Origin of the sequence: Actibacterium sp. XHP0104, assembly GCF_025751515.1 — a bacterium.
Taxonomy (GTDB): domain Bacteria; phylum Pseudomonadota; class Alphaproteobacteria; order Rhodobacterales; family Rhodobacteraceae; genus Actibacterium_D.
The window spans coordinates 1-110,179 of sequence record NZ_JAOWLE010000003.1; the positions used below are offsets into that span (position 1 = coordinate 1).

General features: G+C 64.8%; 123 protein-coding genes and 1 tRNA gene (1 of these 124 cut by a window edge). 51 read left to right on the plus strand and 73 right to left on the minus strand.

Annotated features, from left to right (window positions below; genetic code table 11):
- On the plus strand, positions 1-335 hold a 335-nt coding region (locus OE856_RS06100), incomplete at its 5' end, for an electron transfer flavoprotein subunit alpha/FixB family protein (protein WP_263715179.1).
- Between the two features lie 49 nt (positions 336-384).
- On the opposite strand, the gene OE856_RS06105 is transcribed toward OE856_RS06100, so the two are convergent.
- From OE856_RS06105 to OE856_RS06140, 8 genes are all read right to left on the minus strand, one after another.
- Positions 385-1,200 carry a DUF6473 family protein gene (locus tag OE856_RS06105; RefSeq protein WP_263715180.1) on the minus strand — a complete coding sequence of 272 codons (816 nt, stop codon included), beginning with the start codon at positions 1,198-1,200 and terminating at the stop codon, positions 385-387.
- A gap of 99 nt (positions 1,201-1,299) precedes the next feature.
- Positions 1,300-2,154 carry a lysophospholipid acyltransferase family protein gene (locus tag OE856_RS06110; protein ID WP_263715181.1) on the minus strand — a complete coding sequence of 285 codons (855 nt, stop codon included), beginning with the start codon at positions 2,152-2,154 and terminating at the stop codon, positions 1,300-1,302.
- Positions 2,155-2,172: 18 nt separating this feature from the next.
- A complete protein-coding gene (locus OE856_RS06115; protein WP_263715182.1) occupies positions 2,173-2,442 on the minus strand; it encodes an HPr family phosphocarrier protein in 270 nt (89 codons plus the stop codon).
- On the minus strand, positions 2,442-2,837 hold the full coding sequence (locus OE856_RS06120; RefSeq protein ID WP_263715183.1) for a PTS sugar transporter subunit IIA: 396 nt from the start codon (positions 2,835-2,837) through the stop codon (positions 2,442-2,444). The genes OE856_RS06115 and OE856_RS06120 overlap by 1 nt, the downstream gene beginning before the upstream one ends.
- Positions 2,834-3,748 (minus strand): RNase adapter RapZ, encoded by a 915-nt coding sequence (rapZ, locus tag OE856_RS06125; protein WP_263715184.1) that lies wholly within the window; start codon positions 3,746-3,748, stop codon positions 2,834-2,836. The genes OE856_RS06120 and rapZ overlap by 4 nt, the downstream gene beginning before the upstream one ends.
- Positions 3,745-4,173 carry an HPr kinase/phosphorylase gene (locus OE856_RS06130; RefSeq protein ID WP_263715185.1) on the minus strand — a complete coding sequence of 143 codons (429 nt, stop codon included), beginning with the start codon at positions 4,171-4,173 and terminating at the stop codon, positions 3,745-3,747. The genes rapZ and OE856_RS06130 overlap by 4 nt, the downstream gene beginning before the upstream one ends.
- A gap of 9 nt (positions 4,174-4,182) precedes the next feature.
- Complete coding sequence (locus tag OE856_RS06135; protein ID WP_263715186.1) at positions 4,183-5,784, minus strand: sensor histidine kinase; 1,602 nt, start codon at positions 5,782-5,784, stop codon at positions 4,183-4,185.
- A 114-nt stretch (positions 5,785-5,898) separates the two neighbouring features.
- Positions 5,899-6,600 (minus strand): response regulator transcription factor, encoded by a 702-nt coding sequence (locus OE856_RS06140; RefSeq protein WP_263715187.1) that lies wholly within the window; start codon positions 6,598-6,600, stop codon positions 5,899-5,901.
- A gap of 342 nt (positions 6,601-6,942) precedes the next feature.
- On the opposite strand from OE856_RS06140, the gene OE856_RS06145 reads away from it, so the two are divergent.
- Positions 6,943-8,541 (plus strand): phosphoenolpyruvate carboxykinase, encoded by a 1,599-nt coding sequence (locus OE856_RS06145; protein ID WP_263715188.1) that lies wholly within the window; start codon positions 6,943-6,945, stop codon positions 8,539-8,541.
- 50 nt (positions 8,542-8,591) lie between these two features.
- On the opposite strand, the gene OE856_RS06150 is transcribed toward OE856_RS06145, so the two are convergent.
- Positions 8,592-9,359: a sulfite exporter TauE/SafE family protein gene (locus OE856_RS06150; RefSeq protein WP_263715189.1), complete on the minus strand. Its 768-nt coding sequence runs from the start codon at positions 9,357-9,359 to the stop codon at positions 8,592-8,594.
- A gap of 165 nt (positions 9,360-9,524) precedes the next feature.
- Between OE856_RS06150 and OE856_RS06155 the strand changes: the two genes are divergently transcribed.
- Entirely contained in the window at positions 9,525-11,207 is a 1,683-nt protein-coding gene (locus OE856_RS06155; protein ID WP_263715190.1) for an acyl-CoA dehydrogenase family protein, read from the plus strand.
- 55 nt (positions 11,208-11,262) lie between these two features.
- Here the strand turns inward: OE856_RS06155 and OE856_RS06160 are convergent, their stop codons facing one another.
- The 13 genes from OE856_RS06160 to folK form a co-directional block, all read right to left on the minus strand.
- A complete protein-coding gene (locus tag OE856_RS06160; RefSeq protein ID WP_263715191.1) occupies positions 11,263-11,928 on the minus strand; it encodes a DNA-3-methyladenine glycosylase I in 666 nt (221 codons plus the stop codon).
- Positions 11,925-12,668, minus strand: a complete 744-nt coding sequence (gene recO, locus OE856_RS06165; RefSeq protein ID WP_263715192.1) for a DNA repair protein RecO — start codon at positions 12,666-12,668, stop codon at positions 11,925-11,927. Before recO ends, OE856_RS06160 begins: the two co-directional genes overlap by 4 nt.
- Positions 12,669-12,700: 32 nt before the next feature.
- Positions 12,701-13,030, minus strand: coding sequence for a DUF1491 family protein (locus OE856_RS06170; RefSeq protein ID WP_263715193.1), 330 nt, complete (start codon positions 13,028-13,030; stop codon positions 12,701-12,703).
- On the minus strand, positions 13,027-13,941 hold the full coding sequence (gene era / locus OE856_RS06175) for a GTPase Era (protein ID WP_263715194.1): 915 nt from the start codon (positions 13,939-13,941) through the stop codon (positions 13,027-13,029). Before era ends, OE856_RS06170 begins: the two co-directional genes overlap by 4 nt.
- Positions 13,934-14,623 (minus strand): ribonuclease III, encoded by a 690-nt coding sequence (rnc, locus tag OE856_RS06180; protein WP_263715195.1) that lies wholly within the window; start codon positions 14,621-14,623, stop codon positions 13,934-13,936. The genes era and rnc overlap by 8 nt, the downstream gene beginning before the upstream one ends.
- Positions 14,620-15,408 carry a signal peptidase I gene (lepB, locus tag OE856_RS06185; protein ID WP_263715196.1) on the minus strand — a complete coding sequence of 263 codons (789 nt, stop codon included), beginning with the start codon at positions 15,406-15,408 and terminating at the stop codon, positions 14,620-14,622. Before lepB ends, rnc begins: the two co-directional genes overlap by 4 nt.
- 54 nt (positions 15,409-15,462) lie before the next feature.
- Positions 15,463-15,864, minus strand: a complete 402-nt coding sequence (gene acpS / locus OE856_RS06190; protein WP_263715197.1) for a holo-ACP synthase — start codon at positions 15,862-15,864, stop codon at positions 15,463-15,465.
- Positions 15,861-16,307 (minus strand): ABZJ_00895 family protein, encoded by a 447-nt coding sequence (locus tag OE856_RS06195; RefSeq protein ID WP_263715198.1) that lies wholly within the window; start codon positions 16,305-16,307, stop codon positions 15,861-15,863. Before OE856_RS06195 ends, acpS begins: the two co-directional genes overlap by 4 nt.
- A 36-nt stretch (positions 16,308-16,343) precedes the next feature.
- Positions 16,344-17,108: a pyridoxine 5'-phosphate synthase gene (locus OE856_RS06200; RefSeq protein ID WP_263715199.1), complete on the minus strand. Its 765-nt coding sequence runs from the start codon at positions 17,106-17,108 to the stop codon at positions 16,344-16,346.
- The gene (locus tag OE856_RS06205) at positions 17,101-17,790 is read right to left on the minus strand and encodes a DUF2062 domain-containing protein (RefSeq protein WP_263715200.1); all 690 of its coding nucleotides are present in this window, start codon (positions 17,788-17,790) and stop codon (positions 17,101-17,103) included. The genes OE856_RS06200 and OE856_RS06205 overlap by 8 nt, the downstream gene beginning before the upstream one ends.
- A gap of 20 nt (positions 17,791-17,810) precedes the next feature.
- Positions 17,811-19,937 carry a RelA/SpoT family protein gene (locus OE856_RS06210; RefSeq protein ID WP_263715201.1) on the minus strand — a complete coding sequence of 709 codons (2,127 nt, stop codon included), beginning with the start codon at positions 19,935-19,937 and terminating at the stop codon, positions 17,811-17,813.
- 36 nt (positions 19,938-19,973) lie between these two features.
- The gene (gene rpoZ / locus OE856_RS06215; protein WP_263715202.1) at positions 19,974-20,324 is read right to left on the minus strand and encodes a DNA-directed RNA polymerase subunit omega; all 351 of its coding nucleotides are present in this window, start codon (positions 20,322-20,324) and stop codon (positions 19,974-19,976) included.
- 89 nt (positions 20,325-20,413) lie between these two features.
- Entirely contained in the window at positions 20,414-21,001 is a 588-nt protein-coding gene (folK, locus tag OE856_RS06220) for a 2-amino-4-hydroxy-6-hydroxymethyldihydropteridine diphosphokinase (RefSeq protein WP_263715203.1), read from the minus strand.
- Positions 21,002-21,108: 107 nt separating this feature from the next.
- Between folK and OE856_RS06225 the strand changes: the two genes are divergently transcribed.
- The 6 genes from OE856_RS06225 (at position 21,109) to OE856_RS06250 (ending at position 25,067) form a co-directional block, all read left to right on the plus strand.
- Entirely contained in the window at positions 21,109-21,678 is a 570-nt protein-coding gene (locus OE856_RS06225; protein ID WP_263715204.1) for an NYN domain-containing protein, read from the plus strand.
- Between the two features lie 66 nt (positions 21,679-21,744).
- Positions 21,745-22,695: a 4-hydroxy-3-methylbut-2-enyl diphosphate reductase gene (gene ispH, locus OE856_RS06230; RefSeq protein ID WP_263715205.1), complete on the plus strand. Its 951-nt coding sequence runs from the start codon at positions 21,745-21,747 to the stop codon at positions 22,693-22,695.
- Positions 22,696-22,703: 8 nt separating this feature from the next.
- Positions 22,704-23,318 carry a LysE family translocator gene (locus tag OE856_RS06235; RefSeq protein ID WP_263715206.1) on the plus strand — a complete coding sequence of 205 codons (615 nt, stop codon included), beginning with the start codon at positions 22,704-22,706 and terminating at the stop codon, positions 23,316-23,318.
- Positions 23,319-23,393: 75 nt separating this feature from the next.
- Complete coding sequence (locus OE856_RS06240) at positions 23,394-23,981, plus strand: class I SAM-dependent methyltransferase (protein WP_263715207.1); 588 nt, start codon at positions 23,394-23,396, stop codon at positions 23,979-23,981.
- Positions 23,974-24,441 (plus strand): ribonuclease HI, encoded by a 468-nt coding sequence (rnhA, locus tag OE856_RS06245; RefSeq protein WP_263715208.1) that lies wholly within the window; start codon positions 23,974-23,976, stop codon positions 24,439-24,441. Before OE856_RS06240 ends, rnhA begins: the two co-directional genes overlap by 8 nt.
- Positions 24,438-25,067 (plus strand): trimeric intracellular cation channel family protein, encoded by a 630-nt coding sequence (locus OE856_RS06250; RefSeq protein ID WP_263715209.1) that lies wholly within the window; start codon positions 24,438-24,440, stop codon positions 25,065-25,067. Before rnhA ends, OE856_RS06250 begins: the two co-directional genes overlap by 4 nt.
- A gap of 2 nt (positions 25,068-25,069) precedes the next feature.
- On the opposite strand, the gene OE856_RS06255 is transcribed toward OE856_RS06250, so the two are convergent.
- Genes OE856_RS06255 through def (OE856_RS06275) form a run of 5 tightly spaced genes read right to left on the minus strand, consistent with a single transcriptional unit; the run spans position 25,070 to position 27,743 of the window.
- Complete coding sequence (locus OE856_RS06255) at positions 25,070-25,534, minus strand: lipoprotein (RefSeq protein WP_263715210.1); 465 nt, start codon at positions 25,532-25,534, stop codon at positions 25,070-25,072.
- 24 nt (positions 25,535-25,558) lie between these two features.
- Positions 25,559-25,798, minus strand: coding sequence for a GlsB/YeaQ/YmgE family stress response membrane protein (locus OE856_RS06260; RefSeq protein ID WP_263715211.1), 240 nt, complete (start codon positions 25,796-25,798; stop codon positions 25,559-25,561).
- A 27-nt stretch (positions 25,799-25,825) separates the two neighbouring features.
- A complete protein-coding gene (fmt, locus tag OE856_RS06265) occupies positions 25,826-26,725 on the minus strand; it encodes a methionyl-tRNA formyltransferase (RefSeq protein WP_263715212.1) in 900 nt (299 codons plus the stop codon).
- Positions 26,725-27,225, minus strand: a complete 501-nt coding sequence (def, locus tag OE856_RS06270) for a peptide deformylase (RefSeq protein WP_263715213.1) — start codon at positions 27,223-27,225, stop codon at positions 26,725-26,727. The genes fmt and def (OE856_RS06270) overlap by 1 nt, the downstream gene beginning before the upstream one ends.
- On the minus strand, positions 27,222-27,743 hold the full coding sequence (def, locus tag OE856_RS06275; protein ID WP_263715214.1) for a peptide deformylase: 522 nt from the start codon (positions 27,741-27,743) through the stop codon (positions 27,222-27,224). Before def (OE856_RS06275) ends, def (OE856_RS06270) begins: the two co-directional genes overlap by 4 nt.
- 101 nt (positions 27,744-27,844) lie before the next feature.
- On the opposite strand from def (OE856_RS06275), the gene OE856_RS06280 reads away from it, so the two are divergent.
- The gene (locus OE856_RS06280) at positions 27,845-29,017 is read left to right on the plus strand and encodes a MalY/PatB family protein (protein WP_263715215.1); all 1,173 of its coding nucleotides are present in this window, start codon (positions 27,845-27,847) and stop codon (positions 29,015-29,017) included.
- A 7-nt stretch (positions 29,018-29,024) separates the two neighbouring features.
- Here the strand turns inward: OE856_RS06280 and OE856_RS06285 are convergent, their stop codons facing one another.
- Positions 29,025-29,369, minus strand: coding sequence for a hypothetical protein (locus OE856_RS06285; protein WP_263715216.1), 345 nt, complete (start codon positions 29,367-29,369; stop codon positions 29,025-29,027).
- Positions 29,370-29,558: 189 nt separating this feature from the next.
- Here OE856_RS06285 and OE856_RS06290 point away from each other — a divergent pair, with 189 nt between their 5' ends.
- Positions 29,559-30,731, plus strand: a complete 1,173-nt coding sequence (locus OE856_RS06290; protein ID WP_263715217.1) for a lytic murein transglycosylase — start codon at positions 29,559-29,561, stop codon at positions 30,729-30,731.
- A complete protein-coding gene (locus OE856_RS06295; RefSeq protein WP_263715218.1) occupies positions 30,728-31,282 on the plus strand; it encodes a hypothetical protein in 555 nt (184 codons plus the stop codon). Before OE856_RS06290 ends, OE856_RS06295 begins: the two co-directional genes overlap by 4 nt.
- Here OE856_RS06295 and smc read toward each other — a convergent pair.
- Positions 31,279-34,734, minus strand: a complete 3,456-nt coding sequence (smc, locus tag OE856_RS06300; protein ID WP_263715219.1) for a chromosome segregation protein SMC — start codon at positions 34,732-34,734, stop codon at positions 31,279-31,281. The genes OE856_RS06295 and smc overlap by 4 nt on opposite strands.
- A gap of 232 nt (positions 34,735-34,966) precedes the next feature.
- On the opposite strand from smc, the gene OE856_RS06305 reads away from it, so the two are divergent.
- Positions 34,967-35,437, plus strand: coding sequence for a GNAT family N-acetyltransferase (locus tag OE856_RS06305; RefSeq protein ID WP_263715220.1), 471 nt, complete (start codon positions 34,967-34,969; stop codon positions 35,435-35,437).
- On the opposite strand, the gene OE856_RS06310 is transcribed toward OE856_RS06305, so the two are convergent.
- Positions 35,427-35,741 (minus strand): hypothetical protein, encoded by a 315-nt coding sequence (locus OE856_RS06310; RefSeq protein ID WP_263715221.1) that lies wholly within the window; start codon positions 35,739-35,741, stop codon positions 35,427-35,429. The genes OE856_RS06305 and OE856_RS06310 overlap by 11 nt on opposite strands.
- A gap of 170 nt (positions 35,742-35,911) precedes the next feature.
- Here OE856_RS06310 and OE856_RS06315 point away from each other — a divergent pair, with 170 nt between their 5' ends.
- From OE856_RS06315 to OE856_RS06325, 3 genes are read left to right on the plus strand one after another with little or no spacing between them, the layout of a single operon-like run.
- Positions 35,912-36,265, plus strand: a complete 354-nt coding sequence (locus OE856_RS06315; RefSeq protein WP_263715222.1) for a CidA/LrgA family protein — start codon at positions 35,912-35,914, stop codon at positions 36,263-36,265.
- On the plus strand, positions 36,258-36,974 hold the full coding sequence (locus tag OE856_RS06320; RefSeq protein WP_263715223.1) for an LrgB family protein: 717 nt from the start codon (positions 36,258-36,260) through the stop codon (positions 36,972-36,974). Before OE856_RS06315 ends, OE856_RS06320 begins: the two co-directional genes overlap by 8 nt.
- A gap of 2 nt (positions 36,975-36,976) precedes the next feature.
- A complete protein-coding gene (locus tag OE856_RS06325) occupies positions 36,977-37,459 on the plus strand; it encodes a GNAT family N-acetyltransferase (protein ID WP_263715224.1) in 483 nt (160 codons plus the stop codon).
- Here the strand turns inward: OE856_RS06325 and OE856_RS06330 are convergent.
- Positions 37,456-38,499 carry an NAD(P)/FAD-dependent oxidoreductase gene (locus OE856_RS06330; protein WP_263715225.1) on the minus strand — a complete coding sequence of 348 codons (1,044 nt, stop codon included), beginning with the start codon at positions 38,497-38,499 and terminating at the stop codon, positions 37,456-37,458. The genes OE856_RS06325 and OE856_RS06330 overlap by 4 nt on opposite strands.
- Positions 38,500-38,554: 55 nt before the next feature.
- Here OE856_RS06330 and mnmD point away from each other — a divergent pair, with 55 nt between their 5' ends.
- The gene (gene mnmD / locus OE856_RS06335) at positions 38,555-39,229 is read left to right on the plus strand and encodes a tRNA (5-methylaminomethyl-2-thiouridine)(34)-methyltransferase MnmD (RefSeq protein WP_263715226.1); all 675 of its coding nucleotides are present in this window, start codon (positions 38,555-38,557) and stop codon (positions 39,227-39,229) included.
- Here mnmD and OE856_RS06340 read toward each other — a convergent pair.
- On the minus strand, positions 39,226-41,160 hold the full coding sequence (locus OE856_RS06340; RefSeq protein WP_263715227.1) for a transglycosylase SLT domain-containing protein: 1,935 nt from the start codon (positions 41,158-41,160) through the stop codon (positions 39,226-39,228). The genes mnmD and OE856_RS06340 overlap by 4 nt on opposite strands.
- A 154-nt stretch (positions 41,161-41,314) precedes the next feature.
- On the opposite strand from OE856_RS06340, the gene dapA reads away from it, so the two are divergent.
- The 6 genes from dapA to OE856_RS06370 all read left to right on the plus strand — a co-directional run bounded on the left by dapA (position 41,315) and on the right by OE856_RS06370 (position 46,179).
- Positions 41,315-42,187, plus strand: a complete 873-nt coding sequence (dapA, locus tag OE856_RS06345) for a 4-hydroxy-tetrahydrodipicolinate synthase (protein ID WP_263715228.1) — start codon at positions 41,315-41,317, stop codon at positions 42,185-42,187.
- A gap of 193 nt (positions 42,188-42,380) precedes the next feature.
- Positions 42,381-43,142 (plus strand): SDR family oxidoreductase, encoded by a 762-nt coding sequence (locus OE856_RS06350; RefSeq protein ID WP_263715229.1) that lies wholly within the window; start codon positions 42,381-42,383, stop codon positions 43,140-43,142.
- A 66-nt stretch (positions 43,143-43,208) separates the two neighbouring features.
- On the plus strand, positions 43,209-43,685 hold the full coding sequence (gene smpB, locus OE856_RS06355) for an SsrA-binding protein SmpB (RefSeq protein ID WP_263715230.1): 477 nt from the start codon (positions 43,209-43,211) through the stop codon (positions 43,683-43,685).
- 87 nt (positions 43,686-43,772) lie between these two features.
- Positions 43,773-44,048 carry a hypothetical protein gene (locus OE856_RS06360; protein WP_263715231.1) on the plus strand — a complete coding sequence of 92 codons (276 nt, stop codon included), beginning with the start codon at positions 43,773-43,775 and terminating at the stop codon, positions 44,046-44,048.
- A gap of 92 nt (positions 44,049-44,140) precedes the next feature.
- On the plus strand, positions 44,141-44,992 hold the full coding sequence (gene sseA / locus OE856_RS06365) for a 3-mercaptopyruvate sulfurtransferase (RefSeq protein WP_263715232.1): 852 nt from the start codon (positions 44,141-44,143) through the stop codon (positions 44,990-44,992).
- Positions 44,989-46,179, plus strand: a complete 1,191-nt coding sequence (locus tag OE856_RS06370; protein WP_263715233.1) for an aromatic amino acid transaminase — start codon at positions 44,989-44,991, stop codon at positions 46,177-46,179. The genes sseA and OE856_RS06370 overlap by 4 nt, the downstream gene beginning before the upstream one ends.
- 73 nt (positions 46,180-46,252) lie before the next feature.
- On the opposite strand, the gene OE856_RS06375 is transcribed toward OE856_RS06370, so the two are convergent.
- A complete protein-coding gene (locus tag OE856_RS06375; protein ID WP_412174864.1) occupies positions 46,253-47,578 on the minus strand; it encodes an ammonium transporter in 1,326 nt (441 codons plus the stop codon).
- A gap of 27 nt (positions 47,579-47,605) precedes the next feature.
- Positions 47,606-47,944 carry a P-II family nitrogen regulator gene (locus OE856_RS06380; RefSeq protein WP_263715234.1) on the minus strand — a complete coding sequence of 113 codons (339 nt, stop codon included), beginning with the start codon at positions 47,942-47,944 and terminating at the stop codon, positions 47,606-47,608.
- A gap of 437 nt (positions 47,945-48,381) precedes the next feature.
- Between OE856_RS06380 and OE856_RS06385 the strand changes: the two genes are divergently transcribed.
- Positions 48,382-50,370, plus strand: coding sequence for a transglycosylase domain-containing protein (locus OE856_RS06385; RefSeq protein ID WP_412174865.1), 1,989 nt, complete (start codon positions 48,382-48,384; stop codon positions 50,368-50,370).
- Here the strand turns inward: OE856_RS06385 and OE856_RS06390 are convergent.
- Positions 50,367-50,966 (minus strand): phospholipid-binding protein MlaC, encoded by a 600-nt coding sequence (locus tag OE856_RS06390; protein WP_263715236.1) that lies wholly within the window; start codon positions 50,964-50,966, stop codon positions 50,367-50,369. The two genes, OE856_RS06385 and OE856_RS06390, sit on opposite strands and share 4 nt — an antisense overlap.
- The gene (locus OE856_RS06395; RefSeq protein WP_263715237.1) at positions 50,956-51,726 is read right to left on the minus strand and encodes a VacJ family lipoprotein; all 771 of its coding nucleotides are present in this window, start codon (positions 51,724-51,726) and stop codon (positions 50,956-50,958) included. The genes OE856_RS06390 and OE856_RS06395 overlap by 11 nt, the downstream gene beginning before the upstream one ends.
- Positions 51,727-51,921: 195 nt before the next feature.
- On the opposite strand from OE856_RS06395, the gene OE856_RS06400 reads away from it, so the two are divergent.
- The 5 genes from OE856_RS06400 to OE856_RS06420 are packed head-to-tail and all read left to right on the plus strand — an operon-like array spanning position 51,922 to position 55,471.
- Entirely contained in the window at positions 51,922-52,386 is a 465-nt protein-coding gene (locus OE856_RS06400) for a RidA family protein (protein WP_263715238.1), read from the plus strand.
- Positions 52,383-53,153, plus strand: coding sequence for a glycerophosphodiester phosphodiesterase family protein (locus OE856_RS06405; RefSeq protein WP_263715239.1), 771 nt, complete (start codon positions 52,383-52,385; stop codon positions 53,151-53,153). The genes OE856_RS06400 and OE856_RS06405 overlap by 4 nt, the downstream gene beginning before the upstream one ends.
- 50 nt (positions 53,154-53,203) lie before the next feature.
- Positions 53,204-54,394: a GNAT family N-acetyltransferase gene (locus OE856_RS06410; protein ID WP_263715240.1), complete on the plus strand. Its 1,191-nt coding sequence runs from the start codon at positions 53,204-53,206 to the stop codon at positions 54,392-54,394.
- The gene (locus OE856_RS06415; protein WP_263715242.1) at positions 54,381-54,650 is read left to right on the plus strand and encodes a 4a-hydroxytetrahydrobiopterin dehydratase; all 270 of its coding nucleotides are present in this window, start codon (positions 54,381-54,383) and stop codon (positions 54,648-54,650) included. The genes OE856_RS06410 and OE856_RS06415 overlap by 14 nt, the downstream gene beginning before the upstream one ends.
- Positions 54,641-55,471: a mechanosensitive ion channel family protein gene (locus OE856_RS06420; protein WP_263715243.1), complete on the plus strand. Its 831-nt coding sequence runs from the start codon at positions 54,641-54,643 to the stop codon at positions 55,469-55,471. Before OE856_RS06415 ends, OE856_RS06420 begins: the two co-directional genes overlap by 10 nt.
- A gap of 37 nt (positions 55,472-55,508) precedes the next feature.
- On the opposite strand, the gene OE856_RS06425 is transcribed toward OE856_RS06420, so the two are convergent.
- Positions 55,509-55,994, minus strand: coding sequence for a peroxiredoxin (locus OE856_RS06425; protein WP_263715244.1), 486 nt, complete (start codon positions 55,992-55,994; stop codon positions 55,509-55,511).
- 87 nt (positions 55,995-56,081) lie between these two features.
- Between OE856_RS06425 and OE856_RS06430 the strand changes: the two genes are divergently transcribed.
- Genes OE856_RS06430 through OE856_RS06440 form a run of 3 tightly spaced genes read left to right on the plus strand, consistent with a single transcriptional unit; the run spans position 56,082 to position 58,571 of the window.
- Positions 56,082-57,293, plus strand: a complete 1,212-nt coding sequence (locus tag OE856_RS06430; RefSeq protein ID WP_263715245.1) for an NAD(P)/FAD-dependent oxidoreductase — start codon at positions 56,082-56,084, stop codon at positions 57,291-57,293.
- Entirely contained in the window at positions 57,290-57,859 is a 570-nt protein-coding gene (gene rsmD, locus OE856_RS06435; protein WP_263715246.1) for a 16S rRNA (guanine(966)-N(2))-methyltransferase RsmD, read from the plus strand. The genes OE856_RS06430 and rsmD overlap by 4 nt, the downstream gene beginning before the upstream one ends.
- Positions 57,860-57,908: 49 nt before the next feature.
- A complete protein-coding gene (locus OE856_RS06440; protein WP_263715247.1) occupies positions 57,909-58,571 on the plus strand; it encodes a type VI secretion protein in 663 nt (220 codons plus the stop codon).
- Here OE856_RS06440 and map read toward each other — a convergent pair whose 3' ends face one another.
- Positions 58,572-59,387 (minus strand): type I methionyl aminopeptidase, encoded by an 816-nt coding sequence (gene map / locus OE856_RS06445; protein WP_412174866.1) that lies wholly within the window; start codon positions 59,385-59,387, stop codon positions 58,572-58,574. It lies immediately after the preceding gene.
- A 57-nt stretch (positions 59,388-59,444) separates the two neighbouring features.
- Complete coding sequence (sfsA, locus tag OE856_RS06450; protein WP_263715249.1) at positions 59,445-60,155, minus strand: DNA/RNA nuclease SfsA; 711 nt, start codon at positions 60,153-60,155, stop codon at positions 59,445-59,447.
- 45 nt (positions 60,156-60,200) lie between these two features.
- On the opposite strand from sfsA, the gene OE856_RS06455 reads away from it, so the two are divergent.
- From OE856_RS06455 to OE856_RS06465, 3 genes are all read left to right on the plus strand, one after another.
- Positions 60,201-60,932, plus strand: coding sequence for a competence/damage-inducible protein A (locus tag OE856_RS06455; protein ID WP_263715251.1), 732 nt, complete (start codon positions 60,201-60,203; stop codon positions 60,930-60,932).
- Entirely contained in the window at positions 60,929-61,627 is a 699-nt protein-coding gene (locus tag OE856_RS06460) for a GNAT family N-acetyltransferase (RefSeq protein WP_263715252.1), read from the plus strand. The genes OE856_RS06455 and OE856_RS06460 overlap by 4 nt, the downstream gene beginning before the upstream one ends.
- Positions 61,628-61,811: 184 nt before the next feature.
- A complete protein-coding gene (locus OE856_RS06465; RefSeq protein WP_263715253.1) occupies positions 61,812-62,765 on the plus strand; it encodes an OmpA family protein in 954 nt (317 codons plus the stop codon).
- A 20-nt stretch (positions 62,766-62,785) separates the two neighbouring features.
- On the opposite strand, the gene OE856_RS06470 is transcribed toward OE856_RS06465, so the two are convergent.
- The 5 genes from OE856_RS06470 to OE856_RS06490 form a co-directional block, all read right to left on the minus strand.
- Complete coding sequence (locus OE856_RS06470) at positions 62,786-63,691, minus strand: LysR family transcriptional regulator (protein WP_263715254.1); 906 nt, start codon at positions 63,689-63,691, stop codon at positions 62,786-62,788.
- A gap of 138 nt (positions 63,692-63,829) precedes the next feature.
- A complete protein-coding gene (locus OE856_RS06475) occupies positions 63,830-65,857 on the minus strand; it encodes an NADPH-dependent 2,4-dienoyl-CoA reductase (RefSeq protein WP_263715255.1) in 2,028 nt (675 codons plus the stop codon).
- Between the two features lie 69 nt (positions 65,858-65,926).
- A complete protein-coding gene (locus OE856_RS06480) occupies positions 65,927-66,307 on the minus strand; it encodes a hypothetical protein (RefSeq protein WP_263715256.1) in 381 nt (126 codons plus the stop codon).
- A 9-nt stretch (positions 66,308-66,316) separates the two neighbouring features.
- Positions 66,317-67,090 (minus strand): DUF6478 family protein, encoded by a 774-nt coding sequence (locus OE856_RS06485; RefSeq protein ID WP_263715257.1) that lies wholly within the window; start codon positions 67,088-67,090, stop codon positions 66,317-66,319.
- Positions 67,091-67,203: 113 nt separating this feature from the next.
- On the minus strand, positions 67,204-67,812 hold the full coding sequence (locus OE856_RS06490; protein ID WP_263715258.1) for a hypothetical protein: 609 nt from the start codon (positions 67,810-67,812) through the stop codon (positions 67,204-67,206).
- Positions 67,813-67,978: 166 nt separating this feature from the next.
- Here OE856_RS06490 and OE856_RS06495 point away from each other — a divergent pair, with 166 nt between their 5' ends.
- From OE856_RS06495 to OE856_RS06505, 3 genes are all read left to right on the plus strand, one after another.
- Entirely contained in the window at positions 67,979-68,860 is an 882-nt protein-coding gene (locus OE856_RS06495; RefSeq protein WP_263715259.1) for a CPBP family intramembrane glutamic endopeptidase, read from the plus strand.
- Positions 68,861-68,924: 64 nt separating this feature from the next.
- The gene (gene accD / locus OE856_RS06500; protein WP_263715260.1) at positions 68,925-69,842 is read left to right on the plus strand and encodes an acetyl-CoA carboxylase, carboxyltransferase subunit beta; all 918 of its coding nucleotides are present in this window, start codon (positions 68,925-68,927) and stop codon (positions 69,840-69,842) included.
- 4 nt (positions 69,843-69,846) lie between these two features.
- The gene (locus OE856_RS06505; RefSeq protein ID WP_263715261.1) at positions 69,847-71,121 is read left to right on the plus strand and encodes a bifunctional folylpolyglutamate synthase/dihydrofolate synthase; all 1,275 of its coding nucleotides are present in this window, start codon (positions 69,847-69,849) and stop codon (positions 71,119-71,121) included.
- Here the strand turns inward: OE856_RS06505 and zapE are convergent.
- Complete coding sequence (gene zapE / locus OE856_RS06510) at positions 71,118-72,194, minus strand: cell division protein ZapE (protein WP_263715262.1); 1,077 nt, start codon at positions 72,192-72,194, stop codon at positions 71,118-71,120. The genes OE856_RS06505 and zapE overlap by 4 nt on opposite strands.
- A 100-nt stretch (positions 72,195-72,294) precedes the next feature.
- Here zapE and OE856_RS06515 point away from each other — a divergent pair, with 100 nt between their 5' ends.
- A complete protein-coding gene (locus tag OE856_RS06515; RefSeq protein ID WP_263715263.1) occupies positions 72,295-73,533 on the plus strand; it encodes an MFS transporter in 1,239 nt (412 codons plus the stop codon).
- Here the strand turns inward: OE856_RS06515 and OE856_RS06520 are convergent.
- From OE856_RS06520 to mbfA, 5 genes are read right to left on the minus strand one after another with little or no spacing between them, the layout of a single operon-like run.
- Positions 73,516-74,151, minus strand: coding sequence for an HAD family hydrolase (locus OE856_RS06520; protein WP_263715264.1), 636 nt, complete (start codon positions 74,149-74,151; stop codon positions 73,516-73,518). The two genes, OE856_RS06515 and OE856_RS06520, sit on opposite strands and share 18 nt — an antisense overlap.
- Positions 74,148-74,600: a YaiI/YqxD family protein gene (locus OE856_RS06525; RefSeq protein ID WP_263715265.1), complete on the minus strand. Its 453-nt coding sequence runs from the start codon at positions 74,598-74,600 to the stop codon at positions 74,148-74,150. The genes OE856_RS06520 and OE856_RS06525 overlap by 4 nt, the downstream gene beginning before the upstream one ends.
- Entirely contained in the window at positions 74,597-75,427 is an 831-nt protein-coding gene (fghA, locus tag OE856_RS06530; protein WP_263715266.1) for an S-formylglutathione hydrolase, read from the minus strand. The genes OE856_RS06525 and fghA overlap by 4 nt, the downstream gene beginning before the upstream one ends.
- An 18-nt stretch (positions 75,428-75,445) precedes the next feature.
- The gene (locus OE856_RS06535; protein ID WP_263715267.1) at positions 75,446-76,369 is read right to left on the minus strand and encodes an AEC family transporter; all 924 of its coding nucleotides are present in this window, start codon (positions 76,367-76,369) and stop codon (positions 75,446-75,448) included.
- Positions 76,370-77,347, minus strand: coding sequence for an iron exporter MbfA (gene mbfA / locus OE856_RS06540; RefSeq protein ID WP_263715268.1), 978 nt, complete (start codon positions 77,345-77,347; stop codon positions 76,370-76,372).
- A gap of 127 nt (positions 77,348-77,474) precedes the next feature.
- Between mbfA and OE856_RS06545 the strand changes: the two genes are divergently transcribed.
- Positions 77,475-78,101, plus strand: coding sequence for a TetR/AcrR family transcriptional regulator (locus tag OE856_RS06545; RefSeq protein ID WP_263715269.1), 627 nt, complete (start codon positions 77,475-77,477; stop codon positions 78,099-78,101).
- On the opposite strand, the gene OE856_RS06550 is transcribed toward OE856_RS06545, so the two are convergent.
- Positions 78,098-78,814: an NYN domain-containing protein gene (locus OE856_RS06550; RefSeq protein ID WP_263715270.1), complete on the minus strand. Its 717-nt coding sequence runs from the start codon at positions 78,812-78,814 to the stop codon at positions 78,098-78,100. The two genes, OE856_RS06545 and OE856_RS06550, sit on opposite strands and share 4 nt — an antisense overlap.
- Positions 78,815-78,880: 66 nt before the next feature.
- A complete protein-coding gene (locus OE856_RS06555) occupies positions 78,881-79,318 on the minus strand; it encodes a c-type cytochrome (protein ID WP_263715271.1) in 438 nt (145 codons plus the stop codon).
- Positions 79,319-79,603: 285 nt separating this feature from the next.
- Here OE856_RS06555 and OE856_RS06560 point away from each other — a divergent pair, with 285 nt between their 5' ends.
- A complete protein-coding gene (locus tag OE856_RS06560) occupies positions 79,604-79,948 on the plus strand; it encodes a DUF2794 domain-containing protein (RefSeq protein ID WP_263715272.1) in 345 nt (114 codons plus the stop codon).
- An 8-nt stretch (positions 79,949-79,956) separates the two neighbouring features.
- Here OE856_RS06560 and OE856_RS06565 read toward each other — a convergent pair whose 3' ends face one another.
- Genes OE856_RS06565 through OE856_RS06575 form a run of 3 tightly spaced genes read right to left on the minus strand, consistent with a single transcriptional unit; the run spans position 79,957 to position 82,526 of the window.
- Positions 79,957-80,745, minus strand: a complete 789-nt coding sequence (locus OE856_RS06565; protein ID WP_263715273.1) for a C40 family peptidase — start codon at positions 80,743-80,745, stop codon at positions 79,957-79,959.
- The gene (locus tag OE856_RS06570; RefSeq protein ID WP_263715274.1) at positions 80,742-82,124 is read right to left on the minus strand and encodes a leucyl aminopeptidase family protein; all 1,383 of its coding nucleotides are present in this window, start codon (positions 82,122-82,124) and stop codon (positions 80,742-80,744) included. Before OE856_RS06570 ends, OE856_RS06565 begins: the two co-directional genes overlap by 4 nt.
- Before the next feature lie 60 nt (positions 82,125-82,184).
- Entirely contained in the window at positions 82,185-82,526 is a 342-nt protein-coding gene (locus OE856_RS06575; RefSeq protein WP_263715275.1) for a hypothetical protein, read from the minus strand.
- A gap of 165 nt (positions 82,527-82,691) precedes the next feature.
- Between OE856_RS06575 and OE856_RS06580 the strand changes: the two genes are divergently transcribed.
- The gene (locus OE856_RS06580; protein ID WP_412174867.1) at positions 82,692-83,366 is read left to right on the plus strand and encodes a carbonic anhydrase; all 675 of its coding nucleotides are present in this window, start codon (positions 82,692-82,694) and stop codon (positions 83,364-83,366) included.
- A gap of 77 nt (positions 83,367-83,443) precedes the next feature.
- On the opposite strand, the gene OE856_RS06585 is transcribed toward OE856_RS06580, so the two are convergent.
- From OE856_RS06585 to glpD, 4 genes are all read right to left on the minus strand, one after another.
- A complete protein-coding gene (locus OE856_RS06585) occupies positions 83,444-84,466 on the minus strand; it encodes an aspartate-semialdehyde dehydrogenase (protein ID WP_263715276.1) in 1,023 nt (340 codons plus the stop codon).
- A 73-nt stretch (positions 84,467-84,539) separates the two neighbouring features.
- Positions 84,540-85,676 (minus strand): capsular biosynthesis protein, encoded by a 1,137-nt coding sequence (locus tag OE856_RS06590; RefSeq protein ID WP_263715277.1) that lies wholly within the window; start codon positions 85,674-85,676, stop codon positions 84,540-84,542.
- A gap of 9 nt (positions 85,677-85,685) precedes the next feature.
- On the minus strand, positions 85,686-87,164 hold the full coding sequence (gene glpK, locus OE856_RS06595; protein WP_263715278.1) for a glycerol kinase GlpK: 1,479 nt from the start codon (positions 87,162-87,164) through the stop codon (positions 85,686-85,688).
- On the minus strand, positions 87,161-88,711 hold the full coding sequence (glpD, locus tag OE856_RS06600) for a glycerol-3-phosphate dehydrogenase (protein WP_263715279.1): 1,551 nt from the start codon (positions 88,709-88,711) through the stop codon (positions 87,161-87,163). Before glpD ends, glpK begins: the two co-directional genes overlap by 4 nt.
- Positions 88,712-88,893: 182 nt before the next feature.
- Between glpD and OE856_RS06605 the strand changes: the two genes are divergently transcribed.
- From OE856_RS06605 to OE856_RS06635, 7 genes are all read left to right on the plus strand, one after another.
- Positions 88,894-89,697: an IclR family transcriptional regulator gene (locus OE856_RS06605; RefSeq protein WP_263715280.1), complete on the plus strand. Its 804-nt coding sequence runs from the start codon at positions 88,894-88,896 to the stop codon at positions 89,695-89,697.
- A gap of 60 nt (positions 89,698-89,757) precedes the next feature.
- On the plus strand, positions 89,758-91,068 hold the full coding sequence (locus tag OE856_RS06610) for a selenium-binding family protein (protein ID WP_263715281.1): 1,311 nt from the start codon (positions 89,758-89,760) through the stop codon (positions 91,066-91,068).
- A gap of 75 nt (positions 91,069-91,143) precedes the next feature.
- On the plus strand, positions 91,144-91,854 hold the full coding sequence (locus OE856_RS06615) for an SCO family protein (RefSeq protein WP_263715282.1): 711 nt from the start codon (positions 91,144-91,146) through the stop codon (positions 91,852-91,854).
- Between the two features lie 51 nt (positions 91,855-91,905).
- On the plus strand, positions 91,906-93,111 hold the full coding sequence (locus OE856_RS06620; RefSeq protein ID WP_263715283.1) for a cytochrome-c peroxidase: 1,206 nt from the start codon (positions 91,906-91,908) through the stop codon (positions 93,109-93,111).
- A 17-nt stretch (positions 93,112-93,128) separates the two neighbouring features.
- A complete protein-coding gene (locus OE856_RS06625) occupies positions 93,129-94,241 on the plus strand; it encodes an S-(hydroxymethyl)glutathione dehydrogenase/class III alcohol dehydrogenase (RefSeq protein WP_263715284.1) in 1,113 nt (370 codons plus the stop codon).
- 378 nt (positions 94,242-94,619) lie between these two features.
- Complete coding sequence (locus OE856_RS06630) at positions 94,620-96,011, plus strand: tyrosine-type recombinase/integrase (RefSeq protein WP_263715285.1); 1,392 nt, start codon at positions 94,620-94,622, stop codon at positions 96,009-96,011.
- A 100-nt stretch (positions 96,012-96,111) separates the two neighbouring features.
- Positions 96,112-97,332 carry a DNA methyltransferase gene (locus tag OE856_RS06635; protein WP_263715286.1) on the plus strand — a complete coding sequence of 407 codons (1,221 nt, stop codon included), beginning with the start codon at positions 96,112-96,114 and terminating at the stop codon, positions 97,330-97,332.
- Position 97,333: 1 nt separating this feature from the next.
- On the opposite strand, the gene OE856_RS06640 is transcribed toward OE856_RS06635, so the two are convergent.
- Positions 97,334-97,576 (minus strand): hypothetical protein, encoded by a 243-nt coding sequence (locus OE856_RS06640; protein WP_263715287.1) that lies wholly within the window; start codon positions 97,574-97,576, stop codon positions 97,334-97,336.
- Positions 97,577-97,662: 86 nt separating this feature from the next.
- Between OE856_RS06640 and OE856_RS06645 the strand changes: the two genes are divergently transcribed.
- Positions 97,663-98,127: a hypothetical protein gene (locus OE856_RS06645; protein WP_263715288.1), complete on the plus strand. Its 465-nt coding sequence runs from the start codon at positions 97,663-97,665 to the stop codon at positions 98,125-98,127.
- Positions 98,128-98,164: 37 nt separating this feature from the next.
- Here the strand turns inward: OE856_RS06645 and OE856_RS06650 are convergent, their stop codons facing one another.
- The 11 genes from OE856_RS06650 to OE856_RS06700 all read right to left on the minus strand — a co-directional run bounded on the left by OE856_RS06650 (position 98,165) and on the right by OE856_RS06700 (position 107,464).
- Entirely contained in the window at positions 98,165-98,335 is a 171-nt protein-coding gene (locus OE856_RS06650; protein ID WP_263715289.1) for a hypothetical protein, read from the minus strand.
- A complete protein-coding gene (locus OE856_RS06655; protein WP_263715290.1) occupies positions 98,332-98,967 on the minus strand; it encodes a hypothetical protein in 636 nt (211 codons plus the stop codon). The genes OE856_RS06650 and OE856_RS06655 overlap by 4 nt, the downstream gene beginning before the upstream one ends.
- Before the next feature lies 1 nt (position 98,968).
- Positions 98,969-99,151, minus strand: a complete 183-nt coding sequence (locus tag OE856_RS06660) for a hypothetical protein (RefSeq protein ID WP_263715291.1) — start codon at positions 99,149-99,151, stop codon at positions 98,969-98,971.
- 11 nt (positions 99,152-99,162) lie between these two features.
- Positions 99,163-100,608: a hypothetical protein gene (locus tag OE856_RS06665; RefSeq protein ID WP_263715292.1), complete on the minus strand. Its 1,446-nt coding sequence runs from the start codon at positions 100,606-100,608 to the stop codon at positions 99,163-99,165.
- The gene (locus tag OE856_RS06670) at positions 100,601-100,972 is read right to left on the minus strand and encodes a hypothetical protein (protein WP_263715293.1); all 372 of its coding nucleotides are present in this window, start codon (positions 100,970-100,972) and stop codon (positions 100,601-100,603) included. The genes OE856_RS06665 and OE856_RS06670 overlap by 8 nt, the downstream gene beginning before the upstream one ends.
- A 565-nt stretch (positions 100,973-101,537) precedes the next feature.
- Complete coding sequence (locus OE856_RS06675; protein WP_263715294.1) at positions 101,538-104,108, minus strand: primase-helicase family protein; 2,571 nt, start codon at positions 104,106-104,108, stop codon at positions 101,538-101,540.
- Complete coding sequence (locus OE856_RS06680; RefSeq protein WP_263715295.1) at positions 104,101-104,544, minus strand: hypothetical protein; 444 nt, start codon at positions 104,542-104,544, stop codon at positions 104,101-104,103. Before OE856_RS06680 ends, OE856_RS06675 begins: the two co-directional genes overlap by 8 nt.
- Entirely contained in the window at positions 104,541-104,771 is a 231-nt protein-coding gene (locus OE856_RS06685; RefSeq protein ID WP_263715296.1) for a helix-turn-helix transcriptional regulator, read from the minus strand. Before OE856_RS06685 ends, OE856_RS06680 begins: the two co-directional genes overlap by 4 nt.
- A 417-nt stretch (positions 104,772-105,188) precedes the next feature.
- Positions 105,189-105,265 (minus strand) — tRNA-Pro (locus tag OE856_RS06690).
- Positions 105,266-105,401: 136 nt separating this feature from the next.
- Positions 105,402-106,508: a 3-isopropylmalate dehydrogenase gene (gene leuB, locus OE856_RS06695; protein ID WP_263715297.1), complete on the minus strand. Its 1,107-nt coding sequence runs from the start codon at positions 106,506-106,508 to the stop codon at positions 105,402-105,404.
- 59 nt (positions 106,509-106,567) lie between these two features.
- Complete coding sequence (locus OE856_RS06700; RefSeq protein ID WP_263715298.1) at positions 106,568-107,464, minus strand: LysR family transcriptional regulator; 897 nt, start codon at positions 107,462-107,464, stop codon at positions 106,568-106,570.
- 92 nt (positions 107,465-107,556) lie between these two features.
- On the opposite strand from OE856_RS06700, the gene OE856_RS06705 reads away from it, so the two are divergent.
- Positions 107,557-108,441, plus strand: coding sequence for an epimerase (locus tag OE856_RS06705; protein ID WP_263715299.1), 885 nt, complete (start codon positions 107,557-107,559; stop codon positions 108,439-108,441).
- Here the strand turns inward: OE856_RS06705 and OE856_RS06710 are convergent.
- Both OE856_RS06710 and OE856_RS06715 read right to left on the minus strand, forming a co-directional pair.
- Positions 108,397-109,407 carry an endonuclease/exonuclease/phosphatase family protein gene (locus OE856_RS06710; protein WP_318527625.1) on the minus strand — a complete coding sequence of 337 codons (1,011 nt, stop codon included), beginning with the start codon at positions 109,405-109,407 and terminating at the stop codon, positions 108,397-108,399. The genes OE856_RS06705 and OE856_RS06710 overlap by 45 nt on opposite strands.
- A 44-nt stretch (positions 109,408-109,451) precedes the next feature.
- Positions 109,452-110,179, minus strand: partial view of a hypothetical protein gene (locus OE856_RS06715; protein WP_263715300.1) — the 3' portion only. 70 nt of this gene lie beyond the right edge of the window; only the last 728 of its 798 coding nucleotides appear in the window; the start codon falls outside the window, past its right edge; it ends in the stop codon at positions 109,452-109,454.

Consider the following 110,179-nt stretch of genomic DNA (forward strand, 5'->3'; position numbering starts at 1 on the left):
CGGGCGGCCGTGGCGTCGGCTCGGAAGAGGACTTTGCCCTGATCGAGAAACTGGCCGACAAGCTGGGCGCCGCCGTCGGCGCCTCGCGCGCGGCGGTCGACAGCGGCTTTGCCCCGAACGACTGGCAGGTCGGCCAGACCGGCAAGGTCGTGGCACCGGAGCTCTACATCGCCGTCGGCATCTCGGGCGCGATCCAGCACCTCGCCGGGATGAAAGACAGCAAGATCATCGTCGCCATCAACAAGGACGAAGAGGCCCCCATCTTCCAGGTCGCCGATTACGGCCTGGTCGCAGACCTCTTCGAAGCCGTCCCGGAGCTGACCGAGAAGCTTTGATCCGGCGCGATAGGAAACATGTGAGGGCCCGCCCAACCGGCGGGCCTTTTCATTGCAACAGGCCCTGCATGACGGGCGCCAGGGCCTGGGCCACCTCGTGATGGACGGCCGGGCCGGGCAACAGCTGCGCGGCGGCCTCTTCCATCGGGCGAAAGACCATACCCGCCGTGCCCTGCGCCAGCGCGTCGTCGCTGGGCGTCACCCGCACCACCGCCGCGAACAGGTGTTCGACCTGGGCGATCATATTGTCGGTGACGAATAGCGGCTCAGGCCCAAGCCCGCCATCGGGCCATTCCGGCAGTTCCAGCACCAGCAGCACCGACCGCTCTCCCAGCATCTCGGCCAGCGAGCGCATGCGGGCGACCCAGGCGGTGGCCAGTTCCTGCGCCACCAGGTGAAACCGGTCGTCGCAATGGCGGCGCAACCCCTGCAACATGTGCCGGGTAAAGCTGAAATCGGCGAAATCGACATCGGGGTAGATCGCCTTGAGCGCGGCCGAGGCGCGCAGAAAGCGGTCATTGCGGCGCGGATGCACGGCGTAGTAGCGGTTGGACATGTTCTGCGCGCCCATGGCCTGAACTATGGTCAGATCGGCCCCGCCGCAGATATCAAGCACGGTCGGGTCGCGCATGAACACATCAAGGCCGGCATTCACGCAGCCCAGGTTGACCACGCTGCGCCCGGTCTGTTCGCCCACAAGCGCCGGGAATGGCAGTTGGACGAATTTGCCATAAGTTTCCGTGCCGCCCAGCACCGCGCAATAGGCCGCATCCAGATCGACGCGCGGCCCGCGAAACAGGATTCGGGACTGGCCGTAGCGGCATGGTTGATAGTCAATGGCCCCTTGGCCCAGATGTTCATACATCCTGCACCCCCAATGTAGTTTTCGACTCACCCAGACCCAGATTGAGGGACCGGGGTTGCCAAAGGGCTAAAGGGGCAAGTTTCTGAAAAGTTTAGGGAATTATCCGCGTAACGACAGGGTTTGGTCGCGCAGCCAGCGCACGAACCCGCGTGGGTTGTCGGCCCAGGATTCGATCTCGTCGCGCTCGATCAGGCGGCCGATTGCGGGGCTCTGCGCCTTGTTCAGCGCATAGGCGACCTCGTGCAGCAGCAGCCCCTGCCGCAGCGTGGGCGACAGGCGGTTGGCGATCTGGTACCAGCGCGAATTGCAGCCGGGGAAATAGACCGGCAGCACGCGCGCGCCTGACCGCTGGATCATCTTGGCGGTAAAGGGATTCCATTCGGCCTCGATCGCGGGGCCAAAGAGGGTCTCGGACGAGGCCACGACGCCCGATGGGAACAGCACGATCGCGCCGCCGGTATTCAGATGCTCCATCGCCAGTTTGCGCATGTCGAGGCTGCGTCGCTGGGCGTCTTCTTCATGGGCAAAGGGCACGGGGATCATGAACGGGTCGATCTCGGCGATGCCGGTCAGGATCGAGCGGGTGAGGATCTTGTAATCCTGGCGCACGCGGCCGATCAGCTCTGCCAGGACCATGCCATCGACCAGCCCGTGCGGATGGTTGGCGACGATGATCAGCGGCCCCTCGGCGGGGATGCGGGCGATCTGGTCGGGCGGCGTGGTGACGTCGATGCCCATCACCGACAGCGCCTGCGGCCAGAACGCCTGGCCATGCGGCACGCCCATGGCCTCAAACCGGCGGATCAGGCGCAGCAGTTTCAGCTTGCCGGTCGTCCATTCCATCACGCGGATGGTGTTGGCCTTGAACGGGTTGGTGAACGTGTTGGCGTAGGACAGGCGACGCTTGTCATACGGGTCACTTGCGGGGGGCGTTTCGGGGGGGCGGCTGTCCATCAGGATCGTCCGGCCGGATCAGAACGGTTCGCCGAACCGATTGGCGACCAACTCTTGCAGGGCAGACATCAGGGCCTCGGCCTCGGGGCCGCTGGTTTCGACCTCGATCATACAGCCCTTGGACGCGGCCAGCATCAGCAGGCCCATGATCGAATCGCCGGCGGCAAACAGGCCGTCGCGGCTGACCTCGGCATCGGCGTCGAACTGTTCGACGGTTTCAACGAACTTGGCAGAGGCGCGTGCATGCAGCCCCTTTTCGTTGACGATATCCAGGGTCTTGGTGGCCATCACTGCCCACCCGCACCGTCAAAGCTGTTGATGTATTTGCGACCCGCCAGCGCGGCCGAATCCACCGCCGCATCGACATTCATGCTGCGCGACTTGGCCAGCTTGATCAGCATGGGCAGGTTCGCCCCATACAGGATCTTGCGGTTCGAGCGGTCACAGGCGCGGATGCTGAGATTCGAGGGCGAGCCGCCGAACATGTCGGTCACCACGATGACGCCGCTGCCCTCGTCCACCTCGTCGGCGGCGGCCAGGATTTCGGCCTGCTTGAGGGCGCGGTCATGTTCGGGTTCGATCGAGATCGCGCGAATGCCGTCCTGCTTGCCGACGACGTGTTCCACCGCCGCCAGGTATTCCCGGGCCAATCCGCCATGCGCTACGATCACGATGCCGATCAAACGGTGGTCTCCGACTTGTTGCCCCCGCCGGGGGCCTGACGCTCTATTTCTCGATGCCTTATAGACACCCGCCATCCGCCCTCTGCAAGCACCTGTGACAGTTTTTCGGCCAATGTGACCGAACGGTGTTGCCCTCCGGTACACCCGAATGCAATCGAGAGATGAGCTTTGCCCTCGCCGATATAGGCCGGCAGCAGGAATTCGGTCAAATCGCGCACCCGGTCAAAGAATCCGTCAAAGCGCGGGTCGGCGCAGACATAATCGCGCACGGCGGGCGACAGGCCGTTCAGGCCGCGCAGATCGGGCTGCCAATACGGGTTTTGCAGGAACCGGCAGTCGAACACCATGTCGGCCGCGCGCGGAATGCCCCGCTTGTAGGAAAAGGACTGAACCGACAGGGCCAGGCGGTGGCCGTCCTCGACGCTGAACAGCCGGGCCAGTTCGGCGCGCAGGTCGTGCTGGTTCAGGTCGGACGTGTCGATCAGGAAATCCGACAGCATCCGAATCGGGCCCAGCAGATCCAGCTCGCGCGCGATGCCGGCATCGGGGCTTTCGGCGGGGGCCAGGGGGTGACGGCGGCGGGTCTCGGAAAAGCGGCGCTGAAGGGTTTCAGGGCGGCAATCCAGATACAGAACCTCGCATTGCACGCGCGGATCGGCCCGCAATTGCCCCACCAGGTCGGCCAGCGCCCCGACCGAGAAATCACGCGTGCGCGGATCGACCCCCAGCGCCAGCGCGGCGCCATGCGGGGGGCCGTCGAACAGGCGCGGGATCAGCGACAGGGGCAGGTTGTCGATGGCCTCATATCCCAGATCCTCAAGCGCATGCAGCGCCGTTGACCGCCCCGCGCCTGCGGGGCCGGTGACCAGCACCAGCCGCTGTGCTGCGGTCATGTTCTGCTTGGCTGTCATGCACGCCTCCCACCCTTGAGATATTGCAGGATGGCCGCGGGAAAATGCGGGTACACGCAGTTGTGCACCAATGGCACCGGCACGTCCAGCAGCCGCGTTTCGCGCATGGGCGGCAGGCGTTCGGTTTCGGGATGGTCCAGGTCGACGACCAGAACCACCGGCGCGGCCGGGCAGGTTTCGGCCGCCAAGAGGCCAACCCCGCGCGCCTCGATCATGCCGCGGATCGCGGCGGGGGCGCTGGCCACCGGCACGCCGTCGATCAGGCGCAGCATCACGCCGTCATCCGATACCAGCTCGGCACCACGGGCCATCAGCTCCAGCGCGAGGGCGGATTTTCCGGTGCCCGAGGCCCCGGTGATCAAGACGCCGCGCCCGTTCAGGGCCACACAGGTTGCATGAAATGTGATGGTGCCCGGGGTCGTCATCGCGCCGCCCTAGACGGGCAGACCCACGACAAAGCGCGCGCCCAGCGGCTCGGATGTGGGATCGGCATCGGTGGGGCGGATGTTCTCGGCCCAGATCACGCCGCCATGCGCCTCGACGATCTGTTTCGAGATCGCAAGGCCCAGGCCGGAATGGTCGCCAAACTGGCCCGGCGGGCGTTCCGAGTAGAACCGCTTGAAGATCTTGTCGAGCGCCTGATCGGGAATGCCGGGGCCGGTATCCTCGACCACGACCAGCACCCGGTTGCCGCGGCTGCGGGCCCAGATCCGGACGGCGTCGCCCTCTTCGCAGAATGAGACGGCGTTGGTGATCAGGTTGACGAACACCTGCGCCAGGCGCGCCTCGAGGCCCTGCACGATGATCGGCTCTTTCGGCAGGTCGGAAATGAAGTCAACGCCCTTGCCGCGCGCATCGTTGCCCAGATGCTCGGCCAGGTTTTGCAACAGCTTGGAAAGGTTGAACCTTTCCTCTTCTTCCTTGACCAGTTCGCTATCCAGCCGCGACGCGTTCGAGATGTCGCTGACCAGCCGGTCAAGCCGGCGCACGTCGTGCTCGATCACCTCAAGCAGCTTTTCGCGCTGGTCGTCGCGCTTGGCCACATGCATCGTGCCCACCGCCGACCGCAGCGAGGCCAGCGGGTTCTTGATCTCATGCGCCACGTCGGCGGCGAATTGTTCGTTTGCGTCGATCCGGTCATACAGCGCCGCCAGCATCCCGCGCAGCGCCTCGGACAGGCGGCCGATCTCGTCAGGGCGGGCGGTCAGATCGGGGATGCGCACGCGGCCGGGGCTGATCTTGCGCGAATTGCGGTCACGGCCGATTTCGGCCGCCGCGGCCAGATCGGCCAGCGGGTTGGCGATGGTGTTGGCCAAGAGCAGCGACAGCCCCACCGAGACCAGCAGCGCAACGACGAAAATGCGCAGAACCTGCTCGCGCTCGGCGCGGATCAACTGGTCGATCTCGCCGGCGGCCGAGGTCAGCGCGACGGCCCCCACAACCGTTTCGCCCTGCATGATCGGGGTCGCGACCGAAAAGATCGTGCCGCCGCCGACATCCTCGCCGGCGCGGGCAACGGTTTCGCCGCGCACGGCCTGCAAAACCAGGCCGCTGGCCAGATCCTCGGGGTTGGTGCCCACCAGAACCGCGTCATTCGACACCAGCGCCGACAGGCCGTTCCACAGCCGGTTCAGCATATCGGTAATCGCCGTCGATCCGCCCGCACCCGGAAGCGGGCCGCGAATCTCGGAGCGGGTGGCCGCGATCAGGCCGCCCTGGCGGTCATAGACGTAAAGATCGACGTTATCCTCTGGCGCCAGCGCCACCAGCGTTTCGTCGGCCTGCACCCCCTCAGAGGCGCCAAGGCTGACGGGGCCGCTGCGCGACAGCTGCACCTCGAACACATCCGCGACCAGGCGGGCCTGGGTGATCAGGGCCTGTTCGCGCTGGTTGACCAGGCTGTCACGGCCCGGATCCATGAACAGAACACCCGCGACCAGCACCACCAGCCCCATGAGGTTGAAGGTGATGATCTTGCGGGCCAGGGGCGAGCGATTGAGCGAGACAAAGCCGCGCTTGCGGCGACGCTCGCGCATCTCGGTATCCCCCTTGGACGGGGACACCCAGTCTTCACCGATCAGGACGGTTGCGTCCCCAGATGCCTTGGTGTCTCGCACGGTCAATCCCTTGGGCGGGCGTTTCAGCGGGTCTTACTCTTCGTTATAGCGATAGCCGATGCCATACAGCGTCTCGATCGCCGAGAAATCCTGATCGGCCTGGCGCATCTTCTTGCGCAGACGCTTGATATGGCTGTCGATGGTGCGGTCGTCGACATAGACCTGATCGTCATAGGCGACATCCATCAGCTGATCGCGGCTTTTGACGAAACCGGGGCGTTGGGCCAGGGCCTGCAGCAGCAGGAACTCGGTCACGGTCAGCGATACGTCGTTGCCTTTCCAGGTCACCGCGTGGCGCAGCGGATCCATCGTCAGATGGCCGCGCGACATGACCTTGGTTTCCTCGGTCGGGGCGACGGCATCCGAGGCGATCGCCTCTTGCCGGCGCAGCAGGGCGCGGATGCGTTCGACCAGAAGCCGTTGAGAAAACGGCTTTTTCACATAGTCATCGGCGCCCATACGCAGGCCGAGAACCTCGTCGATCTCGTCATCCTTGGATGTCAGAAAGATCACCGGCATGGTGGTTTTCTGCCGCAGTCGCTGCAACAGATCCATGCCATCCATCCGGGGCATCTTGATGTCCAGAACCGCCATGTCGGGAAGGCGTTTGTTGAACGCATCCAATGCCGACTGGCCGTCATTATATGTTTCGACCTCGAAACCCTCTGCCTCAAGGGTCATGGAAACCGAAGTCAGGATATTCCTGTCGTCGTCAACGAGCGCAATCCGTGACATGGGGTTTTACCTTTGTGCTGCTCTGTGCCTGTTTTTTGCCATATTTTTCCCGTTTCGCCCTTAGGAATCAACTGCTAACTGCGAATCACCCGATTGCGCAGGTCTCAGCAGAGCGGAAAAAAGATGACACATTGCTAATTTGCATCACTTTTCGAGTCGGTGCAGCTTGCGGTTGCGCTAAACTGCGACCGTTTGCGCTAACCAATGCCCGCCACCTGTTCCTTCTGGAAATGACCGTGATATAGGAGCGCACCCGCAGCAAATCGCGGGCCGGCGGCAGGGCTGCCAACTTCTAGAGATCAATCGGACCGCCCCATGGCGGACGGCGTCAGGAGCAAGCATATGTCAACTGGACGGGTGAACCCCAAACAGCGGCTGGAAGATCAAGGCATCACCGGGCTGGGCCAGGTCTATTACAACCTCATGGAGCCGGCTCTGGTCGAGGCTGCGCTGAAGCGCGACGAAGGCACGCTGGGCAATGGCGGCGCTTTCCTGGTAACCACCGGCGAACATACCGGCCGTTCGCCCAAGGACAAATTCGTTGTGCGCACCCCGTCGGTCGAAGACTCGATCTGGTGGGACAACAACAAACCGATGGACCCCGAGGCGTTCGACCGCCTCTATGCCGACATGGTCGAGCATATGAAGGGCCGCGACTATTTCGTGCAGGACCTGTTCGGCGGCGCTGACCCTGAACACCGCCTCGACGTGCGCGTCGTGACCGAGCTGGCCTGGCACAACCTCTTCATCCGCCACCTGCTGCGCCGCCCCTCGCGGGACGAGCTGGACAGCTTTGTGCCGGAATTCACCATCATCAACTGCCCCAGCTTCTCGGCCGATCCCGAAAAGCACGGCTGCCGCTCGGGCACGGTGATTGCGCTGAACTTTGACAAGAAGCTGATCCTGATCGGCGGCACCGAATATGCCGGCGAGAACAAGAAATCGGTCTTTACCCTGCTGAACTACATCCTGCCGGGCAAAGGCGTGATGGCGATGCACTGCTCGGCCAACCACGCGATCGACAACCCGGTCGACACCGCCGTGTTCTTTGGCCTGTCGGGCACCGGCAAGACCACCCTGTCGGCCGATCCGTCGCGCACCCTGATCGGCGACGACGAACATGGCTGGTCGGACAAGGGCACCTTTAACTTCGAAGGCGGCTGCTATGCCAAGACCATCAGCCTCAGCGCCGAAGCCGAGCCGGAAATCTTTGCGACCACCAGCAAGTTCGCGACCGTGATCGAGAACATGGTGTTCGACCCGGAAACCAAGGAACTGGATTTCGAAGATGACAGCCTGACGGCCAACATGCGTTGCGCCTATCCGCTGGAATACATCTCGAACGCCTCGGAAACCGCCCTGGGCGGCCACCCGAAGAACATCATCATGCTGACCTGCGACGCGTTCGGCGTTCTGCCCCCGATCGCACGTCTGACCCCGGCCCAGGCCATGTATCACTTCCTCTCGGGCTTCACCTCCAAGGTGGCCGGCACCGAGAAAGGCGTGACCGAGCCCGAGCCGACGTTCTCGACCTGCTTTGGCGCGCCCTTCATGCCGCGTCGCCCCGAGGCCTATGGCAACCTGCTGCGCGAAAAGATCGCCAAGCATGGCGCGACCTGCTGGCTGGTTAACACCGGCTGGACCGGCGGCGCCTATGGCACCGGCTCGCGCATGCCGATCAAGGCGACCCGCGCCCTGCTGACCGCCGCGCTGGACGGCTCGTTGAACGATGTGGAATTCCGCAAGGACGCCAACTTTGGCTTCCAGGTGCCGGTCTCGGTGCCGGGTGTCGATGACGCCCTGCTGGAACCGCGCCAGACCTGGGCCGACAAAGACGCCTATGACGCGCAGGCCCAGAAACTGGTCAACATGTTCGCCGAGAACTTTGCCCAGTACGTGCCCTATATCGACGAAGACGTAAAAGCCGCTGCAATCGGCTAAGCATTCGGACAGTGAAGACCAAAGGCCCGGCCCCGCGCCGGGCCTTTTCGTTACATCAGCCCGCGCCGGATCAGGTTGATCGCCGCTAGCGACAGCACCACCAGCGTCACCTTGCGAAACAGCGCGGCATCCAGCCGATCCTGCACCGCGAACCCGGCCAGCATCCCCGCCACGGCCGGCACGATCAGCGCCCCCGACAGCGGCAGCGTCTGCGCGTTCAGCACCCCGGTGCCCAGATGCGACACGATCAGCGCCACGCAACCCACCAGGAAGACCACGCCCTGCACGCGCACCATCTCAGTCTTTTCGGTGCCGTATGACAGCAGATAGGCGATCACCGGCGGCCCCCAGACCCCGGAGATGCCGCCAAAGAACCCGCTGACCACGCCCATCATGTATTCGGCCCGCACCCGGTGGCCCGGTTGCAGCACCAGTTGTCGCCCCGTCAGCTGGCTGAGGCCATAAAACAGCAGTGGCACGCCCAGCAGCAGATACAGCGCCCGCTGCGGCAGCCATGTCACCAAAGGCGCGCTGAGAAAGATCATCACGATGATGGTGCCGATCAGCCGCCGATAGCGCCGCACCGCGCCCCAGGCCTGACCCGCCCCCTGGCGCAGCGCCTGCGACAGGTTGGTCACCAAAGTCGCCCCGATCAGCGCCGCCAGCGCCACCGGCGCCGGTAACACCATGGACAATCCTGACATCATGATCATCGGCATGGCAAAGCCCACCACCCCCTTTACGAAGCCCGCAAAGAAGGCGATTATCGCTGCAATCGCAAAGACCTCGGGCGGGATGCCCAGAATCTGCTCTGACACGCGCGATTCTCCTGTGTTTCAAGGCGCAATCTGGCCAGTTTAGCACTGCCGGCCACCAAAGCGCGCGACATATTGCTTCAAAAGCAGGTTTCCCGGCGTATTTTTGTTGCGCTGCGACTGCAAAAACCCTATTCCCAGCCGGACTGTGAAAAAAGGAGCCGACTCATGCCCCATGATGGACAGGAAACGCCCAAATCGGCCATTCTGCCGGACCTGCTGACCCTTACCGGTGCGACCATCGCGCCGATCGAGGCGCTGCTGGCAAAGGCCATGGAGAATGTGCGCGCGATGGTCTCGGTCGATGGCCGCGTCTCGGGCGATGCGCTGGAGCAGAACCAGTATGCCGCGCATTCGCTATCGTGGCTGGCGACCTATGTCGAATCGCTGCGCCAGATGCAGAACTGGGCCGCCCGCATTGATGCCGAAGGCAAGTTCGGCGAGATGGAGCAGCTGATCCACCAGATCGCCTTTGGCGAATACCTCTGGCAGATCCAGGGCGGCATCCACATGAGCCAGAACGAGATTGCCCGTCCGCTGGACATGGGCCTGGCCCCGCAGGATATCGGCGCGATGATGACCGCCGAGGTGATGACCCTGGTCACCCAGGGCAACACCGAACCCGCCCGCAGCCGCCTGGTTGCGCTGATGCGCGACAATGCCGGCCACGCGACCTTTGGCGCCACCGGTCTGGACGAAGATCTGGAAATGATCCGCGAACAGTTCCGCCGCTATGCCGATGATCGTGTCGTCCCCAACGCGCATGAATGGCACCTCAAGGACGAACTGATCCCGATGGAAATCATCGAGGAACTGGGCGAAATGGGCGTGTTCGGCCTGACCATCCCCGAGGAATTCGGCGGCCTGGGCCTGTCCAAGGCCTCGATGGTGGTCGTGTCCGAGGAACTGTCGCGCGGCTATATCGGCGTCGGCTCGCTGGGCACCCGGTCGGAAATCGCGGCCGAGCTGATCCTGGCCGGCGGCACCGACGAGCAAAAGGAAAACTGGCTGCCGAAACTGGCCTCGGCCGAGATCCTGCCGACGGCCGTGTTCACCGAGCCGAACACCGGGTCGGACCTGGGCAGCCTGCGCACCCGCGCGGTGAAAACCGACGACGGCAACTGGGAAATCACCGGCAACAAGACCTGGATCACCCACGCCGCCCGCACCCATGTGATGACCCTGCTGGCCCGCACCGATCCCAACACCTCGGACCACCGCGGCCTGTCGATGTTCCTTGCCGAAAAGACCCCGGGCACCGAGGACAACCCGTTCCCGACCCCCGGCATGACCGGCGGCGAGATCGAGGTTCTGGGCTATCGCGGCATGAAGGAATACGAGCTGGGCTTTGACGGGTTCAAGGTCAAGGGCGAGAACCTGCTGGGCGGGGTCGAGGGTCAGGGCTTTAAGCAGCTGATGAAAACCTTCGAGGCCGCCCGCATCCAGACCGCCGCCCGCGCCATCGGCGTGGCGCAGAACGCGCTTGAGGTCGGCATGCAATATGCCGAAGACCGCAAGCAGTTCGGCAAGGCGCTGATCAACTTCCCGCGCGTGTCGGGCAAGCTGGCGATGATGGCCGTCGAAATCATGGTTGCGCGTCAGCTGACCTATTTCTCGGCCTGGGAAAAAGACCATGACCGCCGCTGCGACCTTGAGGCCGGCATGGCCAAGCTGCTGGGCGCCCGCATCGCATGGGCCAACGCCGACAACGCGTTGCAGATCCATGGCGGCAACGGCTTTGCGCTGGAATATCAGATCAGCCGCATCCTGTGCGACGCGCGCATTCTGAACATCTTTGAAGGCGCGGCCGAGATTCAGGCCCAGGTGATCGCCCGCCGTCTGCTGGGCTGATCAACCGCGATATCACTGCGAACAGGCGCCCCTTGCGGCGCCTGTTTTCGTTTGGTCAGTCGGGCACGGTAAAGGCCAGCATCCGGCTGATGCGGGCATGGGTTTCGCCGCTTTCCTCGGCCCAGTGATTGAACGCCGCCTGCACCTTTTTCTGCGCGGTTTTCGAGGTGGCCACCCCGTCGATCACCCCCGCCATGTTCAGCGCCGCCACCACCGATTTCGACAGGATGAACGCGTCATAACCCAGCGCCCTCAGCGCATATTGCCCGGTCACCCCGCCCAGACGTGACCCGCGTTTTTTCAGAAGCTCGAACAGGCCGACCGTATCGGTCTTGGGCCAGTTGTCCAGCGCCGCGGCGGCCGAGCCATGTCCGCGCGCGAGGTCGGACAGAAAGATCGCGTTGTCGCGCACAGTGATGATTTTCTGGCCATTGCGCACGATCCGCGTGTCGCGCAGGTGCTCGTCCAGATCCTCGTCCGACATCAGCGCGTTGCGGCCGATGTCAAAGCCATGGAACGCATCTTCGAAACCGGGCCATTTCTTTTCGATCAGGTCCCAGCTGAACCCGGCCTGAAAGATCCGCTTGGTGAATTCCGCCAGGATGCGGTCATCGGTTTGCTGGGCCAGCGTGTTCTCGCGGCGCTTGGGCAGCAGCTCTTCCAACTCGGCCTCGCCCTTGCGGGCCACGGCCATCTCGCGCAGTTCGGCATAGGGTTTCATGATCCGGTTCCTCCGTGTCGGGCCAGCAGGCCGGCCAGTCGCGCGCGCGCCTCGGGCAAGGGGCGGTCGCCCAGCGACGGCGCCAGCCAGTTTTGCAGAAAATGCCCGGTCAGGCGCAGCCCGTCCATGATTTCCAGGGCGCTCACCGGCCCCTGCCCCAGCAGGCATTGCGGCAAGGGCAACAGGCGGTCGGCCCAGTCGCCCGCGCCCTCGGCGCTGACGGCGCGGCCGGTGCGGGGCGAGACATAGGCCAGGTCATCGCGCGTGCCGGTCACCGCGCAGCGGCCCAGATCAAGGCCAAAGCCCAGATCCTCGAGCAGCGCCATTTCCCAGCGCAGATAGGCCAGCGGCCAGGCATCGGCATCGGCATGGGCCAGCAGGTCCAGCATGGTGATCGAGCGTTGATACAGCGCCGGATGCGGCTCGCGCTCGGGCAGTGAGAACGACAGCAAAGCCGTCACCGCGTTCAGCCCGGCCAGCGCCAAACGGTCGGCCATCACCCCCGCCGCGCGCGACCGGATGGGTTCGACCGTGAAACTGCCGATATGGTCATCCAGCCGCGCCCGCCATGTCAGGTCAAGCTGGGCGCCGGGTTGCAGGATGGGGGCGATCTTGCGGCTGACCCCGCCGCGCACCACGCCCAGATGACGCCCATGCGCGGGGGTAAAGGCCTCGATGATCACCGAGGTCTCGCCATGTTTGCGCACGGCCAGCAAGGCCCCCTGATCGCGCCACTCCATCCGCGCCCCCTGTCGTTTCGGGGTCTAGAAAGTCATGAAAGGCCGGGTTCGTCCAGTAGGTGCCGGCCCTGGCGGTCTTCGACCTCGATCACCCAGAGGTCGGGATCGAACCCGCGCTGGCGGCGGATCGAGCCGTCAACCTCGGCCTCGTCGCCCTCGGCCAGCACCACCCAAGAGCGTTCACCGGTCATCAGATCGACGCTGCGCTGCCACAGCCGCGCCTGCCCATCCAGCGTGTTCAGTTTCACCAGAACCGCCCCGGCGGTGGCGTCACCCTTGGCGGTGACGAATGCCGGAATGTCGGCCAGCCGCAGACGGGTCAGATAGGCCTGCACCCAGAATTCGGCCGTTAGCCGCGTCATGCGTTGCCGTCTTTGAAATCCAAGCCCATCTCGGAATAGCGCTCGGATTCCTCCAGCCAGTTCGGGCGCACCTTGACCTGAAGGAACAGGTGCACCTTGCGGCCCAGGAATTCCTCCAGCTCTTCGCGGGCGGCCTTGGACACGGCCTTGATCGTGTCGCCCTTATGGCCCAGCAGAATGCCCTTGTGGCCGTCGCGCGCCACATAGACCACCTGGTCGATCCGGGCCGAGCCATCGTTGCGCTCTTCCCATTTCTCGGTTTCGACGGTCAGCTGATAGGGCAGTTCCTGGTGCAGGCGCAGGGTCAGCTTTTCGCGCGTCACCTCGGCGGCGATCATCCGCATCGGCAGGTCGGCGATCTGGTCTTCGGGGTAGAGCCACGGGCCTGCGGGCAGGGTTTCGGCCAGCCATTCGCGCAGGTCATCGACGCCATAGCCGCGCTCGGCCGAGATCATGAAGGTTTTCACGAACGGATAGGCGGCGTTCATCTTTTCGGTCAGCGCCAGCAGCGCCTCGGATTTCACCCGGTCGATCTTGTTGATCGCCAGCGCCACGGTCTGGTTGGGGCTGATGCGTTCGTTAAGCGCATCGAGAATGGCCTGCACGCCGTCGGTCAGGCCGCGATGGGCCTCGACCAGCAGCACCACGATTTCCGCGTCCGACGCCCCGCCCCAGGCGGCCGCGACCATCGCGCGATCCAGCCGGCGGCGCGGGCGAAAGAGGCCGGGCGTGTCGACGAACACGATCTGGCTCTCACCCTCCATGCAGACGCCGCGAATGCGGGCGCGGGTGGTCTGCACCTTATGCGTGACGATCGAGACCTTGGCCCCCACCATCCGGTTCAGCAGGGTGGATTTGCCCGCGTTGGGCTCTCCGATCAGGGCAACAAATCCGGCGCGTGTCTCAGCCATTCTTGGCCTCCAGTTTGCCAAGCAACAGCTCGGCGGCGGCCTGTTCGGCCTTGCGTTTCGATGCGGCGCGGGCGGTGGCCTCTTGGCCCGATTGCAGGCGCACGGCAATGGTGAATTCGGGGGCATGGTCGGGGCCGGTGCGGGCCAGCTCGACATAGGTGGGCGGTTGCTGGCCACGGGCCTGAGCCCATTCCTGCAAGGCGGTCTTGGGGTCGCGGGCATCGGCCTCGACGGTGGTGATCCGGTCGCCCCACAGACGCAGCACCAGATCGCGCGCGGCGGTGAACCCGCCATCCAGATAGACGGCGGCCAGGATCGCCTCCATCCCGTCGCCCAAAAGCGCCTGCTTGCGCCGCCCGCCGGTCATCATCTCCGAGCGGCCCAGCCGCAGCACGGCACCCAGGTCGATTTCCAGCGCGACCTCGGCGCAGGTTTCCTTGCGCACCAGCGCGTTGAAGCGCGGCGCCAACTGGCCCTCGCTGGCGCCCTTGTCGGCCAAGAGCAGCGCCTCGGCCAGCACAAGGCCCAGCACCCGGTCGCCCAGGAATTCCAGCCGCTGGTTGTCGGGCCGCGTGGGCGATGACATCGAGCTGTGCGTTACCGCGCGCATCAACAGCTCGGGGCGGTCGAACTCATACCCCAGCCGCGCGCAGAACGCCCGTAGTTCGGTCGACAGCTTCACTGAACCGCCTTGAGGAAACGATCGGGGCGCCATGTCCAGAAATAGAACAGCGACCGCCCGGCGGACGAGAACATGATCCGGTCGGCGCGGCCGATCAGGTATTCGGCGGGCAGGTAGCCGACGCCGCCACTGACCAGCGCGTAGCGGCTGTCCTGGCTGTTGTCGCGATTGTCACCCATGAAGAAGTAATGCCCCTCGGGCACGGTAAAGACCTGCGTGTCGTCCGAGAAACCGTTGTTGCGAATGTCGAGGATCGCGTGGCTGCTGCCACCCGGAAGGGTCTCGATGAACCGGGCCTTTTCGCAGGTGCCGCCCTCGCCCACGGGGGCGTTCGAACATTGCGGGTAATAGCCGACCGGGCCCTGTTTCTGGTAGGTCTCGGTAAAGGTGCCGGCGGCCTCTAGCTTGACCGGGGCGCCGTTGATGAACAGCACGCCGTTCCGCATCTGGATCGTGTCGCCCGGCAGGCCGATCAGGCGCTTGATGAAATCAGACCCGTTGCCCGGATGGCGGAACACCACCACATCGCCGCGCTTGGGGTCGCTGGCCAGGATGCGGCCTTCGAACGGGCACAGGCCGAACGGGCAGGAATAGCGCGAATAGCCATAGGCCATCTTGTTCACGAACAGAAAGTCGCCCACCAGCAACGTGTCTTTCATCGACCCCGAGGGGATCCAGAAGGGCTGAAAGAACAGCGTGCGGAACACGCCCGCGATCAACAGGGCGTATACGATCGTCTTGATGGTTTCGACGACGCCGCCGTCTTGCTTGGTTTTGCTTGCCATGGGCCTGTCTGCCAGAAAATTGCCCCCGCTACATGAGCGGCACGCGGGCCGGAGTCAAGGCAAGGGCCGCGCTTCGATCACCACGAAGGCCTGTGCCCATGGGTGATCGTCGGTCAGTGTGACATGAATGATCGATTCATGGCCTTCGGGCGTCATCTCGCGCAGCCGCTCAGCAGCCCAGCCGGTGACCTTCATCACCGGCTGTCCGGTCGGCAGATTGCTGACGGCCATGTCCTTCCACGAGATGCCCATGCGCAGCCCGGTGCCCAGCGCCTTGGAACAGGCCTCTTTCGCGGCCCAGCGTTTGGCATAGGTGCCGGCAGTATCGGCACGATTGTCGGCCTTGCGCTGTTCGGTCTCGGTAAAGACGCGATCGACAAAGCGCCGCCCGAACCGGTCAAGCGTGCCCTGGATGCGGTCGATATTAGCCAGATCGGTGCCGATACCCAGGATCATCGGCGCGACGCTTTGGCGGACTTTTGCTGAAGTTTATACGTCGAACGCGCGCCCGAACGCACACCGACCCGGGATGTCACAAGAGCCACCACAAATACGCCCGCAAGACCGATCACATAGTAACTCATCGGAATACCGGCCAGGGGCGCGAACATTTCTGGAAAGACAAGGTACAGCGCCACCCCGACAACGGCATTTATGAGCATACCGATCAGGCTCATCAAAAGCGAAGCGCGCCACATATCGCCACCGCTTGGCATATCTTCATATGCCTCCACGTGGCGCTGCCCTTCCATCATGGCTGCGAAGAAGAAGGGCATCAAGGGCATCCATCCGCCGGATACCTCAAATTGGATAAAGTATTCCAGCGCGAGCGTAAGTACCGCAATGCCAATGGCGGTCGCGACGAAAATCAGCAAGTACCGGGTGACGTTGATATGCATGGAAAGATCCTGGATAACCACTAATACAACTCAGAGTTATATGCGTGCCTCATCCATCAGTCGACGCATTTCAGCGATGGCCGGGGTGAGGCCGCGAAAGATTGCCTCGCCGATCAGGAAATGCCCGATGTTCAGCTCCATCACCTCGGGGAAGGCGGCGACGGGCTGCACCGTGTCATAGGTCAGGCCGTGACCGGCGTGGACCTCCAGCCCCAGCGAATGCGCATAGGCCGACATGTCGCGCAGGCGGGCCAGTTCGGCGTCGCGCTCGTCGAATTTGCCCTCGGCGTGGAAATCGCAATAGGCGCCGGTGTGCAGCTCGATCACCGCGGCGCCGATGCGGGCGGCGGCCTCGATCTGGGCGGGGTCGGCGGCGATAAAGATCGACACCCGGCACCCGGCATCGCGCAGCGGCGCGATGAAATGGGCCAGCTTGTTTTCCTCGCGCGCGACCTCCAGCCCGCCCTCGGTGGTGCGTTCCTCGCGCTTTTCGGGAACGATGCAGACGGCATGCGGCTTGTGGCGCAGGGCGATGGCCTGCATCTCGTCGGTGGCGGCCATCTCGAAGTTGAGCGGCAGGCTCAGCGTCTCGATCAGGCGTTCGATATCGGTGTCCGAGATGTGGCGGCGGTCTTCGCGCAGATGGGCGGTGATGCCATCGGCGCCGGCCTCTTCGGCCAGCTTGGCGGCGCGCACCGGGTCGGGATAGGCGCTGCCGCGCGCGTTGCGCACGGTGGCCACGTGGTCGATATTCACGCCCAGACGCAGACGGCCCAGCGGTTCGATCAAAGCGTCAGACATTGTTGGCGCCCTTCATTGCTGCGGTCTTTGCCGCATTTGCTTCGGCGGCCTGGCGCGCGGCCTTTTCGGCGCGGCGCTCGGCCAGTTTCTTGCGCAGCCGTGCCCGGCGGTGCTTTTGATAGGCGGCGATGACCGGCACGCTGAGATAATAGGCAATCAACCCCGCGATCACGCCGGGCGCAACCCCGCCGACCAGATAGGGCAGGAAAACCCGGTCATAGAATTCGATCAGGTTCGACCAGTTCGCATCGACATCGGTGAAAAGCGCCAGAAAATTGCGCAGCAGATCCTCGGCGGCACCGGAAAACTGGGCCACCAGAGATTTGTCGAGATCCTCGTCGAACCGGGTGCCCATCATGAAATGGCCGACCTTCAGGCTGATCACACCGATCGGCAGATAGGTCAGCGGGTTGCCGATGAACGTGCCCGCCAGCGCGGCCCAGAAATTGCCGTTCATAATCTTGGCCAGAACGCCGGCGATCACGAAATGAATGCCGTAAAACGGGGTAAAGGCGGCAAAGACGCCGGCAAAGATGCCGCGGGCGATCTTTTCGGGGCTGTCGGGCAATCGCCGCACGCGGTGACGCATGTAATAGAACGCCCGCTGCCAGCCACCGCGGGGGTAGATGAATTCCCACGCAATGCGCCAGAACGAACGTCTATCGCGGCGCTTGAAGACCAAGCCCTGTTCTCCCCATGGTCTCAGGCCTTGCGAGAGGCATCCCTGAGACGTTCGATCGCAGCTACGTCGCTTTCGGCCTCAAGCGCCGTCAGCACGGTGTGCAAATGTTCGGCGTCGCGCAGTTCAACGTCTATCAGCAGGCGATAGAAATCATGTTTGCGATCGGCAAAGTGCATATCCGAGATATTGGCCTTCTGGTCTCCGATCAAGGTGCATATGCGCCCCAGCACCCCTGCATCGTTACGAATGGTGACATTCAGCGTCACCGAGTAGATCGCGGGGTGCTTACCCGACTGCCAGTGCAGGTCGACCCAGCGTTCGGGCTGTTCCTCATAGGCGGCCAGGGCGGGGCAATCGATGGCATGCACGATCACGCCCCGGCCGCGATAGGTGATGCCGACGATCCGTTCGCCCGGCACCGGCTGGCAACAGGGCGAGATGGTGAAATGCTGATCAGCCGAGATGCCGATGACCGCGCGTTCGACATCGATCTCGTCGCCGGTGTCGCGCACCAGGTCGGGATAGATGGCCTGCACCACATCGGTGGCGCGGATCTCGGCGCTGCCCAGGCGGGCCAGCACCTCGGCCGCGTCGTCCAGGCCCAGCGTCTTGGCGGCGGTCTGCAAGGCCTTGTCGGTCGATTTGCGGCCGACATTCTCAAACGCCACGCGGGCCAGTTCGCGGCCCAGCTTGATATAGCGTTCGCGGTCTTCCTCGCGCAGGCTGCGGCGGATGGCGCCCTTGGCGCGGCCGGTGACAACGATGTCGATCCAGGTGGCCTGCGGGCGCTGGCCCTCGGCGGTCATGATCTCGACCGACTGGCCGTTCTTCAGCCGCGTCCACAGCGGCACGCGCACGCCGTCGACCTTGGCGCCGACACAGCTGTCGCCGATGCGGGTGTGGATCGCATAGGCGAAATCCAACGGCGTCGCCCCCTTTGGCAATTTGACCACATCGCCCTTGGGCGAGAAGCAGAACACCTGGTCGGCATACATTTCGAGTTTGACGTTTTCGAGAAACTCGTCGTGATCCTCGGCATTGGCAAAGCGTTCGGTCAGCGAGGCCAGCCATTTCGCCGGATCGACGGCAAACGGGTTCTCTGCGCGCACACCGTCGCGATAGGACCAATGCGCGGCGACGCCGGCCTCGGCCACCTCGTGCATCTGGCGGGTGCGGATCTGCACCTCGACGCGCTTGCCGTCACGACCCGACACGGTGGTGTGGATCGAGCGATAGCCGTTCGACTTGGGCTGGCTGATGTAATCCTTGAACCGGCCCGGCACCGCGCGCCAACGGTGGTGGATCGCGCCCAGAACGCGGTAGCAATCAGCCTCGTTGCGGGTGATGACGCGGAAGCCGTAGATGTCGGAGAGGCGCGAGAAGCCCTGCCCCTTTTCCTGCATCTTGCGCCAGATGCCATAGGGTTTCTTGGCGCGGCCGAACACGTCGGCGTCGATACCGGCCTCTTCCAGCTCGTGGCGGATGTCCTGGGTGATCTTCTGGATCACGTCGCCGGTTTCGCGTTGCAGCGTGATAAACCGCCGGATGATCGAATTGCGCCCCTCGGGGTTGAGCACCCGGAACGCCAGGTCCTCCAGCTCTTCGCGCATCCACTGCATGCCCATCCGGCCGGCCAGAGGGGCGTAGATCTCCATGGTCTCGCGGGCCTTTTGCGCCTGCTTGTCGGGGCGCATCGACTTGATGGTGCGCATGTTGTGCAGACGGTCGGCCAGTTTGACCAGGATCACCCGCAGATCCTTGGACATGGCCATGAACAGCTTGCGGAAATTCTCGGCCTGCTTGGTTTCCGACGACGAGAGTTGCAGGTTGGTCAGCTTGGTGACGCCATTGACCAGCTCGGCCACATCGGCGCCGAACATCTGCGAGACCTCTTGATAGGTCGAGCGCGTGTCCTCGATCGTATCGTGCAGCAGCGCGGTGACGATGGTGGCATCGTCCAGCCGCATCTCGGTCAGGATGGCGGCAACGGCAACGGGATGGGTGAAATAGGGCTCGCCCGACTTGCGAAACTGACCCTCATGCATGCGCTCGCCATAGTCATAGGCGCGGCGGATCAGGTCTTCGTTGGTGCGGGGATTGTAGTTGCGGACCAGCGTGATCAGGTCTTCGACGTCGATCTTCTGCATCTGGTCCGCGTTCCGTTAGGCCTGGGCTGCGTCGCCTTACTTCTGGCCCTGCGCCGCCATCAGCGCCCGCAGCAGTTTCTCTTCCGACATATCGTCCTCGGCGGGCTTGTCGGCCTCGCCCATCAGCAGGGCCATCGAGTCCTCTTCGGGCTCGTCCACCTCGATCTGGGTCTGGTTGCTTTCGATCAGACGCTCGCGCAGATCACCGGCCGCCTGGGTCTCGTCTGCGATCTCGCGCAGGGCAACAACAGGGTTCTTGTCGTTGTCGCGATCCACGGTCAGCGACGCCCCCGCGGAAATCTCGCGGGCGCGGTGAGACGCAAGCATCACCAGCTCAAAGCGGTTCGGAACCTTGTCAACGCAATCTTCGACCGTCACGCGGGCCATGGAGCACTCCAATCCAACTGGGAAAGTTGAAAGCCCTATCTATTGAGTCGCTGCAGCCTTGACAAGGGCGAAATCCTGTGGGTTCGGGCTCAAATCGGCCGGATATCCGATTTATCGGCCTCTGGCAGCGCCGCCAGCATCTGTGCAACTCTATGCCCGCTGACCGGATGCACCCAATCGGGCGCCACATCCGCCAGCGGGATCAGCACGAAAGCGCGGTCCTGGATGCGGGGATGAGGCAGGATCAGTTGATCGGGCGCAAGGCGGGCCTGATCCTGGGCCGGCAGGTCGCGCCAATGGGCAAAACCCGCCGCATCGGGCAAAACCACCCCGCTGTGATCCAGCAGATCGAGGTCAAGCGTCCGACTGCCCCAGCGCGCGGCGCGCTGGCGCCCGTGGCGGGCCTCGACCTGGTGCAGGCGGTCCAGCACCTGGTTCGGGGGCAGATCGGTGGCAAAACCAGCCACGGCGTTCACGAAGTCGGGGCCGGATCCGGCGGGAAAAGCGGGGGTGCGATAATACCGGCTGACGGCGCACAACCTCAGATCGTCATGGTCAAGATCCTGCAGCGCAGCATGCAGCGTCTGCTCAGGCCCGCCGGTTTGTGACGTAACGTTCCCTCCGAGCGCCACAAACACATTTATTACGAATCCATGACAATCAAAGGCTTGTGGCATTATTATCTATCTCCTAAGCCTAAATAATACGTTCCGCAGAAATCAATTAGTACCAATTTCACTCTTTTTACCGCGTAGCGCGGGGCGCATTACCAGAAGGACCAAAAATGTTTTACAGAGACGAACGGCTGGCGCTGTTCATAGATGGGTCCAACCTCTATGCCGCCGCCAAATCACTCGGGTTCGATATCGACTACAAGCTGCTGCGCCAGGAATTTCTGCGCCGGGGCAAGTTGCTGCGGGCCTTTTATTACACAGCCCTGCTTGAAAACGACGATTACTCGCCCATTCGCCCCCTCGTGGACTGGTTGCATTACAACGGGTTCAGCATGGTGACGAAACCGGCGAAGGAATACACGGACGCGCAGGGCCGCCGCAAGGTCAAGGGCAACATGGATATCGAACTGACGGTCGATGCCATGGAGCTGGCGCCACATGTGGATCATATCGTGCTGTTTTCGGGCGACGGCGATTTTCGCCCGCTGGTCGAAAGCCTGCAGCGCAACGGTGTTCGGGTTTCGGTGGTCTCGACCATCCGCAGCCAGCCGCCGATGATCGCGGATGAGCTGCGCCGCCAGGCCGACAATTTCATCGAGCTGGACGATCTGCGCGATGTCATTGGCCGCCCGCCGCGCGAACCCCGCCCCGATCAGGGCGCCGGTGTCGCCGAGCCCTGATCGACCCCTTAGGGGCTGGACCCCGACGCGTCATGGCCTTACCTGTTTGCCAACAGGAGACACGCCATGACCAAGCCAGCCCTGACCCTTTATCTTGCTGCCCCGCGCGGGTTCTGCGCGGGTGTGGATCGTGCGATCAAGATCGTCGAGATGGCGATCGCCAAATGGGGCGCGCCGGTCTATGTGCGCCACGAGATCGTGCATAACAAATACGTGGTCGACGGGCTCAAGGCGCTGGGCGCGGTCTTTGTCGAAGAGCTGGAAGACTGCCCCGATGATCGCCCGGTGATCTTTTCCGCCCATGGCGTGCCCAAGGCCGTGCCGGCCGAGGCCGCGCGGCGCGAGATGGTCTATGTCGATGCCACCTGCCCTCTGGTCAGCAAGGTGCATATCGAGGCCGAGCGCCATCACGAGAACGGCTTGCAGATGGTGATGATCGGCCATGCCGGCCATCCCGAAACCATCGGCACGATGGGGCAGCTGCCCGAGGGCGAGGTGCTGCTGGTCGAAACCGCCGATGACGTGGCCGGTTTGCAGGTGCGCGATGCCGAAAAGCTGGCCTTTATCACCCAGACCACCCTGTCGGTCGACGACACGGCGGGCATCGTGGCGGCGTTGCAGGCGCGGTTCCCGACCATTGTCGGCCCGCACAAGGAAGACATCTGTTACGCCACCACCAACCGGCAAGAGGCGGTCAAGGCCATCGCGCCCCGGATCGACGCGCTGTTGGTGATCGGGGCGCCGAATTCGTCGAATTCGCAGCGGCTGGTCGAGGTCGGCAAATCGCAGGGCTGCGCCTATTCGCAGCTGGTGCAGCGTGCCGAAAACATCGACTGGCGCGCGCTCGATGGCATCCGGTCGGTCGGCATCACCGCCGGCGCCAGCGCGCCCGAGGTTCTGATCAACGAGGTCATCGACGCCTTTCGCGCCCGCTATGACCTGACGGTCGAGGTGGTCGAGACCGCGCAGGAAAATGTAGAGTTCAAGGTGCCCCGCGTGTTGCGGGAACCCGCGTAGGAGGCAACATGCTGTCAGCCCAGTTTCTGATCACTGCGATCGTCGTTGTTTTGGCGCCCGGCACGGGCGTGATTTATACTCTGGCCACCGGTCTGGGCCAGGGCCGCCGCGCCGCGACCTGGGCCGCGTTCGGCTGCACCATCGGTATCGTGCCCGCGCTGTTGGCGGCGGTACTGGGGCTGGCGGCGGTGCTGCATACCTCGGCGCTGTTGTTCCAGATCGTGAAGTTCGCGGGCGTGGCCTATCTGCTGTACCTGGCCTGGCAGGCGCTCAAGACCGACGGCGCGCTGTCAGTCAGCGCCGATGCACAGGCGCAACCGGGCTGGCGCATCGCCTGGCGCGGGGTGCTGATCAACACGCTCAACCCGAAACTGTCGATCTTTTTCCTGTCTCTGCTGCCGCCGTTCCTGTCGGGCAACCCGGCCACCGCGACGACCGAGATGGTCGCCATGGGCGGCATCTTCATGGCGCTGACCTTTGTAGTCTTCGTGGGCTATGGCCTGTTCGCGGTGCAGGCCCGCGCGCTGATCACCGCCAATGCCCGGCTGATGCGCTGGGTCAATCGCGGCTTTGCGGCGATCTTTGCCGCACTGGCGGGCCGTCTGGCGCTGGAACGCGCCTGATATGATTTGCGTCGCCGCATCCCACCGGGCCGCGGCCCCGTCGCGCATTGGCGCAGGGCCCGCGGGGGAACCGGTATGAGCGACGACAAGACCATCCGGTTCTATGACCAGCAAAGCGAGGCCTACAGGAAACTGGCCGAGGGGTTCGAAAACAGCCGGCTGATCCGGTTGATGCAGGACCTGCCCGCCGGGGCGCATGTGCTGGATCTGGGCTGTGGTCCCGGCCATGATTCCGCACAGCTTGCGCGGGCCGGGTTCAAGGTGACGGCGATGGATGCCAGCCGCGAGATGCTACGCGAGGCGGCGCTTTGCGCGGGCGTCACCACCCGCCACGCGAGCTTTGACATGCTGGACGATGTCGCCGCCTTCGATGCCGTCTGGGCCAATTTCTCGTTGCTGCACGCGCCCAAGGCCGAGTTCCCCGCCCATCTTGCCGCGATCCATCGTGCGCTGAGGCCCGGCGGGGTACTGGTCTTTTCGCTCAAAACCGGGTCGGGCGAAGGCCGCGACCGGCTGGACCGGTTCTATTCCTATTACGAGGTGGAGGAGCTGACCGGCCTGCTAGAGGCGGCCGGGTTCCGGGTCACCGAAATCGAGCACGGCCATGTGACCGGAATGGCCGGATCAGAGGAAGCTTTTGTAACCGTGACTGCCCATGCCTGACTATTTCGCCTATACTGACGGGGCCTGTTCTGGCAATCCCGGCCCCGGTGGCTGGGGTGTTCTGCTACAGGCCAAGACCGGCGCGCAGGTTGTGAAAGAACGCGAGCTGTTCGGCGGCGAGGGCGAGACCACCAACAACCGGATGGAACTGCTGGCCGCGATCCACGCGCTGGAAACGCTGGGCCGAGCCACCGCGATCACCGTCATCACCGACAGCCAGTATGTGAAAAACGGCGTGACCAGCTGGATCCACGGCTGGAAACGGAATGGCTGGAAGACCTCGGCCAAGAAGCCCGTGAAAAACGCCGAGCTGTGGCAACGCCTGGACGAGGCGCAAAAGCGTCACCAGGTGACCTGGGAATGGGTCAAGGGCCATGCCGGCCACCCCGAGAACGAGCGCGCCGATGAACTGGCCCGCCGCGGGATGGAGCCGTTCAAACCCGCCGGAGGTGGCAAATGACGATCATCGGCGCGCTTGATCTGGCCGCGGTTCTGGTCTTTGCGCTGACGGGCGCGCTGGCGGCCAGCCGGTCGCAGCTGGATATCGTCGGCTTTATCTTTGTGGCCTGCCTGACCGCCGTGGGCGGGGGCACGCTGCGCGATCTGATGCTGGGGCGCGACCCGGTGTTCTGGGTGTCGGCCCCGCATTACATTCTGATCGCCGCCGGTGCGGCAATCGTGGTGTTCTTCACCGCGCATCTGCTGGAAAGCCGGTATCGCACCTTGCTGTGGCTGGATGCGTTTGCCCTGCCGGTGGCGGTATCCGCCGGTGTGGGCGTGGCGCTGTCTGTCGGGGCGCTGCCGGTGATCGTGGTGACGATGGGCGTGGTGACGGGTTGTTTCGGCGGGCTGATGCGCGACGTTGTCTGCAACGAGGTGCCGCTGATCCTGAAACAGGGCGAGCTTTACGCCACGGCCGCCTTTGCAGGCGCCCTGTCGGGCTGGGGCGCGATGTGGTTCGGCTTGGCCGAAGGCTGGGCGCTGCTGGTCGCGGGGGGCGTCACCTTCCTGTTGCGCGCGGGCAGCCTGGCCTTGGGCTGGCGGCTGAACGCCTATAAACCGCGCCCGCCCAAGACCCGCCCGTAAACCTATTCGCGGTTCACGATTCGAAACGCGGTATCGGCATCGGCTGGCTTCAGCACCGCGGGCGGGAAGATGATCCCGCCAATCCGCATGAAGTTGCAGCGGAAGTACTGCACCTCGCCCTCGGCCAGATCAATATTATGCGTGACGTTGTTTTCCGAGTAGGCCTCGACCAGGTGCGGGCCGGGTGCCAACGGCACCATCATGGCGCGGCGCTTTTCACATTTCCCCAGCGGCGCGCCGTCCACGCGCACATTCGGATAGGGCCGGTTTCCAACCAGCCCCGTGTAACCGGCATCGCCATAGATCACCACGCCGGTAAAGGCATCGCCAGCGGTGCGGAGGCTTTCGGGCAGGCGGTCAAGATCCTGGTGTGCGATCGTCACGGCCCCCACCTTTTCCGAGGCATCGGGCATGGCACAGCCCGCAACCGCTGCCGCAAGCACCAGGCCAGCAATGAATTTGTTCATGATGTTTCCCTTTATGAATACGCGCTATTTTCGGGCGATATAGGTCTGATACAGCCAGATCAGCAGCATCGCCCCAAGGATCGCGCCGATAACCCCTGCGGCCATGCCGGTGACGGTCAGCAGAACCCGCAGCACCAGCCCGCCGATCAACGCGCCCGCGATCCCGATGAAGATGGTGGTGATGATATCGGTCTCGACCTTCATCAGGCGGGTGGCGATGAACCCGGCGGCGGCACCGATGATGATCAGAAACAGAACTGGCATGGGGTCACTCTCTTACAAAACGGCGGGTCAATCCACCCTGTTGGGCATGTCGAACCCGCGCAGGAACTCGTCTGCCTCCATCGCGCGCTTGCCGGGGCGCTGGGCGCTCAGAATTTGCACGGCGCCATCACCACAGGCGATGGTCAGCCCGTCCAGCACTGCGCCGGGGGTACCAGAGCCATCGGCCAAACGCGATTGCAGCAGCTTGACCCGCTCTCCGGCCATCTCGCACCACGCACCCGGAAAGGGCGACAGGCCGCGGATCAGCCGGTCAACCTCGGCCGCCGGACGGGCCCAGTTGATACGGGCCTCGGCCTTGTCGATCTTGGCGGCATAGGTGACGCCAGCCTCGGGCTGGGGTTCGGGCGTCAGGTCGGGCAGCTGCGCCAGAGCCTGAACGATCAGATCGGCGCCCATGTCAGACAGGCGGTCATGCAATTGGGCGGTGGTTTCCTGCGCGCCGATGGGCGTGGCCTGTCGCAGCAGCACCGGGCCGGTGTCCAGACCGGCCTCCATCTGCATGATGCAGACGCCGGTTTCCGCGTCGCCGGCCATGATCGCGCGGTGAATGGGCGCGGCCCCGCGCCAGCGCGGCAGCAGCGAGGCGTGGATATTCAGGCAGCCAAAGCGCGGCGCATCCAGCACCGGCTGCGGCAGGATCAGCCCATAGGCGACCACCACGGCCACATCGGCATTCAGCGCGGCGAACTCGGCCTGAATGGCGGCATCGCGCAGCTTTTCGGGGTGGCGCACGGGCAGGCCCAGCTCATTGGCGCGCGCATGCACCGGCGTGGGGCGATCCTTTTTGCCACGGCCCGCGGGGCGCGGCGGCTGGCAATAGACGCAGGCGATCTCATGCCCGGCCGCAACCAGCGCATCCAGCACCGGCACCGAGAACTCGGGCGTTCCCATGAAGACGACGCGCATCAGCCCCTCCGCAGTTTTTCAGCCTTCTTGATCAGCCGCTCGCGTTTCAGCCGCGACAGGCGGTCGAAATACATCTTGCCGTTCAGATGGTCGATCTGGTGCTGCACCGAGGTGGCCCAGAGGCCGACAAAGTCGCGCTCTTCGACCTCTCCGGCCGCGTTCAGAAACCGCACGGTCACGGCGCGCGGGCGCTCGATCACCGCCGAGACACCCGGCAGGTTGGGCGAGGCCTCTTCATGCTCGCGCAGCTTGACCGAGGCGTGCAGGATTTCAGGGTTAGCCATGCGCACGGCCTGCCCGCGTTCGTCCGAGCAATCAACCACGGCCAGCCGCAGCATCACCCCGATTTGTGGCGCGCCCAGCCCATAGCCGGGCATGGCATCCATGGTTTCGACCATGTCATCCCAGATGGCGCGAATGTCGTCTGTCACGGCATCAATCGGCGCGGCGGCGGTGCGCAGGCGCTTATCGGGCCAGGGAACGAACGGCCGGGCGGTCACGCGCGTGTCCGCTCGCGTTTCAGTTTCTGCATCTTGCGGGTGATCATCTGGCGCCGCATCGGCTTGAGGTAATCAATGAACAGCTTGCCGTTCAGGTGGTCGATCTCGTGCTGCACGCAGGTGGCCCACAGGCCCTTGAAATGCTCTTCCTGGATGGCCCCGTCGAGGTTCATCCAGCGCACTTCGACCTCGGACGGGCGATCGACCTCGGCAAACTGATCGGGGATCGACAGGCAGCCCTCTTCATAGGTGCTGACATCCTCGGAGGCCCAGGTAATTTCCGGGTTGAACATGGCGATGGGGCGCGGGTCTTCGCCCTCTTCCTTGACGCAATCCAGCACGATCAGCCGCTGCAACACGCCGATCTGCGGCGCGGCCAGGCCGATGCCGGGCGCGTCATACATGGTTTCCAGCATGTCGTCGGCCAGTTTGCGCAGCTCTGCCGTGACCTCGGTCACGGGGTCGGCCACCGTTTTCAGGCGCGGGTCGGGATGGATCAGGATCGGTCGTATCGTCATGGCGCAGGATTTAGGGCAAGACGCACGGTTTCGCAATGTCGCTTATGCCTTGCAACCGCCGCGTCACCGGTTAGCTTTCTGGCACCAGCAAGGAGGCCCAGATGGATTTTGACGAAGTGATCGAACGCCGCGGCACGCATTCCGCCAAATGGGACCTGCTGGAAAAGGCCTATGGCGTCACCGACCCCGATGCGATCTCGATGTGGGTGGCCGATATGGATTTCCGCCCGCCGCAATGCGTGTCGGACGCGGTGCAGGCGATGGTCGATCACGGGGTCTATGGCTATTTCGGTGATGACCGCGCCTATCTGAATTCGATCTGCTGGTGGATGGAAACCCGCCACAACTGGCGCATCCGCCCCGAGTGGATCTTTACCACCCACGGGCTGGTCAACGGCACGGCGCTGTGCCTTGACGCCTATACCCAGCCCGGCGACGGCATCGTGCTGTTCACGCCGGTCTATCACGCCTTTGGCCGGGTGATCCGGGCCTCGGGGCGCAAGATCGTCGAATGCCCGCTGGTGAACAACAACGGCCGGTATGAAATGGATTTCGACGCCTATGACGCGCTGATGACCGGCAACGAGAAGATGGTGGTGCTGTGTTCGCCGCATAACCCCGGCGGCCGGGTTTGGACGCGTGATGAATTGCAGGGCGTGGCCGATTTCTGCAAGCGGCATGACCTGTTGCTGGTGTCGGATGAAATTCACCACGATCTGCTGATGCCCGGCCATACGCATCTGCCGATGGCGAATATTGACCGCTCGATCACCGACCGGCTGATCATGATGACGGCCACGACCAAGACCTTCAACATCGCCGGCACCCATACCGGCAATGTCATCATCGAGGATGACGACCTGCGCGCCCGGTTCGCGACCAAGATGATGGCGCTGGGTCTGTCGGGCAATTCGTTTGGCATTCACATGGCCACCGCCGCCTATACGCCCGCGGGTGCCGAATGGGTGGATCAGCTCTGCGCCTATCTCGATGGCAACCGCCGCCTCTTTGACAATGGCATCGCGACCATTCCGGGGCTGAAATCCATGCCGCTCGAGGCGACCTACCTAGCTTGGGTCGATTTCTCGGGCACGGGCATGGACCGCGCCGATTTCACCCGCCGCACCGAGCGCCAGGCGCGGGTGGTGGCCAATCACGGCCCGACCTTCGGAGCTGGCGGCGACGAGTTCCTGCGCTTCAACTTTGCCACCCCGCGCGCCCGTGTGGCCGAGGCGGTCGAGCGCCTGCAAGAGGCGTTTTCCGACCTTCAATGAACCCGGTTCAGCGCAGCAGCGCGATCGGGGCCTGCGGGTCGCGATAGTAATCCAGCGGCGGGCGGTCGCAGGTCGGCGTGCGGCGCTTGAACTCGAACACCAGTTCGTCGCCCTCTTCGGCCGAGGCCACGATCAACGCCTGATAAAGATGCTGCGCACCGTCGTAGATATCGACCAGCCCGCGCAGATGCGGCGCGGTCTGCGCATCCAGAACGAACCCGCGCGACCAATAGCGCAGGATGCGATAGCTGTCGGCACCGGCCTGAACCCGCATCCGGCTTTTCTTGTTCATGGCCATCTTGCGCGCCAATTCCAGGCCCTCAAGAACCTCTTTGGGCAGAATATCCGTCATTTTCCTCACTCCCAGCGCTTAGAAAACAATGTTCTAGCCGATTCCGTCAAGAAAAGGTTCATATCCGCTGCATGTAACATCCAGATGCAACGGCGCCCGTGTCGGCCCGAAAACGCCAATGCCCCGAGGGGTGCTTGTCTGCCCCAACCGGCCTGATAGTCTGCGCGCAACATGTAGCAGGAGGTAGTGATGCGGTTTTCCCTGGCATTGATTGCGGCGTTGTTGGCAACCCCGGTTGCGGCCCAGACGCCCTGTGGCGGGTCGTTCGGCGCCTTCGTGGCCGGGCTGAAGCAAGAGGCCCTGTCGCGCGGGCATTCGAAGGCCAGTGTCGACCGGTTCTTTGCCTCGGCGCAGCACGATCCGCGCACCTTGCAGGCCGATCGGGCGCAGGGTGTGTTCCAGCTGGATTTCACCACGTTTTCGCGCCGCATCATCAGCCAGAACCGCATGGATAACGGGAAACGCAATGCCCAGAAATACGACGCCGTGTTCGACCGGATCGAGCGCGACTATGGCGTCTCGCGCGGGGTGCTGTTGGCCTTTTGGGCGCTGGAAACCGATTTCGGCGCCGTGCAGGGCGACTTTAACACGTTGAATTCATTGGTGACATTGGCGCATGACTGCCGCCGGCCTGAACTGTTTCGCCCGCAGGTCCTTGCCGCGCTGCGCCTTTATGAACAGGGCGATTTCGACCCGGCCCGCACCACCGGCGCCTGGGCGGGAGAGATCGGCATGGTGCAGATGCTGCCCGGCGACATCCTGGAAAACGGCGTCGATGGCGACGGCGACGGGCATGTGCGGCTGAAAACATCGGCCCCCGATGCGCTGATGTCGGGGGGCAAGATGCTGCACGAGCTGGGCTGGCGCAAGGGCGAGCCGTGGTTGCAGGAAATCACCCTGCCCGCCGGGCTGGACTGGTCTGAAACCGGGCTGAACCACACCAAACGCGTCAGCGACTGGGAAAAGCTGGGCGTGCGCCCGCGCGCGGGCTCGTTCAGCCACGGCAACCTGCAAGCCTCGGTGCTGTTGCCGCAGGGGCGCAAGGGGCCGGCATTCCTCGCCTACCCCAACTTCCATGTCTATTTCGAGTGGAACAAAAGCTTTGTCTACGTGACCTCGGCCGCCTATTTCGCTACCCGGCTGGAAGGCGCCCCGGTCTTTGACGCGGGCAACCCCGATGCCGGTTTGAACGGTGATCAAATGAAGGCCCTGCAACGCAAGTTGCAGGCGCGCGGCCACGACGTGGGCGGGGTCGACGGCATTCTGGGCGAAAAGACCCGCGAGGCCGTGCAGCGCGAGCAACAGCGCCTGGGCCTGCCTGCCGATGCCTGGCCCACGCCCGACCTGCTGGGCCGGCTATGATCGGCGAGGCCCCGAACCGGCCCGATATGGCCCGGCTGATGGCGGCGCTGCCCCATATCGCCGCCGCGCCGAAATCTGACGCGCCAATCTCGGTTCTGTGCACGCGCGAAACCTTTGGCGCGCGGCATCACCCCGACCGGCTGTGGCTGGACCGCGACACCGGCGTGGCGGGCGACCGCTGGCACGATCACCCCTGGCTGCGGCTGGATGACGGGCGGCCTGATCCGCGCATTCAGGTCTCGGTGCTGTCGCAGCGGGTGCATGATTTGGTGGTGGGCTCGGGCATGCATCCGGGCGACACGATCATCGCCGATCTGGACACCAGCGCCGCCAACCTGCCCAACGGCACGCTGATCGGCGCGGGCGAGGCGGTGCTGCGCGTGTCGGATGTGTTCAACGACGGCTGCGTGAAGTGGAAGGTTCGCTATGGCGAAGACGCCAAGGATTGGTTGGTGCTGCCCGATCACGTGCCGCTGCGCCTGCGCGGGTTGTTGTGCGAAATCGTCAAAAGCGGCTGGGTCTCGACCGGGGACCAGCTGGTGCGGCTTTAGGCGACCATTTGCTCGGCCTTTTTCAGGTCGACCGAGACCAACTGGCTGACGCCTTGTTCAGCCATGGTGACACCGAACAGGCGGTCCATCCGGCTCATGGTGACGGCGTGGTGGGTGATGATCAGGAACCGCGTGTCGGTGCGGCGGGTCATCTCGTCCAGCATGTCGCAGAACCGCGTAACGTTGGCGTCATCCAGCGGGGCGTCGACCTCGTCGAGCACGCAAATCGGCGCGGGGTTGGCCAGGAACACCGCAAAGATCAGCGCCATCGCGGTCAGCGTCTGCTCACCCCCCGACAACAGCGACAGGGTCGACAGTTTCTTGCCCGGCGGCTGGCACATGATCTCAAGGCCAGCCTCTAGCGGGTCGTCGGATTCGACCAGCACCAGCTTGGCCTCGCCCCCGCCGAACAGATGCGTGAACAGCATCGAGAAGTTGCTGTTCACCTGCTCGAACGCGGTCAGCAGACGCTCGCGTCCTTCGCGGTTGAGGCTGGCGATACCGCTGCGCAGGGCCTTGATCGCGGCCTCGAGATCCTGCTTTTCGCTGACCAGCGTGTCGTGTTCCTGCTGCACTTCCTTGGCGTCTTCCTCGGCGCGCAGGTTCACCGCGCCCAGCGCGTCGCGCTGGCGTTTCAGGCGGTTCACGTCGTTCTCGATCACCTCGGATGCAGGCATCTTTTCGGGATCTGCGCCCAGTTCCTGCAACAGCTGCTGCGGGGTGGTTTCCTGTTCTTCCTCGATGCGCTCGGCGGCCAGGGCCACGGTTTCGCGGGCGGCATCGGCGCGGGCCTCGGCGCGGGCGCGGGCCTCGCGGGCCTCGGACGCGGCGCGTTCGGCGTCGCGCTCGGCCTGTTCGGCGGCGCGCAAGGCGCCCTCGGCGGCCGACAGCGCATCGGCGGCCTGCGTCCGGCGGGCCTCGGCCTTGGCGATGGCATCGGCCAGTTCCTCGCGCTTGGCGGCGATTTCCTCGGGGGCGGATGAGGCCTCTTTCAGCTCGGCCTCGGATGCCTCTTTGCGTTCGGCCAGTTCGGCGATGCGCTTTTCGGCGGTGTCCAGGCGGTGCCGCCAGCCGCTGATTTCCTTGGTGATTTCCTGCCGACGCCGGGTGCGGGCCTCGCCTTCGCGGCGCAGCTCGTCATGGGCGGATCGTTTCGCCAGCATGGTCATGCGCGCCGCATCGACGGTCATCTTGACGTCTTCGACCTGGGCCCGGGCGGCATTCAGATCGCCCAGCGCGACCACTGCGGCCTCGGCCTCTTTCAGGCGGCTGCGCGCACCCATCGCCTCTTCTTCGTGACGCGACACGGCCAGCTGCGCGCTTTCCAGCTTGGTCGCGGTGATCGAGCGCTCGGATTCCGCGCGCGACAGCGCCCGGCCGGTATCGGCCACCAGGCGGTCGGCATCGCGGCGGGCCTGACGGGCCATGCGATCGGCCTCGGTCAGTTGCTCCAGCCGCTTGCGCAGATGGTCATGCGCCTGCCCTGCCCCGGCGGCGCGGGCGTTGGCCTCTTCGAGGTCGCGCTTCAGCTCGACCAGACGGTTGAGCTGTTGCAGGCGCAGCGCGGCGGTCGAGGGCGCGTCTTCGGCACCCACGCGGAACCCGTCCCAGCGCCACAGATCACCGGCCAGGCTGACCAGCCGCTGACCCGGTTTCAGCAGCGATTGCAGCCGCGCGCCATCGCGGGCGTCAACCAGGCCGATCTGGCCCATACGGCGGGTCATCACCGCCGTGCCGGTCACGTGATTGGCCAGCGACACCACGCCCTCGGGCAGGATCTGCGCCTGGTTATAGCCGGGCAGCTGGGCCCAGCCCGATGCACCGTCCGAGGCGATCGCGGGGTTGCGCAGATCGTCGCCCAGCGCCGCGCCCAGCGCCTTTTCATAGCCCGGCTCGACCCGCAGTTGATCAAGGATCTGCCCGCCCTCGGCGGTGTCGCGTTCAACCAGACGGGCCAGCGCGGCCACCTCGGCGCGCAGGGCGCTGGCCTCGCCCTCGGCCTCGGAGTGTTCGGCGCGGGCGTCCGATTCACGAGCCTGGGCCTCGGCGCGGGCGGTGTCAGCCTCGGCCAGCGCGGCCTCGGCGTTCTCGGCGGTCTGCACGGCGCCGGCCTGATCGGCCTCGGCGCGCGCCACGTCGCCGGCGGCTTTTTCCAGCGCAGTCTGCGCCTGTTCGACCTGAGCGCGGGCGCGAGTGGCCTCGGCCTCGGCGCGGTCCAGCGTCTTGGCGGCATCTTCGCGCAGGCGGTGGGTCGACTGGTGCCGCGCGGCCAGGCGGGCCACGTCCTCGGTCAGCTCGGACAGGGTGGCCTCGCGGTCGCCCAGAACCTCGGCGGCATCGCGCGCGGCGGCCATGGCGGCCTCCAGCGCCTCGGGGTGGCCCTCGCCCGCCTTGATCAGCTGCGCCTGTTCCCATTCCAGCCGCTCGATGGTTTCGCCCGCATCGCGGTTCAGACCGGCTTCGCGGTCCATGTCATGCACCAGCTGGCCGATCCGCGCGGTCAGGGTTTCGATCATCTGATGGGCGCGCGCCTCTTGATCGTTCAGCGTGTCGCGCTGCACCTGCAGGCGTTGCAGAACGGCCGCCGCGATGGCCTCCTCCTCGCGCAGGGGGGGCAGCTTGTCATCGGCGGCAACGCGGGCCTTGGCCGATTCACGGGCGCGGGCCTCGGCCTGCGCGGCGGCCTTGGTGCGGTCGGTCAGGTCGGTTTCGGTCTGGGCGCGGGCCTCGTCGGCCTCTTTCCAGCGGCGATACAGCAACAGCCCCTCGGCGCGGCGCAGATCGGTGCCGATCTCACGATAGCGCGCCGCCTGCCGGGCCTGCCGCGCCAGTTGCGCCAGCTGATTGGCCAGTTGTTCAATCACATCATCGACGCGGGCTAGGTTGGTTTCGGCGCCTTTCAGCTTCAGCTCGGCCTCGTGGCGGCGCTGATAGAGGCCCGAGATCCCGGCCGCCTCTTCCAGGATGCGGCGGCGCGCCTTGGGTTTCGAGTTGATCAGCTCGGCGATCTGGCCCTGCCGCACCAGCGCGGGTGAATGCGCCCCGGTCGAGGCATCGGCGAACAGCATCTGCACGTCGCGAGCGCGCACATCCTTGGTGTTGGCCTTGTAGGCCGAGCCCGCGTCGCGGGTGATGCGGCGCACGATGTCCAGGCTGTCTTGGTCATTGAACCCCGAGGGCGCCAGCCGCTCGCTGTTGTCGATGGTCAGGCTGACCTCGGCAAAGTTGCGTGCGGGCCGCGAGGCGGCGCCGGCAAAGATCACGTCCTCCATCCCGCCGCCGCGCATGGCGGTGGGGCGGTTCTCGCCCATCACCCAGCGCAGCGCCTCAAGCAGGTTGGACTTGCCACAGCCATTCGGGCCGACAACGCCCGTCAGCCCGTCCAGGATCAGCAGATCCGTGGGGTCGACGAAGCTTTTGAAGCCATTCAGTCTGAGGCGGGAAAAGCGCACGGGGGCCTGTTCCTTGATTCCGTTGAACGTAAATCCTTGGGCCGTGGCGCGCCCGAGTCAAGCACCCACCCCACAATCTGGGTCCAATCGGCAAGATATCCACAAGATATTGGCCCCTCGGCAAAATGCTGCGTGCGCGAAACGTTGCGGCAAACCGGTCGTTTACCATTGTGCGCGCCCGCGCCGGGCGCAAGAATCGCCACCGTCAGAATCAGATGCCGGAGGCACCAACATGCAGCTTCAGGTCCAGACCGAAAGCCCGCTGACACCGGATGCGCTAGCCCTGATCAAGGGCAGCGAGGCCGCCCTGCGCGAGGCCTATACCGCCGACGAATGTTTCAGCTTTTCGCCCTCGGAACTGGCCCAGCGCAACGTGCAGTTTCTGGTGGCACGGGGCGAGGGACAGCCGCTGGGCTGTGTCGCGCTGGTCGATCTGGGCAGCTATGCCGAGATCAAGCGCCTTTATGTCACCCCCGAGGCCCGCGGCCTTGGCGTTGCTCAGGCCCTGATGCAGGCGGCTGAGCGCGCGGCGGGCGATCTGGGGCTGGCGATCGTGCGGCTGGAGACAGGCGACAAGCTGTCGGCCGCCGTGGGGCTGTATCGCCAGATCGGCTATGCCGAGCGCGATGCCTTTGGCGAGTATGAGCCGCTGGATTGCAGCCTGTTCATGGAAAAGCGCCTGTTCGAGCCCGTCACCCTGTAGGGCATGCCAGTCGCGCCACCATGCGCGCGGGGTCGCCGTCATAGCTGCCCGGAACGATGTCGCAACCGCTGACGGCCTGGATCGCGATATAGCCGCGTTCCATGATGCCGGTATGGCCGACGCCGTATTCAAAGTTGCGGCGGATCGCCTCGGCCCGGTTGCCCTGAACGAAAACGGTAAAGCGGCTGCCCTGCACCTCGATATCCTGGCCGGGCACGCCCAGCATGTCGCGTCCGGGCACGGCGCAGCCCGCCAAGAGAATCGCCAGGCCCAGGGCCGCAACATATGGATATATCCGCGTCATGGGCGCAGGCTGCGCGCTCGAGGTTAACATCGGGTTAACGCAGACAGCGCCTGAACAATGTTTCCGGCCGCATACCACTGACCTACCGTTGTTTTTCAACGATAATTTCTTGCCAGAACGCGTTCCATCGTTACCATCCAAGCCGACTCGCATCAATTAGGAACATCTGTATGATCCACGGCCTGGCCATTCTTCTGATCTTTCAGCTGATCGGAGAGGTGATTGCCCGAACCACGGGCATGCCGGTTCCGGGGCCGGTGATCGGGATGGCGGGGCTGCTGATCTGCATGATTCTTGTGCCGCGGCTGACGCCTGCCGTGCAGCCCACCGCGCAGGGGGTGCTATCACACCTGTCGCTGCTGTTCGTGCCCGCGGGCGTGGGTGTCATCGGACATATGGGCCTGATGGTCGAGGCCGGGCCGCGGCTGCTGCTGACGCTGGTGCTATCGACGGTGATCGCCATCGCGGTTGCGGCGCTGGTGTTCTCGGGGATGCTGCGGCTGACGGGGGCGCAGGATGGCTGATTTCGCCGAAATCTGGAGCTATCTCGAACATGGCCCGCTGTTGTGGCTGTCGGCAACGCTGATCGCCTATCTGATCGGGGATGCGATCTCACGGGCCAGCGGGCGGCGCCCGTTCGCCAACCCGGTGCTGATCGCCATGGTGCTGCTGGCGGGGATGCTTTGGGCCACGCAGACGCCCTATGCCACCTATTTCGAAGGTGCGCAGTTCGTGCATTTCATGCTGGGCCCGGCGACCATTGCGCTGGCGGTGCCTCTCTACCACAACCTGGGCCGGCTGCGCCAAAGCGCGCTGCCGTTGATCGCGGCGTTGGTGGCGGGCTCGGTTGTAGCGATGGTGTCGGCGGTTGGTATCGGCTGGGCGCTGGGGCTAAACAGCGAGACGCTGGTTTCGCTGGTACCGAAATCGGCGACCTCGCCGGTGGCCCTTGGCGTATCCGAAACGATCGGCGGCTCGCCCACGCTGACGGCGGTGCTGGTGATCCTGACCGGGATCATCGGCGCGATGGCTGCGATGCCGTTGCTGAACCTGTTGCGAGTGCGCGATGTGCGGGCGCGCGGCTTTGCTATGGGTGTCGTCGCGGGCGGCATCGGAACGGCCCGCGCATTTCAGGTAAATGAGACAGCCGGCGCTTTTGCTGGCATAGGTATGGGGCTGAATGCTATTCTTACGGCGGTTCTGGCCCCCACAGTTGCAGGATGGATGTTCTGACCATGACCCAGATCCGGCGCGCCACCGACCCTTATGACTGGAACAGCCTGCTGCGGCTGTTGCAGACCTCGTTCGCCTATATGGAGGGTCGTGTCGACCCGCCCCCGTCGATGTATCAGCTGACGCCCGAGACCCTGGCCCAGCAATCGCATACCCGCGAGATCTGGGTGGCCGAGGATAACGGCATGCCCGTGGCCTGTGTGTTCCTGACACCTGACAGCGATGTGCTGTATCTCAGCCGGCTGGCCGTGGCGCAGTCGCATCGCGGGCAGGGGCTGGCGCGGGCGCTGATCGGGCTGGCCGAGAAGCGCGCGGTCGAACTGGGCCTGCCGATGATCGAGGCGCGCACGCGGGTCGAGCTGGTGGAAAATCACATGGCCTTTGCGACGATGGGCTTCAGCCAGGTCGGCGAAACCGCGCATGAGGGGTTCGAACACCCCACCAGCCTGACCCTGCGCAAGTCGATCGTGCGCCAGCGCGTCTAAAGGCTGGCCTCGACCCGAAACGCGGCGGGAATGTCGTCCTGCCCCTTTAGCACAAGATCGGCCATCACCTGCGCCACCTTGGGCGCCATGCCGAACCCGATCTTGAACCCGCCATTCGCGATGAAATGCCCCGGTCGCCCCGGCCACGGCCCCAGCATGGGCGCACGGCTTTTGGCGCGCGGGCGCACCCCGGCCCAGCGCGACAGCACCTCGGCCCCGCGCAGCGCCGGCACGACGGTCATGGCGCGCGCGTAAAGATCATCCAGCAAGGCATCGGTGGTGTCGGGCGCGTCGAATTCGCGCTCGCTGGTCGATCCGATCGCAAGGGTGCCATCGGCATGGGGCACGAAATGGATCGTATCGGCAAAGAGCTGCGGCAGGTCGCGCCGGTCATGGCGCAGCAAGATCGCCTGCCCTTTGACGCCATTGCCCACGGGTTTTCCCATCTCGTGCGACAGGTCCAGCAGGCCCTCATACCCGGTGGCCCAGATCACCGCCCCCGCATCCGGCGCATCGCCGATCACGATCTCGCCGCCCAGCGCGGAGATGCCCGCCGCCAGCGCCGCGCAGGCCTGCGCTGGGTGCAGCCGCCCGGTCAGCGTGTCATGGATCACCATGCCGCTGGGGCTGGGCGGCGCCCAATCGCCGAAATCGGATGCCGGGCGCAGTTCCCAAATGGCCTTGCCCTGCCACAGATCACCGGCCTGTTCGGCCCGCTCTTGCGCAAGGGTCAGCGCGCGGTCATCGGCCACCGGTTGCAGCCGCCCGGTGCGGCCATAGCCGGGCGATCGCCCCGAGACCTGCGCCACATCGGCCCAGAACTCGGATGCCATGATCAGGCTGTCGAACTGAAACGCTTTTTTGTCGTTCCAGCGCTCGGGCGTGTGCGGGGCCAGCGCGCCGACGATGCCGCCGCTTGATCCGGCGCCGACGCGGCGGGGCTCGACCACCCGCACGCGTGCGCCGCGCCGGGCGATGGCATAGCCCACCGACAGGCCGAACGCCCCCGCGCCGCGAATGGTGACATCGACCGTTGCCATTTTCCGCGCCTTTCCCCATTTTCGCGCCAGTTTCCCAAGGGGTGTAAGGCATCGCATGAGCTCTGACCAGAAGGCGCGGCTGGAATGGCGCGACGGCGTGATCCCGGTTTCGACCCAATTCGACGATCCGTATTTCTCGCTGGATAACGGGCTGGCGGAAACGCGGCATGTGTTTCTGGATGGCAATGACCTGCCCGCGCGGTTCCGGCCCGGCTTTCACATCGCCGAGCTGGGGTTCGGCACCGGGCTGAACATGCTGGCCGCCGCGCTGTGCTGGGCCGAGGCGGGATGTGACGCCCCCCTGCATTTCACCAGCTTCGAGGCCTTCCCGATGCAGGCGGATGAGGTAGAGCGCGCGCTGGCCGCCTTTCCGCAGGCCCGCGCCATCGCCGGCCCGTTCCTGGCCGCCTGGGGCGCGGGGCAGCGGGCGTTCGATCTGGGGCCGCTGCGGGTCGAGGTCATCATCGGGGATGCGCGCGAGACCCTGCCGCAATGGGCCGGGCAGGCCGATGCGTGGTTTCTGGACGGGTTTTCCCCCGCCAAGAACCCCGAGCTGTGGGCGCCCGATCTGATGGCCGAGGTGGCGCGCCACACCGCGCCGGGCGGCACGCTGGCGACCTATACGGCGGCGGGCCATGTGCGGCGGGCGCTGAGTGATGCCGGCCTGACAGTCGAGCGCCGCCCCGGCTTTGGCCGCAAGCGTCACATGACCGTAGGCCGGCGCGATTAACGTGCCTTGAGGTCGCGCGACAGGGTGATCGGCACGGTGCGCCCCGACAGGCGTGCGCGATAGACGGCCAGCGATTCCGTCACCCGCATCACGTAATTGCGGGTTTCGTCAAAGGGGATCATCTCGATCCAATCGACCACATCCACCCCCGCCGAACGCGGATCGCCCATTTCCGAGATCCACCGCCGCGCGCGGCTGGGCCCGGCGTTATAGGCGGCGGCGACCAGCACATAGTTATGGCCGAATTCCTGGGTCAGATGGGCCAGATAGGCGCCACCCAGACGGGCGTTATAGCCCGGATCGGTCAGCAGCCGCCCGGCGGAATATGACACGCCGACCTCGCGCGCCATGGCCTCGGCGGTGCGGGGCATCAGCTGCATCAGCCCGCGCGCGCCCGCGCCGCTGGTGACGGCGGGGTCGAACTCGCTTTCGCGCCGCGCGATCGACAGCACCAGTTCGTCGGGCACCGGGTGGCCGATCTGGGCCAGGTCGGTCAGCGGGAAATAGGCGCGGGGAAGAACGGTGCCCTGCCCGGCTGCGACCTTGGCGATGCGCAGCGCGATATGGGGCTCGTCGATCCGCAGGGCCAGCCCGGCCAGCCGGGCCTGATCCTGCGGCGCCAGCGTTTCGGCCAGATGGGTCAGGAACCATTCCGACAGGTTGCGTTCACCCGCCTGCGAGAACAAAAGCGCCGCCTTCAGCACATCCGACCCCGCAAAGGGCGCGCCCTGCCAGTCGGCATAGGCCTCGGTGCCGATCAGCGTGGCCTCCATCGGCAGGCCGGCCTTTTCGGCGGCAAGCTGGCCATAAAACGCGGTCTGGTGCTGGGCGGCGCGGCGATAGGCGGTCTGGGCCTCGTCCCAGCGGCCCAGCGTTTCCAGCGCGCGGCCCTGCCAGTAGCCGGCGCGCGACAGGCTGATGGGCGAGGCGACGGCCGCCTCGAGCCGCTGGAAATGGCTCAGCGCGACCTCGGCCTCACCGAAAGAGCGCAGCGCGATAAACCCGGCCAGCCATTCCAGTTCGGCATAGGTGGCGCCCTCGGCGAGGTAGTGATTGGCGGACAGGCGATAGGCGATGTCGGGCTTGCCCTCGCGCAACAGCGCATGGGCCAGATCGTGACGCCGCGTGGCCCATCTGTCGGGCATGCCCAGCGCGCGCGAGCCGATGCTGCGTTCGTCGAGCATCTGCGCGGCCTCGTCAGTGCGGCCCTTGCGAAGGCGCCACAGGAATCGTTCATAGGCCAGGCCCGGATGGTCGGCCAGTTGCGCGGGCACCGCCGCGATCAGACCGTCAACCCCCGGCTTGTCGGCCCGCAGAGCAATCCGCGCCTCGGCCAGCGCCCGCCAGCCGGGGCCAACGAGGCGCAGCATTTGCCGCGACGCGCTTTCGTTGCCTTGCCACAGCATCATGTCCAGCCGGGTTTCATGCAACGGCGCCAGATGCGGCCCGAACTGGGCCAGCAGCTCGGCCATGGCGGCATCGGACAAGGGCAGGCTGGCCCAGGTCAGCGCCGCCTGCGCCTGCGCATCCGCATCGCGCCCCAGCGCGGCATAGGCCTGCGCCAGGCGCACGCCGCCGATGCCCGTTACAGGGCGCGTATCGGTGAACAGGCGCAGCACATCCGCGGGGGCGGCATTGCCGGGGATCTGGCCCTCGCCCTCGGCGCGGACGCGGTCAAGGCCCGGCCAGTCGCCGTTGCGGGCCAGGAAATCGAGATAGTCGGCAAAGCTGCCCTCGCCCGCGCGCAGGGCGCGCCAGGTGACGATATCCTGCACCACCGGGCCCTGGGCACGGGCCATGGTGCGGGCGCGATCCCACTCATCGGCGCGCACGGCCTGCATGACCGAAACCAATGCCGGTTCCGCCGCCAATGACCCCACGGCCATCAGCCCAACAAACACACCCGTGATAACGCCCAGTCCTAGCCGCATGATTCAATCCAGAAGGGAAGGTTTGCCAAATTTGTCACTTCGGCATAACAGGCTCAACACACAAACTTGGCAACCGACGCTGGTGCGGCTAGGTTCCGCCGCGTTTACAGCCGGGCGACTCAGCCCAAAACCCCTAATACGGAGGAAGCGTGTCATGATCAGAGGGTCCATTCCAGCCCTGGTGACGCCGTTCAAGAACGGCCAAGTGGATCACGACGCGCTTAAACAGCTCGTCGAGTGGCAGATCCAGGAAGGGTCAACCGGCCTGGTGCCCGTGGGCACCACCGGCGAAAGCCCGACGCTGAGCCACGAAGAGCACGAGGCCGTTGTCGAAACCGTGGTCACCGCCGCCGCGGGCCGTGTGCCGGTGATTGCCGGTGCGGGGTCGAACAACACCGCCGAGACGATCCAGCTGATGCAGCACGCCCATTCGGTGGGTGCCGATGCGGCGCTGATCGTCACGCCCTATTACAACAAGCCGACCCAGGCCGGGATAATCGCGCATTTCACCGCCGCGCATGAATGCTGTGATCTGCCGATCGTGATCTACAACATCCCCGGCCGGTCCGCCGTCGACATGACGCCCGCCACCATGGGCGAGCTGGCCAAGCTGCCGCGCATCATCGGCGTGAAAGACGCCACCGGCGATCTGGCCCGCGTTTGCCAGCAGCGCATCACCTGCGGGCCCGACTTCCTGCAAGTGTCGGGCGAAGACGCGACCGCGCACGGGTTCAACGCCCAGGGCGGCGTGGGCTGCATCTCGGTCACGGCGAACGTGGCGCCGGCGTTGTGCGCTGCGTTGCAGGCGGCGACGGCTGCGGGCGATTATGCCAAGGCGCTGGAAATCCAGGATCGCCTGATGCCGCTGCATATCGCGATCTTTACCGAGCCGGGCGTCGCGGGCGCGAAATACGCGCTGTCGCGTCTGGGCCGGATCGAGAACAGCGTGCGCTCGCCGCTGCTGCCGGTGACCGATGCCACCGCCGCCCGGATCGACGCCGCCATGGCCCATGCCGGCCTGATCTGACCCGGCGACAGCATGAGTTGATCGAAAAGGCGGCAGGGGTTTCCTCTGCCGCCTTTTTCATCCGCAACGCTCCGGTGCCAAGATACGGCCATTCACCGCAAGAACCGGGTCAACAAAGCGCATGATCCGGGCTGTGCCCTGCGCTCAGGTCACTAGTTTCCCTTTTGCATTCAGCGCAAAAGGAGAAACGCACATGCAGTTGGACAACAAGGTAGCCATCATCACCGGGGCCAGCAGTGGAATCGGGGCCGCGGCGGCGCTTGAGTTTGCATCAGAGGGCGGCAAGCTGGTTCTGGGCGCACGGCGCGGGGCCGAACTGGACAAGATCGCAGCGCAGATCGCGCAACGCAACGGCCAGGCCGTGACCCTGGCCGGGGATGTGAGCGACCCCGATTATGCACAGGCCCTGGTCGACCTGGCACTGTCCGAATATGGCGGGCTGGATATTGCGTTCAACAACGCGGGAACGCTGGGCCAGATGGCGCCCGTGCCGGATATCGGCGATGACGACTGGGACCAGGTCATTCAAACGAACCTGACATCGGCCTTTTACGGCGCCCGGGCACAGATACCGGCGATGACGCGGCGCGGGGGCGGGTCGATCATCTTTACCTCTAGTTTTGTCGGGCCGGAGCTGGGCATGCCGGGGCTGGCCGCCTATGCCACGTCAAAGGCGGGGGTAATCGGGCTGGCAAAGGTGATCGCAGTGGAACACGGCGCCGCCGGCATCCGCGCCAACGCCCTGTTGCCCGGCGCCACCGACACCCCGATGGCAACCGAATTCGGCGATGACCCCGAGGTCAGAGAGTTTGTTCGGAACATGCACGCCCTGAAACGCACGGCCACCCCGCAAGAGATCGCAAAGGCCGCGCTGTTCCTGGCCTCGGACCATTCCAGTTTTGTCACCGGAGCCGCGCTGCTGGCCGATGGCGGCAACGCCATCAGCAAAACCTGATCCGAACAATTAATATCAACCGGCCCCGATGGACACTCGGGGCCGTGTTCCTATATTGACGCCACCATGGCCAAACCGAAGACAGACCCCAACTACAAGGTGATCGCCGAAAACCGGCGGGCGCGTTATGACTATGCAATCGAGGATGACCTCGAATGCGGGGTCATGCTGCTTGGGTCCGAGGTGAAATCTCTGCGTCAGGGCGGCAGCAACATCGCCGACAGCTATGCCAGCGTCGAAGATGGCGAGCTGTGGCTGATCAACGGCTATATCGCGCCCTATGAACAGGCCAAGACCTGGGGCCACGAGGAACGCCGCAAGCGCAAGCTGTTGGTGTCGCGTAAAGAAATGGCGCGCCTGTGGAATGCCACCCAGCGTCAGGGCATGACCCTTGTGCCGCTGGTGATGTACTTCAACCACAAGGGCATCGTGAAACTGAAGATCGGCATCGCCAAGGGCAAGAAAACCCAGGACAAGCGCGAAACCGAGGCCAAGCGCGACTGGAACCGTCAGAAACAGCGCCTGCTGCGCCACGGGGAATAGCGCCCCAACACTCCCCTGCTGCCTACCGCCCCCATCGCCCATACTTTGCCATGTCCGGGCCTGCCGGACCCATTTAGGGGAAATGACATGGAACTTATCATCAGCCTGATTTCCGGCGCCATTGGCGGCAACGTGGCCGGTGGCCTGATCAAGCAACTGAACCAGGGCACGCTGATCAACTCGATCGCGGGCATTCTGGGTGGCGGCCTGGGGGGCCAGCTGTTGGCCATGATCGGCGCGGGCGGCATGGCCGGCGGCGGCATGGATCTTGCGGGCATCATCGGCCAGGTGGTCTCGGGCGGCGTTGGCGGTGGCGTTTTGCTGGCGGTGATCGGCCTGATCCGCAACATGCTGGCCAAGTAATGAACGGGTCTTGGGGCCGGAAACCCGGCCCCGGCCTTGCCTCAGGCCATATCGCGTTCTAAGAATTCTGGAACACGCTGCCGGAGGCCCCGATGCTTAAAGACGATCCTACCACGCTTGTTTCCACCGACTGGTTGGCCGCGCATCTGAACGACCCCGATCTGCGGGTCATCGACGCCTCGTGGTACATGCCCGCCATGAACCGCGATCCGCGCGCCGAATACAGCGCCGCGCACATCCCCGGCGCCCGGTTCTTTGATATCGACGAAATCGCCGATCTGCGGTCGGACCTGCCGCATATGGCCCCCCCGGTCGAGAAATTCATGAGCCGCATGCGCGCCATGGGCGTGGGCGACGGGCACCAGGTGGTGGTCTATGACGGCGCCGGGCTGTTTTCGGCGGCGCGGGTGTGGTGGACCTTCCGTCTGATGGGGCATCGCGACATTGCCGTTCTGGATGGCGGCTTCCCGAAATGGCAGGCCGAGGGCCGCCCGGTCGACGACATGCCGCCGATGGTGCGCGACCGGCATATGACCGTGCGTCGCCAGGCCAACCTGATCAAGGATGTGACCCAGGTGGCGGCGGCGTCAAAGCTGGGCGATTACGAAATCATCGACGCCCGCCCCGCCGATCGCTTTCGCGGCGAGGTCGAGGAACCCCGCCCCGGCCTGCGCTCGGGCCATATTCCGAATTCCAAGAACGTGCCCTTCAGCACCTTGCTGAACGGCGATGGCACGATGAAGCCTGTCGAGGCGCTGAAATCCGTCTTTGCCGAGGCCGGGGTGGATATCTCCAAGCCCGCGATCACCACCTGCGGGTCGGGGGTGACGGCGGCGATGCTTAGCCTTGCGCTGGAACGGATGGGCCAGCCCAATCATGCGCTCTATGACGGGTCGTGGGCCGAATGGGGCATGTTCGGCGATCTGAAAGTGGCCAAGGGATGAGCCCGCGCCTGACAACCCTGCCCCCGCAGGCCCCCGACGCCATCCTGCATCTGATGGAACAGTTCCGCGCCGACCCGCGCGACGACAAGACCGACCTGGGCGTCGGCGTCTATCGCAACGCTGCCGGCGAAACCCCGGTGATGCGCGCCATCAAAGAGGCCGAGCGCCTGCTGTGGCAGGCCGAGACCACGAAAACCTATACCACCATGGCGGGCGACGCCGGGTTTCACCGGGCCATGGCGCGGCTGATCCTGGGCGAGGGCGCGCCGCTGCATCGCTTGGCCGCCGCCGCGACCGTGGGCGGCACCAGCGCGATCAATATCGCGCTGCAACTGCTGCGCCGCCTGAACCCGGAAACCCGCGTCTGGATGTCGTCGCCCACATGGGCCAACCACCCGGTGATGGTGCGGCATCTGGGGCTGACGGGCCGCGAATACACCTATTTCGACCCCGAGACCCGCGCCATTGATTTCGACGCGATGATGCGCGATCTGGGCGCGGTCGAACCCGGCGACGTGGTGCTGATGCACGGCTGCTGCCACAACCCGACCGGCGCCAACCCGACGCTGCCGCAATGGGCCGAGGTGGCCGCATTGCTGCGTGACCGCGGGGCGCTGCCGATGGTGGATCTGGCCTATCAGGGCTTTGGCGACGGGCTGGATCAGGATGCCGCCGCCACCCGCCTGCTGGTCGACACCTGCCCCGAGGTTCTGATCGCGGCGAGCTGCTCCAAGAATTTCGGCCTGTACCGCGAGCGCACGGGCATCCTGATGGCGCTGGGCGCCGAGGCCGACCGGGACCTGGTGCAGGGCAACCTGACCAACCTGAATCGCATCACCTACAGCTTTCCCCCCGACCACGGGGCGCGGCTGGTGACGATGGTGCTGGACAGCGACGAGCTGCGCGCCGACTGGATGGCCGAGCTGGAGCAGATCCGCAGCGGCATGACCGACATCCGCGCCCGCCTGGCCGACGAGCTGCGCGCGCGCAGCGGGTCGGACAGGTTCGGCTTTCTGGCGCAGCATCGCGGCATGTTCTCGCGGCTGGGGGCCAACCCCGAACAGGTGGCCCAGATGCGCGATGTGCATGGCATCTATATGCTGGGCGACAGCCGGATCAACCTGGCCGGCCTGACCGAGGCCAGCGTGCCGGTGCTGGCGCGGGCGATGTTGGACGCGGGCCTTTAACCCCATTCACCAAACATGAAAAAACCCGGGCGCGAACGCCCGGGCAGTTTGTCTCGAACCGACAGGAAGGGTGTCAGCCTTTCGAGAATTCGGGATAGGCCTCCATGCCCAGCTCGGCCATGTCGAGACCGTTGATCTCTTCCTCTTCGCCGACGCGGATCCCCACGGTGGCCTTGAGGATGAACCACAGCGCACCCGACACGACGAAGGTAAAGGCACCGACAATCGCGATCGAGATCAGCTGGCCCGACACGGTGGCGTCGCCGTTGGTAAAGACCACCGCGAAAGTGCCCCAGATGCCGCAGACCAGGTGCACCGGGATGGCGCCGACCACGTCATCGATGCGCAGCTTGTCCAGCAGCGGCACGACGAACACGACCAGCCCGCCGCCCACGGCACCGATCAGCGTGGCCGACCCAAGGGTGGGCGTCAGCGGCTCGGCGGTGATCGAGACCAGACCCGCCAGCGCGCCGTTCAGCACCATGGTGATATCCGGCTTTTTATACAGCAGCTGCGTCAGGATCAGCGCGGTCAGGGCGCCACCGGCGGCGGCCGTGTTGGTGTTGGCAAAGATGCGGCTGATGTCCGACACGTTCGACGCGGTATCCATGTAAAGCTGCGAACCGCCGTTGAAGCCGAACCAGCCCAGCCACAGGATGAACGTGCCCAGCGTGGCGAGCGTCAGGTTCGAACCCGGCATCGGATGCACGCGGCCATCCTTGTATTTGCCCAGACGCGGGCCAAGGATCAGAGCGCCAGCCAGGGCCGCCCAGCCACCGACCGAGTGCACAACGGTCGACCCGGCGAAATCAAGAAAGCCGAAATTCGCGTCCAGAAAGCCACCGCCCCATTTCCACGATGCCTGGATCGGGTAGATCAGGCCGGTCAGCACGACGGTGAAGATCAGGAAGGGCCACAGCTTGATCCGCTCGGCCAGGGTGCCCGACACGATCGATGCCGTGGTGGCACAGAACATCAGCTGGAAGAAGAAGTCCGACCCCACCGACGCATAGGTCAGATCGGTTTCGGTATCGGCCAGGCCGACCGGCTCCATCGCGGCGGTGCCAAAGGCGCCCAGCACGTTGGGAATGGTCCAGCCGTCGCCGGGATACATCAGGTTATAGCCGACGAGGTAATACATCAGCCCCGCGATCGAAAACAGCGCGACGTTCTTCATCAGCTGCATGGTGACGTTCTTTTGGCGCACCAGGCCGGCCTCGAGCATGGCAAAGCCCGCGGCCATCCACATGACCAGGAAACCGGCCACGAGGAACATGAAGGTGGTAAAGATATAGCCGATCTCGCCGGTGGGCGGCGTCATATCGGCCTCTTGGGCAAGGGCCGGCATCGCGATGGTGGCCAGAGCCGCGCCGATGCCAAGGATTTTGTAGGGGTTCATCTCAGTCGTCCTTTCTCGGATATCTGCTCAGATCGCGTCTTCGTTGGTTTCGCCGGTCCGCACGCGCATGGCCTGGCTGACATCCAGCGCAAAGATCTTGCCGTCGCCGATCTTGCCGGTCTTGGCGGTGCTGGCGATGGTGTCGATCACCTGGTCGGCCATGGTGGCGGGCACCACGACTTCCAGCTTGACCTTGGGGACAAAATTCACGGCATATTCCGCGCCGCGATAGATTTCGGTGTGACCCGACTGCGAGCCAAAGCCCTTGATCTCGGTCACCATCATGCCGCGCACTCCGATGGCGGTCAGAGCTTCGCGGACCTCCTCCAGCTTGAACGGCTTGATTGCTGCAATGATCAGTTTCACGTCGTTTCCCTTCCGTTTGGCAGGACGTCCTGCGGGGATTGCATGACGTAAGGAAGGGCTATTTCGCAGGTGCAGCACAAGAAAGCGGCGGGGGTCCGACCCGCCTGAATCCTGAACTCTTGCACAAAATTTGCACAAATGACGGCGCGCGCCCAATATTAGGGCAGTTGGCGAAAGCCCGCTTGGGGCATTCCCCGCCTAAACATCCGGCCTCAAATTCGTTATGCATTTCAAAAAGAGCAGTCATAAACGGTAGACACATGGGTAGTTCGAACGGGCGCAGGCCTCCTCTTGTTGCTGACAAGCGCACAAAACGACCGGCCGCAAAGCCCGCCGCGAAGCCCGCGAGACCCAGGAAAACAAGGCGTTCACCGCGCAAGGCCCCACCCAAGGGGCCGCTCGGGTGGCTGCGCCGCCTGCTGGGCAGGATTGCCGGCATGATCTGGACGGCCGCCTGGCGAGTCGGCCTTGTGGTGGTGATTCTCATTGCGCTGTCGGTCGGCTATTTCGCCGCCAGCCTGCCGCCGGTCAGCGAACTGGTTGACGGTCGCACCCGCGGATCGGTGACGCTGTTGGACCGTTCGGGCGAGGTTTTCGCCTGGCGCGGCGATCAATTCGGCGGCCAGATCAACGCCAACACCGTCGCCCCCGTGCTGCGCGAGGCCGTGGTCGCGACCGAGGACAAACGGTTCTACCGCCATTTCGGCATCAGCCCGCGCGGCATCGCCAGCGCCGTCCGCATCAACCTGAGCGAAGGCCGCGGGCCGCTGTCGGGCAATGGCGGTTCGACCATCACCCAGCAGACCGCGAAACTGTTGTGCCTGGGCGTGCCCTATGATGCCGACACGTGGAAATCGGAAACCGATTACGAGGCCGACTGCCGCCGCACCACGCTGCAACGCAAGATCAAGGAGGCGATCTATGCGATGGCGATGGAGGCGCGCTACAGCAAGAACGAGATCCTGACGATCTATCTCAACCGCGCCTATCTGGGCGCCGGCGCGCGCGGGTTCGAGGCCGCCAGCCAGCGCTATTTCGGCAAGTCCGCCAATGAGGTAAGCGCCTCGGAGGCAGCGATGCTGGCGGGGCTGCTCAAGGCGCCGTCGACCTATGCGCCGACCAGCAACCTGAAACGCGCGCAAGATCGCGCCAATCTGATCGTCGGGCTGATGGAGGATCAGGGCTATCTCTCGGCCGCTGAGGCCCGCAACGCCCGCGCCAACCCGGCCGAGCTGTCCGAGGCCGCCGCCGCGCGGGCGGGTGGCTATTTTGCCGATTGGGTGATGGAGGACGGCCCGTCCTTCCTGACCCGCGACACGACCGAGGACGTGATCATCCGCACCACCTTCGATCCGCGCATCCAGACCGCGGCCGAGGACGCGCTGGCGCATATCTTTGACACCAAGGTCAGCGAGGGATCGAAAGCGCAGGCCGCGATCGTGGTGATGTCGTCGGACGGCGCCGTGCGCGCCATGGTCGGCGGGCGCCAGACCAAGGTGTCGGGCGCGTTCAACCGCGCGACGATGGCTCTGCGCCAGACCGGGTCGTCCTTCAAGCCGTTCGTCTATGCCGCCGCGCTGGACCTGGGCTTTACGCCCAACGCCACCGTGGTTGACGAACCGATCACCATTCACGTGCCCGGATCGGGCCCCTACACGCCGCGCAACTATGACAACAAGTTCCACGGGCGCGTCACCCTGACCACCGCGCTGGCGCAGTCGTTCAACATTCCGGCGATCCGCGTGTCTGAATCGGTGGGCCGCGAGAATGTGCGCAAGATCGCCGCCGATTTCGGCATCGAAAGCGATCTGGCCGTGGGTCCGGCGCTGGCGCTGGGCACGTCGGAATCGACCCTGATCGAGATGACCGGCGCCTATGCCGGCATCCTGAACGGCGGCCTCAGCGTTCGCCCCTATGGGCTGACAGAGCTGCGCCTGCAGGGCGATGACACGCCGCTGATGGGCCAGGAAGGCGGCATGGGCGAACGCGTCATCAGCGAACGCGCGGCCCGCAGCCTGACCTATATGATGACCCAGGTGATCGAGCGCGGCTCGGGCCAGCGCGCCCGCCTGCCCGACCGTCCGGCCGCCGGCAAGACCGGTACCACCCAGGCCGCGCGCGATGCGTGGTTCATCGGGTTCACCGCCGACTACGTGGTCGGTGTGTGGATGGGCTATGACGACAACACGCCGCTGACGGGCGTGACCGGCGGCGGGCTGCCCGCCGATATCTGGCGTGAAACCATGGTGCGCGTGCACGAGGGCGTGCCCGCCCGCGCCCTGCCGATGGACGTGCCCGTGGCCCCGCCGATCCTCACCCAAGAGGAACAGCGCAAGGTCAAGCGCGAGGAACGCCGGAAGCGTCGCAAGGAACGTGACGAAGACCTGCTGCGCGGCGTGCTGCGCTCGATTCTGGGCGGCGGTTAACCGGCGCTTTGCAGGTCGCTGATCAGCGCGTCGACATTGCCACGGTTGCGATCGAGCATGGCGCCGATTTCGGTGCGCTCGGTCGCCAGCATGTTCACGCCTTCGATCAGCATGTTGAAGAACAGGTCGCGACCGCTTTTGTCAGAGACCAGGAACGTCACTTCAAAGGGCGAATGACCCTGCAGGAAGGCCGTGGTTTTCACTTCGTAGAAGCTTTTGACCGGCTTGGCGCCCTTGACCTCGAGGCGGCCGCCGATGAATTCGCGGAAGCGTTTGCCGTATTTGCGGGCCATGTAGCCGCGGAAGGCCTCGGTGAAACGGTTCAGCTGGGCCGAGGACGCGCTGCGCGCCGCCACCCCCAGCGCCGAGCGCGCAATGATCGGCACGTCGGCATAGGTGGTAAAGATGCGCTCGAATTCGCGGATCATGACGGCTTCGCTCTTGCCGGAGTTGATGACGGCATTGATGTCGGCGATCACCCGGTCGATCAGAGCCGAGGCCTGGCTGGTGGTCAGCGCCTGCGCCGGCAGGGCCGGGGCCAGCGCCGCAGCAGCGGCGGCCGTGAGAACAAAACGACGTGACAGGTTACTGGGCATAGGGGTCCTCATACGGGTCGGCATAGGCATCATCATACGGGTCGCCATAGGGGTCGGCATAGGTCAGGTCTTCCTGACCGTTCAACTGAAAGCGACGGTTCTGTAGATATAGGAGCCGCGCCTGCGCATAGCTATCGGCGCTGTCGTAAAGAATGGAATCAACCGTATCGGTAAAGCGGTAGCGCTGGCCCAGCTTGGCGCTGAACTGAATGCCCAGGGCGTATTCGCGCTCGGGGCTGTTCAACAGCAGGCGGGTCGGGCTGATGACGAAATCGACGACCTTGCCGACGGTATCGCGCTCGGTCGAGGGGCCAAGGACCGGCAGTTCCATATAGTCGCCCTCGCCCACGCCCCAGACATGCAGGGTTTCGCCGAAATCGGTGGGGCGTTCGGCCAGGCCGATATGGGTGGCCGGGTCCAGCACACCGCCCACGCCCACAACGGTGTTGAAGGCGAAACGGCCGGTATTGGACAGCGCGTCCTTGATATTAAGCTGCAACAGGTCGTTCACGATCACGCCCGGCAGCGACAGGTTCGAGGCGAAATTGCCGACGCCCGTGCGCACCGGCTGGGGCAGGATCGACCCATAGGCATGCGAAGTGGGCCGCATCAGCATCCGGTCCAGCCCGGCGTTAAAGGCGTGCACCTGGCGGTTTTGCTGTTCATGCGGGTCGTTGATCCCGCCGGGCGTCTTGGCCGAACAGGCCGCCAGGGCCGCGAACGCAAGCGTAATCGCGACAAGACGAAACGGGCGGGGCATGGGCCGGGCGACAGAAAACAAGGGCAATCTCAACTTTAGGTTCCGGATTCGCATACCATAGTGAAACTCGCGCAGAAGCCCATAGCACGACAATTTGATGGCAGATGTTTGTGGCCTTGCGGTGACATGCGCTTTTCAGTTTCCCAGCGGCGCGGGCAAGGCTAGCCTGTGGCGAACCGAAAACGGAGATCACTCATGCCTGGACAGATCGAAACCCGCCTTGCAGAACTTGGCGTTCAATTGCCCGCCGCGCCGGCACCGGCGGCGAATTACGTGCCCTATGTGGTGGTCGGAAACATGGTGCATGTGTCGGGGCAGATCCCCATGGCCGATGGCGCGTTTATGATCGGCAAGCTGGGTGCCGATGCGACCATCGAACAGGGCACAGCCGCCGCGCGACAATGCGCGATCGCGCTGCTGGCCCAGGTCAAGGCCGCCTGCGGGGGCGATCTCGACCGGCTGGAAAAGGTGGTTAAACTGACCGCTTTTGTCAATTCGACCCCCGATTTCGGCGACCAGCCCAAGGTGGTCAACGGCGCCTCGGATTTCCTGGTCGAGGCCCTGGGCGACAAGGGCCGCCACGCCCGCGCGGCGGTCAGCGCGGCATCGCTGCCCTTTGGCGTCGCGGTCGAGATCGACGGGGTGTTTCTCATCAAATGACGCCGCTGCCGCCCGCGTTCCTGCACCTGCCGCTGGCCCATCGTGCACTGCATGACCTGGCGCGGGGGCGGCCGGAAAACTCGACCGAAGCGATCGAGGCCGCGATCCGCGCGGGCTATGGTATCGAGATCGACCTGCAACCCTCGTCCGACGGGGTGGCGATGGTGTTTCACGATTACGACCTCAAGCGCCTGACCGGGCGCGAGGGCGCGGTGAACGCCATGAGCGCCGATCAGCTGGGGCAGATCCCGCTGCTGGGCGGGCAGGCCGGAATTCCGACGCTGGCACAGGTCTTGGCGCAGGTCGATGGCCGGGTGCCGGTGCTGCTGGAGCTGAAAGACCAGGATGGCGCGATGGGCCCCGATATCGGCACGCTGGAAGATGCGACCGCCCAGGCGCTGGCAGGCTATGGCGGCGATGTGGCGGTGATGTCGTTCAACCCGCATTCGGTGGCGCGGCTGGCGCAGTTGGTGCCCGAGCGGCCTTGCGGGCTGACGACCTGTGCCTTTCGTCGGCGCAACTGGCCCAGCCTGCCCGCCCCCGTGCGCAAGCGCCTGCGCGCCATTCCCGATTTCGACGCGGTGGGGGCCAGTTTCATCAGCCACCGGTTTACCGCGCTGAACTCGGCCCCGGTTCAGGCGCTGAAAGCGCGCGGCGTGCCGGTGCTGTGCTGGACGGTGAAATCGCCCCGGCAAGAGGCCCGCGCCCGCCAGATCGCCGACAACATCACCTTCGAGGGCTATCTTGCCCCGCTGCCCGCCGCTTGACCCCGCCGGGGCCGGGGCCATCTATTGAACAGGAAACGGAACGGGGCGCCATGCAGACCGAGGTTGAACTGACCGCGATATCCGGCCTGTCCGCCATCGCGGCGCAGGATTGGGACGCCTGCGCCTGCCCCGAGGTGGCAGAGGGCGGGCGGGCGTTTGATCCGTTCACCACCTATCGGTTTCTCAGCGCGCTTGAGCAAAGCGGATCGGTTGGCCCCGGCACCGGCTGGCAGCCGCAGCACCTGGTGGCGCGGGCCGGTGGCCAGGTCATCGGCGTCGCCCCGGCCTATCTGAAATCGCACAGCCAGGGCGAATATGTGTTCGATCACAACTGGGCCCATGCCTATGAACGCGCGGGCGGGCGCTATTACCCCAAGCTGCAAATCGCCGTGCCCTTCACCCCCGTGCCGGGGCGCCGGTTGCTGACGCGGCCCGGGTTCGAGGTCACCGGGCAGGCCGCGCTGATGCAGGGCGCGGTGCAACTGGCGGCCAATAACGGGCTGTCATCGCTGCATCTGACATTCTGTTCCGCACCCGAGTCCGAGGCGGGCCAGGCGATGGGCCTGATGCACCGGATCGGACAGCAGTATCACTGGTTCAACGACGGCTACGCCGATTTCGACGCCTTTCTGGCGGCGCTGTCCTCGCGCAAACGCAAGACCATCCGTAAGGAACGCGCCACCGCGCAGGGCTTTGGCGGCACGATCCACGCCCTGACCGGCGACCAGATCAAGCCGCACCACTGGGACCATTTCTGGCGCTTCTACCAGGACACGGGCGCGCGCAAATGGGGCTCGCCCTATTTGACGCGGGTGTTCTTCGACATCGCCCATGCCACGATGCGCGACGACATGCTGCTGGTTCTGGCCGAGCGCGACGGCACGCCCATTGCCGGGGCGCTGAATTTCATCGGCCGCGACGCGCTGTTCGGGCGCTATTGGGGCGCCACCCAGGATCACCCCTGCCTGCATTTCGAGGCGTGCTATTATCAGGCCATCGACCATGCCATCACCCATGGGCTGGCGCGGGTCGAGGCGGGCGCGCAGGGCGATCACAAGCTGGCGCGGGGCTATATGCCGGTGGAAACCCATTCGCTGCACTGGATCGGCGATCCGAGCTTTGCGGATGCGGTCGACCGCTACCTGATCGCCGAACGGGCCGCCGTGGGCGAGGATATCGAGATCCTGACCGGCTATGGCCCGTTCAGGAAAGCCGCAGGAGGGTTAGATGAAAGGGATTGAGCCGCTATTAGCCGCGGGCTGGGCGCTGAACGACGCCGGCACCGCGATCACCAAGACCTATCGCTTTGCCGATTTCGCCTCGGCCTTTGGCTGGATGACAAGGGTTGCGCTGGTTGCAGAGCAGATGAACCACCATCCCGATTGGACAAATGTCTACAACCGTGTATCGGTCTCGCTGACAACGCATGACGCCGGCGGATTGACGGCGAAAGACACTGAACTTGCAAGAAAGATGGACGAGATATCATGGAACTGAGCATTGCCGAGGTCGAGGTTCTGATCAAAGAGAACCTGCCTTGGGTGATCCAGCTGGGCCTGAATCTGGTGACGGCTGTCCTTATTCTGATCGTGGCGCTCTGGCTTAGCGGCCGGGTGCGCAGGCGCATCACCAACCTGCCCAAAAAGCATAAACGTTTCGACACCACGCTGATGGCGTTTCTGGGCAGCCTGGCGAAATATACCGTGCTGGCGATTGCCGCCATCTTTATCCTCAACCGTTTCGGCATCGAGACCACCTCGCTGGTGGCGCTGATCGGTGCGGCGGGTCTGGCCGTTGGCCTGGCCTTGCAGGGCACTTTGGCGAACCTGGCGGCGGGCGTCATGCTGGTGGGCTTTCGGCCGTTCAAGCTGGGTGACTATGTGATCGCGGGCGGGGAAACCGGCACCGTGGCCACGATCAACCTGTTCTTTACCGAGCTGACCACCCCCGACAACATCCAGATCATCGTGCCTAATGGCGATATCTGGGGCGCGCCGATCACCAACTATTCGTACAATGACACGCGCCGCTGCGACATGCTGTTCGGCGTGTCCTACGGGTCGAACCTGCAAGTGGCCGAACAGGCGATCCGCGACTGCATCGCGGCCGAGCCCCGCGCGCTGGGTGACCCGCAACCGTTCATCAAAGTGTCGAACCTGGGCGACAGCTCGGTCGATTTCACCGTTCGCGTCTGGTGTAAAAAGGATGACTACTGGGACATGAAATTCGACCTGACCCGCGCCGTGAAAGAGGCGTTCGACAAGACCGGTGTCGATATTCCCTTCCCGACGCAGATCATGATCCGCCAAGAGGGCTAAGATCAAAGGCCGGGCCGCCATGGCCCGGCCTTTTTCGTTACATCGCGGCCAGCAGGTGTTCGCCGGTCGAGATGTCGCACACGCCCGGATCATCGACCTTGGCGGCGGTGATCACGCCGTCTTCCAGCACCAGCGCATAGCGGTTCGACCGCCCGATCAGCCCCAGGTGCGGGGCGGTGAAATCCATGCCCAGCGTCTTGGTGAAACTGCCGTCGGCATCGCCCAAGAGGGTGATCCCGGCCTCGGTCGCACCGGTATCCTTGCCCCAGGCGGCCAGGGTGAACGGGTCGTTGACCGCAACGCAGATCACCTCGTCCACACCCTTGTCGCGCAGCTGACCCATCACCTTGATGAAACTGGGCAGGTGGATCGTCGAGCACGGCCCGGTATAGGCCCCGGGCAGTGCGAACAGCACCACCTTGCGGCCCTTCAGCTTGTCGGCCAGGTCCACGGTTTCGGGGCCATTGGCGCCCAGCGTCACCATGTTGGCATCGGGCAGGGTTGCGCCTACCTCTAGTGTCATGTTGCATCCTTCCATTCTGTTCGCGTAGGTCCAGTGTGAACAGTTAGCGCGCGCCGCGCCAGAGGCGAAATAAGCGAGGACGGGAATATGGATCATATCGTGGTGATCGGGGCCGGTCAGGCCGGGCTGTCGCTGGTGGCAAAACTGCGGGCGCAGGGCCATGAGGGCGCGATAACCCTGATCGGCGCCGAAACCGCCCCGCCCTATCAGCGCCCGCCCTTGTCCAAGAAATACCTGCTGGGCGAGATCGGGGCAGAGCGGCTCTATCTGCGGCCCGAGGCGTTTTATGCCGAGCATGACATTCGCCTGATCACCGGTCAGCCCGTCACCGCGATCGACCGCGCGGCCAAGACCGTGACGGTTGGCGATCAGGTCATTGGCTATGACCAACTGGCCCTGACCACCGGATCGGATGCGCGGCACCTGCCCGCCGGCATTGGCGGCGCGCTGGATGGGGTGCATGTGGTGCGCACGCTGGCCGATGTCGATGCGATGGCGCCGCGTTTTACGGCCGGCGCGCGGGTTCTGATCGTGGGGGGCGGCTATATCGGGCTAGAGGCCGCGGCCGTGGCGGCCAAGCTGGGCCTCAAGGTCACGCTGGTGGAAATGGCCGACCGCATCCTGCAACGGGTCGCCGCGCCCGAGACCAGCGCCTATTTCCGCGACCTTCACCGCGCCCATGGCGTCGACCTGCGCGAGGGCGTGGGCCTGACCCGCCTGACCGGAGAGGGCCGCGTCGACGGCGCGGTTCTGACCAATGGCTGCAAGCTGGAAACCGATTTCGTGATCGTCGGGGTCGGCATCACGCCCGCTACCGGGCTGGCGCAGGCGGCGGGGCTGGTGCTGGAAAACGGCATCGCGGTCGATGCGCAGGGCCGCACCTCGGACCCGGCGATCTGGGCGGCGGGCGATTGCGCATCCTTCCCCTATCGCGGCGGGCGCATCCGGCTGGAAAGCGTGCAGAACGCCATCGACCAGGCCGAATGCGTGGCCGAGAACATGCTGGGCGTCGGGCGCGACTATCAGCCGTTTCCGTGGTTCTGGTCAGACCAATATGACGTGAAACTGCAAATCGCGGGGCTCAACACCGGCTATGACCGCGTGGTGGTGCGCCCGGGCGACAAGGACGGCGCGGTCAGCCACTGGTATTTCGCGGGCGACCGCCTGTTGGCCGTCGATGCCATGAACGAACCCCGCGCCTATATGGTGGCCAAGCGCATGCTGGAAACCGGCGGCGCGATCACCCCAGACGAGGCCGCCGACCCCGCCACCAACCTGATGGCGGTAATGAAGCGATGAGGATTATCTCGGGGCAGTTCAAGGGCATGGCGCTGGCCTCGGTCGGCAAGGGCGATCCGGGCGCGCATCTGCGCCCAACCACCGACCGCGTGCGCGAAAGCCTGTTCAACCTGCTGGTCAACGGCGGCTATGGTGATCCGATCACCGACGCGCGGGTGCTGGACCTGTTTGCCGGCACGGGCGCGCTGGGGCTAGAGGCCCTGTCGCGCGGCGCGGCGCATGTGACCTTTGTCGATGACGGCGGCAAGGCCCGCGCCCTGATCCGCGAGAACGTGGAAAAATGCCGCGCCATGGGCGTGACCAAGGTATTTCGCCGCGACGCGACCAAGCTGGGCGAGTGCACCGCCGCGCCGTTCGATCTGATCTTTCTGGATCCGCCCTATGGCAAGGGGCTGGGCGAACGGGCGCTAGCCGCGGCAATGGCTGGCGTCTGGATCGCGCCCGAGGCATTGATCGTCTGGGAAGACAGCGCCGAGATCATCCCGCCCGAGGGCGTCACCCTGCTGGATCAGCGCAAATACGGCGACACGCGGATTTCGATCCTGCGCGCCGGGGTAGAAGCTTGACACCCGGCACAGCCATTGGGTGAATGGCGCCATCAACAAGGATGGTGTCATGAGCAGAACCCTATCGATCACCCTTCGCGCGCTGGGCTTGGCCTGCATACTGGCAGCCCCCGCAATGGCCGACACGCCCGAAACCTGTGCCGCCATCACGGCAAATGCCGACCGGCTGGCCTGTTTTGATGCGTTATTCCCGGCTGTCGAGGCCACGCCCAACACCCCTGTGGACGCGCCCAACACCCCTCAGGCCACGCCCCCCGCCCCCGCGGTCAACCCGCGCTGGGTAACGTCGATCAAGACTTCGCCGCTGGATGACAGCACCAACGTGATCTTGCTGAACGAAGCGCTGGAAACCAACCGCGGCCGTTTCGGTCGCGATACGCGGTTCAGCCTGCTGATTGCCTGCCGTGAAAACACAACCAGCATCTGGTTTCATTTCGGCGGGCATTTCATGTCGGATTACCAGCACGGCACGGTCACCTACCGGCTGGACAAAGATCCGGTTCAGTCCAAGCGCCTGACAGAATCCAACAACAACGAAGCGCTTGGCCTGTGGTCGGGTGGCAGCGCGATCCCGTTCATCAAAACCTTGCTGGGGCATGATCGTCTGTATCTGCGCGCCACCCCGCATTCCGAAAGCGCGATGGACGCCGAATTCGACATCTCAGGGCTGGAGACCGCGATCACACCCCTGCGCGAGGCGTGCAACTGGTGATCACTCGACCCAGGTCGGGTGGAACCGGTCGGCGGGCGAGAGGGTGAAGATCTCGACCCCGTCTGCCGTGACGCCCACGGAATGTTCGAATTGTGCACTCAGCGATTTGTCGCGGGTGACGGCTGTCCAGTCATCGGCCAGCACCTTGGTCTCGGGGCGGCCCAGGTTCACCATCGGTTCGATGGTAAAGAACATGCCCTCTTCCAGCACCGGACCGGTGCCCGCGCGGCCATAGTGCAGCACGTTGGGCGGGGCGTGGAAGACGCGGCCCAGACCGTGGCCGCAGAAATCGCGCACCACGCTCATACGGTGGCTTTCGACATAGGATTGGATGGCATAGCCGATATCGCCAAAGGTGTTGCCGGGCTTGACGGCCTCGATGCCCTTGAACAGCGCGTCATGGGTGACCTGGATCAGCCGCTCGGCCTTGCGGGGCAGTTTGCCAGCCACATACATGCGGCTGGTGTCGCCGAACCAGCCATCGACGATGACGGTCACGTCGATGTTCAGGATATCGCCGTCCTTCAGCTTTTTATCGCCGGGAATGCCGTGGCAGACGACATGGTTCACGCTGATGCAGCTGGCGTGCTGATAGCCCTTGTAGCCGATCGTGGCCGATTTCGCGCCGGCCTCTTCGACCTTTTGGGTGATGATCCGGTCGATCTCGGCGGTATTCTGACCGGGGAACACATGGTCCGAGATTTCGTCAAGGATCTGGGCTGCCAGACGGCCCGCCGCGTGCATCCCCGCAAAATCACCGGGTTCGTAAATTCTGATGCCGTCCTTGGTCAGGCGGCCGCGCGCAGTGTCTTCCAACGCAGTCTCCATTCGATTTGCAGCCTAGATACTGCGATTTTCCGGGGTTTGCCAGTCTCAGCGGCCATGCACCACGGGCAAGGCATGGCCCAGGTCGATGCCGTCGGGGGAAATTCGGGTGTCATAGGCCAGCATTTCCACCCCCGCCGCACGGGCCGCGTCACAGGCTGCGGCATAGGTCGGGTCGATATCAGAGGCCACGGCCACGCGGGCGCAATCGGTGCGCTGCACCAGAAACAGCATCACCGCGCGATGGCCCTGGGCGTGCATCTCGGCCAGCTCGGCCAGGTGTTTCGCCCCGCGGGCGGTCACGCTGTCGGGGAACTCGGCCAGGTCGCCCTCGCGGCGCAGGGTCACGCTTTTGACCTCGACATAGGTGTCGGGCAGGCCGGGCTGGGTCAGCAGAAAGTCGATCCGGCTGTTGGCTCCGTATTTCACCTCGGGGCGGATGGCGCGATAGGCCGACAGTTCGGCCACCTCGCCCGCCTGCAACGCGGCGCGCAGGGCGCGGTTGGGCACCGATGTATCGACCCCGGTGAAATGGCCGTTTTCATGATCGACCAGCCGCCAGCCGAATTTCAGCTTTTTCTTCGGATCATCATTCGGCTCGACCCAGACACGCATGTCGGGGTCGGCCAGCCCCATCATCGAGCCGGGATTGGCGCAATGGGCGGTGACCTCGCGGCCATCCTCCAGCCGGATATCGGCCAGAAAACGTTTATAGCGACGGATCAGCCGACCGGGCACAAGAGGGGTTTGAAAGCGCATGCCCCGGACCTATACCGTGATTGGAGCCACCTCAAGGAGCGCACCATGCCGAACCCTACCGCCGCCATGCTTGTGATCGGGGATGAAATCCTGTCGGGCCGCACGCGCGATGCCAATATGCATTTCCTGGCGGGCGAGCTGACCAAGCACGGGATCATGCTGAAAGAGGTGCGGATCGTATCGGATGACCGGCAGGCGATCATCGACGCGGTGAATGCGCTGCGCGCGGCCCATGATACGGTGTTCACATCGGGCGGGATCGGCCCCACCCATGACGACATCACCGCCGAGGCCATCGCCGCCGCCTTTGGCGTGCCGATCGGCATCCGCGACGACGCGCGCGCCCTGCTGGCCGCGCATTACGCCCGCACCGGGCAGGAATTCAACGCCGCTCGCCAGCGCATGGCGCGCATCCCCGACGGGGCCACGCTGATCGACAACCCGATCTCGGTCGCGCCGGGGTTCACCCTTGGCAATGTGCATGTGATGGCCGGGGTGCCGAACATTTTTCAGGCGATGGTGGCCTCGGTCATGCCGACGCTGACGGGCGGCGCGCCGCTGCTTAGCCAGACCCTGCGCATCAACCGCGGCGAGGGCGAGATCGCCACCCCCCTGTCCGACCTGGCCGAGGCCTTTCCCGATCTGTCGTTCGGATCCTATCCGTTCGTGCGCGACGGGGCCTATGGCGCCAATATCGTGATCCGCGGCCATGATGCCGCCCGCATCGACAGCGCAGCCACCCGGCTGGCCGCGCATTTCCCCGGAGACACCGCATGAGCATCTACGACATCATCGACGCAACCTGGCCCGCCGCCCGTTTCGACCGTATCGGCCCCTGGGTCATTCGCGACGGCCAGGGTGGCGGACAGCGCGTGTCGGCTGCCACCGCGACCGGGCCGGTCAACGCCGATGACATCGCCACGGCCGAGGCCGCGATGCGCGCGCTGGGACAAGAGCCCTTGTTCATGGTGCAGGACGGGCAAGAGGACCTGGACGCCGCTCTGGCCCAGGCGGGCTATGGCCTGCATGATCCGGTCGCGATCTATTCCGCGCCCGTGAGCGAAATCGCGACCCAGCGCCCGCCGCCGGTCTCGGCCTTCGACATCTGGCCGCCCCTGCACATCATCGAAGAGCTGTGGGCCGAGGGCAAGATCGGCCCCGAGCGCATGGCCGTGATGCAACGCGTCGCCGGCCCCAAAACCGCCGTTCTGGGCCGCGTGCGCGACCGCGCCTCGGGCGTGACATTCGCCGCGATTCACGAAAAAACCGCCATGCTTCATGCACTTGAGGTCACGCCAGAGCAGCGTCGGCAAGGAACCGCCGTCAATATCCTGCGTCACGCGGCTTTCTGGGCCCAAGAAAATGGGGCCGAGACGCTGGTGGCGCTGGTTCTGCAATCGAACGAACCGGCCTGTACGCTGTGTACTTCCCTTGGAATGCGTGTTGTGGGACACTACCACTACAGGAAATAACAGCCGTAACGAGGCCCTAGCAGTTGACGGATGGCAAAGCCCCATTGATGGCGCTGGATCTGTGGATGATGCAGCAGCGGTCGGGCTTTAACCAATTCTTCTCTTCAATCTGCCAGGAACAGCCTAACTTGCCGGACGCGCGGGCCCCAAATGCGCCTGTCGCGACGTGTCACGGAGCACAGAGATGAAGATGTTGCGTGAAATGACCCTGACGGCCGCCATGGCGGCGCTGATGCCGGCAATGGCGCCGGCCGGAATGCTGGAATTGCCCGCCCATGCGGTGCGCGCGGCCGAACAGTCCGAGCCGCTGGCCAGCTATCGCCTGCCCATCGGCCCGTGGGACGGCGCCGAGATCCAGACGATCTGGGCCGAGGGCGAGGTGCTGCGCCAGGCCTGGACCTATCGCAGCCCCGGTGCGACGACGCTGCAACTGCTGACCCCGCTGCGCGACCAGCTGACCGAGGCCGGTTTCGAGATTCTGTTCGAATGCGAAACCGATGCCTGCGGCGGGTTCGATTTCCGCTATGCGACCGATGTGCTGCCCGAGCCCGAGATGCATGTCGATCTGGGCGATTACCGGTTTCTGTCGGCCCAACGCATGGGCGACGAGGCCCCCGAATATATCAGCCTGATGATCAGCCGTTCCAGCGCGCGGGGCTTCGTGCAGATCACCCGCGTTGGCACCCCCGGCGCCGAGGGTGCGACGCTGTTTGCCGCCTCGACCAAGAATCCGCCGGTGACCGAATTGCCGGCAGAGCCCGAGGCGATTGCAGCCGAGCTGGAAAACCAGGGCCGCGCGGTTCTGGCCGATCTCAGCTTTGAAACCGGGTCATCGACCCTGATCGATGATGAATTCGTGTCGCTGTCGGCGCTGGCCGAGTATCTGCTGGACAATCCTGACCGCAAGATCACGCTGGTCGGTCATACCGATGCCGAAGGCGCGCTGGAGAAAAATATCGCCCTGTCGGAAAAGCGGGCCGAGGCGGTGCGCGAACATCTGATCCTGGCGCTGGCCGTTCCGGCCGAGCAGATCGAGGCGCGCGGCGTGGGTTTTCTGGCGCCATTGGCCAGCAACCTGACCGATGACGGGCGCACCCAAAACAGAAGGGTCGAAGTGATTCTCACCTCGACCCAGTAGTCACACACACGTTTGGTCGTTCAGAATTTCTCGGGGTCCCTGTCGGCAAAGCTGGCGACGAGAAAGTCGATAAAGGCGCGCACCTTGGGCTGGGTGAACCGGCCCGGCGGGTAGACCGCGTAGATGCCCAGGGTCTCGACCGGCAGGTCGGGGATGGCGTCTTGAACCAGGCCCTGTTCCAGCGCATCGCGGAACAGGAAGCTGGGCAGATAGGCGATGCCCAGACCGGCAATCGCGGCGTTCAGCAGCGACTGGCCGTCATTGACCGTCAGCCAGCCGGCGGTGCGCACCTGGCGCTTTTCGCCCGACGGCGAGGTGATCTTCCACACGTTGCCGCTGGCCTGGTTAGAGTAATGCAGCAGCTTGTGCTCGTTCAGATCGTCGATCTTTTGCGGGCGGCCGAATTTCTCGAAATATTCGGGCGAGCCGATCATCCGCTTGGTGGTATCGGTCAGTTTGCGGGCGCGCAGGGTGCTGTCTTCCAGCTCGCCCACGCGGATGGCCATGTCAAACCCTTCGGAGATCAGTTCGACATAGCGGTTGTTCAGCACCATGTTGACGGTGATATCGGGGAATTCCTGTAGGAAACGACCCAGAACCGGTGACAGGTGGTTCACGCCGAAATCGGTCGCGACCGAGATGCGCAACAGCCCCGAGGGTGCCGATTGCATCGACGTGACCAGGGCGTCGGCCTCGCCCGCGTCGTTCAGCACGCGGCGGGCCCGGTCATAATAGGCCAGGCCGATCTCGGTTGGCGACACGCGGCGCGTGGTGCGGTTCAGCAGGCGCGCGCCCAGGCGAGCCTCCAGCGAGGACACGTGTTTGGACACAGCGGATTTCGAGATGCCCATTTTCTTGGCGGCATCCGTGAATCCCCCTTGGTCCACCACAGTGGCAAACGCTTCCATTTCCGTCAGTCGATCCATGATGAACCCTTCGCGCAGTCGTCTTGCTTTGGTCCAACAAACAGGTGAAATCGGGCAAGATTGCGGAAAGGCGCCGACAATACTGGGGTATTCCACAGGATCGTTCAGATTAGGGAAACGTGGAAATAGTGCGTTTTCCTAGAGTTTCGCGGCCAATCGGGTGCCCTGATCAATGGCGCGCTTGGCGTCCAGTTCGGCCGCGACATCGGCGCCGCCGATCACATGCGGGGTGATCCCGCGCGCGATCAGCGCGTCGGCAAGGCTGCGTTCAGGCAGTTGTCCGGCGCATAGAACGATCGTGTCCGCCGGGATCAACGCCGGGTTTTCGCGCGCCGCGCCGGTGCTGATTTCCAACCCCTCGGGGGTAATGCGTTCGTAATTGACGCCGCCCTTCATGGTGACGCCCTTCATTTGTAGCGTGGCGCGGTGAATCCAGCCGGTGGTTTTGCCCAAGCCCTTGCCGGGGCGTTCGGCCTTGCGCTGCAACAGCGTGACCTGACGGGCGGGCGGTTCGGGTTGCGGGCCCTCGGGCGCCAGGCCGCCGCGGTGGCGCTCTGGGTCTGCCACGCCCCATTCGCGCAGCCAGTCGGGCAGGTACAGCGTCGGGCTGCTGCCGGCCTCGGTCAGGTATTCGGCCACGTCGAACCCGATGCCGCCCGCCCCAATAATCACCACGCGCTGCCCCACGGGCACCTTGTGGCGCAGCACGTCGATATAGCTGACGACATTGGGGCCATCTTGGCCCGCGATGCCCGGATCGCGAGGCATCACGCCGGTGGCAACGATCACCTCATCAAAGCCCGTCAGGTCATCGGCGCCGACCTCGGCCCCCAGTCGCAGGGTCACACCAGAGGCCTCGACCATCGTGGCGAACCAATCGACTAGGCCGTGGAATTCCTCTTTGCCGGGGATGCGGCGCGCCATGTTCAGCTGGCCGCCGATCTGGCTGTCACGGTCGAACAAGGTCACGGCATGCCCGCGCCGCGCGGCGGTGATCGCGGCCGACAGGCCGGCGGGCCCGGCGCCCACCACGGCGATGGTTTTCGGCGTGGCGGCGGGGGTTATGGGCAGCTCTGTCTCGTAACAGGCGCGGGGGTTGACCAGGCAGGTACTGATCTTGCCGCCAAAGGTGTGATCAAGGCAGGCCTGATTGCAGGCGATGCAGGGCGCGATCTGCGCGGCGCGGCCCTGGGCGGCCTTGGCCACGAAATCGGGATCGGCCAGAAAGGGGCGCGCCATCGACACCATGTCGGCACAGCCCTCGGCCAGCACCTGTTCTGCCACCTCGGGCGTGTTGATCCGGTTCGAGGTAATCACCGGGATGCCAACCTTGCCCATCAGTTTCTGCGTGACCCAGGCAAAGGCCCGGCGCGGCACCGATGTGGCGATGGTGGGGATGCGGGCCTCGTGCCAGCCGATGCCGGTGTTGATGATGGTCGCGCCGGCGCGCTCGACCTCTTGGGCCAGCTGCACGACCTCTGCATGGGTCGAGCCATTGGGCACAAGGTCGATCATCGACAGGCGGTAGATGACTATGAAATCATCGCCCACCGCCGCGCGTACCCGGCGCAGCACCTCTAGCGGCAGGCGCATCCGGTTTTCATAGCTGCCGCCCCAGCGGTCGGTGCGGCGGTTGGTGTGGGTGACCAGGAACTGGTTGAGGAAATAGCCCTCGGAGCCCATCACCTCGACCCCGTCATAGCCGGCCTCGCGGGCGCGGGCGGCGGCGGTGGCGATGTCGGATATCTGTTTCTCGATCCCGGCCTCGTCCAATTCAACGGGCGGAAAAGGCGAAATGGGCGATTTCACCGCGCTGGGGGCCACGCAATCGGGGCCATAGGCATAGCGGCCCGCGTGCAGGATCTGCATCGCGATCTTGCCGTCGTGCCGGCGCACGCGCTCGGTGACGATGCGGTGGTTGGCAATATCGTCGGCGGTATAAAGGCCCGCCGCGCCGGGAAAAACGCCGCCCTCTGGGTTGGGGGCCATGCCGCCCGTCACCATCAGCGCCGCCCCGCCCCGCGCCCGCGCGGCATAGAATTCGGCCACCCGGTTCCAGTCGCGGGTTTCTTCCAGCCCGGTATGCATAGACCCCATCAGCACGCGGTTTTTCAGCGTGGTAAAGCCCAGGTCAAGCGGTTGCAGCAGGTGCGGGTAGTCGGTCATGTGGCCCTCCATCGGGGCATGTGATCCGCGCGGATGCGGCTTGTCACGCCCCGACGTCGCGTAAGGCGGCTACATCGTTTCCAGGCAATGACGGCGAAAGGCGCGTTTCAGCATGTCCAGCTCGGCGCGCAGCAGGTCCATCTCGGCGCGGATGTCGTCCTCGAGCGGCTCGCCGGTGACGATGGTGAAGTGATCCAGCGTGGCGCCGCTGCCCGGTTCACGGATCACGAATGTCTGCACCCCGTCATTCAGCAGATCGGCCGGGATGGGCACGGCCAGGTGATAGCGCCCCGGCTGGGCGGTGTCGGGCGTCAGCGAGAACTGATCAAGCGGGCGATCCTGGTGCAGCACCTCGATCAGCGGGGCCGAGGTTTCGGCCGGCGTTACCTCGAGCACACCGTTCCACACGCCGGCGCGGATCTGGGTTTTGGTCAGCACCATCGCAGTCATGGCATCCCCCTACAATTCGGCCCGCGGGCGGCGGCTAAAGGTGACATCGCGCAGGATCACCTGGTTCATTTCGGGGCCTTCAAAGATCAGATCGACCCACATCGCCTCGACCCGCTTTTCGTTCAGCTTGGTATAGGCCAGGTCGAATTCGACGAATACCTCTTGGGCCTTCAGCGGCAGCTCGCGCACGATCTGTTCGGTGTTGGGGCCGTGGCGCACGTTGAGGCGGGCAAAGATTTCCAGCGGCTTTTCCATCTCGACGATGGCGTCCATCCGCACCACGTGGCGCCGGCCCAGCCCGTTCACCCCCGCCTGCGGCAGGCCCACGACCAGCGACAGGAATGACCCGTCAAAGCGGAACACGTCCATCCGCAGGCCAAAGGGCGCCAGGTCGGTTTCGCGGGTATTGCGCACCTGGCGCACGGTCAGCTCGCTGACGGCGCAGTCGTGAAACACCGTCACCTCGTCGCCAAAGGCGGTTTTGGTCTCGACGGCGGCAGCGCCCGGCGCGTCCAGCGGCCCGGCCCATAGTTGCGGGCGATAGGCCCAGTCCGACCCCATCGGGCGGCGCACCACGCTGCTGCCGATCATCGGCAGGGTCAGCCGGGCATCGGCGACATGGATCAGCCGGTCGATCTGGCGGCGCAGGGCGCGGGCGCGGGCGCGCTGGCCGCGCAGCTGGTGCAGCGGCAGGTCGCCCGCGCGGTCGGCCGCACGGGTCCAGCGCCGCAGAACCCGTTTCTGCAACAGCCGGTCAACCAATACCTCTATCTGGTTTGCCATCCTGCCCTCATCCCGGCATCTGTTCCGATGCCCCCACTGTGCCCTGCATGTCTTGACGAAACGCCAACCGGGCCCACTGCTTTGATCCGATCATGCGCAAAAGACGGGTTGGGTCAATTGCCGGCCGCACCGGCGGGGCGAATGCGCTCGGTCAGCGCGGTCAGGGTCGCGGCGCCCGCGTCCGAGGAAATCGGCTGACCCTCAAGCGCGGTCACGCTGGCCGAGACGATGAACTCGTCGACATTGAAGATCGCGCGCCACTGGTCATTGGCCGGCCCGGCGCTGTCGGCCGAGGCCTTGTCGCGGGCATGCAGCACGAACATGCCCTGCCGCAGCCGGGCGCTAAGGATCTGGACGTCGCCCGCCTCTTGTCCGCGAGACAGGGCGGCGCGGCCCTCGGTCGAGCGGAAATAGGCTGACAGGCGATCGACCTGCTGGGTGATCGGCGGCTCTCCGGGGCCGCGGGGCGTGACCGTGACGGTCAGCAGCGCGGGGGCCAGAGGGCGGGGCGCGTCGGCATTGCGCGTCACCGAGGCGCAGCTGGCCATCAGCACAAAGCTTTCATCCGAGCCACGATTGTCGACGCAATAGCCCTGCGGGGCGGTGATCACGACCGCGCCGCGGCCCAGCGTGGCCTGCTGCGACACGCCGCCTTGCAGGCAGCCCGCCAGAACCGGCACCAGGGCGGTCAGGATCAGGCCACGCGACAGTCGGGCGCGCATGCCCGTTCGACGCCTCGCTTGCCTGTTGATCATCTGCCATCCCCCGATACAGCCCGCCCCCGAGATACCCCTCGCCCGGCGCGTTCACAAGCAGTTTGCCGCCAATGCGTTGAAGCCCGCCGCCCTTGTCGTTAGCCTGCCCGGAAACAGCCCACTGGACCCGATCATGCGCACACCCGAATTCGCCGCCTTCGTCGCCCCCAGCCGCCATACCGCGCAGCTGTGGCGGCTGTTCCTGGGGATCGGGCTGATCCTGTTCGTCTACCTGGCGGTGGTGGCGATGATGGTGGTGGTGATGTTCCCGATCACCGGGCCGTTCGAATATTTCGGCTGGTTGCAGGGCCTGCCAACGGGCGCGACGCCGGGGCATGTGATTTTCCTGCTGCTGACATTCATCGGCATGGGGCTGGGCCCGATCATCGCGGCCCCGGCCTGTCACGCCCGCCATCCCGGCACGCTGTTCGGCCCGGCGGGCGACACGGCGCGCGGGTTTTTCCAGGTGCTGATGGTTCTGATCCCGCTTCAGGCGCTGGGGTTTCTGGCCACGTGGAAGTTCTTTGAACCGCTGCCGAACCTGCCGCTGGGCGACTGGCTGCGGTTTCTGCCGCTGGCGCTGCCGCTGGTGCTGATCCAGACCTCGGCCGAAGAGATTCTCTTTCGCGGCTATCTACAGCAGCAACTGGCCGCGCGGTTCGCGGCGCGCTGGGTGTGGATGGGGCTGCCGGCGCTGATCTTTACCGCCGGTCACTGGTCGCCCGAGGCCGGGAACAACGCCTGGGGCATTCTGATCGCGATCATGGTCTTTGCCCTGATCGCGGCCGACCTGACCGAGCAGACCGGATCGCTGGGCGCGGCGATGGGGCTGCATTTCTGCAATAACGTCATGGCCATGCTGGTGGTGTCGATGCAGGGGTCGATCTCGGGGCTGGCGCTGTTCATCACGCCCTTTACGCTGGCCGATTCGGAGCCGATCCAGATCGCGCTGGCGGTGGATGTGGTGATGATGTTGATCATCTGGCGCATTTTGCGCCATGTTGTAACACGCTAGTCAGATTGCAATTCGCTGCGCAGGGGCTTATCTCGGGGCAGACCAAAGCGACAGGCCAAGCCATATGAACTGGATTTCCAACTACGTTCGCCCGAAAATCAACTCGCTGTTCTCGCGCCGCGAAGTGCCCGAGAACCTGTGGGCCAAATGCGACGAATGCGGGACCATGCTGTTCCACCGCGAGCTGAGCGACAATCTCAACGTTTGCACCAGCTGCGGGCATCACATGCCGATCTCGCCGCGCGAGCGCTTTGATGCGCTGTTCGACGGCGGCATCTTTACCGAGGTCAAAGTGCCTCAGCCGATCGCCGACCCGCTGCATTTCAAGGATCAGAAGAAATACCCCGACCGCATGAAGGCCGCGCAGAAAGGCACCGGCGAGGCCGAGGCCATGCTGGTGGCCGAGGGCAAGATCGGTGAGACCCCGATCGTGGCCGCCGCGCAGGATTTCCGCTTTATGGGCGGCTCGATGGGCATGTATGTCGGCAACGCCATCATCGCCGCCGCCGAGCGCGCGGTGAAACTGGGCCGGCCTCTGGTGCTGTTCTCGGCCGCGGGCGGCGCCCGTATGCAGGAAGGCATCCTGTCGCTGATGCAAATGCCGCGCACCACCGTGGCGGTCGAGATGCTGAAAGAGGCGGGGCTGCCCTATATCGTCGTGCTGACCCACCCGACCACGGGCGGGGTGACGGCATCCTATGCGATGCTGGGTGACGTGCAGATTTCGGAACCCAACGCGCTGATCTGTTTTGCCGGCCCGCGCGTCATCGAACAGACGATCCGCGAAAAGCTGCCCGAAGGGTTCCAGCGCGCCGAATACCTGCTGGATCACGGCATGCTTGATCGCGTGACCCCGCGCGGCGAGCTGCGCGACGAGCTGATCACCATCCTGCGGATGATGATGGGCCTGCCGCCGGCTATCAAAGGCAGCCTGCCTGCCCCCGAGGACGCCAAGCTCGCCGACAAGCCGGCGGGCAAGTAACCCCGTGACCGCGCAAGGCAGCGACATCATCCTTGATCGGATGATGTCTCTTCATCCCAAGGTCATCGACCTGGTGCTGGATCGTGTCTGGCGCCTTTTGGCTGCGCTGGATCACCCCGAACGCGCCCTGCCGCCGGTCATTCATATCGCTGGCACCAACGGCAAGGGCAGCACCCAGGCGATGATCCGCGCCGGGCTGGAATCGGCTGGCAAGCGCGTGCATGCCTATACCTCGCCGCATCTGGCACGGTTTCACGAACGCATCCGCCTGGCGGGCGATCTGATTTCCGAAGAGGCGCTGACCGAGATCCTCGACGAATGCGAACGCGCCAATGGCGGCGAGGGCATCACCTATTTCGAGATCACCACCGTTGCCGCCCTGCTGGCCTTTGCCCGCACCCCCGCCGATTACACCTTACTAGAGGTCGGGCTGGGCGGGCGGCTGGACGCCACCAACGTGGTGGAAAAACCGGCGCTGACGATCATCACCCCGGTGTCGATCGACCATGAACAGTTCCTGGGCAACACGATTGAGGCCATCGCCGGGGAAAAGGCCGGGATCATCAAGCGCGGCGTGCCCTGCGTGGTCGGCCCGCAAGAGGACGCGGCGCTGGATGTGATCGAGGCCCGCGCCGCGCGTCTGGGCGCGCCGTTGCTGGCCTATGGGCAGCATTGGCATGTCTATGAGGAACGCGGGCGGCTGGTCTATCAGGATGAAACCGGGCTGCTGGACCTGCCCCTGCCCAACCTGATCGGCGCGCATCAGGTGATGAACGCGGGCGCCGCGATTGCCGCCCTGCGCGCGCTGGGGTTTGACGAAAACGCCTGCGAGGCCGCCGTCACCCGCGCCGAATGGCCCGCCCGGATGCAGCGCCTGCGCCACGGCCCGCTGGTAGACGCCGCAGGCCGGGCCGAGCTGTGGCTGGATGGCGGGCACAACCCCGCCGCCGGCCTGGCCCTGGCCGAGGCCCTGGGCCGCCTTCCCGAGCGCCCGTTGCACCTGATTTGCGGGATGCTGAACACCAAGGATATCGCGGGCTATCTGCGCCCGCTGGCCGCGCTGGCGCAGGATCTGCACGCCGTGTCGATCCCCAACGCGCCCGCCACGCTGCCCGCCGCCGACACCGCCGCCGCCGCCCGTGCCGTGGGCATGCAGGCGGTTCAGGCCGACAGCGTCGCGCAGGCCGTGGCCGATATTGCCGCGACCGCGCCCAACGCCCGCATTCTGATCTGCGGGTCGCTGTATCTGGCGGGCGAGATCCTTAAGGAAAACGGCTAGTCCTGCTTGCCCCAGTTGACGTCCTGCATCTCGCGCAGGCGGCTGGCGGTGCGTTCGAATTCAAACGCGCCTGCGCCCTCGGCATAGAGCATCTCGGGCTGGGCCGCGGCCGAACAGATCAGCCGCACCTTGGCCTCGTAAAGCGCGTCGATCAGCGTGACAAAGCGTTTTGCCTCGTTGAAATTGTTGCGGCTGAGGCGCGGGATGTTCTCCAGGATCAGCACGCGCACGGCATCGGCCACGGCCAGGTAATCGGCGGGGCCCAGCATCTTGCCGCACAGATCCCAGAACTGGGCGCGGGCGACGCCGTTGTGAAACTGCGGCAGCTCGACATCGCGGCCCTGCACTCGCAGCACCAGCGGCGCGCCGGTGCCACCGGTGAAATCCTCCCAGATTTCCTGCATGGCGTCGCGGGCGGCGGCGTCGGCGGGGCTGAAATAGACCTCGGCCCCCGACAGGCGGTTTTGCCGGTAATCGTTGGGCGAGGCCAGGTGATGCACATCCAGCCGGTCCTTGATCGTGGCGATGAAAGGCAGGAACAACTCGCGCTGCAAGCCGTCCTTATACAGGTCATCGGGCACGCGGTTCGAGGTGGTCACGACGCAGACGCCCTGGGCGAACATCATGTCGAACAGCCGCCCCACGATCATCGCATCGGTGATGTCGGTGATCTGCATTTCGTCGAAACACAACAGTTTCAGCGAACCGGCCAGCTGTTCGGCCACCTGTCGCAGCGCGTCCTGTTGGCCCGACTGGCGCACCTTGTGCAGGCTGGCGTGCACCTCTTGCATGAAGGCGTGGAAATGCACCCGGCGCTTGGCCTCGATGGCGACGTGATCATAGAACAGATCCATCAGCATCGACTTGCCGCGCCCGACGCCGCCCCACATGTAAAGGCCCCGCACCGCCTGCGGCGCGGCCTTGCGGCGAAACAGCCCGCGTTTCTCGGGCTGGCCCTGTTCCAGCATCTCGCGGATGCGTTCAAGGGGGTCAAGAACGGCCAGCTGGCCGGGGTCACCATGCAGGGCGCCAGAGCTGACCCGGTGATCGTAAATCTGTCGGAGCGTTTCCATGTATTCTTCCTTGCGGCGCTCTATCCATAAGAAAAGACCGGGCGTCACATCAAGCAAATTGATTTGACCCAAGGGCACTTGGCGGGCACGAATTCCGTTCATGCAAGATACGCGCGCCTCAATTCTCACGCCGGTGCTCATCGCCGGCTGCACTGTGCTCTTGGTCAGTTTCTCGATCAGGGCCAGTTTCGGCGTGTTCCAGATCCCGGTTGCCAATGAATTTGGCTGGCCGCGGGCCGAGTTTTCCTTTGCCATCGCCATCCAGAATATCGCCTGGGGCATCGGCCAGCCGCTGTTTGGCGCCTTTGCCGAACGGTTCGGCGACCGGCGGGCGATCATCCTGGGGGCGCTGGTCTATGCGGTCGGCCTGGCGCTATCCTCGATGGCGGTGACGCCCGAACAGCACCAGATGCTGGAATTCCTTGTGGGCTTTGGCGTCGCGGGCACCGGCTTTGGCGTGATCCTGGCCGTGGTGGGGCGTGCGTCCAGCGACGAGAACCGGTCGCTTAGCCTGGGGGTCGCGACGGCGGCCGGGTCGGGCGGGCAGGTCTTTGGCCCGCCGCTGGCCGAGTATCTGATCCGGGCCATCGGCTGGCAAAGCACGTTCCTGATCTTTGCGGTGGCCATTCTGGCGGTGCTGGCGGTGCTGCCGCTGATGCGCAGCCCGGCGCCCATCTCGCGCGCTGAGCTGGAACAGAGCTTGGGCCAGATCCTGGTCAAGGCGTTTCGCGATCCGTCCTATACGCTGATCTTCCTGGGCTTTTTCTCGTGCGGCTATCAGCTGGGTTTCATCACCGCGCATTTCCCCGCCATGGTGACCGAGATGTGCAGCGCCATCGACCCGGGCAGCCTACTGGCCGGGCTGGGTATTCGCACCACCTCGGCGCTGGGGGCGGCGTCGATCGCGCTGATCGGTTTGGCCAATATCGCGGGCACGATCACGGCCGGCTGGCTGGGCAGCCGGTTCCCCAAGAAATACCTGCTGGCGCTGATCTATCTGGCGCGGGCCATCGTGGCGGCGGCGTTCATCGCGTTCCCGATCACGCCAGCCTCGGTTCTGATCTTTTCGCTGTTCATGGGCGCGCTGTGGCTGGCCACGGTGCCGCTGACCAGCGGGCTGGTCGCGCATATTTACGGCCTGCGCTACATGGGCACGCTTTACGGCATCGTGTTTCTCAGCCACCAGATCGGCAGCTTTCTGGGCGTCTGGCTGGGCGGGCGCCTGTATGACATCCACGGCGATTACACGCTGGTGTGGTGGGTTGGCGTCGGTGTCGGGCTGTTCTCGGCCATCGTGCATCTGCCGGTGCGCGAGAAACGCTCAGAACTGGCCGTCTAACCCGGCCTGGGCCGCCGTCAACAACCCCTCGGACACCAGCCGTTCGGCCCAACCCCGCGGGCCGGTGAACTGATGCACCTGCCAGCCGCGCGCGCGGGCGGCGTTGATGTTGTCGGCCCGGTCATCGGTGAACAGCAGGCGTTCCGGCGCGATGCCGCAATCCTGTTCGACCATCTCGTAAATGCGCGGTTCGGGCTTGATCACACCCATCCGGCCCGAGACATAATCACGGTCGAATTCATCCAGAAACGGGAAATGCGGGCGGGCGAAATCATGGGTGCCGCTGCCAAGGTTGGTCAGCGAAAACACCGGCACGCCCTGCGCCCGCAGCGCCCGCAACAGGTGCACCGAATGGTCGATCACCGGGCTGGCCAGATCCAGCCAGTTGTCGCGCCACATGCGGATTTCGTCGTGCCACTGGGGGTAGGTTTCGGCGGTGTCATAAATCACCTGCGTGAAATCTCCGCCCCGATCGACACGGTCGTTCATGGCGTGCAGGTCGACCTCGGCGAACATGGCGCGACGGCGATCGGGGCCTATGACACGGTCGTAATAGCGTTCGGGCTGCCATTCGATCAGCACGTTGCCCAGGTCAAAGATCACCGCCTCGATGGTCATGTCACGTCCCGTTCGGCGAATGTCAGCATCCGTTCCAGCGCATCCAGAAAGCGCGCGCGGTCGGCCTTGGCGAAGGCCTTGCCGCCGCCCTGGCGAAACGGATCGGCGGCGCGCAGGTCGGCCATCAGGTCGCGTGTCGCCAACACGTTGCCGATGTTGGCGGCGGTCAGGGCCTCGCCGTTATGTTTCAGCACCCGCGCGCCGGCCTCGACGCATTTGGCGGCCAGCGGGATGTCACCGGTGACCACCACATCACCCGGCCCGGCGCGCTCGGCGATCCAGATATCGGCGATATCGGGGCCTTCGGGCACATAGACCATCTCGATCAGCGGGTTGGGCGAGGGCCGAAGCCCGCCGTTCGCGACCATGCGGACGGGCACGCGGCGACGGGTCGCCACGCGCTCGACCTCGGCCTTTACGGGGCAGGCATCGGCATCGACGTAGATCACCCGTAAAGGGCCTCGGCATGAAAGGCGATGTGATCTTCGATGAACGACGACACAAAGAAATAGCTGTGATCATAGCCCTTTTGCATGCGGAACGTGCCCTCCTGGCGGCGGGCGGCCATGGCGTTTGCCAGGGCCTCGGGGCGCAGCAGTTCAAGGAACTGGTCGCTGGCGCCCTGATCAATCAGCACCGGGCCGTTGAACCCGGTCTCGGCCATCAGCAGGCTGCTGTCGTGACGCGCCCAGGCGGCGGTATCATCGCCCAGGTAGGCGCCCAGTTGCTTGCGGCCCCAATCCGATTGCGTGGGGTTGGCGATGGGCGAAAAGGCCGACACCGAGGCGAACCGGCCCGGCAGGTTCATGGCCAGGGTCAGCGCGCCGTGCCCACCCATGGAATGGCCGGTGATGGCCTGTCGTTCTTCGTCCACGGCGAAATTGTTGATCACCACGCGGGGCAGCTCATCTGCGATGTAATCCCACATGCGGAAATGCGGGGCCCAGGGCTTTTGCGTGGCGTTCACATAGAACCCAGCACCCTGCCCCAGATCGTAATCGTCGTGATCGGCCACGCCCTCGCCCCGCGGCGAGGTGTCGGGGAAAACCAGCGCGATGCCCTGCTCGGCGGCCCAGGCCTGGGCGCCCGCCTTGGTCATGGCGTTTTCATGGGTGCAGGTCAGGCCCGACAGATACCACAAGACCGGAACCGGGCCGTGTTCGGCCTCGGCCGGCAGGAACAGGCCAAAGGTCATATCACCGCCACAGGCGTCGGAGGCGTGTTTATAGACGCCCTGCGTGCCGCCAAAGCATTTGTTTTCCGAAAGAGCTTCCATGTTTCTCCCCTGTTTTTGTTACGCCACCAGCCACACAACCGTCGATACCGTCACGATACTGGCCAGCGTTGACAGCAGAATAGAGGCGGAAACCCGCTGCGGGGCAACCCCGTAATGCTGGGCCAGAATATAGACATTGCCCGCCACCGGCAGCGCCGCCGCCGCGATCATCACCCCGGCAGCATAGGGCGCGACCTGAAACAGCATCAGCGCCGTCACCGCCACGGCGGCCGGGTGCAGCACCAGTTTCGCGAACGACAGCCAGCCGGCCACGGCCAGGCGTTCGGCCGATTTCGAGGCCAGCGAGCCTCCGATCGCAAACAGCGCGCCGGGGGTGGCGGCGGCGCCCAGGATGCCCAGGAAATCGTTCATCGGGGTCGGGATCGGCAGGCGCGCCGCCGACCAGCCCAGCCCCAGCACGATCGACACGATCATCGGGTTGCGGATCAGCCCGCCCCCGACCGTGCGCAGAATGCCCAGCGACATGCGCCCGTCGCGCGCGCCGGTGATCAAGATGACGATCAGGCTGCCGAACACGATCAGATCGACCGCCAGCACCAGCATCACCGGCCCGATCGCCGCCTCGCCCAGCAGCATCACCAGCATCGGCACGCCCAGAAAGCCCACGTTGCCGACCACGCCGCACTGGGCCTCGACCGCGGCCTCTTGCACGCCGCGCCCGCGCAGCAGCGCCACCAGCGTCACCAGCAGGTAAACCGCGCCCGTGCCCAGCACATAGGCGGCGACGAAATCCCAATCCAGCACCTCGGCCAGCGACAGGTTGGCCGAGAACCGGAACAGCATCGCCGACAGCGCGAAATAGAACACGAACCGCGTCAGCGCGGCGTTGGCCTCGGGGCTGAAAAAGCGCGTGCGCCCGGCCCCATAGCCCAGCCCGATCAGCGCAAAGAACGGCAGGGTTTGCAGCAGAACCGGCAGCATCTAGCCGCTGCCGATCAGAACGCCCGCCGAAAAGACCAGCGCGCCGCCCAGAACCACCTGCATGGCCGCGCGCCAGAACGGCGTATCCATGTATTTCTTTTGTATCCAGGCGATGGCCCACAGCTCGACGAACACCACGATCATGGCGATGCTGGTCGCCGTCCAGAAATGCGGAATAAGATAGGGCAGCGCGTGGCCCAGCCCACCCACGGCGGTCATCACGCCCGAAGCGATACCGCGTTTCAGGGGCGAGCCACGGCCCGAGATCTCGCCGTCATCCGAGGCGGCCTCGGTAAAGCCCATGGAAATGCCCGCGCCCACCGACGCGGCCAGACCCACAAGGAAGGTGGTCCAGGTATCTTGCGTCGCAAAGGCGGTCGCAAAGATCGGCGCCAGCGTCGAGACAGAGCCATCCATCAGCCCCGCCAGCCCCGGCTGCACCCAGGTCAGAACGAACTGGCGATGGGCGGTGCGGGACTCTTGCTCGCGCGTGTCGTCGTCCAGATGCTCTTGCACCAGGTTATCAGCGGCGCGGGTATGGCCGGCCTCGGCCGCGGCCAGATCGCCCAACAGCTTGCGCGTGTCGGCATCCTGGGTGCGGGCGGCGGCGGTCTCATAGAACCTTTGGGCGGCGCGCTCCATCGCCTCTGCCTCGTCGCGCATCCGATCAAGGCCAAGGTTCTGCACCAGCCAGACCGGACGACGGTGATAGAACCCCGACACGTGCTCGCGCCGGATCAGCGGGATGGTCGGGCCAAAGCGTTTCTCGTGCAGATCGATCAGGCGGTGGCGGTGCTCGTCCTCTTCGGCGGCCATGCCGTCAAAGATCTTGGCGGAATCGGGAAAGTCGGCGCGCAGGTTCGCGGCATAGGTGCGATAGATGCGCGCGTCGTCTTCCTCGGACGAGATCGCCAGAGCGATGATCTCCTGCTCTGACAGGTCGGAAAAACGGCGACGGGAACTGATACCGGGAATCATGGTTTCTGCCTTGTCTGTGCTGACCCAAACCTATGCCATGTGCAGACTGCATCAAGGTGTTATGCCGTCGCAACTTGCCGAAACTGAACTGATCAGTTTATAATCGGTCGATCAAGGGATGATCGCCATGGCAGCATTTGCCGAACAGATTCGCAAAGGTCGGAAATTCGACCAGGTTCTCGACGGCGCGCGCGAGGTGTTCATGCGCGACGGCTATGAGGGCGCCAGCGTCGATGACATCGCCCGCGCGGCCGGTGTGTCGAAGGCCACGCTTTACAGCTATTTCCCCGACAAGCGGCTGCTGTTTCTCGAGGCGGCCCGCAGCGAATGTCAACGACAGGCCCGCCGCGCGCTGGATCAGCTTGACCCCGCAGCGCCGGTAGAGCACGCCCTGCGCACCGCGGCCGAACATATGATCGGGTTCCTGCTGTCGACATTCGGGCAAGGCGTTTACCGGCTGTGCGTGGCCGAAAGCGACCGTTTCCCCGAGCTGGGGCAGATGTTCTATGCCTCGGGCCCGGCCCATGTCCGCGAGCAGATCAGCGCCTATCTGCAATACGCCACGGCGCGCGGCGACCTGGCGATCACCGATTTCGACCTGGCAGCGGACCAGTTCACCGAACTGTGCCGGGCGGATCTGTTTCCCAAGGTGATCTTTGGCGTGCAGACCCGGTTTTCCGAGTCCGAGATCCGCCGCGTCATCGACGGCGCGATCTCAACCTTCATGGCCCGCTACGGCACCCACCGGGGTTAATCGCGCCGCCGCACCTGAATGTGGTTACCGGTGCTGCGCATCTCGAACCGCTTTAGCGCCGACATCAGATCCTTTAGCTTTTTATGGCCGTAGGTACGGGTATCGAAATCCGGCGTCTCAGCGATCAGCGCCTTGCCCAGCGCGGCCAGGGAATACCATTCGTCGTCCTGTTCCAGCTTGTCCATCGCCCGCAAAATCAGCGGCACAGCCTGGGCCGGAGACTGCTTGCCCGAACCCGCCGGCGCGGCGCCCTTGTCGCCCGGCGCCGGGTCTTCGACGATGTTCTCGATCAGGATGAACCGGTTGCAGACCGCGCGCACGCTGTTGGGGGTCTTTGCCTCTCCGATTCCGTAGACCACCAGCCCCTGTTCGCGAATACGGCTGGCAAGGCGGGTGAAATCGCTGTCGGACGAGACCAGAACGAACCCGTCAAAGCGACCGGTATGCAGAATATCCATCGCGTCGATCACCATGCCGATATCGCTGGCATTCTTGCCCTTGGTATTGGCCGATTCCTGATGGGTGACCAGACCCAGGTCGCGGGCCTTGCCCGACCAGTCGCCCAGCTGCGGCGATTTCCAGTCGCCATAGACCCGCCGCAGGGCCGGTTCGCCCAGCGCGGTGATCTCGTTGAGGATTGCCTCGGCATGCTTTGCCGGAATGTTGTCGGCATCGATCAGAACCGCCAGCAAGGGGCGTTCGTTGAGGGACATGTATAAGCCTATTTTTCACGGGTTACGTGGACTGCTCACCCGGCATTGGTTGCGGTCAGGGCCGGCCTAGTTCTGCTCGGCACGATAGCTGGTGTGACAGGCTTTGCAACTGCCGCCCAGGCGCGACAAGGCCGGGCCAAGATCCGCCTGGCTTTCGATCGTGATCGAGGTGGCGATCGTGGTCAGCTCATCTGCCTTGGCGGTGAAATCGGGCCAGTTTTCCCAGATATCGGGCTTGGCCTCGGATTTTGGGTCGGTTTCGGGGGCCTGAAACCGCTCGGGGATGGCGCTGGCGCGGGCCGAGATGCGGGCAACAGCCTCGGCGGCGATTTCAGGGTCGAAATCCGCCGCCCCCTTGGCCATTTCGCCAAGGCGTTTCATCTGGGCGGCGATCCGCATCATGTTTTCCATACGGTCCTGCACGACCGGGTTGTGCACGTTGGAATGCCCATAAGCGGCCCCCGCAACGATCAGGATAGTGAATGTCAGAATGGTACGTCGCATCGGTTTCCCTGTCAGTTTGAGGCAGGCTATCGCAGACCCGCCGCGGGGAAAAGAAAAAGCCCCGCCCCGGAAAACCGGACGCGAGGCTCTTGCAGCATGACCCCGGTGCCGCGGGCTGGGTGGGGGCTATTAATCCACGGCACCGGGTTAGCTCTCATGCTATGTCCCTTTTGTCGCCCCCAAACCGGGCTGCGCAGAGGCGTGCAAGGGGAATTGCGGGGGTCTTTTTGGGGCAAAACGGGGGCAGCGCTTGATTTCAAACCGCTTCGGCGTCAGATTCTAAGTATGAACATGCAACCGCCCACATCGTTTCCAGCGCAGGGCCTGACCGACAGGGTCAGCTTTGACCGAAACGAATTGGGAATCATCCTGACCCTATATGGTCAGATGGTCGCGGCGGGGGAATGGCGCGATTACGGCATGTCGTTCCTGCGCGAGGTGGCGGTGTTCTCGATTTTTCGCCGCGCGGCCGAGCATCCGCTTTACAACATCGAAAAGCGCCCGCGCCTGCGCGACCGGCAGGGGCAGTATTCGGTGATCGGCATGGATGGGCGCATTCTGAAACGCGGGCATGACCTGAAAACCGTGCTGCGCGTACTGGAAAAAAAGCTGATCCGTATCGTCGAATAATCGCGCGTTTACAGCCGCTTATGTGCTGTGACCGGCCCGCCGCCCTGATCCGCAATGCGGGCGATGGCGGTTTCGATCGGCTCATAGGCCACCGCCATGTGATGGGCATTGGCATGGATCAGCGTCTGATCATCCACCGCCATGGCCACGTGGCCTTTCCAGAACAACAGATCGCCGCGACAGGGCGCGCTGCCCTGCGGCAGGGCCGAGCCCAGCGCCGCCTCTTGCAGGTCGCTGTCGCCCGGGCATTCGATGCGCGAGGCCAGCAGCGCGGCCTGCACCAGCCCGGAACAGTCAATGCCCAGCGTGCTGTTCCCGCCCCAAAGATAGGGCACGCCGAAATGCATCTGCGCCACCGTCACCGGGTCGGCAAAGGGCGCGTTCAGCGGGCGTAGATGCGGCTTGGGCACGAAATGCCCCTGGTCGGTCTCGAAAAAATTACCGCTGGCCGAGACCACCCGCAGCCGCGCGCCGAATCCCAGCCAGATCGCGCCGGGCACCTTGATATCGGGGCGCGGGTAAAGATGCGTGGCCGGCACCGCCACGCGGTGCGTCGTGTCATTGGGGGCGGTCAGCAGGTCGGCCTCGACATAGCCGACATAGCCATCGCGGGCGGCCTGGACATAGCTCATGCCATCGCGGGTCTCGAACACCTGCACATGCTCGCCCCATTGCAGCTGCCGGTCGCGAGTGGCGCGGTCGGGCGCGCGCCACAGGTCGGCCACAGCGACGCCGATCTGCGCGGGCGTGCCGCCGGTCTGGCCGTTGGCGGGGGTCAGGCGGGGATCATGGCTCATAGCGACCAGCGATCCGACAGCGCCGCCAACAGTGCCCGCGCGCCCTGCCCGGTGCCGCCCTTGGTGCGGGCGGGGGCGGGTTTGGGCGCCCAGCCATAGATGTCGAAATGGGCGTAGGGCGCGCCCTGGGTGAACCGACGCAGGAACAGCGCGGCGGTGATCGACCCGGCAAATCCGCCCGACGGCGCGTTGTCGAGATCGGCGATGCCCGGCTCGATCATGGCCTCGTAGGGCATGTGGAACGGCATCCGCCAGACCGGATCGGCCACTGTGGGCGCGGCCTGCGTCAGCCCGGCGGCCAGCGTGTCGTCATCGGTATAAAAGGGCGCCAAATCAGGCCCCACGGCAACCCGCGCAGCGCCGGTCAGCGTGGCCATCGAAACGATCAGGTCGGTGTCTTCCTCGCTGGCAAGGGTCAACGCGTCGGCCAGCACCAGCCGGCCCTCGGCATCGGTGTTGTTCACCTCGACCGTCTTACCCAGGCGCGAGGTCAGGATATCGCCCGGCCGGAAGGCATTGCCGGCCACCGCGTTTTCGACCGCCGGGATCAGCACCCGCAGCCGCACGGGCAGGCCCAGCGCCATAATCATATGCGCCAGCCCCAACACGGTGGCCGCGCCGCCCATGTCTTTTTTCATCAACAGCATCGACGACGACGGCTTAATGTCCAGCCCGCCGGTGTCGAAACACACGCCCTTGCCGACCAGCGTCAGGCGCGGGCCAGCATCGCCCCAGCGCAGGTCCAGCAGGCGGGGGGCCTGCTCGGCGGCGCGGCCCACGGCGTGGATCATCGGGAAATTCTGGGCCAGCAGGTCATCACCGCGAATGGCCGAGACCTGAGCGCCATGCTGCGCGGCGAGGGCAAACACCGCATCCTCCAGCGCCTCGGGGCCCATATCGGCGGCGGGAGTGTTGATCAGGTCGCGGGTCAGGGCCTCTCCCGCCGCCAGAATCTCCAGCCGCGCGGCATCAACGCCCGCGGGTGCAACCAGATGGGCCTTGGGGGCAGATTGGCCGCGATAGCGATCGAACCGATAGCCCGCCATCAGCCAGCCCAGCGCCTCTTGCGCGAGGTCGTCGCCGGTCAGGTCAGAGACCAGCCGCCAGTCGCCCTTGGGCAGCCGGGACCGGGCGGCGGCCAGGTGAAACCGGCCGCGCGCGCGGGCATCAGTTGTGCCATAACCCGCAACCGCGCCGGCAATGCCGCCCTGCCCGTCGGGCAACAGCGCAACCGCACCGATCGCCGCGTCAAACCCCGTGGCGCGCAGCCAGGCGGCCTGGGCAGCGGGCAGCTGGGTCAGCCAGTGGTCAAGCCCGTCCTGGGCGACAAGATAAAGCGGCAGGGCGGTTTCGCTGTCGGGCGCAAAGCAAAGCGGCATGATTTTCCTCTGTGGGTTTTGGCCCAGACTAGAGGGATTGCGCGCGCCCGCAAGCGGGGATCAGCCCGAAAGGTCGCGCAGATCCCACACCATTTTCAGCGTCCGCTGCATCACCCGGTCAAGCCGCGCCATTACCGCCGCCAATGCGACCGGATCACCCCGGCGGGCCAGCAGGGCCACATCACCCGACACCCGCGCCAGGCTGTCAAAGCCCAGCGGATCGGCAATGTTGCGCATCCGCGTCGCGGTACGGGCCATTTCCGCCCCGCCATCCGCGGCACCATGGTGCGCGCGTAGCCGCAGCAGCAGGGTTTCCAGCTCTGCCACAGCGCGGCCCAGGGCGCGGTGCGCCCGCGCCTCACCCATTTCTATATAGAATCCGGCCAAACGATCCGCGTCCATCGACAACGGTTCGTCCCGCCGCAAGATACTTACCCCTTGCACAAAGACCTCCACACCACCACATTTCCCTCACCGACCCCATTGTCGCGCGCCAGCCTCAACAAACCGTTTTCGCGCAACGGATAAAACGTTCAAACTTGGGATAAATACGGCTAGAATTCTCTCATGACACACGCGAACAATGACATCTCTTATGCCCGCCCGCTGCCCAACTATCTGGCGCAGCGATATCACGGCTGGAAAGCCACAACCTATGCCGACAACAAGGTCTGGTATCGTCGCCTTGCCGACGAAGGCCAGCGGCCCCGCGCCATGGCGATCGCATGCTGCGACAGCCGGGTGAACGTGACCGCGATCTTTGGCGCCGATCAGGGTGAGATCTTTATTCACCGGAACATCGCCAACCTTGTGCCGCCTTATGAACCCGATGGCGATCGCCACGGCACCTCGGCGGCGATCGAATATGCGGTGAACCACCTTAAGGTGGCCAACCTGCTGGTGATCGGCCATTCAAGCTGTGGCGGCGTTGCCGGCTGTCACGCCATGTGTTCGGGCAATGCGCCCGAGCTGGAGGAAAAGACCAGCTTTATCGGCCGTTGGATGGACATCCTGCGCCCCGGCTATGAAACCGTCACCGCCACCGTCAGCGACCCCAAGGATCAGCTGAAAGCGCTGGAACAGCAGGCAGTTCTGACCTCGCTGCAGAACCTGATGACCTTCCCCTTCGTGCGCGAGGCGGTCGAATCCGACGCGCTGAGCCTGCACGGGCTGTGGCAGGATATCGGTGCCGGCAACCTGATGTTTTACGATGCCGAAAAGGGCCGCTTCAGCAACGCCTGAAAGACTGTAGAAGACTGAAAAGAAAAGGGCGGCCCGGGACATCCCCGCGCCGCCCTGAATTTTTCGGGTTACCCCGATCAGCGTTTCGACAACACGCGGTTGACCAGCACTTCGGCGATCTGCACCGCGTTCAGCGCGGCACCCTTGCGCAGGTTGTCGGACACGCACCACAGGTTCAGACCGTTGTCGATGGTGCTGTCCTGGCGGATGCGGCTGATATAGGTGGCGTAATCGCCCACGCATTCGACGGGGGTGACATAGCCACCGGCCTCGCGCTTGTCGACGACCATGACACCGGGCGCCTCGCGCAGGATGTCGCGGGCCTCATCCTCGTCGAGGAATTCCTCGAACTCGATGTTGATCGCCTCGGAGTGGCCGACAAACACCGGCACGCGCACGCAGGTCGCGGTCACCTTGATCGACGGATCGACGATCTTCTTGGTTTCGACGACCATCTTCCATTCTTCCTTGGTCGTGCCGTCTTCCATGAAGACGTCGATATGCGGAATGACGTTGAAGGCGATCTGCTTGGGGTAAACCGACGGCTCGACCTCTTGGCCGGGGACATACATGCCCTTGGTCTGGTTCCACAGCTCGTCGATGGCCTCTTTGCCGGTGCCCGACACCGACTGATAGGTCGACACGACGACGCGCTTGATCTTGGCGCGTTCATGCAGCGGTTTCAGTGCGACAACCATCTGCGCGGTCGAGCAGTTCGGGTTCGCGATGATGTTCTTGTTCTTGTAGCCCTCGATGGCGTCGGCGTTGCACTCGGGCACGATCAGCGGGATCTCGGGGTCGTAGCGATAGAGCGACGAGTTGTCGATCACCACACAGCCCGCGGCCGCGGCCTTGGGGGCATATTCCTTGGTCGCGGTCGAGCCGATTGCGAACAGGGCGATATCCCATCCGGCAAAGTCGAACTGCTCCAGGTCCTGGGTCTTGACGGTCTTGTCACCAAAGCTGACCTCGGTACCCAGCGAGCGGCGCGAGGCAAGAGCGGCGAGTTCATCCACCGGGAACTGGCGTTCAGCCAGGATGTTCAGCATTTCGCGGCCCACGTTGCCCGTGGCGCCGACGACGGCGACTTTGTAGCCCATTTTGGCTCTCCTACTGTCTTGAGACACGGCGCGGTGCATATCGCATACGATTCGCCGTGGAAAGAGGGTGCGCCTATATGGCCGCCCGTGCGAGCGCCAACTTATGCGCAATTGCAACGGGATCGACGCTTAACGCGTCATTTTCACCCGATTCCGCCGGCGGATAATATTCCCCATCAAGAAAATTCATGAAACGCGCCCGGAATTGCGGGTCGAATGACAGCGATTCGGGCGCGTGCAGCGCATCTTGCAGGGCGCGGGCGCTGTCGGCGACGGTGACAAGGCCGGATTGGGCAAAGAACGCCTGGCCCAGCACGATCACGGGCCGGTCATGGAAGAACGCCTGCAGCCCCACGGACGAGTTGATCGTGATCACCCCGCCCGAGGCCGCGACCTGCGCGAATGTGTCGGTCTGGTTGTCGATGATGATGCGCCCGCCGGCATCGGCCACGGCGCGGGCCAGCGGCTCGGCCAGCGAGGTTTTGGCCGAAGGGTGTTCCTTGACGCGGATATGCCAGCCGTCGGGCAGGTGGCGCGCCGCATTGGCCAGCGCCGCCAGCATGCCGGGCACCGATTGCACCCAGCCGGCGAACAGGGTGATCTGGCTGTCATTGGGCACCTGCAAGGGCACGAACAGGAACTTGCCCGCATCCGCCAGCGCCCCCGCATCGCCCTGCCCCACATCCGCGCGGCGCGAGGTTCGCGCGGTCAGGTTGGCGCCCAGCGCGCGCCAGCCCTCGCCGTTGCGCGCATCGTCATCACCCGCCCATTCCGCGAACCAGCCCGCATCGCGCGGCACCGAATTCAGCGCGTTCACCCCCGTATGGTCCAGCGTGATGCGCCCCGGAAAGGGCGCCAGTTCGGCGTATAGCCGCGCCGCGCCGGCATCCCGCGCGCCTTCCATAAAGGCGCGGCGCGATCCGGTGATGCCGTTCCAGCACATGGCCACGCGGTCGGGGTGGCGGGCGAAATAGCGGCGCGACCAGTTGTATTGCATACGGATCAGGTGGAACTTGGCCGCGCGGCCCAGCGCCGATCCGGGCTGTTTCTTGGCCACCGCCAGCGCCGCCTGTGCTCGCGCGCGGCTTTCGGGGAAATCGCGCGGCGACAGGCCGATCAGCGGCAGGCGCACCCCGCCGCCATCGGCACGGGCCACGGATTCGAACACGCTGTCTTTTTTGCGGCTATAGCCGGCGAGATAGGCAATCATGCGGGCAATCTATCCGCGGCTCAGGGTGCGCGCCACCGCATCTTGCCACTTGGCGTAACGGGCATCGCGGGTTTCGGCGTCCATACCGGGGGTGAACCGGCGATCGACCGCCCAGTTGGCCGCGAACTCATCCATGCCCGGATAAACCCCGGCGCGCATCCCCGCCAGCCAGCCCGCGCCCAGCGCGGTGGTTTCCAGCACGGCGGGCCGGTCGACGCTGGCGCCGGTGATGTCGGCCAGGAACTGCATCGTCCAATCGGATGCCGCCATGCCGCCATCGACGCGCAGGGTCTCTGCACTGCCGGGCCAGTCGGCCTGCATGGCCTGCAACAGGTCGCGGGTCTGGAACCCCACGCTTTCCAGCGCGGCGCGGGCGAATTCATCGGGGCCGCTGTCGCGGGTCAACCCATAGATCGCGCCGCGACACTCGGCATCCCAATAGGGCGCGCCCAGCCCGGTAAAGGCGGGCACGATGATCACGCCGGGATCGGCGCGCTCGGCCATTTCCTGCGTTTGGGCTGCGTTGCTGACGATGCCCAGCCCGTCGCGCAGCCATTGCACCACGGCACCGGCGATAAAGATCGAGCCCTCGAGCGCATAGGTCGGCTTGCCGTCGAACTGATAGGCGATGGTGGTCAGCAGGCGGTTGCTGCTGGTGACAGGGTTCGCGCCGGTATTGAGCAACGCGAAACAGCCGGTGCCATAGGTCGATTTCATCATGCCGGGCGTGAAGCAGGCCTGGCCGATCGTGGCGGCCTGTTGGTCGCCCGCAACGCCCAGAATGGGGATCGCCGCACCCAGCAGCGCCGGGTCGGTCGCGCCGAAATCGGCGGCGCAATCCAGCACCTGTGGCAGCAGGCCCATCGGCACATCCAGCAGATCGCACAGCCCCGCGCCCCATTCCCCGCGCCGGATGTCATAGAGCATCGTGCGCGATGCATTGGTGGCGTCGGTCGCGTGGGTCTTGCCGCCGGTCAGGTTCCAGATCAGCCAGCTGTCGACCGTGCCAAAGGCCAGCCGCCCGGCACGGGCGGCCTCGCGTGCGCCGTCGACGTGATCAAGCAACCAGCGCAGTTTCGTGCCGGAAAAATACGGATCAAGCAGCAGGCCGGTGGCCTCGGCTATGACGGGCTCGTGCCCCTCGGCGCGCAGGGCGCGGCACATGTCGGCGGTGCGCCGATCCTGCCAGACGATGGCGTTGTGCAGCGGTTTGCCGGTCTCGCGATCCCACAGGATGGTGGTTTCGCGCTGGTTGGTGATGCCGATACCGGCGACCTGCGCGGCGCTCACGCCCGCGCGGGCCAGCACATCGCGGCAACAGCGCAGGGTTGTCTGCCAGATCTCATCGGCATCATGTTCGACCCAGCCGTTTTGCGGGTAATGCTGGGTGAATTCCTGCTGCGCGACGGCCACGACCTGCATCGCGCCGTCCATCAGCAGGGCGCGGCTGGACGTGGTGCCCTGATCAATCGCCAGAATATGGGTCATCGCGGTCCTCCCTGCGCCTCAGCCTGCATCCATTCGTCCAGCGCCGCAATCTGATCGGCGCCCATCCGCAGACCCAGCTTTGATCGCCGCCATACCACGTCATCGGCGCGGCGGGCGAATTCGCGGGTCATCATCCATCTGACCTCGGCCTCGGTCAGGGTGGCGCCGAAATCGTGCCCCAAATCGGCGGCGGCGCGCGCCGGGCCCAGCCAATCACGCGCCGAGGTGCCATAGGCGCGGATCAGGCGCCGCGTCCATTGCGGCGTGAGGAACGGGTAATCGGCGTGCAAGGCTTTGACCTGTGCGTCGACCTGGTCGACCCCGAAATCTCCGCCCGGCAGAGGCGTATCAGACGTCCACGGCGCGGTGCCGGGGAAAAGCCGCGTCACGGCGGCCTCGGACAATTTGCGATAGCTGGTGATCTTGCCGCCCAGCACGCTGAACCCGCCGTCGCCCAGCGGTTTCAGCACATAGTCGCGCGTGGCAGCAGTATCGGACGCGGCCCCATCATCGACCAGCGAGCGCACCCCGGCAAAGCTGTGGATCACGTCCTCGGGCCCGATGGGATGGCGCAGATACCGGTTGGCAAAGGCGATCAGATAGTCGCGCTCGGCCTCGGTGCAGACTGGCGGGGTGTCGGGGCTGTCATGGGCGGCGTCGGTGGTGCCGATCAGCGTGAAATCGCCCTGGAACGGCAGCAGAAAGATGATCCGCCCGTCGGGGCCTTGCAGGAAATAGGCGCGGTCGTGGTCGAACAGGCGGCGGGTGACGATATGGCTGCCGCGCACCAGGCGGATGCTGCGCGGGGCGGTCTGGCCCATCGCGTCGCGCACCACCCGGTCGACCCATGGCCCGGCGGCGTTGACCAGATGGCGGGCCTGCACCTCGGCGCCGCCCTCAAGCGTGATCCGCCACAGCCCGCCGCGCCGCTGCGCCGCCACCACGCGGGTGCGGGTGGCGATATCGGCACCGCGCTCGGCCGCGTCGCGGGCATTCAGCACCACCAGCCGCGCGTCATCGACCCAACAGTCGGAATATTCGAACGCCCGGCGATAGCTTGGATGCAGCCCCACCCCGGCCGGATCATGACGCAGATCGACCGCCCGCGTGCCGGGCAGGATTTGTCGCCCGCCCAGATGGTCATACAGGAACAGCCCCAGCCGGATCATCCAGCCCGGCCGACGCCCGCGCAGCCACGGCATCCACCGCCCCAGCATCCGCGCGGCGGGCGTATCGGTGGGAAAGCGCATCTCGGGTGACAGCGGCAGCACGAACCGCATCGGCCAGCTGATATGCGGCATGGCGCGCAGCAGAACCTCGCGCTCGGCCAGGGATTCGCGCACCAGGCGGAATTCGAAATATTCCAGGTAGCGCAGCCCGCCATGAAACAGCTTGCTCGAGGCCGAGGACGTGGCCGAGGCCAGATCGCCCTGCTCGGCCAGCCCGACGCGCAGGCCACGCCCGGCCGCATCGCGGGCAATGCCACAGCCGTTCACGCCACCGCCGATCACGAACAGGTCGTAAATCTGGGGCGCGTCAGGTGGCATTTGGGCTCCGATCCGGGTCATGCCATTGGAACCACGCCATATCGCGGGGGGTCAAGCGGCTTTGACGCGGGGCGCGGCAAAGCCTCCCTGCGACAATGCGCCGGATTGCCGGTTGCGAAACTCTTTCATTGCGGAAATGAAATCTCGCATTACGATACGTTTGTCCGAAATTTGGGAATCACATGCAAGAACGACTAATTCACCTGCTCGAAGCCATCGCTGGCGCCCCTGCCCCTGTCAGCATTCGCGAGCTGACGGAAATGACCGGCCTGCCCAAAGCCACGATCTATCGCAATGTCGCGTCGCTGGTTGAATGCGGCTTTGTCGACGAAACCGATGGCGGCAGCAGATACGTGCTGGGCATGCGTTTCGTGCGCATCGCCCTGACCGGCAAAGCCGACAGCCACGTCATCCGCGCGGTCTCTGCGATGATGCAGAAAACCGTCGATGACCTGGGCGAAACCGCGTTTTTCGCCCGCTATCGCGCGGGCCGCGTCGATATCGTCGCGGTCGAGACCCCCAGCGATCCGGCCGTGTCGCATATCTATCCGGGGCTTGGGCCGCGGCCGGTGCATGCCTGTTCGTCCGCCAAGGCCATCGCCGCCTTTCTGAGCGCCGACCTTCGCGACGATCTGATCGACGTTTCGCCGACCCGATTTACCAACAACACGATCACCGACCCCAAGCTGTTCGAGAAAGAGCTGAGCCATGTGCGCCGCTATGGCTTTGCCGTCTGCGATGGCGAGATCGACGAGGGCGTCACCAGCGTGGCGGTGCCCGTGCATGTCGATCGTCTGGGGTCGATTTTCAGTATCGGCGTGGTCGGGCCCTCGGCCCGCATCACCCCGCAGATCCAGAACCGCATTCTGTCGGTTCTGACGATCCAGGCACAGCGCGCTTCGGCCGCCGTGCAGCAATGCAGCGTGCTGGAGGAGCACGCCGCGTACCGCCCCCCCCTAACCGGGAGACCTAACCAGACGTCCTAAAAGCTCAGTGAAACCCAAAATGTCTGGGAACACGACACAACGACCAACGAGGAGGAACACATGAACAGAAGAGAATTTGGAGCGCTGGCGACATCGGCCCTGGCGTTGGGGGTTATGCCCTTCCGCGCTTCGGCGGACGAAACCTGCCAGTCGCCCTATATGCCGATGATCACGGGCCACGAGGAATATGTTTATATCTGGACGCTCGGCGTCGAGGGCATGGGCGACGAACAGGACAAGATGGTCACCGTCGACCTGCGCCCCGACAGCGCAACCCGTGGCCAGGTGATCCATACGCTCTCGGTCGGGGGGCGCAACGAGGCGCATCACGCGGGCTTCAACTCCGATCGGCGTTACCTCTGGGCCGGCGGCCTCGACACCAACCGCATCTTCATCTTCGATGTGCATTCCAACCCGGCCGAGCCGCGCCTGCACAAGACGATCGACACCTTCGTCAAGGATTCCGGCGGCTGTGTCGGCCCGCACACCTTCTTTGCTCTGCCGGGCCGGATGATGATCACCGGCCTCAGCAATGACGACGATCACGGCGGGCGCACCGCGCTGGTCGAATACAATGACGAGGGCGAATACGTCGCGACCTACTGGATGCCGACCGCCGACGACATGCAGGGCGCGGTGGCTGTTGATGGCGCCGTGGCCGATGGCTATGGCTATGACATTCGCGCGCTGATCCGCAAGAACATCATGCTGACCTCGTCCTTCACTGGCTGGTCGAACTACATGATGGACTTCGGCCAGATGCTGCAGGACCAGGAAGCGATGAAGCGCTTCGGCGGCACGATGGTGCAGTGGGATCTCCACACCCGCCAGCCGAAGAAGGTCTTCAGCGTGCCGGGCGCCCCGCTGGAAGTTCGCTTCCCCTGGGGTCCGAATGCCAACTACGCCTTCACCAGTGCCGCGCTGACCTCGAAGCTCTGGCTCATCTACGAGGACGATGCCGGCGAGTGGCAGGCCAAGGCGGTTGCCGATATCGGCAACCCGGAGGATATCCCTCTGCCGGTCGATATCTCGCTTTCGGCCGACGACCAGACCCTCTGGGTCAACACCTTCCTTGATGGCAAGACCCGGCTCTTCGACGTGTCCGATCCGCATAACCCCAAGCAGGTCTACGAAAAGCAGATTGCGAGCCAGGTCAACATGGTCAGCCAGAGCTGGGACGGCAAGCGGGTGTACTTCACCTCGTCGCTGCTTGGCAACTGGGACAAGAAGGGCGCCGACGACCAGCAGTACCTCAAGGCCTATGACTGGAACGGCACCGAGTTGGTCGAGACCTTCCAGATCGACTTCTACGAGGCACAGTTGGGCCGCGCGCATCTGATGCTCTTCGGCAGCGCTGCGCTCTATAGCTGACGCAGATCCGGCAAGACGATCCGGACCGCCCCTGTGGGCGGTCCGGAATCCATTCCTGGTTACGAAAGTCATCCCATGCGTATCACATTCGCCCTCGCTGGATTGGTGCTGACCGCCACGGCGGCGCTTGCGGCCTGGAAACTGGCCCCGCCGGGCAAGACGGGGATCACCAGCGGCTTTTCCTCGGCCTTCGAGGCAAGCGAAGACTTCCAGTTCGATCCGCCCGCGGCGGGCAGCTATACACTGAATACGATCAAGACCGCGCCGAATGGTGAAGTTCTTGATATCAATGGAAATAAACACGACCTTCTGGATATCACCCAGGGCAAGATCTCGCTGGTCAGTTTCGTCTATCTGAACTGCGGCGATATCAATGGCTGCCCGCTGGCCATGTCGACCCTGTTCGACATCCACGATACCAGCCTCAAAATCCCCGCGCTGCGAGACGAGGTTCAGCTGCTGACCATCAGCTTTGACCCCCAGCGCGACACGGTCGAGGCGATCGAGGCCTTTGCCTATCCGATCACCAGCGACGAGGCCGCCGCCGGCAAGCTGGACTGGCAGATCCTGACAACCGCCGGTCAAGACCAGCTGCGGCCCATTCTCAAGGGTTACGGCCAGGTCGTTGACCGGTCCGAGGACCAGGAAAAGATCAGCCACCTGCTGCGGATCTTTCTGGTCGACCGCGAGGGCAATATCCGGAACATCTACGGGCTGGGCCTGATTGATCCACGCCTGTTGATGACCGATGTCGAGACCCTGATGATGGAAGAAGGGCGCCTGTGAATGTGGCGTCCGGGGCATAGGCTTGTTGGGTTGCGGGGCGCCTGTGCTGGCGTGTTCCTTGCCTGTGCCGCCCCGGCCTTTGGCTCGGACGGGCAGCAGCCCCTCTATGCCGAGGCCCCGATCGACCCCGCGCGCTGTGCGGTGGAGGACGACAGCCAGGGCTGGGCGGCGCGTGCGCTCAACCGCAGCCTGACGCCCCAGCTGGGGCTGCCGGCCGTGCCGCATCCGGCGGACAACGCGCCAAGCATCGAAAAGATCGAGCTGGGACGAAAGCTGTTCTTTGACCGCCGCCTGTCGATCAACCGCACCATGTCCTGCGCCATGTGCCATGTGCCCGAGCAGGGCTTTACCACCTGGGAGCTGCAAAGCGCCGTCGGGGTCGAGGGCCGCAGCGTCAAGCGCAACTCACCCACGATCCTCAATTCGGCCTTTCTGAACCCGCTGTTCCACGACGGCCGCGACGTGGCGCTGGAAACGCAATTCGTCGCGCCGCTGGTGGCGCGCAACGAGATGGCCAACCCCTCGGCCGGCTGGGTCGTGGCCTTTCTGAACCGGGATGACGACTATATCGGCATGTTCCAGCAGGCTTTCGGCGCCGATGCATCGCTTGATCGTCTGGGCCAGGCGCTGGCGGCCTATCAGCGGACGCTGGTCGCGGGTGACAGCCCGTTCGACCGCTGGCGCTATGGCGGCGATGGCACCGCGCTGGATCAGGCGGCGGCGCGCGGGTTCGATCTGTTCACCGGCAAGGGCGAGTGCGTGGCCTGCCACCTGGTGGGCGATCAAGATGCGATGTTCACCGACCACGCCTTTCACGACACCGGCTATGGGTTCATGCGCGAAGATCAACGCCAGAACCCGCCCAAGACCACGCGCGTGCAGCTGGCGCCGGGGGTCTTCGTCGATGTCGATTTCGCCCATGTTGCCGCCGTCAGCGCCGTGCGCGAGGCCGATCTGGGCCGCTATGAGGTCACCGAAGACCCCGCCGACCGCTGGCTGTTTCGCACCCCGACCCTGCGAAACATCGCGATGACGCGGCCCTATATGCATGACGGGGCGCTTAATACGCTGCGGGATGTGCTAGATTTCTACAATCGCGGCGGCCCGGGGCATCCGGGGCAAAGCCCGCTTATCCGCCCGCTTGGCCTGTCCGAGGCCGAACTGGATGACATCGAGGCGTTTCTCAACAGCCTCACATCGCCTAATCTCGACTGTCTCGCCGCCGAGGCGCGCAGCCATCCACCCGATAACCACTGACCAAAGGAAGACAACACATGCGCACAAGAGCCGCCGTAGCACTGGAAGCGGGCAAACCGCTTGAGATCATGGAGGTAAATCTCGAAGGCCCCCGCAAAGGCGAGGTGCTGGTCGAGATCAAGGCCACCGGGCTGTGCCACACCGATGAGTTCACCCGCTCGGGCGACGACCCCGAAGGCATCTTTCCCTGCATCCTGGGGCATGAAGGCGCCGGCGTGGTCATCGAGGTTGGTGAAGGCGTCACCACGCTGGAGGTCGGCGACCACGTGATCCCGCTCTACACGCCCGAATGCCGTGAATGCGAATACTGTCTGAACCCCAAGACCAACCTCTGTCAGTCGATCCGCTCGACCCAGGGCCAGGGCCTGCTGCCCGACGGATCGACCCGGTTCTCGATGCTGGATGGCACGCCGATCCACCATTACATGGGCTGCTCGACCTTCGCCAACCACACCGTGGTGCCCGAAATCGCGCTGGCCAAGGTGCGCAAGGACGCGCCGTTCGACAAGATCTGTTATATCGGCTGCGGCGTCACCACCGGCATCGGCGCGGTGATCAACACCGCCAAGGTCGAAATCGGCAGCCGCGCGGTGGTGTTTGGCCTCGGCGGCATCGGGCTGAACGTCATCCAGGGCCTGCGCATGGCCGGAGCCAGCCAGATCATTGGTGTCGACCTGAACGACGACAAGGAAGAGATGGCCCGCCATTTCGGCATGACCGATTTCGTCAACCCGTCGAAGGTCACGGGCGACATGGTTGCGCATCTGGTCGAGCTGACCAAGGGCGGCGCCGACTATACCTTTGACGCCACCGGCAACGTCAACGTCATGCGCACCGCGCTGGAATGCGCGCATAAGGGCTGGGGCGAAAGCATCATCATCGGCGTGGCGCCGGCCGGGGCCGAGATCTCGACCCGCCCGTTCCAGCTGGTGACCGGCCGGTCGTGGCGCGGCACCGCCTTTGGCGGCGCGCGTGGCCGTACCGACGTGCCCAAGATCGTCGACTGGTACATGGACGGCATGATCGAGATCGACCCGATGATCACGCACAAGCTGACGCTTGACCAGATCAACGAAGGGTTCGAGCTGATGCACAAAGGCGAAAGCATCCGCGCCGTCGTCGAATTCTAAGAGACCAACCGTGCCCTTCCCCCTGGGGGAGGGCACATTACGATCGCCACCTGCACTGGCAGCCATCACCTGATAGACCCAGGGTCGGGACCAACTGCCATTCAATGGTGGTAACGGCGAGATCGCCAAAAACAAAAGGCGCCCGAGGGCGCCTTGTTTTATTGGTCGGAGTGAGAGGATTCGAACCTCCGGCCCCTGCCTCCCGAAGACGGAGGCCTTCTCGCCTCGAAGCGAACCTTGGCGAACCTGACTAGGCAGTAACGCACTAATTTCCTTTCCTTTTGCTCCAATACGAGCGAACTCTAGCGAACCTAGGAGAACCGACGAGAACCTGGAAATCGTTCCCCCCGTGTTCCCCAAGACGCTAAGGAGACTGAGATGCGAGCCAAGAACCTGACCACCAAGGGCGTTGATGCCCTGCCCGCCGCCCCGGAAGGCAAGCGAACCGACCACCCAGACCTGCAAGCCCCGGGGCTGTTCCTCCGGGTGAACGACTGGGGGCGGAAGACGTGGATGTGCCACTTCCGGGTGAAGGGGAAGCAAGGCAAGGTCGCGCTGGGACAGCACCCGGCGCTGGGCTTGGCAGAGGCGCGGGAAAAGGCGCGGGAGGTTCGCGAGCTGGCTGAGAGGGGTGTCCACCCCAAGGCAGCGCGGGAGCAGGCCGTGGTTCGGGCTGAGGCGACGTCGCTGGAGGTGATCGGGGAGGACTTCATCGCGGCGATGGAGGCAGAGCAGTTGACAGGCGGGCGGCGCAGGCCGGTGACGCCGGAGACGGCCCGGGGACGGGCGTCGCTGTTGCGGCGGCTGGTGTTCCCGGCCTTGGGGCATCGCCCGGTGGGCGAGGTGACGCAGGCTGAGGTGGCGGCGCTGCTGGCGCGCATCGACCGCCAAGGAGGGCCGGTAGACCGGACACTCCAGACGATCCGGCTGCTGTTCAAGTTCGCCGCCTCGCGGGGGCTGTTCGCTGGCACCCCGCCCACCGTCGGGCTGACGCCCCGGCAGGCTCCACAGAAGGAGGGGCGCGACCTGAACGACGCAGAGCTTCGAGCGATGTGGCTGGCGGCGGACGAATGGGGCTTCCCCTACGGCCATGCGGTGAAGCTGCTGATGCTCACCGGCCAGCGGCGCGACGAGATCGGGGACGCACGGTGGGCTGACGTGGACCTAGACCGGGCGCTGCTGGTGGTTCCCGAGGTGCGGGCGAAGAACCGCGCGGGCGTCCACGAGGTGCCGTTGTCCGACCCGGCGCTTGCGGTCTTGCGGGAGGCCGCGCTGGTCGAGAGTGTGACGGGCCACGTGTTCCCCAACGCGGCAGGCACCGGGCCGGTGAACGGGTGGTCGAAGTCTGGCAAGAACATGATCCGCAACGCCCGGGCGGCCCTCGCGGGCCTGACGCCGGAAGATCGTGCGTTCCTGCACTCCGTGCGCGCGCAGGGGCCGGACGCCCGGGCGCGGAAGGTTGAGCTCAACGAGCGCATTGAGGCGGTCCCCGGGTGGCGGTTCCACGACCTGCGACACACCTTCATCACCCGGCTGCGGGCGGGCGAAGAGAACGACGCTGGCGAGACAACCTTCGCCGTCGCGCTGGACGTGGTGCAGGCTTGCGTCAACCACCAGCTCACGGCTGGCATCACTGATGTCTACGACCACTCGGACGTGCAGCGGCGCTACCGCCTCCGCAAGCGGGAGGCGATGGACTGGTGGGGGCGGATGCTCATGGGGATCGTTAGACCCGCCGTCCCTGAGAGCGGGCAACAGGCAGTAGGCTAAAGGTACGCTACCAGTGCCAATTCTCCCCATTTATGCAACAAGTTGTTGTACTAGACCGCGCGATGAGCTAAGACTCGAACAGGACTCTCAGGAATCACCGATGAACCAGCTTTCCATCTTTGACCGCTATGCCTCGTCTGCAGAGGCCTTCTTCTCTGAATTGGAGGCCTTTGAACAGTTTGGGAAGCAGACACTTCGCGAGACGGTGGAGGGGATTCCCTATCTTATCAACGAATTCTGGACTTCAGGTCAGCGTAAGTCCCATTCGGTCCATGAGGTCTCATATCGAGCGTGTTTCAAGGCTCAGCTGCCGGAATTTTTCATCGCACGCCTTACGCGGCCCGGGCATGTGGTCTTCGACCCATTCATGGGACGCGGCACGACCCCAGTGCAGGCCGCACTCATGGGAAGGCAGGCGGTCGGAAACGACATCAACCCATTGTCAGTCATGCTGACGCGACCGAGACTGCGCCCAATCGTCCTTCAGGACGTCGCCGCAGCACTGAAGGCTGTGGATTGGTCGAAAGGCAAAATCGAACGCGATGATCTGCTTGCATTCTACCATCCTGCAACGCTCAAGAAGTTGGAGGCACTACGACTTTGGATCGCAGAGAGGGCGCCACTAGATGACGAGGCTGATCCCGTTGCCGATTGGATCCGCATGGTTGCCATTAACAGGCTATCTGGTCATTCACCTGGGTTTTTCTCAGGCCGCTCAATGCCACCCAACCAAGCTGTCTCGGTCAAGGCGCAACTGAAGATCAATGAAAAGCTTGGTGTGTCACCACCTGAGCGCGACGTAGCAGCGGTAATACTCAAAAAGACCAAGTCTCTGCTTCGGGATGGTTGTGCACCAAGCCAAGTCATGGCCAATCTCCACACCGGGTCTGCGTGGGAAGTTCCGGGCATCGCAGATGCCTCAGTTGATCTAACTGTTACATCACCACCCTTCCTCGACATCGTGCACTATGCTGCTGACAACTGGCTGCGCTGCTGGTTCGCGGGAATCGATCCAGACGCTGTCGCCATCGACATGCACCGCACAGAAGAAGCGTGGACGGCCATGGTTCACCGTGTTCTGGCCGAACAGGCCCGCATTCTGCGTTCCGGCGGCTATGTCGCATTCGAGGTTGGCGAAGTTCGCAACGGGAAAGTTCTACTTGAGCGTCTCGTATGGAAGGCTGCTGAGGGCCTGCCCTTCAATCGCCTAGGTGTGATGGTGAACGATCAACAGTTCACCAAGACGGCCAACTGCTGGGGGGTCGCGAACGGGTCGAAGGGCACCAACACGAACCGTATCGTGTTGCTCCAACGTAGATGAACTAGGTCATCTCACCCAAGTGGCGTCCGAAAATCGCTTTGAGTTGATTTTCCCAACCACCATTCCCGTAATCGAAGGCATGGCGGCAGATCTTCCCACGATCCTCGTCCGTCAATTCGATTCTGCCATTTGATTTATCCAACTTGTCTTGAAGATGCTGGAGTAGTCCTTGGTCTCCGCCCTGACCGACAATAGGCTGCATTAGCAGGTCCATTTCGGCTGCACTAAGCATAATGGTCTTCATCTTTACTCCTCAATCTGTTTGGCTAGTAGAACAAGCTATGACCGAACAATATGCAACGGAGACGTGTTGTGGAGAGTAGATTCCAGTTGAGCTGGGACGAGGAAGAGTTGGCACGTGCTTTCAAAGTGACCACAGACGACGTCAGGGAGTATCTGACAGATGGTCGGCGGGTGTCCTTCATCATTGAACGTCGCCTAATGTGGGAGAACCCCGGCTGGAAGCTGGCTCCCTCCGAAGGCGCAGGCTATGACCTTCTCGATCCAGACGGGGGGATGTGGGAGGTGCGCTCGATTACACGACAGGGCGTTTACTTTAATCCAAGCAACCAGGTTGGATCAGGCCGGGCTTTTAACGAAGCGGGCTTCCAACAGAAGCTTGGCGGAATTGAGGGGTTCATCCTCTCGGACATTGTGGCCTTTCCTTTGGTCGACGTGTTCGTAGTCCCGGTTGAGAACGTGCTGCGTTGGCATCGCGGAAACGCACTTGGATCAAACGCAAAGGTTTCACGTAGGAAGTTCTTAGACATTCTTGCGAAAGACATTCGGTTCTAGCTACCTCGATCAGTATCGCTTGGCAGCTGCCGATGGATCAGTGCAGCCGCTCTCCCGGACCGGGATGCAGGCCTCTGACGCCCTTGACGATCTCGGTCAAACCGGCAGCGACCTTGGCGGCGCGGGCCTCGCCGGAGGCAATCTCTGCCTCCAGCTCCGAGACCCGGCGCTCGATGTCCGCCAGTCGCTGTTCGAGGTCGTCGGTCACAGGTCGCCGGGGATGCGCGCCAGCCAATCGGGGAGCGACGGCGGCTCGATCCCGGCCTCTCGCGCGGCATGGGCCGCTGAGTTGAGCTGCGCGGTGATGTCGGGCTTCAGCATGCGCAGACGGTTGAAGGCACCCTCGTTGGCCAGCCGCTGGCGGTGACGCTCGGCCCCGGCGATCAGGTCGGGCAGCTCGGCCTCCAGCGCCACCATCGAGGCGTTGAATTCGCCCACCTTCCGCTGAGCCAGCTCCTTCGTGCGGTCCACGACATGGCGCTGTATGCGCTGTTCCCGGGCTTCGAGCTTGCGGATGTACCCGTGCAGCGTCAGAGCCTTCTCGATGAGTTGGCGCTGCTTCCAAGTTCCGGTGGAGGTGTCGTTGAAGATCTTGGCCGCCTCCTCGGGGGTCGGGTCTCGGTAAGGTCCGAGGCCGGAGAGTTGGTTTCGCAACCGGGCCAGACGGTCGCGCGCCTTCGTCAGCGACATAGGGTTTTTGGCGTCGGGGTAGTCGGGGGCGTCCTCCGGTTCTTCCCACACCTCAGCCGGGTTCTTGGCGAGCGTGAGGTCCGGAACCGGGTTGTGGCCTTTCCTGGCCCGTTCTTCGCGGACCCGCTCGACGGCTTGCATCAGCTCCATGTCACAGCTCCCAGTCTTCGGTGGCGAGGGAGTTGTTGTCTTCCTCATCATTGGTCACCGGGGTGGGTTCATCCTCCCACGGCTCTGCGAGCGACGCGTTCTCGTGGCCGATGCCGCTGTTGGTGTTGAATTCACGCAGTGCCTCGTGAGGGTCACTCTGCGCAGTGATGAACGTCTTGGTCATGGCGATCTCCTTCACCTGATTGCGATCTGGGCCTTGTGCGGTCGCACGATCCCCCGATGGGAGGACTTCGGCAGCAGCCCGACTACCGAATTGCGTTTCAGCATGTGCGCCACCACCCCGGCGACGGCATTGGCGCGGTCGTCGCTTCCGCCCGGGGCATGGTCGATGATGTCCCTGCCACCGCGCGTCGTGCGGCGCTCCAGCAACACCAGCTGGCGGGCGAGGACGTCGCAGGGTGGTAGCTCGATCTCGCCGGAGTTGAGCGCCGGGGCGAGGGTCGTGTAGAGCTCGGAGCGGTTGCCAACGGCCTGCTCGTACTTGATCCCGTGGCGAGCAAACTCGGTCGGCACCCATGCGCCCGCGTACCGGTCCCCGGCGACGGAGGTGATGCCGTATGCCTTGAGGGTCTTGGCATAGTCTGCCGTGATTGCAGCCGGGTTGCCCTTGCGCCCGCGTACAAGGTCGATGACTGTGCGATCCTTCTCCCGGTGGCCGATGGCGATGGTGAATTCGTCCTTGCCGCCCCCGCTGGCGTCTACGAAGCCCACGTAACGCTGGCCGAGGGAGCGGGGGAGCTCCAGCGGCTTGGTGCGCTGGACCGCCTGCACCTGATCGAGCGTCAGGAACGCCTCGATGTCGGACCGGAACTGCGCCATGAATTCGGCCGATGCCCGGGTGGCGTCTCGGTGCATGGCGTCCGCGACGATCCGCTCGTCTAGCGTTGGGTTCATCGTCCGGCTCGCGGCCTGCGCGACGAGGACACGGTCGGAGGTGTCCTTGCCGTAGCTGTGGCGGTATTCTTCCCAGAGCGCGCCGCGACGGGCATAGGGCGAGGAGATCGCCACTAGCCGCCCGTCCAGCGTGGCCAGCGCGGGGCGGAGCGCGGCGATGATCTCAACGTCTGGAGACCGGCCCTCGTCCATCCAGAATGCGATCTCGTCTGCGATCACAGCGGCGAGGGTGTAACCGCGCACCTTTCGGTAGCTGGCTGTGTGCACCTCGATGGCACATCGGTTGCGCAGCTCCAGCCCTTCAACCGTCTCCTTGATGACCAGCGGCTTCAAGAGCGGGTGGGCGAACATGTCCCGGACGTACCGCAGCAGGGTGCGCGCTTGCGCCCGGTCGGCGGCGATGAGCGCCACGGTCGCCCATTCACCGGAAGACAGCCGGGTGCGGTGGTCCCGGAAGGCGGCTTCGTAGACCGCGATGAGCGCCGCAACATTGGATTTTCCGCCCCGGCGACCGATCGGCATCCACAGCTCGCGGAAGGTGGTCGGAGGGGCTACGGAGCGCGCCGTCAGCTGGCGCACCGTGTCGGCTTGGGGGTCCGACAGCGGAAGGCCGTAGAAGGCCGCCAGGAGCGCCCTCCACGCGGCCCAGGAATCAGCGCCAAATCGGTCGCCGAACAGGGCCGGGTCTTGCATGGCCTCGACGATGGTGACGGACGGCTCAGACATGCCCTGCCTCCTTGCCCCGCTGAGCGAGGAAGTCGGTGATGTCGGTCACGTCCTTCTGGCGGCGATGCAGGCCGAGCCGGGTGAAGATCCCTTGCAGCGAATTGGTCGCTTGAACCCACTTGCCTACGTCGAAGTCTTTGAGGTCGCCTTCCGCAAGCTGGCGCTCCTGATCGGCCAGCCAGAACTCCAGCCAGAGCGCCCGTTCGACGAGGCTGCGCTCGGCGTACGACAGCGCGGACGCCCCACCGAGGTCGTCGGTGTACTCGCGGTAGCGCGCTTGCATCTCGGCACTGTGTCGGTAGCGCCGGTCGAGCCGGTCGATGTACCCGGCTTCGTATGTCTCTGGGACCTTTGGCAGTGGCATGCGTCTCGATCACAATTGGTCAACGTTACTGCCACAATTCTCGTCGCCTCTCGTGCGCGACGAAAGCACGAAGTGTTCCCCTCGCGTTCTCCCGGTATTGGGGCTGCGGGTGCTGGAGAGTGGTGTTATGCCAAGAATTGTGGGGCTTCTGGACATGTGGCCCTCGCCTTGGAACGGCGGGAGCTGGAGGATTTGTGGTGTCGATGGCTGCGCGGCCCGGGGCTGGGGGTGGGGGCAGTTTTGCGCGATACGTTTCTTGCGGTTCAGGCGCGGGGGCGGTGCCCCGGGCGCCCCTAGGGGCGCCCCACTTTATCCCTCGATAACATGGACTTAGGCCGCAGGGTGCCCCGGGTGCCCCGACTCGTCCGAACTCTCTCTATAGAACGGCAGCGGGTCGACTGGGCTTCTCTCTATTCCTCTCTCTCTAAAAGAAGAGAAGTAGGGGCACCCGGGCACCCCGAAGAAGAATTCCCCTTATTTCTATGGCCAGACCGGGGGTGCCCCATGAGGCACCCTAGGGGCACCCCGGGGCACCCGGGGCACGAACCCCGAGCGTCGCTCCCCATCACATCGAGCCTTCCGGCCTGAACAGCCGCTCCTTGCCGCTCTTGGCTAGGAAGTCGCCCAGCTCTCCGTCGTGCGCCTCAACCGCCTCCCAGAACTCCGCATCGCCCCAGATCAGGTGATCTGGCGACCTGCCTCCGAAGAGCTTGATCCGCCGCGTCCGACCGCTCTTGCCGGTCGTCTTCGTGTCCTTGATCAGCCCCGCCGCCTTGAGCGCCGCCGCAATGTCCTCAACGGTCGCCTTGGGCTCCGACATCCGAACGGTCTCCAGAACGACCTTGGACGAGACGCACTGCCCGTCCTCGATCCCGTCCAGCAGTTCCAGCACGAGCTTCTGGCTCAGCTTCATCGAGCGGAGCACCACCTCCTCACGCCGCTTCGTCTTCGGCGCTTGTTCTTCCGGCACGACATACGCCCCTTCGCCCCGGGCTTCGAAGGTCGCCGCCCAGTGCGCGATGATCTCCAGCCCTCCGGCAACGATCCATCGGTTCAGTTCGATGAACTTCTCCCGGGGCCACGCCGCCTCAGCGACGTCAGGCAAGAACCAGCGCCGGTCAGCCCCATCGACCTTGATTGCGTCCGGACGGTTCGACTGACCGATCACGTGCAGCCAGTTGTCGTACTCGCGAGGCTTCTCGTACTTCTCGTTCACGCTGATCCGGTCGTCGGTGATCACGGACTTCATGCGGTTATAGAAATCCCAGCCGCCGCCTTGGTAAATCTCAGCCAGCACCGCCAGACGCTTCCGCGCCGCCCAACCATTGAAGTCGCTCCGCAGATCAGCGTCGCTCGGGAACGCGGTGTTATGGCACCCGGTCAGCGGTGTGAGGATCTTGTCCGTCAGCGTCGATTTTCCGACACCTTGGGCTTCCGAGATCAGCAGCACACCCCATGACATTCGGATGTCCGGGCGTGCGATGTGGGTCGCCATCCACCGCTTCATCTGCTTGCGTTCCTCTTCGACGGGGAAGAGGTACTCCAGGAACTTTTCCCAGAGCGCGGCGTCGCCCTCCTTGGGCTTGATGGCGGACGGCTTGAAGATGTTGAAGCCCATCTTGCCACTGCCGGGGATGTGATCGACGCCCGTCTTCGCAGAGGGGACGTAGGAGGTCTTGTGAGCGTGGATCGCGCTCTCGCGAAGCAGCTCCTTCCTCACCGACCCCTTCCCGACAGCACACAGCCGCAGCACCGCGTCGTCGAAGGCTGTGAACGGAATGACGTGCCACGGCATTTGTGCATTCACGAAGATCTGCTCGTCTTGGATCGGCACCCATTCGCGCTTGCCCGCCGCCGTCAGCCGCAGATACCCACCATCCGGCTTCCGCTCGGCGAGCCACGTGGCCGGTTGAGCCATCTCCATTAGCGACGGCATCCGGTCCCGGGCTCCGCCCTTCCAGCCCTTCTCCTTGTCGAACGGGTCGTCGCCGAGGTCGAAGCTCACCCCGAACCGCTGGCCGAAGTCGATGTAGGCCGCTGTGAGGGCGGAACGCCGCGCGATCTCCGGCCACGCCGAGCGTCCCTCGTCGTCGTTGTCACAGACGATGCAGACCCGCTCGATGCCGTGCTTCCGAAGAACAGACCAATCGGTGCGACCGGGGTTCTTCGCGCCGCCGATCCAGCCGAGGTGGGCGGCATTCTCGAGATCACGCCCCCACGGATGGGCCTTCCGCGCCTCCCGCGCCTCCCGTGTCTTCCCTTCAGCCAGCCAGCGAGCGTGCGCCGCCGCTTTCGCGCCTTCGTGGAGGAAGGCCACCTTGTGATCTTCGAGCTGTTCCATGCCCCACATCGGAAGCTGCCCCGGGGGGTGCATCATGCGCCAGACCTTGTCGTCCCAGTAGGTCCACGGGCGGTAGTCCTTGCCCGGCTTGCCGTCCTTGCCCTCGGTCGGCACCCGGACCTGAACCACCAGGATGCGACGGTCCTTCTGACCCTCTGCGGTCGACGCCTCGCGGAACTCGAAGACGCCGTTTGGACCGGCCTTCTTCATCATCTCCTTCATCTGGGGCGGGGCATTCCCGATCCGGTGCAGCGGGAGTATCTGCGGGAACCGGACCGTTGCCCATTCAGCCGAGATCGCTGCCTGTTCTTCCTCGCTGGGCAGCAGGTGCCCTTCCGTCAGCGGCTGGCGTTCGCCCTTTTCGTAGACCTTCACCTTGCCGTCTTCGGCGAACCGGATCGTGAACAGGTCTTCGGGATACTTGCCGGATGTGTCCGTGATCGCGGCCCGGTCGAAGCTCTGTTCCCGAGCGTGGATGCGGTTGAGGTACACCCGCACCGCCTCCACCTCGATCAGCGAAGTGACTTTTCGCTTTTCCCGCGCAGACTTACCCGAGATACTCTCGTCAGGAGTATTTTCGGCTCCAAACGTCTGATCGCTCCCGTTCGATCCAGACGGCCCCTGCGCTTCGGCGTGGGGGCCGTTCACTTCGGGGTCGGACTTTTCTCTGCCAGAGAATTCAGCGATATTGTCGTCGGACATCTTGTCCCCTTTCGATCCAGAACGGTCTTGCCCGGCTTCCGTCATCCCGATGGTGCCGGGCACACCGTCTGCGGGGTTCATATGATCATCCATGGCGCTGCCCCTTCTTCTTGAAGGGCACGACCTTCCCCAGCGGGCGACGCCAGAGCGACGAGCGGTTGGCGGTCGGGCCGACATAGGCCCATCGCTTCCCGCGCGGCATCACCTGCTCCCACACCGTCTCGGCGGTCGCGAACGACCCGGGCGTCGTCCCGGGGATGGAGCGTGTGCAGGGGATGTCGAAGGTGGCCGTCACCTCGAAGTCCGCCCAGCGCCACACCGTCAGGCTCGGCAGCTCAGGCTTCGTGTCGTTGACCGCCTCTCTTTCGGTCTCCCCGCGCGGGCCGTAGGACCGCCCCACGCTGAGCCAGTGCTGGCTGATGGGTGGACCCCACTCGGGCGGGAAGGCGGGCGTCGTCCCGAGCGCGGCCTCTCGGCAGGCGCGCAGCTCGGCAAGCGCGTCGGCATGGAGCTCTTCTTGCACGTTCATTGCGCCGCCTCCTTGCACAGCCGCTTGCGACGGGCCTCGATCCACGCATCAAGCTCGTCGCGCCGGTAGGCGACGGTGCGCGGGCCGATGACGATGCGGTCTGGGAAGTCGCCTTGGCGCTCCAGCGACCGTATGTGCTTCGTGGTGATGCCGATGATCTCCGCCGCCCGGGGCGCGTGGATCAGTTCTTGCCCCTCCATGGGGCGCTTACGTTCGTTCTTGGACACAGCAGGTCCTCCAATCGGCGTCGAGGGAGGAGACACGCAAAGGCATACGGTCCCTAACGCTCGACGCGTTACGGTTGACCGTCCTTTGCTCGTTGCTGCTGCGGCGCAGAGCGGCTCGGTTGTGAGCCGGACTTCGGCGGGCGTCCATCTCCCGCGTGTCAGACGTTCATTACGTTGGGATGGCTCTTGCTGGCGTCTCGATATTCAGCAGAGATGCGGCTACCCCGTTCGATCCAAGCTAACCATGGCGCGATTTTCTGCCAGTGAAAAGTAGGGAATTGGAACGAACAGAGAAAAATCCGAACCCGGGGAATCACGTATGCCGGGCGCTTCGGCTGTCGTTCCCCCGGGCGTTCCTCCGGCAGGCAGGCGCGATAGCCCTGCGCCAGCTCTTGTCCGCTAAGTGCCTGGAATAATTGGTCGGAGTGAGAGGATTCGAACCTCCGACCCCTGCCTCCCGAAGACAGTGCTCTACCAGGCTGAGCTACACTCCGACCGTGACGGGCGGATTATACCGGTGGGTTGGGTTTGGCAAGCCCCATCGGGGCATTCTTTTCCGCCCCGGATGGCTGGCCCTGAAATGCGAAAGCCCCGGCGCTGGGGCCGGGGCTTTGCGGTGGTGAGTATGGCTTAGAGGCTGGCGTCCAGCGCGGCGACGATGGCGTCGCCCATCTGGCTGGTCGAAACCGGGGTCACGCCTTCCTGGCCCAGGAGGTCGGCCGTGCGCACACCGTCGGCCAGCACTTTTTCCACAGCGGCCTCAAGGCGGTCAGCCTCGGCGCCCAGGTCGAACGAATAGCGCAGCGCCATGGCGAACGACAGGACGCAGGCGATCGGGTTGGCCTTGCCCTGACCGGCGATGTCGGGGGCCGAGCCGTGCACCGGCTCGTACAGCGCCTTGGGACGACCGTTCTCCATCGGGGCGCCCAGCGAGGCCGAGGGCAGCATGCCCAGGCTGCCGGTCAGCATGGCGGCGGCATCCGACAGCAGGTCGCCGAACAGGTTGTCGGTGACGATCACGTCGAACTGCTTGGGCCAGCGGCACAGCTGCATCGCGCCGGCGTCGGCATACATGTGCGACAGTTCCACATCCGCGTATTCGGCGGCGTGCACCTCGGTGACGACATCGCGCCACAGGATGCCCGATTCCATCACGTTGGCTTTTTCCATCGAGCAGACCTTGTTGCCGCGACGGCGCGCCAGCTCGAACGCCGAACGGGCAACGCGGGCGATCTCGGATTCGGTGTAACGCTGGGTATTAATGCCCACGCGCTCGTTGCCTTCCTTGATGATGCCGCGCGGTTCACCGAAGTAGATGCCGCTGGTCAGCTCGCGCACGATCATGATGTCGAGGCCGGCGACCACATCCTTTTTCAGCGACGAGAAATCGGCCAGCGCGTCAAAGCACTGGGCCGGGCGCAGGTTCGAATACAGGTCCATTTCCTTGCGCAGGCGCAGCAGGCCGCGTTCGGGTTTCACGCTGAAATCAAGGTTGTCATAGGCGGGGCCGCCCACGGCGCCCAGCAGCACGGCGTCCACTTCCTGGGCGCGGGCCATGGTTTCGTCGGTCAGGGGCGTGCCATGCGCATCATACGAGCAGCCGCCAACAAGGCCTTCGCTGACATCGAAGGACAGGTCGCGCTTGGCGCCGTACCAGTCGATGATCTTGCGCACCTCGGCCATCACCTCGGGGCCGATGCCGTCGCCGGCAAGGATCAGAAGGGAACCAGTGGTCATCGTCTTATTTTCCTCAGAGAAATGGGTTGCGCAGGGCCTAGCCGCTTGGCTCTCGCGGGTCAAGCAAGATGGGGGGGCAGGCCCTCGGCCAGCATGTCCCAGACCCGGCGCAGGCGCGCGGTGTTGCGCAGGGCCTCATGCGCGGTCAGCCAGACGGGAAGCGGCGGGATCGGCAGGTCGGGCAGCACCCGTTCGACCCGGGTGTCGTGCCGCGCCACCGCCACCTGCCCAAAGCCCAGCCCGCAGCCCGCGCGCACCAGTTCCCAATAGACCGCGTTCTGATCACAGCGCAACGCAAACCCGTGCCGGTCGATCACATGCCCGTTGTCGCGCAGGCCCAGGATGATGTCTTCGTTGCGGTCATAGCCGACCAGGTCGTGGGTCAGCGCCTCGTCCAGCGTGGCAGGCCGCCCGCGTCGATCAAGATAGGCGCGCGCGCCGAACAGCCCCAGTTCAAGATCGCCCAGATGCCGGGCGACCACGTCCAGCTGGGTCGGGCGATACATGCGCAGGGCGATGTCGGCCTCGCGGAACAGCAGGTTCTCGGTGGTGTCCGAGGGCACAAGCTCGATCTCGATCTCGGGGTGGCGGGCGCGGATCTGCGCCAGGATCGGCGGCAGCAGGTAATGCGCCACGACAACGCTGGCGGTCAGGCGCACGACGCCGCGCAGGTCCTCGGTGCGTCCCGCCGCGATCAGCGCCATCTGCCCCGCCGCCTGTCGCATCGCCTGGGCGGCGGGCAACAGCGCGGCGCCGGTTTCAGTCAAGATCAGCCCGCGCGGCTGGCGGTGAAACAGGGTGACGCCCAGCGCGTCCTCTATCGCCCGCACCTGACGGCCCAGCGTCGGCTGGCTGCTGCCCAGCCGGCGCGCGGCCGCCGACAGAGACCCGGTTTCGGCGACGGCCACAAAGGCCTGCACCAGTGACCAGTCGAGAGAGGAAAGCGCCTTATCCATACAGGAATGAATAGCAGCCCCTCAGTTTCGGGCAATTCCAAACGTTACATGGCCGAGATATGATTGCGGTCAATTCAGAAATGGAGCACCTCATGCAGCCGATTGCACTGATCCTGGGCGGAAACGGGCGGTTGGGCCGCCATATGACGCAGGCTTTTCAACAGGCGGGCTGGGCCACGCGCCAGTTCCGGCGCGGCACAGATAACCTGTGGGATACGGCCTGGGGCGCGCAGGTGATCGTCAATTGCTGGAACCCGCCCTATCCCGATTGGGCCGCGCAGCTGCCGCCGATGATCGACCAGCTGATCGAGGTCTCCAGCGCCAGCGGGGCGACGCTGATCCAACCGGGCAATGTCTATGTCTATGGTGACGGGTCGCCCGATATTCTGACCGAAGACACGCCGCATCGCGCGCGCAACCCGTTGGGCAAGGTGCGGATCGCGATCGAGGACCGGCTGCGCAAGTCGGGCATCCGCTGCATCCTGCTGCGCGCGGGTGATTTTCTTGATGACCAACCGTCGGGCAACTGGTTCGACAAGGCGATGGTGACGTCGCTGGACAAGGGGCGCCTGACCTATCCGGGCAATCCCGGCATTCCCCATGCCTGGGCGTGGTTGCCCGATCTGGCGCGGGCGGCGGTGACGCTGGCCGAGCGTCGCGGTGATCTGGCTGCGTTCGAAGAGGTGGTCTTTCCCGGCTATGCCCTCACGGGGCAGGATCTGGCCCGCATCCTGGGTCAGGTGACGGGGCGCGAGGTCACGCTGCGCCCGCTGAGCTGGTTGCCCCTGCAATTGTCGAGGCCGTTCTGGCCGTTGGGGCGGCACCTGCTGGAAATGCGTTATCTGTGGGACATGCCGCACCGGTTGGACGGGGCAAAGTTCGGCCGGCTGGTGCCGGGCTTTGACCACACCCCGCCCGCGCAGGCCCTGCGCCTAGCGGTCCAGCACAAGATCAACCCAGACCAGATGGTGGCGTGACGCCATGCGGGCGGTGTCAGACAGCGGATCGTCCGGCGCGGGCCAGACCACGCCCGCAGCTGCCACCGGCAGGCGGGCGGCGGGCAGCACGTAGTCGACGCGCAGATTGCCCGGCGCCGGGTCGTCAAAATCGGCCGTGTCCAGCGCCGGGTCGCCGTGATGATCGGCATTGGCGGCGCCCACGCTACCCACGCCTTGCGGGCGGGGGTCGGTGATGCGCGGGTCGGCCAGCAACTGCTGTATGGCGTCAGACAGGCCGTCGCCATCGGCGGGGTCGATATTGGCGTCGCCGACAATCACGAAATCACCGGGCGGCTCGGCCCCCAGCGCGCCGTCGAGATACAGCTGCCACAGCCGCAGCTCATCCCGGTTGCGCAGGCCGTTGCGGTCTTCGGGGCCGTCAAAGACCGGCGGGGTGGCGTGAAAAGCCAGCATGTGCAGCGCACGATCTCCGACCAGCACCGGCACATCCCAATGCGCCACGTTCGAGAGGCGCTGATGCTGATAGAGCGCGGCATCGGGGAACAGCTGCCCGCCCACACGTGGCAGGGTCGCGCCGGGCAGATCGGCCCATAACAAGCCCGAGAAATCACGCACCTCGCCCAGCGGATGGCGCGACAACAGCGCCATGCCGCCCTGCCCGGTAAACTCGCCATAACCCTGCGCATCGCGCGGCCCGTCGCTGCGGCCATCGCCGTCATGATCCAGCCCGGTGCGCAGCCCGCTGTTGGGACGCAGAGCCAGACGGTGCGGATAGGGATGGCCCGCGCGGGCCAGACCCTCGGCCAGCGCATCCAGCGCGGCACCGGCGGCATCGTGGTCGATGCCTTGCAGCAGCACCACATCAGGCGCGGCATGGGCGATGATAGCGATGACCGCCTGCACCTGGGCATCGTCGCCCGATTGAATGTCGTGGATCAGCGCACCGGGCCCGTTTCGGGACAATTCGGTGTTATAGGTCGCCACACGCAGCGTTTCGGCCCGGCCCGGCCCGGCCGCACAGGCGGCGATCAGGCAGGCTGCAAGATATGATCGTGCTCGGCCGCGTCGCTTTGCTGGCGTTGCGCGGCGATCAGCTTGGCGATCCGATTGAGCGCACAGCCCCGCATCACCAGCCCCGCCGGAAGAATAGCCCATACCGTCACCATCCAGATCAGGGTTTGCGGATCAGCCAGATAGATCTGCCCAAAAGACCGGATCAGCACGATCACCACCATCGGCAGCACAAAGGGCAGCGACAGGCCCAGCGTGATATTCACCATGGCCTGCATCTTGAGCCGGCTGACAACATCACCCCCGGCAGTGGGGTCAAAGGTGGGCAGGTTGATCCAGACGTTGAAAACATTACGGCGCACTGGCCAGTCGCTGAGGCGGATCATCAGCGAAAAGCTGCAGATCACGATGATCGAAACCATGTAGGCGATGCCGGCGGCGGCGCGGACATACGAGATCTCGACCCCGGTGGCCTCGGCATGCAGAACCAGGCGGAACAGGTGGACCGGGCTGAAGGGAAAATCGAGGATATAGCCAAAGAACATCGCGATCGCCGTCACGAATTGCCCGAACTCTGACGGCACGGCCGAATTGCGGAACATCGCCGACAGGATCATCACCGTCACGAACATCGCGCCAAAGCGGATGCGGTTGAACGGCGGGGCGTCGCGGAACTCGACCAGGCTGGGGCTGTCGGAGGCGTATTCGAACAGGATCAGGCCGGCGGCAAAGAACGAGACGATGG

Bases quoted from the DNA above. Each gene is read 5' to 3' on its own strand.
- OE856_RS06105 (WP_263715180.1), bottom strand. From the start codon at position 1,200: ATGTATGAACATCTGGGCCAAGGGGCCATTGACTATCAACCATGCCGC.
- OE856_RS06110 (WP_263715181.1), bottom strand. From the start codon at position 2,154: ATGGACAGCCGCCCCCCCGAAACGCCCCCCGCAAGTGACCCGTATGAC.
- OE856_RS06115 (WP_263715182.1), bottom strand. From the start codon at position 2,442: ATGGCCACCAAGACCCTGGATATCGTCAACGAAAAGGGGCTGCATGCA.
- rapZ (WP_263715184.1), bottom strand. From the start codon at position 3,748: ATGACAGCCAAGCAGAACATGACCGCAGCACAGCGGCTGGTGCTGGTC.
- OE856_RS06130 (WP_263715185.1), bottom strand. From the start codon at position 4,173: ATGACGACCCCGGGCACCATCACATTTCATGCAACCTGTGTGGCCCTG.
- OE856_RS06135 (WP_263715186.1), bottom strand. From the start codon at position 5,784: ATGCGCGAGCGTCGCCGCAAGCGCGGCTTTGTCTCGCTCAATCGCTCG.
- OE856_RS06140 (WP_263715187.1), bottom strand. From the start codon at position 6,600: ATGTCACGGATTGCGCTCGTTGACGACGACAGGAATATCCTGACTTCG.
- OE856_RS06145 (WP_263715188.1), top strand. From the start codon at position 6,943: ATGTCAACTGGACGGGTGAACCCCAAACAGCGGCTGGAAGATCAAGGC.
- OE856_RS06155 (WP_263715190.1), top strand. From the start codon at position 9,525: ATGCCCCATGATGGACAGGAAACGCCCAAATCGGCCATTCTGCCGGAC.
- OE856_RS06160 (WP_263715191.1), bottom strand. From the start codon at position 11,928: ATGAAACCCTATGCCGAACTGCGCGAGATGGCCGTGGCCCGCAAGGGC.
- recO (WP_263715192.1), bottom strand. From the start codon at position 12,668: ATGGAGTGGCGCGATCAGGGGGCCTTGCTGGCCGTGCGCAAACATGGC.
- OE856_RS06170 (WP_263715193.1), bottom strand. From the start codon at position 13,030: ATGACGCGGCTAACGGCCGAATTCTGGGTGCAGGCCTATCTGACCCGT.
- era (WP_263715194.1), bottom strand. From the start codon at position 13,941: ATGGCTGAGACACGCGCCGGATTTGTTGCCCTGATCGGAGAGCCCAAC.
- lepB (WP_263715196.1), bottom strand. From the start codon at position 15,408: ATGGCAAGCAAAACCAAGCAAGACGGCGGCGTCGTCGAAACCATCAAG.
- acpS (WP_263715197.1), bottom strand. From the start codon at position 15,864: ATGATCCTGGGTATCGGCACCGATCTGGCTAATATCGACCGCATCCAG.
- OE856_RS06195 (WP_263715198.1), bottom strand. From the start codon at position 16,307: ATGCATATCAACGTCACCCGGTACTTGCTGATTTTCGTCGCGACCGCC.
- OE856_RS06200 (WP_263715199.1), bottom strand. From the start codon at position 17,108: ATGTCTGACGCTTTGATCGAACCGCTGGGCCGTCTGCGTCTGGGCGTG.
- OE856_RS06210 (WP_263715201.1), bottom strand. From the start codon at position 19,937: ATGCAGAAGATCGACGTCGAAGACCTGATCACGCTGGTCCGCAACTAC.
- rpoZ (WP_263715202.1), bottom strand. From the start codon at position 20,324: ATGGCCCGCGTGACGGTCGAAGATTGCGTTGACAAGGTTCCGAACCGC.
- folK (WP_263715203.1), bottom strand. From the start codon at position 21,001: ATGCCACAAGCCTTTGATTGTCATGGATTCGTAATAAATGTGTTTGTG.
- OE856_RS06225 (WP_263715204.1), top strand. From the start codon at position 21,109: ATGTTTTACAGAGACGAACGGCTGGCGCTGTTCATAGATGGGTCCAAC.
- ispH (WP_263715205.1), top strand. From the start codon at position 21,745: ATGACCAAGCCAGCCCTGACCCTTTATCTTGCTGCCCCGCGCGGGTTC.
- OE856_RS06235 (WP_263715206.1), top strand. From the start codon at position 22,704: ATGCTGTCAGCCCAGTTTCTGATCACTGCGATCGTCGTTGTTTTGGCG.
- OE856_RS06240 (WP_263715207.1), top strand. From the start codon at position 23,394: ATGAGCGACGACAAGACCATCCGGTTCTATGACCAGCAAAGCGAGGCC.
- rnhA (WP_263715208.1), top strand. From the start codon at position 23,974: ATGCCTGACTATTTCGCCTATACTGACGGGGCCTGTTCTGGCAATCCC.
- OE856_RS06250 (WP_263715209.1), top strand. From the start codon at position 24,438: ATGACGATCATCGGCGCGCTTGATCTGGCCGCGGTTCTGGTCTTTGCG.
- OE856_RS06255 (WP_263715210.1), bottom strand. From the start codon at position 25,534: ATGAACAAATTCATTGCTGGCCTGGTGCTTGCGGCAGCGGTTGCGGGC.
- OE856_RS06260 (WP_263715211.1), bottom strand. From the start codon at position 25,798: ATGCCAGTTCTGTTTCTGATCATCATCGGTGCCGCCGCCGGGTTCATC.
- fmt (WP_263715212.1), bottom strand. From the start codon at position 26,725: ATGCGCGTCGTCTTCATGGGAACGCCCGAGTTCTCGGTGCCGGTGCTG.
- def (WP_263715214.1), bottom strand. From the start codon at position 27,743: ATGACGATACGACCGATCCTGATCCATCCCGACCCGCGCCTGAAAACG.
- OE856_RS06280 (WP_263715215.1), top strand. From the start codon at position 27,845: ATGGATTTTGACGAAGTGATCGAACGCCGCGGCACGCATTCCGCCAAA.
- OE856_RS06285 (WP_263715216.1), bottom strand. From the start codon at position 29,369: ATGACGGATATTCTGCCCAAAGAGGTTCTTGAGGGCCTGGAATTGGCG.
- OE856_RS06290 (WP_263715217.1), top strand. From the start codon at position 29,559: ATGCGGTTTTCCCTGGCATTGATTGCGGCGTTGTTGGCAACCCCGGTT.
- OE856_RS06295 (WP_263715218.1), top strand. From the start codon at position 30,728: ATGATCGGCGAGGCCCCGAACCGGCCCGATATGGCCCGGCTGATGGCG.
- OE856_RS06305 (WP_263715220.1), top strand. From the start codon at position 34,967: ATGCAGCTTCAGGTCCAGACCGAAAGCCCGCTGACACCGGATGCGCTA.
- OE856_RS06310 (WP_263715221.1), bottom strand. From the start codon at position 35,741: ATGACGCGGATATATCCATATGTTGCGGCCCTGGGCCTGGCGATTCTC.
- OE856_RS06315 (WP_263715222.1), top strand. From the start codon at position 35,912: ATGATCCACGGCCTGGCCATTCTTCTGATCTTTCAGCTGATCGGAGAG.
- OE856_RS06320 (WP_263715223.1), top strand. From the start codon at position 36,258: ATGGCTGATTTCGCCGAAATCTGGAGCTATCTCGAACATGGCCCGCTG.
- OE856_RS06325 (WP_263715224.1), top strand. From the start codon at position 36,977: ATGACCCAGATCCGGCGCGCCACCGACCCTTATGACTGGAACAGCCTG.
- OE856_RS06330 (WP_263715225.1), bottom strand. From the start codon at position 38,499: ATGGCAACGGTCGATGTCACCATTCGCGGCGCGGGGGCGTTCGGCCTG.
- mnmD (WP_263715226.1), top strand. From the start codon at position 38,555: ATGAGCTCTGACCAGAAGGCGCGGCTGGAATGGCGCGACGGCGTGATC.
- OE856_RS06340 (WP_263715227.1), bottom strand. From the start codon at position 41,160: ATGCGGCTAGGACTGGGCGTTATCACGGGTGTGTTTGTTGGGCTGATG.
- dapA (WP_263715228.1), top strand. From the start codon at position 41,315: ATGATCAGAGGGTCCATTCCAGCCCTGGTGACGCCGTTCAAGAACGGC.
- OE856_RS06350 (WP_263715229.1), top strand. From the start codon at position 42,381: ATGCAGTTGGACAACAAGGTAGCCATCATCACCGGGGCCAGCAGTGGA.
- smpB (WP_263715230.1), top strand. From the start codon at position 43,209: ATGGCCAAACCGAAGACAGACCCCAACTACAAGGTGATCGCCGAAAAC.
- OE856_RS06360 (WP_263715231.1), top strand. From the start codon at position 43,773: ATGGAACTTATCATCAGCCTGATTTCCGGCGCCATTGGCGGCAACGTG.
- sseA (WP_263715232.1), top strand. From the start codon at position 44,141: ATGCTTAAAGACGATCCTACCACGCTTGTTTCCACCGACTGGTTGGCC.
- OE856_RS06370 (WP_263715233.1), top strand. From the start codon at position 44,989: ATGAGCCCGCGCCTGACAACCCTGCCCCCGCAGGCCCCCGACGCCATC.
- OE856_RS06375 (WP_412174864.1), bottom strand. From the start codon at position 47,578: ATGAACCCCTACAAAATCCTTGGCATCGGCGCGGCTCTGGCCACCATC.
- OE856_RS06385 (WP_412174865.1), top strand. From the start codon at position 48,382: ATGATCTGGACGGCCGCCTGGCGAGTCGGCCTTGTGGTGGTGATTCTC.
- OE856_RS06390 (WP_263715236.1), bottom strand. From the start codon at position 50,966: ATGCCCAGTAACCTGTCACGTCGTTTTGTTCTCACGGCCGCCGCTGCT.
- OE856_RS06395 (WP_263715237.1), bottom strand. From the start codon at position 51,726: ATGCCCCGCCCGTTTCGTCTTGTCGCGATTACGCTTGCGTTCGCGGCC.
- OE856_RS06400 (WP_263715238.1), top strand. From the start codon at position 51,922: ATGCCTGGACAGATCGAAACCCGCCTTGCAGAACTTGGCGTTCAATTG.
- OE856_RS06405 (WP_263715239.1), top strand. From the start codon at position 52,383: ATGACGCCGCTGCCGCCCGCGTTCCTGCACCTGCCGCTGGCCCATCGT.
- OE856_RS06410 (WP_263715240.1), top strand. From the start codon at position 53,204: ATGCAGACCGAGGTTGAACTGACCGCGATATCCGGCCTGTCCGCCATC.
- OE856_RS06415 (WP_263715242.1), top strand. From the start codon at position 54,381: ATGAAAGGGATTGAGCCGCTATTAGCCGCGGGCTGGGCGCTGAACGAC.
- OE856_RS06420 (WP_263715243.1), top strand. From the start codon at position 54,641: ATGGAACTGAGCATTGCCGAGGTCGAGGTTCTGATCAAAGAGAACCTG.
- OE856_RS06425 (WP_263715244.1), bottom strand. From the start codon at position 55,994: ATGACACTAGAGGTAGGCGCAACCCTGCCCGATGCCAACATGGTGACG.
- OE856_RS06430 (WP_263715245.1), top strand. From the start codon at position 56,082: ATGGATCATATCGTGGTGATCGGGGCCGGTCAGGCCGGGCTGTCGCTG.
- rsmD (WP_263715246.1), top strand. From the start codon at position 57,290: ATGAGGATTATCTCGGGGCAGTTCAAGGGCATGGCGCTGGCCTCGGTC.
- OE856_RS06440 (WP_263715247.1), top strand. From the start codon at position 57,909: ATGAGCAGAACCCTATCGATCACCCTTCGCGCGCTGGGCTTGGCCTGC.
- sfsA (WP_263715249.1), bottom strand. From the start codon at position 60,155: ATGCGCTTTCAAACCCCTCTTGTGCCCGGTCGGCTGATCCGTCGCTAT.
- OE856_RS06455 (WP_263715251.1), top strand. From the start codon at position 60,201: ATGCCGAACCCTACCGCCGCCATGCTTGTGATCGGGGATGAAATCCTG.
- OE856_RS06460 (WP_263715252.1), top strand. From the start codon at position 60,929: ATGAGCATCTACGACATCATCGACGCAACCTGGCCCGCCGCCCGTTTC.
- OE856_RS06465 (WP_263715253.1), top strand. From the start codon at position 61,812: ATGAAGATGTTGCGTGAAATGACCCTGACGGCCGCCATGGCGGCGCTG.
- OE856_RS06470 (WP_263715254.1), bottom strand. From the start codon at position 63,691: ATGGATCGACTGACGGAAATGGAAGCGTTTGCCACTGTGGTGGACCAA.
- OE856_RS06475 (WP_263715255.1), bottom strand. From the start codon at position 65,857: ATGACCGACTACCCGCACCTGCTGCAACCGCTTGACCTGGGCTTTACC.
- OE856_RS06480 (WP_263715256.1), bottom strand. From the start codon at position 66,307: ATGACTGCGATGGTGCTGACCAAAACCCAGATCCGCGCCGGCGTGTGG.
- OE856_RS06485 (WP_263715257.1), bottom strand. From the start codon at position 67,090: ATGGCAAACCAGATAGAGGTATTGGTTGACCGGCTGTTGCAGAAACGG.
- OE856_RS06490 (WP_263715258.1), bottom strand. From the start codon at position 67,812: ATGCGCGCCCGACTGTCGCGTGGCCTGATCCTGACCGCCCTGGTGCCG.
- OE856_RS06495 (WP_263715259.1), top strand. From the start codon at position 67,979: ATGCGCACACCCGAATTCGCCGCCTTCGTCGCCCCCAGCCGCCATACC.
- accD (WP_263715260.1), top strand. From the start codon at position 68,925: ATGAACTGGATTTCCAACTACGTTCGCCCGAAAATCAACTCGCTGTTC.
- zapE (WP_263715262.1), bottom strand. From the start codon at position 72,194: ATGGAAACGCTCCGACAGATTTACGATCACCGGGTCAGCTCTGGCGCC.
- OE856_RS06515 (WP_263715263.1), top strand. From the start codon at position 72,295: ATGCAAGATACGCGCGCCTCAATTCTCACGCCGGTGCTCATCGCCGGC.
- OE856_RS06520 (WP_263715264.1), bottom strand. From the start codon at position 74,151: ATGACCATCGAGGCGGTGATCTTTGACCTGGGCAACGTGCTGATCGAA.
- fghA (WP_263715266.1), bottom strand. From the start codon at position 75,427: ATGGAAGCTCTTTCGGAAAACAAATGCTTTGGCGGCACGCAGGGCGTC.
- OE856_RS06535 (WP_263715267.1), bottom strand. From the start codon at position 76,369: ATGCTGCCGGTTCTGCTGCAAACCCTGCCGTTCTTTGCGCTGATCGGG.
- mbfA (WP_263715268.1), bottom strand. From the start codon at position 77,347: ATGATTCCCGGTATCAGTTCCCGTCGCCGTTTTTCCGACCTGTCAGAG.
- OE856_RS06545 (WP_263715269.1), top strand. From the start codon at position 77,475: ATGGCAGCATTTGCCGAACAGATTCGCAAAGGTCGGAAATTCGACCAG.
- OE856_RS06550 (WP_263715270.1), bottom strand. From the start codon at position 78,814: ATGTCCCTCAACGAACGCCCCTTGCTGGCGGTTCTGATCGATGCCGAC.
- OE856_RS06555 (WP_263715271.1), bottom strand. From the start codon at position 79,318: ATGCGACGTACCATTCTGACATTCACTATCCTGATCGTTGCGGGGGCC.
- OE856_RS06560 (WP_263715272.1), top strand. From the start codon at position 79,604: ATGAACATGCAACCGCCCACATCGTTTCCAGCGCAGGGCCTGACCGAC.
- OE856_RS06565 (WP_263715273.1), bottom strand. From the start codon at position 80,745: ATGAGCCATGATCCCCGCCTGACCCCCGCCAACGGCCAGACCGGCGGC.
- OE856_RS06570 (WP_263715274.1), bottom strand. From the start codon at position 82,124: ATGCCGCTTTGCTTTGCGCCCGACAGCGAAACCGCCCTGCCGCTTTAT.
- OE856_RS06575 (WP_263715275.1), bottom strand. From the start codon at position 82,526: ATGGACGCGGATCGTTTGGCCGGATTCTATATAGAAATGGGTGAGGCG.
- OE856_RS06580 (WP_412174867.1), top strand. From the start codon at position 82,692: ATGACACACGCGAACAATGACATCTCTTATGCCCGCCCGCTGCCCAAC.
- OE856_RS06585 (WP_263715276.1), bottom strand. From the start codon at position 84,466: ATGGGCTACAAAGTCGCCGTCGTCGGCGCCACGGGCAACGTGGGCCGC.
- OE856_RS06590 (WP_263715277.1), bottom strand. From the start codon at position 85,676: ATGATTGCCTATCTCGCCGGCTATAGCCGCAAAAAAGACAGCGTGTTC.
- glpK (WP_263715278.1), bottom strand. From the start codon at position 87,164: ATGACCCATATTCTGGCGATTGATCAGGGCACCACGTCCAGCCGCGCC.
- glpD (WP_263715279.1), bottom strand. From the start codon at position 88,711: ATGCCACCTGACGCGCCCCAGATTTACGACCTGTTCGTGATCGGCGGT.
- OE856_RS06605 (WP_263715280.1), top strand. From the start codon at position 88,894: ATGCAAGAACGACTAATTCACCTGCTCGAAGCCATCGCTGGCGCCCCT.
- OE856_RS06610 (WP_263715281.1), top strand. From the start codon at position 89,758: ATGAACAGAAGAGAATTTGGAGCGCTGGCGACATCGGCCCTGGCGTTG.
- OE856_RS06615 (WP_263715282.1), top strand. From the start codon at position 91,144: ATGCGTATCACATTCGCCCTCGCTGGATTGGTGCTGACCGCCACGGCG.
- OE856_RS06625 (WP_263715284.1), top strand. From the start codon at position 93,129: ATGCGCACAAGAGCCGCCGTAGCACTGGAAGCGGGCAAACCGCTTGAG.
- OE856_RS06630 (WP_263715285.1), top strand. From the start codon at position 94,620: ATGCGAGCCAAGAACCTGACCACCAAGGGCGTTGATGCCCTGCCCGCC.
- OE856_RS06635 (WP_263715286.1), top strand. From the start codon at position 96,112: ATGAACCAGCTTTCCATCTTTGACCGCTATGCCTCGTCTGCAGAGGCC.
- OE856_RS06640 (WP_263715287.1), bottom strand. From the start codon at position 97,576: ATGAAGACCATTATGCTTAGTGCAGCCGAAATGGACCTGCTAATGCAG.
- OE856_RS06655 (WP_263715290.1), bottom strand. From the start codon at position 98,967: ATGGAGCTGATGCAAGCCGTCGAGCGGGTCCGCGAAGAACGGGCCAGG.
- OE856_RS06660 (WP_263715291.1), bottom strand. From the start codon at position 99,151: ATGACCAAGACGTTCATCACTGCGCAGAGTGACCCTCACGAGGCACTG.
- OE856_RS06665 (WP_263715292.1), bottom strand. From the start codon at position 100,608: ATGTCTGAGCCGTCCGTCACCATCGTCGAGGCCATGCAAGACCCGGCC.
- OE856_RS06670 (WP_263715293.1), bottom strand. From the start codon at position 100,972: ATGCCACTGCCAAAGGTCCCAGAGACATACGAAGCCGGGTACATCGAC.
- OE856_RS06675 (WP_263715294.1), bottom strand. From the start codon at position 104,108: ATGGATGATCATATGAACCCCGCAGACGGTGTGCCCGGCACCATCGGG.
- OE856_RS06680 (WP_263715295.1), bottom strand. From the start codon at position 104,544: ATGAACGTGCAAGAAGAGCTCCATGCCGACGCGCTTGCCGAGCTGCGC.
- leuB (WP_263715297.1), bottom strand. From the start codon at position 106,508: ATGACCACTGGTTCCCTTCTGATCCTTGCCGGCGACGGCATCGGCCCC.
- OE856_RS06700 (WP_263715298.1), bottom strand. From the start codon at position 107,464: ATGGATAAGGCGCTTTCCTCTCTCGACTGGTCACTGGTGCAGGCCTTT.
- OE856_RS06705 (WP_263715299.1), top strand. From the start codon at position 107,557: ATGCAGCCGATTGCACTGATCCTGGGCGGAAACGGGCGGTTGGGCCGC.